At 62.6% G+C, this 114,217-nt stretch carries 106 protein-coding genes (1 of these 106 cut by a window edge); 68 read left to right on the plus strand and 38 right to left on the minus strand.

Annotation, left to right across the window (positions count from 1 at the left end; genetic code table 11):
- Nucleotides 1-30: 30 nt before the first annotated feature.
- Nucleotides 31-855 (minus strand): shikimate dehydrogenase, encoded by an 825-nt coding sequence (gene aroE, locus KUO17_RS00005; protein WP_217973019.1) that lies wholly within the window; start codon nt 853-855, stop codon nt 31-33.
- Between the two features lie 52 nt (nt 856-907).
- The gene (gene hemF / locus KUO17_RS00010; RefSeq protein ID WP_217973020.1) at nt 908-1,834 is read right to left on the minus strand and encodes an oxygen-dependent coproporphyrinogen oxidase; all 927 of its coding nucleotides are present in this window, start codon (nt 1,832-1,834) and stop codon (nt 908-910) included.
- A gap of 155 nt (nt 1,835-1,989) precedes the next feature.
- Here hemF and KUO17_RS00015 point away from each other — a divergent pair, with 155 nt between their 5' ends.
- Nucleotides 1,990-2,967, plus strand: a complete 978-nt coding sequence (locus tag KUO17_RS00015) for an NADPH:quinone reductase (RefSeq protein WP_217973021.1) — start codon at nt 1,990-1,992, stop codon at nt 2,965-2,967.
- Nucleotides 2,968-3,060: 93 nt separating this feature from the next.
- On the opposite strand, the gene tsaC is transcribed toward KUO17_RS00015, so the two are convergent.
- Together tsaC and dprA are read right to left on the minus strand one after the other, a co-directional pair.
- Entirely contained in the window at nt 3,061-3,618 is a 558-nt protein-coding gene (gene tsaC, locus KUO17_RS00020; protein ID WP_217973022.1) for an L-threonylcarbamoyladenylate synthase type 1 TsaC, read from the minus strand.
- 39 nt (nt 3,619-3,657) lie between these two features.
- Nucleotides 3,658-4,755 carry a DNA-processing protein DprA gene (dprA, locus tag KUO17_RS00025; protein ID WP_217973023.1) on the minus strand — a complete coding sequence of 366 codons (1,098 nt, stop codon included), beginning with the start codon at nt 4,753-4,755 and terminating at the stop codon, nt 3,658-3,660.
- Nucleotides 4,756-4,964: 209 nt separating this feature from the next.
- On the opposite strand from dprA, the gene def reads away from it, so the two are divergent.
- The 5 genes from def to KUO17_RS00050 are packed head-to-tail and all read left to right on the plus strand — an operon-like array spanning nt 4,965 to nt 9,485.
- Complete coding sequence (def, locus tag KUO17_RS00030; RefSeq protein ID WP_217973024.1) at nt 4,965-5,471, plus strand: peptide deformylase; 507 nt, start codon at nt 4,965-4,967, stop codon at nt 5,469-5,471.
- A 57-nt stretch (nt 5,472-5,528) separates the two neighbouring features.
- A complete protein-coding gene (gene fmt, locus KUO17_RS00035; RefSeq protein ID WP_217973025.1) occupies nt 5,529-6,461 on the plus strand; it encodes a methionyl-tRNA formyltransferase in 933 nt (310 codons plus the stop codon).
- The gene (rsmB, locus tag KUO17_RS00040; protein ID WP_217973026.1) at nt 6,458-7,771 is read left to right on the plus strand and encodes a 16S rRNA (cytosine(967)-C(5))-methyltransferase RsmB; all 1,314 of its coding nucleotides are present in this window, start codon (nt 6,458-6,460) and stop codon (nt 7,769-7,771) included. Before fmt ends, rsmB begins: the two co-directional genes overlap by 4 nt.
- A gap of 19 nt (nt 7,772-7,790) precedes the next feature.
- Nucleotides 7,791-9,164 (plus strand): Trk system potassium transporter TrkA, encoded by a 1,374-nt coding sequence (gene trkA / locus KUO17_RS00045; RefSeq protein ID WP_217973027.1) that lies wholly within the window; start codon nt 7,791-7,793, stop codon nt 9,162-9,164.
- Between the two features lie 12 nt (nt 9,165-9,176).
- Nucleotides 9,177-9,485, plus strand: coding sequence for a tetratricopeptide repeat protein (locus KUO17_RS00050; RefSeq protein ID WP_217973028.1), 309 nt, complete (start codon nt 9,177-9,179; stop codon nt 9,483-9,485).
- A 104-nt stretch (nt 9,486-9,589) separates the two neighbouring features.
- On the opposite strand, the gene KUO17_RS00055 is transcribed toward KUO17_RS00050, so the two are convergent.
- Nucleotides 9,590-10,477, minus strand: coding sequence for a lysophospholipid acyltransferase (locus KUO17_RS00055; RefSeq protein WP_217973029.1), 888 nt, complete (start codon nt 10,475-10,477; stop codon nt 9,590-9,592).
- Between the two features lie 39 nt (nt 10,478-10,516).
- A complete protein-coding gene (locus KUO17_RS00060; protein ID WP_217973030.1) occupies nt 10,517-11,068 on the minus strand; it encodes a DNA-3-methyladenine glycosylase I in 552 nt (183 codons plus the stop codon).
- A gap of 81 nt (nt 11,069-11,149) precedes the next feature.
- On the opposite strand from KUO17_RS00060, the gene glyQ reads away from it, so the two are divergent.
- Genes glyQ through KUO17_RS00080 form a run of 4 tightly spaced genes read left to right on the plus strand, consistent with a single transcriptional unit; the run spans nt 11,150 to nt 15,492 of the window.
- Nucleotides 11,150-12,103 carry a glycine--tRNA ligase subunit alpha gene (glyQ, locus tag KUO17_RS00065; RefSeq protein ID WP_043862242.1) on the plus strand — a complete coding sequence of 318 codons (954 nt, stop codon included), beginning with the start codon at nt 11,150-11,152 and terminating at the stop codon, nt 12,101-12,103.
- Nucleotides 12,100-14,154 carry a glycine--tRNA ligase subunit beta gene (glyS, locus tag KUO17_RS00070; RefSeq protein WP_217973031.1) on the plus strand — a complete coding sequence of 685 codons (2,055 nt, stop codon included), beginning with the start codon at nt 12,100-12,102 and terminating at the stop codon, nt 14,152-14,154. Before glyQ ends, glyS begins: the two co-directional genes overlap by 4 nt.
- Nucleotides 14,155-14,157: 3 nt before the next feature.
- Nucleotides 14,158-14,700, plus strand: coding sequence for a D-glycero-beta-D-manno-heptose 1,7-bisphosphate 7-phosphatase (gene gmhB, locus KUO17_RS00075; protein ID WP_217973032.1), 543 nt, complete (start codon nt 14,158-14,160; stop codon nt 14,698-14,700).
- Nucleotides 14,701-14,721: 21 nt separating this feature from the next.
- The gene (locus KUO17_RS00080; RefSeq protein ID WP_217973033.1) at nt 14,722-15,492 is read left to right on the plus strand and encodes a lysophospholipid acyltransferase family protein; all 771 of its coding nucleotides are present in this window, start codon (nt 14,722-14,724) and stop codon (nt 15,490-15,492) included.
- Between the two features lie 273 nt (nt 15,493-15,765).
- On the opposite strand, the gene KUO17_RS00085 is transcribed toward KUO17_RS00080, so the two are convergent.
- Both KUO17_RS00085 and KUO17_RS00090 read right to left on the minus strand, forming a co-directional pair.
- Entirely contained in the window at nt 15,766-17,388 is a 1,623-nt protein-coding gene (locus KUO17_RS00085; protein WP_217973034.1) for an MFS transporter, read from the minus strand.
- 96 nt (nt 17,389-17,484) lie between these two features.
- Nucleotides 17,485-19,134 carry a GMC family oxidoreductase gene (locus KUO17_RS00090; protein ID WP_217973035.1) on the minus strand — a complete coding sequence of 550 codons (1,650 nt, stop codon included), beginning with the start codon at nt 19,132-19,134 and terminating at the stop codon, nt 17,485-17,487.
- Between the two features lie 136 nt (nt 19,135-19,270).
- Between KUO17_RS00090 and KUO17_RS00095 the strand changes: the two genes are divergently transcribed.
- On the plus strand, nt 19,271-20,158 hold the full coding sequence (locus KUO17_RS00095) for a LysR family transcriptional regulator (protein WP_217973036.1): 888 nt from the start codon (nt 19,271-19,273) through the stop codon (nt 20,156-20,158).
- 6 nt (nt 20,159-20,164) lie between these two features.
- Here the strand turns inward: KUO17_RS00095 and KUO17_RS00100 are convergent, their stop codons facing one another.
- The 8 genes from KUO17_RS00100 to dnaA form a co-directional block, all read right to left on the minus strand.
- Nucleotides 20,165-20,983 carry a sulfite exporter TauE/SafE family protein gene (locus tag KUO17_RS00100; RefSeq protein WP_217973037.1) on the minus strand — a complete coding sequence of 273 codons (819 nt, stop codon included), beginning with the start codon at nt 20,981-20,983 and terminating at the stop codon, nt 20,165-20,167.
- Between the two features lie 19 nt (nt 20,984-21,002).
- Complete coding sequence (locus tag KUO17_RS00105; protein ID WP_217973038.1) at nt 21,003-21,887, minus strand: MBL fold metallo-hydrolase; 885 nt, start codon at nt 21,885-21,887, stop codon at nt 21,003-21,005.
- A 72-nt stretch (nt 21,888-21,959) separates the two neighbouring features.
- On the minus strand, nt 21,960-22,877 hold the full coding sequence (locus KUO17_RS00110) for an AEC family transporter (RefSeq protein WP_217973039.1): 918 nt from the start codon (nt 22,875-22,877) through the stop codon (nt 21,960-21,962).
- A complete protein-coding gene (locus KUO17_RS00115; RefSeq protein WP_217973040.1) occupies nt 22,871-23,884 on the minus strand; it encodes a TauD/TfdA family dioxygenase in 1,014 nt (337 codons plus the stop codon). The genes KUO17_RS00110 and KUO17_RS00115 overlap by 7 nt, the downstream gene beginning before the upstream one ends.
- A gap of 186 nt (nt 23,885-24,070) precedes the next feature.
- Nucleotides 24,071-26,488: a DNA topoisomerase (ATP-hydrolyzing) subunit B gene (gyrB, locus tag KUO17_RS00120; RefSeq protein WP_217973041.1), complete on the minus strand. Its 2,418-nt coding sequence runs from the start codon at nt 26,486-26,488 to the stop codon at nt 24,071-24,073.
- A gap of 4 nt (nt 26,489-26,492) precedes the next feature.
- Nucleotides 26,493-27,596 carry a DNA replication/repair protein RecF gene (gene recF / locus KUO17_RS00125; protein WP_217973042.1) on the minus strand — a complete coding sequence of 368 codons (1,104 nt, stop codon included), beginning with the start codon at nt 27,594-27,596 and terminating at the stop codon, nt 26,493-26,495.
- A 19-nt stretch (nt 27,597-27,615) separates the two neighbouring features.
- Nucleotides 27,616-28,719, minus strand: a complete 1,104-nt coding sequence (gene dnaN, locus KUO17_RS00130) for a DNA polymerase III subunit beta (RefSeq protein ID WP_217973043.1) — start codon at nt 28,717-28,719, stop codon at nt 27,616-27,618.
- 42 nt (nt 28,720-28,761) lie between these two features.
- Nucleotides 28,762-30,279: a chromosomal replication initiator protein DnaA gene (gene dnaA, locus KUO17_RS00135; RefSeq protein WP_217973044.1), complete on the minus strand. Its 1,518-nt coding sequence runs from the start codon at nt 30,277-30,279 to the stop codon at nt 28,762-28,764.
- 602 nt (nt 30,280-30,881) lie between these two features.
- On the opposite strand from dnaA, the gene rpmH reads away from it, so the two are divergent.
- The 24 genes from rpmH (at nt 30,882) to KUO17_RS00255 (ending at nt 53,832) form a co-directional block, all read left to right on the plus strand.
- On the plus strand, nt 30,882-31,016 hold the full coding sequence (gene rpmH / locus KUO17_RS00140) for a 50S ribosomal protein L34 (protein WP_002551315.1): 135 nt from the start codon (nt 30,882-30,884) through the stop codon (nt 31,014-31,016).
- Nucleotides 31,017-31,029: 13 nt separating this feature from the next.
- A complete protein-coding gene (gene rnpA / locus KUO17_RS00145) occupies nt 31,030-31,434 on the plus strand; it encodes a ribonuclease P protein component (RefSeq protein WP_217973175.1) in 405 nt (134 codons plus the stop codon).
- Nucleotides 31,427-31,675: a membrane protein insertion efficiency factor YidD gene (gene yidD / locus KUO17_RS00150; protein WP_163948028.1), complete on the plus strand. Its 249-nt coding sequence runs from the start codon at nt 31,427-31,429 to the stop codon at nt 31,673-31,675. The genes rnpA and yidD overlap by 8 nt, the downstream gene beginning before the upstream one ends.
- Nucleotides 31,676-31,677: 2 nt before the next feature.
- Nucleotides 31,678-33,360: a membrane protein insertase YidC gene (gene yidC / locus KUO17_RS00155; protein ID WP_217973045.1), complete on the plus strand. Its 1,683-nt coding sequence runs from the start codon at nt 31,678-31,680 to the stop codon at nt 33,358-33,360.
- Between the two features lie 83 nt (nt 33,361-33,443).
- Entirely contained in the window at nt 33,444-34,814 is a 1,371-nt protein-coding gene (gene mnmE / locus KUO17_RS00160) for a tRNA uridine-5-carboxymethylaminomethyl(34) synthesis GTPase MnmE (protein ID WP_217973046.1), read from the plus strand.
- A 74-nt stretch (nt 34,815-34,888) separates the two neighbouring features.
- Entirely contained in the window at nt 34,889-35,995 is a 1,107-nt protein-coding gene (locus tag KUO17_RS00165) for an AAA family ATPase (RefSeq protein ID WP_217973047.1), read from the plus strand.
- Nucleotides 35,992-36,651 (plus strand): DUF4276 family protein, encoded by a 660-nt coding sequence (locus KUO17_RS00170; protein ID WP_217973048.1) that lies wholly within the window; start codon nt 35,992-35,994, stop codon nt 36,649-36,651. Before KUO17_RS00165 ends, KUO17_RS00170 begins: the two co-directional genes overlap by 4 nt.
- 511 nt (nt 36,652-37,162) lie before the next feature.
- Nucleotides 37,163-39,055, plus strand: a complete 1,893-nt coding sequence (mnmG, locus tag KUO17_RS00175; RefSeq protein ID WP_217973049.1) for a tRNA uridine-5-carboxymethylaminomethyl(34) synthesis enzyme MnmG — start codon at nt 37,163-37,165, stop codon at nt 39,053-39,055.
- Nucleotides 39,052-39,696: a 16S rRNA (guanine(527)-N(7))-methyltransferase RsmG gene (gene rsmG / locus KUO17_RS00180; RefSeq protein ID WP_217973050.1), complete on the plus strand. Its 645-nt coding sequence runs from the start codon at nt 39,052-39,054 to the stop codon at nt 39,694-39,696. Before mnmG ends, rsmG begins: the two co-directional genes overlap by 4 nt.
- Before the next feature lie 18 nt (nt 39,697-39,714).
- The gene (locus KUO17_RS00185; protein WP_163948038.1) at nt 39,715-40,509 is read left to right on the plus strand and encodes a ParA family protein; all 795 of its coding nucleotides are present in this window, start codon (nt 39,715-39,717) and stop codon (nt 40,507-40,509) included.
- A gap of 9 nt (nt 40,510-40,518) precedes the next feature.
- Nucleotides 40,519-41,391 carry a ParB/RepB/Spo0J family partition protein gene (locus KUO17_RS00190; RefSeq protein ID WP_217973051.1) on the plus strand — a complete coding sequence of 291 codons (873 nt, stop codon included), beginning with the start codon at nt 40,519-40,521 and terminating at the stop codon, nt 41,389-41,391.
- Nucleotides 41,392-41,540: 149 nt separating this feature from the next.
- Nucleotides 41,541-41,948, plus strand: a complete 408-nt coding sequence (locus tag KUO17_RS00195) for a F0F1 ATP synthase subunit I (protein ID WP_217973052.1) — start codon at nt 41,541-41,543, stop codon at nt 41,946-41,948.
- A gap of 16 nt (nt 41,949-41,964) precedes the next feature.
- Nucleotides 41,965-42,834: a F0F1 ATP synthase subunit A gene (gene atpB / locus KUO17_RS00200; RefSeq protein WP_217973053.1), complete on the plus strand. Its 870-nt coding sequence runs from the start codon at nt 41,965-41,967 to the stop codon at nt 42,832-42,834.
- Between the two features lie 142 nt (nt 42,835-42,976).
- Complete coding sequence (atpE, locus tag KUO17_RS00205) at nt 42,977-43,234, plus strand: F0F1 ATP synthase subunit C (protein ID WP_003097235.1); 258 nt, start codon at nt 42,977-42,979, stop codon at nt 43,232-43,234.
- Between the two features lie 57 nt (nt 43,235-43,291).
- Nucleotides 43,292-43,762: a F0F1 ATP synthase subunit B gene (locus tag KUO17_RS00210; protein ID WP_217973054.1), complete on the plus strand. Its 471-nt coding sequence runs from the start codon at nt 43,292-43,294 to the stop codon at nt 43,760-43,762.
- A gap of 12 nt (nt 43,763-43,774) precedes the next feature.
- Complete coding sequence (locus KUO17_RS00215) at nt 43,775-44,311, plus strand: F0F1 ATP synthase subunit delta (RefSeq protein WP_163972327.1); 537 nt, start codon at nt 43,775-43,777, stop codon at nt 44,309-44,311.
- 21 nt (nt 44,312-44,332) lie between these two features.
- Nucleotides 44,333-45,877 (plus strand): F0F1 ATP synthase subunit alpha, encoded by a 1,545-nt coding sequence (gene atpA / locus KUO17_RS00220; RefSeq protein WP_163948047.1) that lies wholly within the window; start codon nt 44,333-44,335, stop codon nt 45,875-45,877.
- A 50-nt stretch (nt 45,878-45,927) separates the two neighbouring features.
- Complete coding sequence (atpG, locus tag KUO17_RS00225) at nt 45,928-46,788, plus strand: F0F1 ATP synthase subunit gamma (protein ID WP_163948050.1); 861 nt, start codon at nt 45,928-45,930, stop codon at nt 46,786-46,788.
- Nucleotides 46,789-46,815: 27 nt separating this feature from the next.
- The gene (atpD, locus tag KUO17_RS00230) at nt 46,816-48,192 is read left to right on the plus strand and encodes a F0F1 ATP synthase subunit beta (RefSeq protein WP_043860663.1); all 1,377 of its coding nucleotides are present in this window, start codon (nt 46,816-46,818) and stop codon (nt 48,190-48,192) included.
- A gap of 44 nt (nt 48,193-48,236) precedes the next feature.
- Nucleotides 48,237-48,656 (plus strand): F0F1 ATP synthase subunit epsilon, encoded by a 420-nt coding sequence (locus KUO17_RS00235; protein WP_217973055.1) that lies wholly within the window; start codon nt 48,237-48,239, stop codon nt 48,654-48,656.
- A gap of 124 nt (nt 48,657-48,780) precedes the next feature.
- Nucleotides 48,781-50,148, plus strand: a complete 1,368-nt coding sequence (gene glmU / locus KUO17_RS00240) for a bifunctional UDP-N-acetylglucosamine diphosphorylase/glucosamine-1-phosphate N-acetyltransferase GlmU (protein ID WP_217973056.1) — start codon at nt 48,781-48,783, stop codon at nt 50,146-50,148.
- Between the two features lie 196 nt (nt 50,149-50,344).
- Nucleotides 50,345-51,112, plus strand: a complete 768-nt coding sequence (locus tag KUO17_RS00245; protein ID WP_217973057.1) for a DeoR/GlpR family DNA-binding transcription regulator — start codon at nt 50,345-50,347, stop codon at nt 51,110-51,112.
- Between the two features lie 11 nt (nt 51,113-51,123).
- The gene (glmS, locus tag KUO17_RS00250) at nt 51,124-52,959 is read left to right on the plus strand and encodes a glutamine--fructose-6-phosphate transaminase (isomerizing) (RefSeq protein ID WP_217973058.1); all 1,836 of its coding nucleotides are present in this window, start codon (nt 51,124-51,126) and stop codon (nt 52,957-52,959) included.
- 261 nt (nt 52,960-53,220) lie between these two features.
- Nucleotides 53,221-53,832, plus strand: coding sequence for an LbetaH domain-containing protein (locus KUO17_RS00255; protein ID WP_217973059.1), 612 nt, complete (start codon nt 53,221-53,223; stop codon nt 53,830-53,832).
- Between the two features lie 218 nt (nt 53,833-54,050).
- Here the strand turns inward: KUO17_RS00255 and KUO17_RS00260 are convergent, their stop codons facing one another.
- Nucleotides 54,051-56,264, minus strand: coding sequence for an LTA synthase family protein (locus KUO17_RS00260; protein WP_341869570.1), 2,214 nt, complete (start codon nt 56,262-56,264; stop codon nt 54,051-54,053).
- A 176-nt stretch (nt 56,265-56,440) separates the two neighbouring features.
- Between KUO17_RS00260 and hcnA the strand changes: the two genes are divergently transcribed.
- The 3 genes from hcnA to hcnC are packed head-to-tail and all read left to right on the plus strand — an operon-like array spanning nt 56,441 to nt 59,393.
- Nucleotides 56,441-56,755 carry a cyanide-forming glycine dehydrogenase subunit HcnA gene (gene hcnA / locus KUO17_RS00265; protein WP_217973061.1) on the plus strand — a complete coding sequence of 105 codons (315 nt, stop codon included), beginning with the start codon at nt 56,441-56,443 and terminating at the stop codon, nt 56,753-56,755.
- Entirely contained in the window at nt 56,752-58,155 is a 1,404-nt protein-coding gene (hcnB, locus tag KUO17_RS00270) for a cyanide-forming glycine dehydrogenase subunit HcnB (RefSeq protein WP_217973062.1), read from the plus strand. The genes hcnA and hcnB overlap by 4 nt, the downstream gene beginning before the upstream one ends.
- Nucleotides 58,152-59,393 carry a cyanide-forming glycine dehydrogenase subunit HcnC gene (hcnC, locus tag KUO17_RS00275; protein WP_217973063.1) on the plus strand — a complete coding sequence of 414 codons (1,242 nt, stop codon included), beginning with the start codon at nt 58,152-58,154 and terminating at the stop codon, nt 59,391-59,393. Before hcnB ends, hcnC begins: the two co-directional genes overlap by 4 nt.
- Nucleotides 59,394-59,439: 46 nt before the next feature.
- On the opposite strand, the gene lpdA is transcribed toward hcnC, so the two are convergent.
- Nucleotides 59,440-60,840, minus strand: coding sequence for a dihydrolipoyl dehydrogenase (gene lpdA / locus KUO17_RS00280; protein ID WP_217973064.1), 1,401 nt, complete (start codon nt 60,838-60,840; stop codon nt 59,440-59,442).
- A 190-nt stretch (nt 60,841-61,030) separates the two neighbouring features.
- Here lpdA and cfaB point away from each other — a divergent pair, with 190 nt between their 5' ends.
- A complete protein-coding gene (cfaB, locus tag KUO17_RS00285; RefSeq protein ID WP_217973065.1) occupies nt 61,031-62,215 on the plus strand; it encodes a C17 cyclopropane fatty acid synthase CfaB in 1,185 nt (394 codons plus the stop codon).
- Nucleotides 62,216-62,220: 5 nt separating this feature from the next.
- Here the strand turns inward: cfaB and cls are convergent, their stop codons facing one another.
- Entirely contained in the window at nt 62,221-63,660 is a 1,440-nt protein-coding gene (gene cls, locus KUO17_RS00290) for a cardiolipin synthase (protein ID WP_217973066.1), read from the minus strand.
- A 128-nt stretch (nt 63,661-63,788) separates the two neighbouring features.
- Between cls and KUO17_RS00295 the strand changes: the two genes are divergently transcribed.
- Nucleotides 63,789-64,316 carry a DUF3617 domain-containing protein gene (locus KUO17_RS00295; protein ID WP_217973067.1) on the plus strand — a complete coding sequence of 176 codons (528 nt, stop codon included), beginning with the start codon at nt 63,789-63,791 and terminating at the stop codon, nt 64,314-64,316.
- 13 nt (nt 64,317-64,329) lie between these two features.
- Here the strand turns inward: KUO17_RS00295 and folE2 are convergent, their stop codons facing one another.
- A complete protein-coding gene (gene folE2 / locus KUO17_RS00300; protein ID WP_425274817.1) occupies nt 64,330-65,211 on the minus strand; it encodes a GTP cyclohydrolase FolE2 in 882 nt (293 codons plus the stop codon).
- Between the two features lie 82 nt (nt 65,212-65,293).
- Nucleotides 65,294-65,671 carry a glutamine synthetase gene (locus tag KUO17_RS00305; RefSeq protein WP_217973068.1) on the minus strand — a complete coding sequence of 126 codons (378 nt, stop codon included), beginning with the start codon at nt 65,669-65,671 and terminating at the stop codon, nt 65,294-65,296.
- Between the two features lie 94 nt (nt 65,672-65,765).
- On the opposite strand from KUO17_RS00305, the gene zigA reads away from it, so the two are divergent.
- From zigA to KUO17_RS00320, 3 genes are read left to right on the plus strand one after another with little or no spacing between them, the layout of a single operon-like run.
- Nucleotides 65,766-66,974, plus strand: a complete 1,209-nt coding sequence (zigA, locus tag KUO17_RS00310) for a zinc metallochaperone GTPase ZigA (RefSeq protein WP_217973069.1) — start codon at nt 65,766-65,768, stop codon at nt 66,972-66,974.
- The gene (locus tag KUO17_RS00315) at nt 66,974-67,573 is read left to right on the plus strand and encodes a DUF1826 domain-containing protein (protein WP_217973070.1); all 600 of its coding nucleotides are present in this window, start codon (nt 66,974-66,976) and stop codon (nt 67,571-67,573) included. Before zigA ends, KUO17_RS00315 begins: the two co-directional genes overlap by 1 nt.
- Before the next feature lie 42 nt (nt 67,574-67,615).
- Complete coding sequence (locus tag KUO17_RS00320) at nt 67,616-68,581, plus strand: CobW family GTP-binding protein (protein ID WP_217973071.1); 966 nt, start codon at nt 67,616-67,618, stop codon at nt 68,579-68,581.
- Nucleotides 68,582-68,600: 19 nt separating this feature from the next.
- Here KUO17_RS00320 and KUO17_RS00325 read toward each other — a convergent pair whose 3' ends face one another.
- On the minus strand, nt 68,601-68,993 hold the full coding sequence (locus KUO17_RS00325) for a DUF3301 domain-containing protein (protein WP_217973072.1): 393 nt from the start codon (nt 68,991-68,993) through the stop codon (nt 68,601-68,603).
- A gap of 116 nt (nt 68,994-69,109) precedes the next feature.
- Here KUO17_RS00325 and pdxY point away from each other — a divergent pair, with 116 nt between their 5' ends.
- Entirely contained in the window at nt 69,110-69,982 is an 873-nt protein-coding gene (gene pdxY / locus KUO17_RS00330; protein WP_217973073.1) for a pyridoxal kinase PdxY, read from the plus strand.
- Here the strand turns inward: pdxY and KUO17_RS00335 are convergent.
- Entirely contained in the window at nt 69,979-70,464 is a 486-nt protein-coding gene (locus KUO17_RS00335) for an acyl-CoA thioesterase (RefSeq protein ID WP_217973074.1), read from the minus strand. The two genes, pdxY and KUO17_RS00335, sit on opposite strands and share 4 nt — an antisense overlap.
- 320 nt (nt 70,465-70,784) lie before the next feature.
- Between KUO17_RS00335 and KUO17_RS00340 the strand changes: the two genes are divergently transcribed.
- Nucleotides 70,785-72,545, plus strand: a complete 1,761-nt coding sequence (locus KUO17_RS00340) for a cation:proton antiporter (protein WP_217973075.1) — start codon at nt 70,785-70,787, stop codon at nt 72,543-72,545.
- Here the strand turns inward: KUO17_RS00340 and KUO17_RS00345 are convergent.
- The 4 genes from KUO17_RS00345 to uvrD form a co-directional block, all read right to left on the minus strand.
- Nucleotides 72,542-73,360, minus strand: a complete 819-nt coding sequence (locus KUO17_RS00345) for an alpha/beta hydrolase (protein WP_217973076.1) — start codon at nt 73,358-73,360, stop codon at nt 72,542-72,544. The genes KUO17_RS00340 and KUO17_RS00345 overlap by 4 nt on opposite strands.
- A gap of 153 nt (nt 73,361-73,513) precedes the next feature.
- Nucleotides 73,514-73,921, minus strand: a complete 408-nt coding sequence (locus tag KUO17_RS00350) for an SMI1/KNR4 family protein (RefSeq protein ID WP_217973077.1) — start codon at nt 73,919-73,921, stop codon at nt 73,514-73,516.
- Between the two features lie 112 nt (nt 73,922-74,033).
- Nucleotides 74,034-74,888 carry a Tim44 domain-containing protein gene (locus KUO17_RS00355; RefSeq protein WP_217973078.1) on the minus strand — a complete coding sequence of 285 codons (855 nt, stop codon included), beginning with the start codon at nt 74,886-74,888 and terminating at the stop codon, nt 74,034-74,036.
- Nucleotides 74,889-75,081: 193 nt separating this feature from the next.
- On the minus strand, nt 75,082-77,265 hold the full coding sequence (uvrD, locus tag KUO17_RS00360; protein ID WP_217973079.1) for a DNA helicase II: 2,184 nt from the start codon (nt 77,263-77,265) through the stop codon (nt 75,082-75,084).
- A gap of 235 nt (nt 77,266-77,500) precedes the next feature.
- Here uvrD and KUO17_RS00365 point away from each other — a divergent pair, with 235 nt between their 5' ends.
- A complete protein-coding gene (locus KUO17_RS00365; RefSeq protein ID WP_217973080.1) occupies nt 77,501-80,371 on the plus strand; it encodes an EAL domain-containing protein in 2,871 nt (956 codons plus the stop codon).
- A 61-nt stretch (nt 80,372-80,432) separates the two neighbouring features.
- Here the strand turns inward: KUO17_RS00365 and KUO17_RS00370 are convergent, their stop codons facing one another.
- Both KUO17_RS00370 and zwf read right to left on the minus strand, forming a co-directional pair.
- Nucleotides 80,433-80,750, minus strand: coding sequence for a hypothetical protein (locus KUO17_RS00370; protein ID WP_217973081.1), 318 nt, complete (start codon nt 80,748-80,750; stop codon nt 80,433-80,435).
- Nucleotides 80,751-80,839: 89 nt separating this feature from the next.
- The gene (gene zwf, locus KUO17_RS00375; RefSeq protein ID WP_217973177.1) at nt 80,840-82,282 is read right to left on the minus strand and encodes a glucose-6-phosphate dehydrogenase; all 1,443 of its coding nucleotides are present in this window, start codon (nt 82,280-82,282) and stop codon (nt 80,840-80,842) included.
- Between the two features lie 107 nt (nt 82,283-82,389).
- On the opposite strand from zwf, the gene hexR reads away from it, so the two are divergent.
- A complete protein-coding gene (hexR, locus tag KUO17_RS00380; RefSeq protein ID WP_163972305.1) occupies nt 82,390-83,256 on the plus strand; it encodes a transcriptional regulator HexR in 867 nt (288 codons plus the stop codon).
- Nucleotides 83,257-83,477: 221 nt separating this feature from the next.
- Nucleotides 83,478-83,696, plus strand: coding sequence for a DUF1835 domain-containing protein (locus tag KUO17_RS00385; protein WP_217973082.1), 219 nt, complete (start codon nt 83,478-83,480; stop codon nt 83,694-83,696).
- Here KUO17_RS00385 and KUO17_RS00390 read toward each other — a convergent pair.
- Nucleotides 83,638-84,585, minus strand: coding sequence for a LysR family transcriptional regulator (locus KUO17_RS00390; RefSeq protein ID WP_217973178.1), 948 nt, complete (start codon nt 84,583-84,585; stop codon nt 83,638-83,640). The genes KUO17_RS00385 and KUO17_RS00390 overlap by 59 nt on opposite strands.
- A gap of 205 nt (nt 84,586-84,790) precedes the next feature.
- Between KUO17_RS00390 and KUO17_RS00395 the strand changes: the two genes are divergently transcribed.
- From KUO17_RS00395 to KUO17_RS00410, 4 genes are all read left to right on the plus strand, one after another.
- Complete coding sequence (locus tag KUO17_RS00395; RefSeq protein WP_217973083.1) at nt 84,791-86,206, plus strand: acetyl-CoA carboxylase biotin carboxylase subunit; 1,416 nt, start codon at nt 84,791-84,793, stop codon at nt 86,204-86,206.
- Nucleotides 86,207-86,217: 11 nt separating this feature from the next.
- On the plus strand, nt 86,218-88,026 hold the full coding sequence (oadA, locus tag KUO17_RS00400) for a sodium-extruding oxaloacetate decarboxylase subunit alpha (RefSeq protein ID WP_217973084.1): 1,809 nt from the start codon (nt 86,218-86,220) through the stop codon (nt 88,024-88,026).
- A gap of 216 nt (nt 88,027-88,242) precedes the next feature.
- A complete protein-coding gene (locus KUO17_RS00405; RefSeq protein WP_217973085.1) occupies nt 88,243-89,568 on the plus strand; it encodes a type II toxin-antitoxin system HipA family toxin in 1,326 nt (441 codons plus the stop codon).
- Complete coding sequence (locus tag KUO17_RS00410; protein ID WP_217973086.1) at nt 89,565-89,840, plus strand: helix-turn-helix domain-containing protein; 276 nt, start codon at nt 89,565-89,567, stop codon at nt 89,838-89,840. The genes KUO17_RS00405 and KUO17_RS00410 overlap by 4 nt, the downstream gene beginning before the upstream one ends.
- A gap of 36 nt (nt 89,841-89,876) precedes the next feature.
- Here KUO17_RS00410 and KUO17_RS00415 read toward each other — a convergent pair whose 3' ends face one another.
- Entirely contained in the window at nt 89,877-90,692 is an 816-nt protein-coding gene (locus KUO17_RS00415) for an amino acid ABC transporter permease (protein WP_217973087.1), read from the minus strand.
- On the minus strand, nt 90,689-91,510 hold the full coding sequence (locus KUO17_RS00420) for an ABC transporter substrate-binding protein (RefSeq protein ID WP_217973088.1): 822 nt from the start codon (nt 91,508-91,510) through the stop codon (nt 90,689-90,691). The genes KUO17_RS00415 and KUO17_RS00420 overlap by 4 nt, the downstream gene beginning before the upstream one ends.
- 109 nt (nt 91,511-91,619) lie before the next feature.
- Here KUO17_RS00420 and KUO17_RS00425 point away from each other — a divergent pair, with 109 nt between their 5' ends.
- Nucleotides 91,620-92,519, plus strand: coding sequence for a homocysteine S-methyltransferase family protein (locus KUO17_RS00425; RefSeq protein WP_217973089.1), 900 nt, complete (start codon nt 91,620-91,622; stop codon nt 92,517-92,519).
- A gap of 4 nt (nt 92,520-92,523) precedes the next feature.
- Here the strand turns inward: KUO17_RS00425 and KUO17_RS00430 are convergent, their stop codons facing one another.
- Both KUO17_RS00430 and KUO17_RS00435 read right to left on the minus strand, forming a co-directional pair.
- Complete coding sequence (locus KUO17_RS00430; RefSeq protein WP_217973090.1) at nt 92,524-93,198, minus strand: GNAT family N-acetyltransferase; 675 nt, start codon at nt 93,196-93,198, stop codon at nt 92,524-92,526.
- A 14-nt stretch (nt 93,199-93,212) separates the two neighbouring features.
- Entirely contained in the window at nt 93,213-93,659 is a 447-nt protein-coding gene (locus KUO17_RS00435) for a GNAT family N-acetyltransferase (RefSeq protein ID WP_217973091.1), read from the minus strand.
- 107 nt (nt 93,660-93,766) lie between these two features.
- Between KUO17_RS00435 and pdxR the strand changes: the two genes are divergently transcribed.
- Nucleotides 93,767-95,296, plus strand: a complete 1,530-nt coding sequence (gene pdxR / locus KUO17_RS00440; protein ID WP_217973092.1) for a MocR-like pyridoxine biosynthesis transcription factor PdxR — start codon at nt 93,767-93,769, stop codon at nt 95,294-95,296.
- 7 nt (nt 95,297-95,303) lie between these two features.
- On the opposite strand, the gene KUO17_RS00445 is transcribed toward pdxR, so the two are convergent.
- Entirely contained in the window at nt 95,304-96,719 is a 1,416-nt protein-coding gene (locus KUO17_RS00445) for an alanine/glycine:cation symporter family protein (protein ID WP_217973093.1), read from the minus strand.
- Nucleotides 96,720-96,982: 263 nt separating this feature from the next.
- Between KUO17_RS00445 and KUO17_RS00450 the strand changes: the two genes are divergently transcribed.
- On the plus strand, nt 96,983-97,381 hold the full coding sequence (locus tag KUO17_RS00450) for a hypothetical protein (protein WP_217973094.1): 399 nt from the start codon (nt 96,983-96,985) through the stop codon (nt 97,379-97,381).
- Nucleotides 97,382-97,470: 89 nt separating this feature from the next.
- Here KUO17_RS00450 and aspA read toward each other — a convergent pair whose 3' ends face one another.
- Nucleotides 97,471-98,895, minus strand: coding sequence for an aspartate ammonia-lyase (gene aspA, locus KUO17_RS00455; RefSeq protein ID WP_217973095.1), 1,425 nt, complete (start codon nt 98,893-98,895; stop codon nt 97,471-97,473).
- Between the two features lie 178 nt (nt 98,896-99,073).
- On the opposite strand from aspA, the gene KUO17_RS00460 reads away from it, so the two are divergent.
- The 5 genes from KUO17_RS00460 (at nt 99,074) to KUO17_RS00480 (ending at nt 102,706) form a co-directional block, all read left to right on the plus strand.
- Nucleotides 99,074-99,985, plus strand: a complete 912-nt coding sequence (locus KUO17_RS00460) for a LysR substrate-binding domain-containing protein (RefSeq protein ID WP_217973096.1) — start codon at nt 99,074-99,076, stop codon at nt 99,983-99,985.
- 211 nt (nt 99,986-100,196) lie between these two features.
- The gene (gene purE, locus KUO17_RS00465; RefSeq protein WP_217973097.1) at nt 100,197-100,688 is read left to right on the plus strand and encodes a 5-(carboxyamino)imidazole ribonucleotide mutase; all 492 of its coding nucleotides are present in this window, start codon (nt 100,197-100,199) and stop codon (nt 100,686-100,688) included.
- A 10-nt stretch (nt 100,689-100,698) separates the two neighbouring features.
- Nucleotides 100,699-101,781, plus strand: coding sequence for a 5-(carboxyamino)imidazole ribonucleotide synthase (locus KUO17_RS00470; RefSeq protein ID WP_217973098.1), 1,083 nt, complete (start codon nt 100,699-100,701; stop codon nt 101,779-101,781).
- A 92-nt stretch (nt 101,782-101,873) separates the two neighbouring features.
- Nucleotides 101,874-102,122, plus strand: coding sequence for a GlsB/YeaQ/YmgE family stress response membrane protein (locus KUO17_RS00475; protein ID WP_163945557.1), 249 nt, complete (start codon nt 101,874-101,876; stop codon nt 102,120-102,122).
- Between the two features lie 50 nt (nt 102,123-102,172).
- Nucleotides 102,173-102,706, plus strand: a complete 534-nt coding sequence (locus KUO17_RS00480; RefSeq protein ID WP_217973099.1) for a DUF3299 domain-containing protein — start codon at nt 102,173-102,175, stop codon at nt 102,704-102,706.
- A 101-nt stretch (nt 102,707-102,807) separates the two neighbouring features.
- Here KUO17_RS00480 and KUO17_RS00485 read toward each other — a convergent pair whose 3' ends face one another.
- A complete protein-coding gene (locus tag KUO17_RS00485; RefSeq protein ID WP_217973100.1) occupies nt 102,808-103,704 on the minus strand; it encodes a D-hexose-6-phosphate mutarotase in 897 nt (298 codons plus the stop codon).
- A 72-nt stretch (nt 103,705-103,776) separates the two neighbouring features.
- Nucleotides 103,777-104,178 (minus strand): acyl-CoA thioesterase, encoded by a 402-nt coding sequence (locus KUO17_RS00490; protein ID WP_009402429.1) that lies wholly within the window; start codon nt 104,176-104,178, stop codon nt 103,777-103,779.
- A gap of 360 nt (nt 104,179-104,538) precedes the next feature.
- Here KUO17_RS00490 and KUO17_RS00495 point away from each other — a divergent pair, with 360 nt between their 5' ends.
- From KUO17_RS00495 to KUO17_RS00530, 8 genes are all read left to right on the plus strand, one after another.
- Nucleotides 104,539-105,828 (plus strand): MFS transporter, encoded by a 1,290-nt coding sequence (locus tag KUO17_RS00495; protein ID WP_217973101.1) that lies wholly within the window; start codon nt 104,539-104,541, stop codon nt 105,826-105,828.
- Between the two features lie 163 nt (nt 105,829-105,991).
- Nucleotides 105,992-106,993, plus strand: coding sequence for a phosphate ABC transporter substrate-binding protein PstS (locus tag KUO17_RS00500; protein WP_163940908.1), 1,002 nt, complete (start codon nt 105,992-105,994; stop codon nt 106,991-106,993).
- Nucleotides 106,994-107,131: 138 nt separating this feature from the next.
- A complete protein-coding gene (locus KUO17_RS00505) occupies nt 107,132-109,420 on the plus strand; it encodes an ABC transporter permease subunit (protein ID WP_217973102.1) in 2,289 nt (762 codons plus the stop codon).
- 17 nt (nt 109,421-109,437) lie between these two features.
- Complete coding sequence (pstA, locus tag KUO17_RS00510) at nt 109,438-111,108, plus strand: phosphate ABC transporter permease PstA (RefSeq protein ID WP_217973103.1); 1,671 nt, start codon at nt 109,438-109,440, stop codon at nt 111,106-111,108.
- An 83-nt stretch (nt 111,109-111,191) separates the two neighbouring features.
- Complete coding sequence (gene pstB, locus KUO17_RS00515; protein WP_217973104.1) at nt 111,192-112,025, plus strand: phosphate ABC transporter ATP-binding protein PstB; 834 nt, start codon at nt 111,192-111,194, stop codon at nt 112,023-112,025.
- 67 nt (nt 112,026-112,092) lie between these two features.
- The gene (gene phoU, locus KUO17_RS00520) at nt 112,093-112,851 is read left to right on the plus strand and encodes a phosphate signaling complex protein PhoU (RefSeq protein ID WP_217973105.1); all 759 of its coding nucleotides are present in this window, start codon (nt 112,093-112,095) and stop codon (nt 112,849-112,851) included.
- Between the two features lie 162 nt (nt 112,852-113,013).
- Nucleotides 113,014-113,919, plus strand: a complete 906-nt coding sequence (locus KUO17_RS00525) for a response regulator (RefSeq protein WP_217973106.1) — start codon at nt 113,014-113,016, stop codon at nt 113,917-113,919.
- A gap of 208 nt (nt 113,920-114,127) precedes the next feature.
- Nucleotides 114,128-114,217: the start of a peptidoglycan DD-metalloendopeptidase family protein gene (locus tag KUO17_RS00530; RefSeq protein ID WP_217973107.1), read on the plus strand. The gene runs 807 nt beyond the window's last position; the window shows 90 of its 897 coding nt (coding positions 1-90); the start codon lies at nt 114,128-114,130; its stop codon lies beyond the right edge, outside the window.

The raw sequence follows: 114,217 nt of genomic DNA on the forward strand, positions 1-114,217 counted from the left end.
GCTGCTTGCCAGCGAAGGGGGCCGTATGGCCTAGCCGCGGGCCAACTGGCGACGCAGTTCATCCAGCACCGGCGCGGTATCCGGGCGAACCCCACGCCAGATGAAGAACGCCTCAGCCGCCTGCTCCGCCAGCATCCCCAGCCCATCCAGCACGTTTGCCGCGCCATGCTCGGTGGCCCAGCGACAGAACGGCGTCGGTTCCTTGCCATACATCATGTCGTAGCACACGGTCACGCCCGGCTCGATCAGGCTCTCGGCAATCGGCGGCAACTCACCGGCCAGGCTCGCCGAGGTGGCGTTGATGATCAGGTCCACCGGCTCTTCCAGCCAGCTGAAACCACTCGCGGCCACCGGCCCCAGCTCAGCGAACTCGCGGGCCAGTTGCTCGGCTTTTTCTACCGTGCGGTTGGCAATCACCAGCGATGCCGGCGCGTGCGCCAGCAACGGCTCGAGCACACCACGCACCGCACCACCGGCACCCAGCAGCAGGATGCGCTTGCCCTTGAGCTCGACCCCGGCATTCAGCGTCAGGTCGCGCACCAGGCCGGCTCCGTCGGTGTTGTCACCCTGCAGGCCACCGTCGGGCAGCTTGGTCAGCGTGTTCACCGCCCCGGCGCGACGCGCGCGCGGGGTCAGGCTGTCGACCAGGCGATACGCCTCTTCCTTGAACGGCACGGTGACGTTGGCGCCACGGCCCTGCTTGAAAAAGCCCAGGGCACACACCGTGAAGTCGTCCAGCGGCGCCAGCAGGGTGCTGTACTCCAGCTGCTGGCCGGTCTGGTCGGCAAACAGCCGGTGAATCAACGGCGACTTGCTGTGGCCGATCGGGTTGCCGAATACAACATACTGGTCCATGACGCGCTTCCTGAGTCCGCCCGGCACATCGGGCACGTTATCCACAATGGGTTCAGTGACCGGCCTTGTCCAGGCCCAGCCAGTCGCGGTCCTGCAGGAAATACTCGGTCAGGCGCGCCTCTTCGCTGCCCGGCGCGGCCTTCCAGTCGTAGCCCCAGCGTACCTGCGGCGGCAGCGACATCAGGATCGACTCGGTACGCCCGCCCGACTGCAGGCCAAACAGGGTGCCGCGGTCGTAGACCAGGTTGAATTCCACGTAGCGCCCACGGCGGTACTCCTGGAATTCACGCTGCTCGGCGCTGTACGCCTGCGCCTTGCGCCGCTGCACGATGGGCAGGTACGCCTCGACATAGGCATCGCCGATGGCGCGGATGAAAGCGAAGCAGGTGTCGAAGTCCCACTCGTTCAGGTCGTCGAAGAACAACCCGCCGATGCCGCGTGGCTCGCCACGGTGCTTGAGGTGGAAGTAGCGGTCGCACCAGGCCTTGTAGCGCGGGTACACATCGGCGCCGAACGGCGCACAGGCCTGCTCGGCCACGCGGTGCCAATGCACGCAGTCTTCTTCGTTGCCGTAGTAGGGAGTGAGGTCGAAACCGCCGCCGAACCACCACACCGCCTCTTCACCTTCCTTCTCGGCGATGAAGAAGCGCACGTTGGCGTGGGAGGTCGGCACGTGCGGGTTGTGCGGGTGGATCACCAGCGACACACCGAGGGCCTCGAAGCCGCGGCCGGCCAGCTCCGGGCGGTGCGCACTGGCCGACGGCGGCAGGCCGCTGCCGAACACGTGGGAGAAGTTCACCCCGCCTTTTTCGATCACCTTGCCATCACCGATCACCCGCGTGCGCCCACCGCCACCGGCCTCGCGCACCCAGGCGTCCTCGACGAAGCGAGCGCCACCGTCCTCGGTTTCCAGGGCGGCGCAGATCCGGTCTTGCAGGTCGAGCAGGTAGGCTTTCACGGCCTCGGTGCGGGTAGTCATCAGGTCACCTTGGAAACGGGCTGAGGCCGGGCCAGGCGGGGGCCGGCGCTGAATTCGGCGCGTAGCATACCACCCGCAGCGGGGCACCCGCAGTTGACGGCGATCAAGCAAAGGCGTCCGATAGGGGTTTTTCCGGATGAAGCAGGAGAGTGCAGATGGCCAAGCGTATCCAGTTCAGCCAGCATGGCGGCCCCGAGGTGTTGAGCCTGGTCGACTTCGAACCCGCCGCCCCGGGCGCGCAGCAGGTGCGCGTGCGCAACCAGGCGATCGGCCTGAACTTCATCGACACCTACTTCCGTGACGGGCTGTATGCGCCGCCGGCGCTGCCGTCGGGCCTGGGCACCGAGGGTGCGGGCATCGTCGAGGCGGTGGGCGAAGGCGTGACGCGGATCAAGGTCGGTGATCGCGTGGCCTATGGTGGCGGCCCGCTGGGTGCCTACAGCGAAGTGCACACGCTGCCTGAAGCCAACCTGGTGAAACTGCCCGAGAGCATCAGCTTCGAACAGGCGGCCGCGGTGATGCTCAAGGGCCTGACCGTACAGTACCTGTTGCGCCAGACCTACGACCTGCAGGCCGGCCAGACGGTACTGTTTCATGCCGCCGCAGGCGGCGTCGGCTCGTTGGCGTGCCAATGGGCCAAGGCCCTGGGCGTGAAGCTGATCGGTACCGTGAGCTCGCCGGAAAAGGCGGCGCGGGCCAAGGCGCTGGGCGCCTGGGAAACCATCGACTACAGCCGCGAAGACGTGGCTCAGCGGGTGCTGCAGCTGACCGACGGCAAAAAATGCCCGGTGGTGTATGACGGGGTAGGGCAGGACACCTGGCTGACCTCGCTGGACTGCCTGGCGCCACGCGGGCTGATGGTCAGCTTCGGCAATGCGTCGGGGGCGGTGAGCGGGGTCAACCTGGGGATTCTGGCGCAGAAGGGGTCGCTGTATGTCACCCGCCCGACACTGGCCAGTTACGCCAACAACGCCGAGAACACCCAGGCGATGGCCGATGAACTGTTCGCGATGATCGCCAGTGGCAAGCTGACTGTGGATATCCAGCAGCGGTATCCGCTGGCGCAGGCGGCCAAGGCGCAGGCAGAGCTGTCGGCGCGGCGCACGGTGGGGTCTACGGTGTTGTTGCCTTGACTCGACGGTGAATGCTTCGCTGGCAAGCCAGCTCCCACAGGGTTTCGCGGCGCACACAAAACCCTGTGGGAGCTGGCTTGCCAGCGAAGGGGTTCAACCTGCTCTTACGACCTGCCCGCTGGCCAGGTCGCGAATCACGCTCGGATTGCGCCGCCCACCCAGGCTGCCGCCCAGGATCACATCCAGCTGCCCATGGAAGTATTGCTCCACACGCAACCGCGAGCGTGCCGCCGGCCGGCCCTGCGGATTGGCCGAGGTCGACACCAGCGGCCCCACCAGCGAACACAGGTCGCGTACCACCGGATGATCGCTGACACGCAGCGCTACGGTGTCATGCACCCCGGTAATCCACGCCGGCAACATCCCCTGATGCGGCACCAGCCAGGTGTTGGGCCCAGGCCAGGTACTGGCCATGCGGTCCAGCCACAGCTCGGGGAAATCCTCGAACAGGAAGTCGAACTGGCGGATATTGTCGGCAATCAGGATCAGGCCCTTGTTCACCGAACGCGACTTGAGCGCCAGCAGCCTGTCCACCGCCTCTTCGTTCCACGGGTCACAGCCCAGGCCCCAGACCGCTTCGGTCGGATAGGCCAGCACCGCACCCGCCCGAATTTCCCGCGCGGCTTGTTGCACACGCCAACTGTTCACCATTGCTGTCACTCCGCATTTCAAGGCTGATGCGCAGTGTACTTAGCCCGGCCGGGCAAACCAACGTCCGGCTTCATTGCACACACGCCCCTCCAGCTCCAGCTCGGTCAGGCTGGCCAGTACCCCAGGCAACGCCTGCCCGCTGGCCAGCGCCAGGCCCTCGCTGGTCTGCGGCGCCGCCAGCAGCAATGCAACCAGCGGGTGCACCGGCATCGGCTGCGGGGCCTGCGGCAGGTTTTGCCAACCCCGCAGGCTCTCGATGATCTGCTCGATGCTTTCGACCAGCAGCGCCCCGTCGCGGATCAACTGGTGACAACCCTTGGCCCCCGGGTGATGAATGGACCCTGGAATCGCATACACCTCGCGCCCCTGCTCGGCCGCCAGCCGGGCAGTGATCAGCGAGCCGCTGGCCAGGCTCGCCTCCACCACCAGCACGCCCAGCGACAGGCCGCTGATGATGCGGTTGCGCCGCGGAAAGTTGGCCGCCACCGGCCCGGCGTCGAGCGGGAACTCCGAAACCACCGCGCTACCACGCTCGACCATGGCCTGCGCCAAGGCGCGGTGGCGCTGTGGATAAAGTTTTTGCAGGCCGGTGCCCAGCACGCCGATAGTGTGCCCGCCTGCATCGATTGCGGCCTGATGCGCAGCGCCGTCCACGCCCAGGGCCAGCCCGCTGGTGACCACAAAACCGGCCAGGGCCAGGTGCCGGGAAAACCCTGCGGCGGTGTCCAGCCCCGGCCTTGAGGCGCGTCGACTGCCGACGATGGCCAGCTGCGGGCGCTCCAGTATGGCCGGGTTACCGGCGATGAACAGCAGCGGTGGGGCATCGTTCAGTTGTGCCAGCAAGGCCGGGTAGGTGGGGTCGTCCCACATCAGTAAATGGTGCTGAGGCCCCTCTAGCCAGCGCATTGCAGCCGCTGCACCGGCCACCGCGGCAGCGCTGTCGCGGGCCTCGATGCTCGCCTGGCTGCGGCCTTGCGCGCGCCAGGCCGACGCCGGCGCGGCCAAGGCCGCACGGGCACTGCCGAACGCCTGCAGTAGCTGGTGGAAACCCTTGGGCCCGATGTCGGGCAGACGGTGCAGGCGCACGCGCGCCTCGAGCTCGGCCGCAGGGCAGGCCGCTGAAGAGGTGGAAAGCATCGGATCATCCTTGACCGCTGACGAGTTAACCACCTGCAACAACCTGTGGATAACTCTGTTGATAATACTTTGACAACTTGCCCCGAACAGGTAGCCGTCGATCACCCTTCCAACCCTAGCGGACCTTGAGAAAGGTGCCGAATGCGTCGAATACCTTTATTATGTGCATTCATGTTTGCAACCCATCGCACAGTGCAGCTCATACGCTTATGGCCATCTTGAACATCCTCGAATTCCCGGACCCGCGCCTGCGCACCCTCGCCAAACCGGTGACGGAAGTGGACGACAGCATCCGCCAGTTGATCGATGACATGTTTGAAACCATGTACGAAGCCCCTGGCATCGGCCTGGCCGCGACCCAGATCAACGTGCACAAGCGCGTGGTGGTCATGGACCTGAGCGAAGACCGCAGCGAACCGCGGGTCTTCATCAACCCCGAGCTGGAAATGCTCACCGACGACATGGACCAGTACCAGGAAGGTTGCCTGTCGGTACCCGGCTTCTACGAGAACGTCGACCGCCCGGTGAAGGTCAGGGTCAAGGCCCTGGACCGCGACGGCAAGCCCTTTGAGCTGATCGCCGAAGGCCTGCTGGCCGTGTGCATCCAGCACGAATGCGACCACCTCAACGGCAAGCTGTTCGTCGATTACCTGTCGAACCTCAAGCGCGATCGCATCAAGAAGAAGCTTGAAAAGCAGCACCGCCAGAACGCTTGATCCCTCATCCCAGAAGGCTTGCTCCGGCAAGCCTTTTTCTTTTTAAGCGAGAACTGCATGCGCATCGTCTTCGCGGGCACCCCCGAGTTTGCCGCCGAACACCTCAAGGCCCTGCTGGCCAGCCAGCATGAAATCATCGCGGTCTACACCCAGCCGGACCGCCCGGCCGGTCGCGGCCAGAAGCTGATGCCCAGCCCGGTCAAGCAACTGGCTGTGGATAACGCCATCCCGGTGCTGCAGCCGCCGACGCTGCGCAACCCCGAGGCGCAGGCCGAGCTGGCGGCACTCAAGCCGGACCTGATGGTGGTGGTGGCCTACGGCTTGATCCTGCCGCAGGTGGTGCTGGATATCCCGCGCCTGGGCTGTATCAACAGCCATGCCTCGCTGCTGCCGCGCTGGCGCGGCGCCGCGCCGATCCAGCGCGCGGTGCAGGCCGGTGACGCCGAAAGTGGCGTGACCGTGATGCGCATGGAAGCGGGCCTGGATACCGGGCCGATGCTGCTCAAGGTCAGCACCCCGATCAGTGCCAGCGATACCGGTGGCAGCCTGCACGACCGCCTCGCCGAACTCGGTCCGCCGGCCGTACTGCAAGCCATCGACGGCCTTGGCGCCGGCACCCTGCACGGCGACGTACAGGACGATACGCTGGCCACTTATGCACACAAGCTCAACAAGGACGAAGCACGCCTGGACTGGTCGCGCCCGGCCCAAGAGCTGGAACGCCTGATCCGCGCCTTCAACCCGTGGCCGATCTGCCACAGCACGCTGGGCGGCGAAGCCCTGAAAGTGCTGGGCGCCAGCCTGGCCGAGGGCCAAGGTACGCCGGGCCAGATCCTGTCCGCCAGCAAGGACGGCCTGATCGTCGCCTGCGGTGAACAGGCCCTGTGCCTGACCCGCCTGCAACTGCCCGGCGGCAAGGCGCTGAACTTCAGCGACCTGTTCAACAGCCGCCGCGAGAAGTTCGCCAACGGCACGGTGCTGGGCCAATGAACCCGCGTCTGGCCGCTGCCCGCGCCCTGGCCGCCGTACTCAGCGGCAAGGCCTCGCTGAACAGCTCGCTGCCCGTTCAGCTGGACAAGGTCGAGGCCCGTGACCGCGGCTTCACCCAGGACCTGGCCTTCGGCACCGCACGCTGGCAGCCACGCCTGTCGGCGCTGGCCGAACGCCTGCTGCAAAAGCCGTTCAAGGCCGCCGATGCCGACGTCGAGGCGTTGCTGCTGGTGGGCCTGTACCAGCTGCTGTACACCCGCGTGCCGGCCCACGCCGCCATCGGTGAAACCGTGGGCTGTGCCGACAAGCTGAAAAAGCCCTGGGCCAAGGCCCTGCTCAATGCCGTGCTGCGCCGCGCCCAGCGCGAAAGCAGCGAGATCCTCGCCGAGCTCGAACGCGACCCGGTGGTGCGTACCGCGCACCCGCGCTGGCTGCAGAAATCGCTCAAGGCGTTCTGGCCAGAGCAGTGGGAAGCCATCTGCGCCGCCAACAATGCGCACCCGCCCATGATCCTGCGGGTCAACCGCCGTCATCACCACCGCGATGCCTACCTGGGGCTGTTGCGCGAGGCCGGCCTTGAAGCCGCGCCCTGCACGTTCAGCCAGGACGGCATCGTGCTCGCCGAGGCCTGCGACGTGCGCGGCCTGCCCGGGTTCGACCAAGGCTGGATCAGCGTGCAGGACGAAGCCGCGCAACTGGCCGCCGACCTGCTCGACCTGGCCCCCGGCCAGCGCGTGCTCGACGCCTGCTGCGCACCTGGCGGCAAGACCTGCCACCTGCTCGAAGCACAAGCCGGGCTGGACGCCGTGGTGGCGATCGACCTTGAAGCCAAGCGCCTGACCCGTGTGCGCGAAAACCTTGATCGCCTGGGCCTGGACGCTCAGCTGATCGCCTGCGATGCCCGCGACACCGCCAGCTGGTGGGACGGCAAGGGCTTCCAGCGCATCCTGCTGGACGCGCCGTGCTCGGCCACCGGGGTGATCCGTCGCCACCCGGACATCAAGCTGACCCGCCAGGCCGACGACATTGGTGCCCTGGCCAGCCTGCAGGGCGAGCTGCTGGACGCACTGTGGCCAACGCTGGAAGTCGGCGGCATCCTGCTCTACGCCACCTGCTCGACGCTGCCGACCGAGAACACCGAGGTCATCGAGGCGTTCCTGGCGCGCACGCCGGGTGCACGCGAGCTGGACCTGGCCACCGAGGCCGGCATCCGCCAGCCGCATGGTCGCCAGTTGCTGGCGCAGGAAGGCGGCCATGACGGCTTCTACTATGCCAAGCTGATCAAGATCGCCGCCGTTCGCGGACACTAACCAGCACAAGGGAGAGCGGATGAAGATCATCATCCTGGGCGCGGGGCAGGTCGGCGGCACGCTGGCCGAGCACCTGGCCAGCGAAGCCAACGACATCACCGTGGTCGATACCGATGGCGACCGCCTGCGCGACCTCGGCGATCGCCTCGACATCCGCACCGTGCAGGGCCGCGCCTCGCTCCCCACGGTGCTCCGCCAGGCCGGTGCGGATGATGCCGACATGCTGGTGGCGGTGACCAACAGCGACGAGACCAACATGGTCGCCTGCCAGGTGGCCTACACCCTGTTCCACACCCCAACCAAGATCGCCCGTGTACGCGAGTCGGCCTACCTGACCCGCAGCGGCCTGTTCAACAACGAAGCGATCCCGGTCGACGTGCTGATCAGCCCCGAACAGGTGGTCACCCATTACATCAAGCGCCTGATCGAGCACCCCGGCGCCTTGCAGGTGATCGACTTCGCCGACGGCAAGGTCCAGCTGGTGGCGGTCAAGGCGTACTATGGCGGCCCGCTGGTCGGCCAGCAGTTGCGCCAGATCCGCGAGCACATGCCGAACATCGACACCCGCGTGGCGGCGATCTTCCGCCGCGACCGGCCGATCAAGCCGCAGGGCGACACCGTGATCGAGGCCGACGACGAGGTATTCTTCATCGCCGCCAAGAACGACATTCGCGCGGTGATGGGCGAGTTGCGCCGCATCGACGAAACCAACAAGCGCGTGGTGATCGCCGGCGGCGGCCAGATCGGTGAGCGCCTGGCCGAGGCCATCGAGAGCCGCTACCAGGTCAAGATCATCGAGATGAACCCGGCGCGCTGCCGCTACCTGTCCGACACCCTCGACAGCACCGTGGTACTGCAGGGCAGCGCGTCGGACCGCGACCTGATGCTGGAAGAGAACATCGCCGACGCGGACATCTTCCTGGCCCTGACCAACGACGACGAGGCCAACATCATGTCGTCGCTGCTGGCCAAGCGCCTGGGCGCCAAGAAGGTGATGACCATCATCAACAACCCGGCCTATGTCGACCTGGTGCAGGGTGGCGAGATCGATATCGCCATCAGCCCGCAGCAGGCCACCATCGGCACCTTGCTGGCCCACGTGCGGCGTGGCGACATCGTCAGCGTGCACTCGCTGCGCCGTGGCGCGGCCGAGGCCATCGAGGCGATTGCCCATGGCGACTCGAAGTCGAGCAAGGTGATCGGCAAGGCCATCGAGGAAATCGCGCTGCCGCCCGGCACCACCATCGGCGCGATCATCCGCGACGAAGAAGTGCTGATCGCCCACGACGACACGGTGATCGAGGCCGGCGACCATGTGATCCTGTTCGTTGTGGATAAAAAGTACATTCGCGATGTGGAGAAGCTGTTCCACGTGGGATTGAGCTTCTTCTAGGGAGAGACGGGCATGCGCGAGTCGCTGGAAAAGATGCTGGCCAAGGGTGTGGATAACTCGCTGTTGCGCTTCGGCCTGGGCAAGGCCTGGCTGGACGAGGGCAATGGCGCCGAGGCGGCGCTGCATCTGCGGCGCTGCATTGAATTCGACCCCAAGTACTCGGCGGCGTGGAAGCTGCTGGGCAAGGCCTATCAGGTACAGGGGGATGTGGCGGGGGCGCGGCAGGCCTGGACCGAAGGGCTGGCGGCAGCGCAGGCGCATGGGGACAAGCAGGCGGAAAAGGAGATGACGGTGTTTCTGAGGAAGCTCGACAAGGCTTGATACCGCGTTGCGGCCTTCGCTGGCAAGCCAGCTCCCACAGGGATAGCACCGCTCTCAAGAGCAGCGAATAACCTGTGGGAGCTGGCTTGCCAGCGAAAGGGCCCTCAATACCAGCGCGTCTCGCCCGGCGGACGCTTCTTGAAGCGCTTCATGCTCCACATGTACTGGCTCGGATACGCCCGCACATAACGCTCCACCACCTTGCTCATGGCCGCCGCCGAGGTCTCGACATCGGTGCTGTACATCGCATCCGGCGCCGCTTCCAGGATCACCTTGAAGCCCGACCCGTCCGGCAGGCGCAGGGCATGCAGGAACACCCCGACCGCCTTGCCGCCGGCCAGCATGTTCGGCACGAACTTGCTGGTCAGCGCCTTCGTGGCAAAGAACGGCACGAACACACCTGCCGATTCGGCCGGCTCCGGGTCGGCCGGAATGCCCACCTGGCCTCCCTTGCGCACCTCCTTGATGATGCTCAGGATGCCTTCCTTGGTCGACGCCGCCACGCGGTTGCCCAATTGCACCCGCTGCTCGCGCAACAGGTCATCCACTGCCTTGAGCTTGGGCGGGCGGTAGAAGATGATCGGCTTGCACTGGCTGCAATAGAAGTGGTTGAGCACTTCCCAGTTGCCCAGGTGGCTGGTGATACCCACCACGCCCTTGCCCGATGCCAGCGCTTCGTGCAGCACTTCCAGGCCCTCGACTTCACGCACCAGGTCGATCGAACGCTGCGCCGGCCAGATCCACGCGCACGCGCTTTCGGTGAACGACTTGCCGATGTCCATCAGCGTGCGGCCCACAAGACGCTCGCGCTCGGCGCTGTCCATCTCGGGGAAACACTTGGCCAGGTTGATGCGCACCACGGTGCGCGAGCTGTTGGGCAGCTTCCACATGATCCAGCCGATGGCCGCGCCAACCCGCTGCACCGCCGCCCAGGGCAGCTTGGCAAACAATCGCAACGCCCCGACCATCAAGGCGCCCTTGAACTTATCCACAGGCAGGTTCCTCCTTCTGCAAGCCGCGCATTGTAACCGTCAGCGGCGCAGGGCGGCGTAACGATCACAATCGGTGGTGTGATCCATGACCATGCCGGTGGCCTGCATGAAGGCATAGCAGATGGTCGGCCCGACAAAGGTGAAGCCGGCCTTCTTCAAGGCCTTGCTCATCGCCGTGGCCTCGTCGGTCACCGCCGGCACCTCGCCGCGCTGGCTGAAATGATTGATTTTCGGTGCCCCGCCGACGAACGACCACAGCCACTGCGCCGGGTTGTCCAGCGCCAGCCAGGCGTTGGCATTGCGCCGCGCGGCATTGAGCTTGAGGCGGTTGCGGATGATGCCGGGGTCGAGCATGCGTTCCTCGATTTCGGCATCGGTCATCTGCGCCAGCCGCTGCGGGTCGAAGCCGAACAGCACCTCACGGTAGCGCTCGCGCTTCTTCAGTACCGTGATCCACGACAACCCGGCCTGAAAGCCTTCGAGCAGCAGCATTTCGAACAGCGCCCCCGGCTCGCGCTGCGGCCTGCCCCACTCGTTGTCGTGGTAGGCCTGGTACAACGGATCGTCGGTACACCAAAAGCAGCGTGGCATAAGGCTCCATGGGTAGAGGCGGGGGCGAATCGGGTTATACTCCCGCTCTTTATATTCGCAGCCCTGGAAAAGGTGAATTTCGTGAGCCAGCCTACGCCAGCCGTGCGTACCTTCCAAGACCTGATCCTCGCCCTGCAGCAGTACTGGGCCGAGCAAGGTTGTGTGGTACTTCAACCCTACGATATGGAAGTAGGCGCCGGCACATTCCATACCGCCACGTTCCTGCGCGCCATCGGCCCGGAAACCTGGAACGCCGCTTATGTGCAGCCCAGTCGTCGCCCGACTGACGGCCGCTACGGCGAAAACCCGAACCGCCTGCAGCACTACTACCAGTTCCAGGTGGTATTGAAGCCGAACCCGGACAACTTCCAGGAGCTGTACCTGGGCTCGCTCAAGCACGTGGGCCTCGACCCGCTGGTGCACGACATCCGCTTCGTCGAAGACAACTGGGAATCGCCGACCCTGGGCGCCTGGGGCCTGGGCTGGGAAGTCTGGCTCAACGGCATGGAAGTCACCCAGTTCACCTACTTCCAGCAGGCGGGCGGCATCGAATGCTACCCGGTGACCGGCGAGATCACCTATGGCCTGGAACGCCTGGCCATGTACCTGCAGGGCGTGGACTCGGTCTACGACCTGGTGTGGGCCGACGGCCCGTTCGGCAAGGTGACCTACGGCGACGTGTTCCACCAGAACGAGGTGGAGCAGTCCACCTACAACTTCGAGCACGCCAACGTCGACAAGCTGTTCGAACTGTTCGACTTCTACGAAAGCGAAGCCAAGCGCCTGATCGAACTCGATCAACCGCTGCCGCTGCCAAGCTATGAGATGGTGCTGAAGGCCTCGCACACCTTCAACCTGCTGGATGCGCGCCGGGCGATCTCGGTGACCGCGCGTCAGCAATACATCCTGCGCGTGCGCACCCTGGCGCGTGCCGTGGCGCAAGCCTACCTGCTGGCACGTGCCAAGCTGGGCTTCCCGATGGCAACCCCGGACCTGCGTGACGAAGTACTGGCCAAGCTGGAGGCTGCACAATGAGTGCTCAAGATTTCCTGGTTGAACTGGGCACCGAAGAGCTGCCACCCAAGGCCCTGAATACCCTGGCCGAAGCCTTCCTGGCCGGCATCGACAAGGGCCTGCAGGCGGCCGGCCTGAGCTTCGAAAGCAAGACCGTGTACGCCGCGCCGCGTCGCCTGGCCGTGCTGATCACCGCCCTGGCTACCCAGCAGCCGGACCGCAGCGTCAACCTTGACGGCCCGCCACGCCAGGCCGCCTTCGACGCTGATGGCAACCCGACCCAGGCCGCCCTGGGCTTCGCCAAGAAATGCGGTGTGGACCTCAGCGAAATCGACCAGAGCGGACCCAAGCTGCGCTACAGCCAGAGCATCGCCGGCAAGCCGACCGCCAGCCTGCTGCCGACCATCGTCGAAGACTCGCTCAACGACCTGCCGATCCCCAAGCGCATGCGCTGGGGTGCCCGCAAGGAAGAGTTCGTGCGCCCGACCCAGTGGCTGGTGATGCTGCTCGGTGACCAGGTCATCGACTGCACCCTTCTCGCCCAGAAGGCCGGTCGCGATTCGCGTGGCCATCGCTTCCATCACCCCGAAGCGGTGCGTATCACCTCGCCGGCCAACTACCTGTCCGACCTGCGCGCCGCCTATGTGCTGGCCGATGCCAACGAGCGCCGCGCGCTGATCAGCAAGCGCACCGCGGAGCTGGCCACCCTGCAGGAAGGCACCGCGATCGTGCCGCCGGCCCTGCTCGACGAAGTGACTGCGCTGGTCGAATGGCCGGTGCCGCTGGTGTGCTCGTTCGAGGAGCGTTTCCTAGACGTGCCGCAGGAAGCCCTGATCACCACCATGCAGGACAACCAGAAGTACTTCTGCCTGCTGGACGTGGACGGCAAGCTGCTGCCGCGCTTCATCACCGTGGCCAACATCGAGAGCCGCGATCCGAAACAGATCATCGAAGGCAACGAGAAGGTCGTGCGCCCGCGCCTGACCGACGCCGAGTTCTTCTTCAAGCAGGACAAGAAGCAGAAGCTCGAAAGCTTCAACGAGCGCCTGCAGAACGTAGTGTTCCAGGCGCAGTTGGGCAGCGTGTTCGACAAGGCCGAGCGCGTGGCCAAGCTGGCCGCCTTCATTGCCCAGCGTATCGGTGGCGACGCCCAGCGCGCCGCACGTGCCGGCCTGCTGTCCAAGTGCGACCTGGCCACCGAGATGGTCGGCGAGTTCCCTGAGATGCAGGGTGTCGCCGGTTACTACTACGCCCTCAACGACGGTGAAGCCCAAGACGTCGCGCTGGCCCTGAACGAGCAGTACATGCCGCGCGGTGCCGGTGCCGAACTGCCGTCGACCCTGACCGGTGCGGCCGTGGCCATCGCCGACAAGCTCGACACCCTGGTCGGCATCTTCGGCATCGGCATGCTGCCCACCGGCAGCAAGGACCCGTATGCGCTGCGTCGCGCCGCCCTGGGCGTGCTGCGCATCCTGATCGAGAAGCAGCTGGACCTGGACCTGAACGAGGCGGTGAGCTTCGCCGTTGCCCAGTTCGGCGCCAAGGTCAAGGCTGCCGGCCTGAGCGAGCAGGTGCTGGAATTCGTCTTCGACCGCCTGCGTGCGCGCTATGAAGACGAAGGCATCGATGTCGCCACCTACCTCTCGGTACGTGCCCTCAAGCCGGGTTCGGCACTCGACTTCGACCAGCGTGTACAGGCCGTGCAGGCCTTCCGCAAGCTGCCCGAAGCCGCTGCCCTGGCCGCGGTGAACAAGCGCGTGTCGAACCTGCTGAGCAAGGCCGAAGGTGCCGTGGCCAGCACCGTTGAGCCCAAGTACTTCGACAACGCCAACGAGTTCTCGCTGTACTCGGCCATCCAGCAGGCCGACCAGGCCGTGCAACCGATGGCTGCTGCCCGTCAGTACAGCGAGTCGCTGGCACGCCTGGCCGCGCTGCGCGAGCCGGTGGACGCGTTCTTCGAAGCGGTGATGGTGAATGCCGAAGACGCCAACGTGCGTGCCAACCGTTATGCCCTGCTCAGCCGCCTGCGCGGTCTGTTCCTGGGCGTGGCCGACATCTCGCTGCTGGGGTAATCCGTGAAGCTGCTGATTCTCGATCGGGACGGGGTGATCAACCAGGACTCCGACGCCTACATCAAGTCGCTGGACGAGTGGATTCCCATCCCGGGTTCGATCGAGGCCATCGCGCAGTTGAGCAAGGCCGGCTGGACGGTGGCAGTCGCCACCAACCAGTCGGGCATCGCCCGCGGTTACTACAGCCTGGCCACCCTCGACGCCATGCATGCGCGCCTGCGCACGCTGGTGGCCGAGCAGGGTGGCGAGGTGGGCTTGATCGTCTACTGCCCGCACGGCCCGGACGAAGGCTGCGCCTGTCGCAAGCCCAAGCCGGGCATGCTGCATGCCATCGCCAACCATTACGCGGTCGATCTGGCCGGCGTGTGGTTCGTGGGTGACAGCAAGGGTGACCTGCAAGCCGCGCGCACCGTCGATGCACAACCGGTTTTGGTAAAGACCGGCAAGGGTGAACAGACCCTGAGCAAAGGCGTGCCCGAGGCAACGCTGATTTTCGATGACCTGGCGTCCATCGCCAGTGCACTTATCCACAAACAGGCGGGTTAGCCCGCAACGGTACATGCCGCTATGTCGATCCTGCAGGCGATCAGAATTTTTCTTTTTTACCTGCTGCTGGGTACCAGCTCGTTGCTGTGGTGCACCCTGAGCTTTTTTATCGCGCCGTTCTTGCCGTTCCGCGCACGCTATCGCTTCATCAACGTGTACTGGTGCCGCTTCGCGCTGGTGCTGGTACGGGTGTTTCTGAACATCCGGGTGAAGATTACCGGGGCTGAAAACATCCCGGCGCAACCCTGTGTGATCCTGTCAAATCACCAGAGCACCTGGGAGACGTTCTTTCTCTCCGCCTATTTCCAGCCCTTGAGCCAGGTGCTCAAGCGCGAGTTGCTGTTCGTGCCGTTCTTCGGCTGGGCCATGGCCATGCTGCGGCCGATCGCCATCGACCGCGACAACCCCAAGGCCGCCCTCAAGCAGGTGGCCGCCGAAGGCGACAAGCTGCTCAAGGACGGCGTATGGGTACTGATCTTCCCTGAGGGCACCCGCGTGCCGTTCGGCCAGATCGGCAAGTTCTCCCGCGGCGGTACTGCCCTGGCGGTGAACGCCAACCTGCCGGTGCTGCCGATTGCACACAACGCCGGCAAGTACTGGCCCAAGGAAGGCTGGGGCAAGCGCGCAGGCACCATCGAGGTGGTGATTGGCGAACCGATGTACGCCGAAGGCACCGGCCCGCGTGCGATCGCAGCGCTCAACGAGCGGGCCGCGGCCTGGAACGAGCAGACCCAGCGCGACCTCGGTTCACTGCCGGCACAAGCGCCGAATGACGCGCAGCCAGTAGCCTGATCGATCTGTGGATAACCTGTGTGCAGTATTTGGATTTCTTTCATAGAAATCATCTAAGTTGATGATTTAAATACTTATTTCTCTGTATGACTGTTTCATGAAAATCGTGCATAAGTTTTTTCGCGCGATAAAAAAACCGGCTTTTAAGCCGGTTTTTTTGTGGATTGTTTTCGGGCCCCTTCGCTGGCAAGCCAGCTCCCACAGGTACCGCGCAATGTTGAGATTACCCGTAACCCTGTGGGAGCTGGCTTGCCAGCGAAAGGGCCGGCAGCCTCACACCTTGTCCAGGTCCACCTTGTTGGTTTCTTTCAGGCAGAAGATCCCCACCACCAGGCTCACCCCGGTGATCAGCACCGGGTACCACAGCCCATAGAAGATATCCCCGGTGTACACCACCAGCGCGAACGACACCGTCGGCAGGAAGCCACCGAACCAGCCGTTGCCGATGTGGTAGGGCAGCGACATCGAGGTATAGCGGATGCGGGTCGGGAACAGCTCGACCATCACTGCCGCCAGCGGCCCATAGGTCATGGTCGCAATCAGGATCATCGCCACGATCAGCAGCACCACCATTGGCTGGTTCACGCTGGCCGGGTCTGCCTTGGCCGGGTAGCCCGCCTTCTCGATGGCCGCACGCATCGCCGCTTCGTCGAAGCCGTCGATGCGCTGCTCACCGATGCTCACCACCACTTCGGTACCGGCAGGCACCGCCTGCGAGCTGTACGGCAGGCCCTGCTTGACCAGGAACGTCTTGACCTTGTCGCAGGTGCTGTCGAAACGCGCCTTGCCCACCGGGTCGAACTGGAAGGTGCAACCCTGCGGGTCGGCCATCACCACGATCGGGGCCTGGCGGCTGGCGGCGTCGATCTGCGGGTTGGCGTAATGGCTCAGCGCCTTGAACAACGGGAAGTACAGCACGGTGGCCAGCAACAGGCCCAGCATCAGGATCGGCTTGCGCCCGATCCGGTCCGACAGCCAGCCGAAGAACACGAAGAACGGCGCCCCGATCACCACACTGATGATCAGCAGGGTATTGGCCTGGGCCGGGTCCATCTTGAGCATCTGGGTCATGAAGAACAGCACGTAGAACTGCGCGGTGTAGAAGGTCACTGCCTGGCCGGCATTGATGCTGAACAGCGCGGTGAGCACGATCTTGAGGTTGGCCCACGAGCCGAACGACTCACGGATCGGCGCCTTGCTGGTCTTGCCCTGGGCTTTCATTTTCACGAAGGCCGGCGACTCGTGCATGCTCATGCGGATCCAGGTGGAAATGCCCAGCAGCACGATCGACAGCAGGAACGGCAGGCGCCAGCCCCAGACTTCGAACTGGTCGCCACTGATGTAGCGGCTGCCCAGTACCACCAGCAGCGACAGCAGCAGACCAAGGGTGGCGGTGGACTGGATGAAACCGGTATGGAAGCCGCGCTTGCCCGGTGGTGCGTGCTCGGCCACGTAGGTGGCCGCGCCACCGTACTCGCCGCCCAGCGCCAAGCCCTGGAGCATGCGCAGCACCACCAGGATGATCGGTGCGGCGATGCCGATGCTGGCATAGTTGGGCAGCAGGCCCACGGCAAAGGTCGACAGGCCCATCAGCACGATGGTCACCAGGAAAGTGTACTTGCGCCCGATCATGTCGCCCAGGCGGCCGAACACCAGTGCGCCGAAGGGGCGCACCAGGAACCCGGCGGAAAACGCCATCAGCGCAAAGATGAACGCCGTGGTGTCGTTGACCCCGGCGAAGAACTGCTTGCTGATGACGACCGCCAGCGCCCCATAGAGAAAAAAGTCATACCACTCGAAAACCGTCCCGAGGGATGACGCGAAAATGATCTTGCGTTCTTCCCGGCGGCTGTTCGCCCCCGCTGCAGCGCCCTGCTCCTGAATGGTGTCCGACATCGTGCTGTCCTCGGCCCCATCGGGGCACAGTGATTATTGTTGTTGTCCACTGTCGACGCCGGCTGACTGCTGCCGACGTCACTTGCCACGCCGCCCTCAGGGCGTCGCTAACGCGGTCTTGCCACTGCTGTTGCTGGCTGCCGATGCAGCCTGAAGGATCAATTGCGCGGCCTTTTCGCCGATCATCAAGGTGGGTGAGCAGGTATTGCCGGAGGTGATCTGCGGCATGATCGAGGCGTCGGCAATGCGCAGCCCGGGCACGCCGTGTACGCGCAGTTGCGCATCTACCACGTCCAGCGGCCCGTTGCCCATGCGGCAGGTACCCACGGGGTGAAAGATGGTGGTACCGATCTGGCCGGCGGCCTCGCGCAGCTGCGCTTCGCTGTCCAGCGCCGCACCGGGCAGGTACTCCACCGGGGCGAAGGCGGCGAGGGCAGGGGCCTGCACGATCTTGCGAGTGATGCGGATGGCTTGTGCGGCCACACGCAGGTCTTCGGGATCGCTCAGGTAGTTTGGGTCTATCAGCGGTGCGTCCGCCGGGTTGGCCGAGCGGATATCCACACGCCCGCGGCTCAACGGGCGCAGGTTGCACACCGAGGCGGTGAACGCCGAAAAGCGATGCAGCGGCTCACCGAAACGGTCCAGCGACAGCGGCTGCACGTGGTATTGCAGGTTGGGGCTGGGCTGCTCGGGGTGCGAGCGCACGAACGCGCCCAACTGGCTCGGCGCCATGGCCAGCGGGCCGCTGCGGTCGTACAGATAGCGCAGGCCCATGCCCAACTTGCCCCACGGGCTGTTGGCGACCTGGTTCAGGGTGCGCACATTGCTCACCTGGTAGATCAGGCGCAGTTGCAAATGGTCCTGCAGGTTGCCGCCCACTCCAGGCAGTTCGTGCAGCACCGGGATGCCGAGACGTTCGAGCAGCGGCCGCGGGCCGATGCCCGAGCGTTGCAGTATCCCCGGCGAGCCCACGGCACCTGCGCACAGGATGATTTCGCGGCGTGCGTCAAAGCGCTGCCCGACGCCCTGCCAGCGCGCTTGAACAGCGCTGGCACGGCCGTTGTCGAGCAGCACCTTGTCGACCTCGACCCCGGTGAGCACGGTCAGGTTGGGGCGTTTATCCACAGGCCGCAAAAAAGCCTTGGCTGCATTCCAGCGCACACCGCTGCGCTGGTTGACCTGAAAGTATCCACAGCCCTGGTTATCCCCACCGTTGAAATCGTCGATGCTGGCAATACCGCTCTGCGCGGCTGCCTCGCGAAATGCGTCGAGTATCGCCCACGAATAGCGCTGGCGTTCGACCCGCCATTCGCCCGCACCGCCATGCAGTTCGCTGGTACCGCCGAAGTGGTTTTCGCTGGCCTTGAACAGCGGCAGTACATCGTTCCACGCCCAGCCCGGATTGCCTTCGCCTGCCCAAGCGTCGTAGTCACCTGCCTGGCCGCGCATGTAGATCATGCCGTTGATCGAAGAACAGCCGCCCAGCACCTTGCCCCGCGGATAACCCAGGCTGCGCCCGTTGAGCCCGGGTTGCGCCTCGGTCTTGAAGCACCAGTCAGTACGCGGGTTGCCAATGCAGTAGAGGTAGCCCACCGGGATGTGGATCCAGGGGTAGTTGTCGCGCCCGCCAGCTTCGAGCAGCAGCACGCGACACGCCGGGTCGGCAGACAGCCGATTGGCCAGGAGACAGCCGGCAGGACCGGCACCGACTACCACGTAGTCGTAGGAATGATCGGCTGGTGCCATGAAGACCTCGCGCCTGATTTTTATTCTTGTCGCGGCCAGTGTTATTGATTATTTTCGAGTTGAAAACGTTAGATTTCACGCAACTGCTGTGCGTTTTAGAACAACGCGGGTGAGCCTCTGATTCACAAGGAAAAGCATGTTCGACTGGAATGATCTGCGGTTTTTTCTCGAGTTGCAGCGCAGCGGCCGCCTGCTGACCGCCGCCAAGCGCCTCAACACCACCCACAGCACCGTGGCCCGGCATATCGAAAGCATCGAGAGCAGCCTGGGCACCGCGCTGTTCGTGCAGCATGCTCAAGGCTATGAGCTGACGCCCTCCGGCCAGGCACTGCTCAAGCATGCCGAGGCGATGGAAAACGTCGCCTTGCTCGCCCAGGAGGAAATCACCCAGGCCATCACGCCGCTGGGCAAGATCCGCCTGGGGGTGACCGAAGGCATCGGCATCATGTTCTTCACCCCGCGCATGGGCGGCCTGTTCGAACGCTATCCGGGACTGGAGGTGGAACTGGTGGCGGTGCCCCGGTTTGTCAGCATCATCAACCGCGAGGCGGAGATCAGCATTCATCTGGAACGCCCGCATGCCGACCTGTTGATAACCCGCAAGCTGACCGACTATCGCCTGGCGCTGTACGCCAGCCCTGCGTACCTGGCCCGCGCCGCGCCACTGGAAAGCCGCGAGGACCTGGCCCGGCACAGCTGGATCGGCTATGTCGACGACTTGCTGTTCAGCCAGGAGCTGCTGTTTCTCAACAGCTTCTGCCGCTCGCCCAACGTGGTGTTTCGCAGCACCAGCGTGATTGCCCAGCAGCACGCCGCACGCGCCGGGCTGGGCATTGCGGTGCTGCCCAACTACATGGCGCGCCACGACCCGCAACTGGTCAGGGTGGTACCCAGCGAAACCATCCAGCGCAGTTACTGGATCAGCACGCGCCGCGAACTGCACAAGTCGGTGCGCTTGCGTGTGGTATGGGACTATCTGCTGGCGCTGTGCGCCGATGAGCAGGATGCCCTGCTCGCCGAATGACGCGACTTACGCGACCAGGGTGCTGAATGCCAGCAGCAGCGCAGCGCCAATGCCAACCAGGGCGAACGCCTGTTGCAGGCGCGGGCCGGCCAACCGCTGGGCGAACTGGCGTGCGACCACCAGCCCGGCCACGGCACCTGCGGCGAACGGCGCACCCACCGCCCAGTGCATCACGCCGCTGAAGCTGGCGCTGAGCACGCTGCCCAGCGACACCAGTGCGATCACCGCCAGCGACGTGGCGACGATGCTCCTGGCGTCCAGGTTGGTATAGCGGCCCAGTGCAGGCACGATCACAAAGCCGCCGCCCACGCCGAGCAGGCCCGACAACAGGCCGCTGAGCACCCCGGTAAAGGCCAGGGCGCGGGCGCAGGGCAGGGTCCAGCGCAGCCGTCCTTGCACCGGGTTGAGCACACAGGGTTGCAACTGGCGCCCGGCACAGGCTGGTTCACCGCGCAGTTCACGTCCAGCCTTGCGCAGCATGCGCATGCAGGCATATACCAGCACCACGCTGAAGCCCAGCGCCAGCGGCGCATTGGGCAGACGATGGGCCAGCAGCAGGCCGAACGGTGTCGCGCACAGGCCGATCAGGGCCACGAACAGCGCCGCCCGGTAGCGTACCAGGCCCTGGCGCAGGCCCAGCACGGCACCGACGCTGGCGGCCAGGCCGACCGCCAGCAAGCCGACAGGCGCTGCCTCGGTCATCGACAGGCCCAGCCCGAACACCAGCAACGGTACGGCGAGTATGCCGCCACCAGCACCGGTGAGCGCCAGGATGCTCCCCATGAGGGTACCGAGCAGGGCGCCGATGATTTCAGGTTCAGTCACTGTCGTGTCTCAATGCTGCTCACAGCGTGTTCAGGGGAATCTTCAGGTAGCGCACACCATTGGCTTCAGGCTCGGGCAACTGGCCGCTGCGCATGTTCACCTGTACCGAGGGCAGGATCAACTGGGGCATGTCGAGGGTGGCGTCACGGGCTTCGCGCATGGCTGCAAAAGCGTCTTCGCTGATGCCGTCATGGACGTGGATATTGCCCGCACGCTGCTCGGCGACCGTGCTCATGTAGCACAGCTCGCGCCCACCGGGCAGGTAGTCGTGGCACAGGTACAGACGGGTATCGCCGGGCAGCGACAGTATGCGTTGAATCGAGCGGTACAGCGTACGTGCGTCAGCGCCAGGGAAATCGCAGCGGGCTGTGCCGTAATCGGGCATGAACAAGGTGTCGCCGACAAAGGCGACACACGCATCGCCCGCCTCGATTACATACGTCATGCAGGCGGGCGTGTGGCCCGGCGTGTGCAACGCATGCGCCTGCAGCGTACCAATGGCAAACGCGTCGCCGTCCTCAAGCAGTACATCGAACTGACTGCCATCACGCGCGAACCCCGGCTCGGCATTGAACAGTGCGCCGAAGACCTTTTGCACCTGGGTGATGCGGGCACCGATCACGACCTGACCACCCAGGTTGCGCTTGAGGTAATCGGCAGCCGACAGGTGATCGGCGTGCACATGGGTTTCCAGAATCCACTGCACAGCGCCCCCAAGCTCGCCAACCCGCGCAATCAGCCTGTCGGCAGACGTGGTATTGGTACGACCGGACTTGGGGTCGTACCCAAGCACACTGTCGATCAAGGCACATTGGGCACTCTGGCGGTCCATCACCAGATAGCTGAGCGTCGACGTTTCACGGTCGAAGTGTGCCTCTACGTACAGGTTGGCGTTGATGATCATTGACACTCTCCAGATGAGTCCGTTGCAACCCGAGGCCCTGCGTAACGCCGATCGAACCGGCGCGTCATACGCTCACAGCGTCACGGCCCCCAGGATCAGCGTGATGGTCAAGGTCGACGCCAAGGTTGTCCAGGTGATCATGGAGGCCATGGCGGGCGCATCCCCGCCCATCTGCCGCGCCAGAATGTAGGCGTTGCCGGCGCACGGAACACACGCATACAACAAGGCCACGTTGGCCGGTACACCCGAGGCGCCCAAGCTGAACAGCAGTGCCAGGGTCACCATCGGCAGCACCAGCAGCTTGAGGCCGACAACATACAGTGTGGCCAATGCCCGGCTACCCTGCAGGTTCAACATCAGCCCGGCACCGACCGACATGAGGCTGAGCGGGGTCGCCGCATTGCCCAGATAGCTCATGAACTGCTCGACGGCACCTGCGATCTTCAGTTCACCCATGTTCAGCAGCAGCCCGATCAGTGCACCGATGATCAACGGGTTCTGCAGCAAGGCTACCAGCATCCCGCGCAACGACTTCTTGCCTGCAGTGCCGTAATGATTCATCACCAGCACGCTCATCACATTGGTCATCACGATCATGTACGCAATGAACACGCCGGAAACCGCGACGCCCTCGGCCCCGTACAACGAGTGCGCCAGGGCGATGAACACATAGGAGTTGTAGCGCACGCCACCTTGAAAGATGGACGTGAACAGGTCGGCTTTGACCCTGAACACGCCTTGCCCGATGAAAATCACGCCTGCAACGATCAGGGTCGCGCCCAGCGTGGCCGCAATGGCTGAAGACGTATCGGCACTGGTGAAGTTCGCCTTGCTGATGTCCAGCACCAGCAGCGCCGGGAAGAACAGGTAATAGACCAACTTGTCGACATGCTTCCAGAAACCGTCTTCGCGCAAAAACTTTCTTTTGGCAACGTGCCCTGCGACGATCAGGCAAAAGATCGGCAGTACGCTGAGAAAGGTATTCAGCATGTGCCCACCTCCTGAGGCTTGAACACACGTGATTTCACCGGGTCCAGTTGGCGGTGGTTCCACAGGCTGTTGGCTACGAAGACGCGCTGTATCCAGCGCGCAGGGTTGCTGAACTCATCCAGCGAAGCCTTGAACTTGTCGCGCGAGTGCAGGGTGAAGCGGTTGTCGATGTACACCAGCCGGCCTGGATTGATTTCGATACCCAGTGAGACTTGCCGGATGGCCATATAGAAGTTGTCCATTGCGCGGGCAGCGGCCTCTGTCTGCGCCTGGACCATGTCCGGGTAGAACACTGCACTGATTTCCGGCAGGCACAAACTGCCCCGCACCATCGCGACCGCCTCGGTTGCCAAGGCATCGCTGCGCCGCCAGCGATACGGCACCTTGATTCTGAAAAGAGGCTGGCGCAGGCATTCGATATCGTGCGCCGCCAGCAATTTGAGCGCTGCGCGAGCATCGGCCAACCGCGTCAACGGCCCCTGTGGGTCGTGACGAACACCCGTCAGCAACAGGCCAAGCGGAGAAAAGTTGAAGTCCTCCATGTACTTGAGCGCCGCATTCTCGATATGAAAATCCAGTTCCACCTCGGACCCCAGACCGGTGTATTCACGCTTGGCCGCCAGGCTGGGGATCAGGTTGTTGACGATGTCGGCACCTTCGAAAAGGATCGAGTAGGGCTCGCCAATCAGGGACGCAAAGGCCATCACCAGATTCTCGCTGACACTACCGCTCTTGCAGGCGGGCGAGAACACATTCGGATCCGGGGTAGTGAATACCTGCTCGTCGGTCGGCAGGTTTTCGAAGATCAGGTAGGGACGCGGGTTCAGTGACGCACGCTGCATGGCCAGCGCATCGATGATGCGTCGCGGCAGCACAGAGACAGCCATGATGCGCAGGTCGGTGATGTAGCTCAGCCCCCCTTGGGGATCATAGGTAATGCTGCCCAGCGTGCCTGCCAGGCGCTCGCGTTCCGAGTCGGTCAGTTTGAAACAACAGGTGTTATCCATTTTTAAATTCCCTTTCATGACGAAGGTCCATGTCTTGAAGACGCCGCAATGTATCGGTAAGCAGGCCGATCATGGAGAGGGAAGTAGTTCAGTTGACTCGACCTGTGCCGGGCTCTGCGCAAAAAAAAACCCGATAGCGAGGCTATCGGGTTTTTTTTGCCACCTGACTCAGGCAGCAGCGCTGAGTCAGAAGTCCAGGTTGGACACTGCCAGCGCGTTGCTTTCGATGAACTCGCGGCGCGGCTCAACGGCGTCGCCCATCAGGGTGTTGAAGATCTGATCGGCAGCGATCGCGTCCTCGATGGTCACCTTGAGCATGCGGCGCACAGTCGGGTCCATGGTGGTTTCCCACAGCTGGTCCGGGTTCATCTCGCCCAACCCTTTATAGCGCTGGATGGTGTGGCGCTTGGTGCTTTCGGCCATCAGCCAGTCGAGTGCTTCCTTGAACTCGGTGATGGCTTTCTTGCGCTCGCCACGCTGGATGTAGGCACCTTCGCCCAGCAGGGTGGAGAGCTGCGCGCCCAATGCGGTGACCGTGCGGTAGTCGTTGCTGCCGAAGAAGTCACGGTTGAAGGTGACATAGCTGGCCAGGCCGTGGGAGGTGATTTCCACTTCTGGCAGCCACACATTGCGCTCGCGATCTTCGCGCAGGCTGGCCTTGTACAGCAGGCCGGACTTCTCGGTATTGCGCAGACGCTCGTCGAAGCGGGCCAGCCATGCCTGCATGTGCGCATGGTCCGACAGTTGCTCCAGCGACACGGCCGGCAAGTACACGAAGTGCTCGGTGAGCTCTTGCGGGTACAGGCGCGACAGACGCTTGAGGGTCTTCATCACGGTACGGAATTCGTTCACCAGACGCTCCAGCTCAACGCCGGAAACAGCCGGTGCAGATTCGTCCAGGTGCAGGCTGGCATCTTCGAGGGCCGACTGCGTCATGTACTCTTCCATGGCGTCGTCGTCCTTGATGTACTGCTCCTGCTTGCCTTTCTTGACCTTGTACAGCGGCGGCTGGGCGATGTAGATGTAGCCGCGCTCGACCAGCTCGGGCAACTGACGGAAGAAGAAGGTCAGCAGCAGGGTACGGATGTGCGAACCGTCGACGTCAGCATCGGTCATGATGATGATGTTGTGATAGCGCAGTTTTTCGATGTTGTACTCTTCACGACCGATGCCACAACCCAGTGCGGTGATCAGCGTGCCGACCTCCTGGGACGAGATCATCTTGTCGAAGCGAGCCTTCTCGACGTTGAGGATCTTGCCCTTGAGCGGCAGGATCGCCTGGGTCTTGCGGTTACGGCCTTGCTTGGCCGAGCCGCCTGCGGAGTCACCCTCCACCAGGTACAGTTCGGAAAGAGCAGGGTCTTTTTCCTGGCAGTCGGCGAGCTTGCCCGGCAGCCCGGCGATGTCCAGTGCGCCTTTGCGGCGGGTCATCTCACGGGCTTTACGTGCTGCCTCACGCGCACGGGCAGCGTCGATCATCTTGCCGACCACGGCCTTGGCTTCGTTCGGGTTCTCCAGCAGGAAGTCGGAGAAGTACTTGCCCATCTCCTGTTCCACTGCGGTTTTGACTTCGGACGAAACCAGCTTGTCCTTGGTCTGCGAGCTGAACTTGGGGTCGGGCACTTTTACCGAGATGATCGCGGTCAGGCCTTCACGCGCATCGTCACCGGTGGTCGCGACCTTGTTCTTCTTGGCCAGACCTTCCTGCTCGATGTAGTTGTTCAGGTTACGCGTCAGCGCCGAACGGAAGCCCACCAGGTGAGTGCCGCCATCGCGCTGAGGAATGTTGTTGGTGAAGCACAACAGGTTCTCGTTGAAGCTGTCGTTCCACTGCAGGGCGATTTCCACGCCCACACCATCCTCACGCTGAACATTGAAGTGGAACACTTCGTTCACCGGGGTCTTGTTGGTGTTGAGGTACTCGACGAACGCGCGCAGGCCGCCTTCGTATTTGAATTCCTCTTCCTTGCCCGAGCGCTCATCCTTCAACAGGATGCCCACACCGGAGTTCAGGAACGACAGTTCGCGAATCCGCTTGGCCAGAATGTCCCAGCTGAAGTGGATGTTCTTGAAGGTTTCGGCAGACGGCTTGAAGTGGATCTGGGTACCGGTGGTCTCGCTGTCGCCGACGATTTTCATCGGGGCTTGAGGTACGCCGTGCACGTAGGTCTGTTCCCAGATCTTGCCACTGCGGCGAACGGTCAGGATCAGCTCCTCGGACAGGGCGTTCACAACCGATACGCCCACACCGTGCAGGCCGCCAGAGACTTTGTACGAGTTGTCGTCGAACTTACCGCCGGCGTGCAGCACGGTCATGATGACCTCGGCTGCAGAAACGCCTTCTTCTTTGTGCACATCGACCGGGATGCCGCGACCGTTGTCGCGCACGGTGATGGATTCGTCCGGGTGGATGACTACGGTGATGTCGTCGCAATGGCCGGCGAGGGCTTCGTCGATCGAGTTATCGACCACCTCGAACACCATGTGGTGCAGGCCGCTACCATCATCGGTGTCGCCAATGTACATACCGGGACGCTTGCGTACGGCATCCAACCCTTTGAGCACTTTAATGCTGGAGGAGTCGTACGTTTGATTTTCGCTCATGCCTTCACTCCCGATGGTCGTGGGTCTGGGTGATACGGCCTTGTTCCACGTGGAACAAGGCAACTGGCGTATCCATCTGCCAGCCTTCCCTCAATAATTCGTGGTCTACACAGGTGATAAACACCTGGCAGCGTAAGTCTTCCAACAAGCGACAGAGTGCACGACGGTGCTGCTCATCCAATTCGGACGGCAGGTCATCCACCAGATAAATACATTGGCCACGTCGTGCCTGGCTGACCAGATGCCCCTGGGCAATGCGCAGTGCGCACACCACCAGCTTCTGTTGGCCGCGAGACAGGATATCGGCAGCGTTGTTGGCGCCTAACCTCAGCCGCAGGTCCGCACGTTGCGGACCTGCCTGGGTGTGGCCCATCTGTTGGTCCCGATGGAGCGAGGTAGCCAGTACATCACTGAGCTCTCGATCCTTGTCCCACCCTCGGTAGTAACTCAGGGTCAGCCCCTCGAGCTCCAGCAATTCGCTCAAGGTATGCTCAAAGACAGGTTTCAGCGCTTTGATGTAATTACGGCGGTACTCGTCGATTTCTGCACTGGCCAGGCATAACTCCCGGTCCCAGGCCGCTTGCGAAACAGCGTCAAGTGTACCATGCCGCAACCATGAGTTCCGCTGCCGCAGGGCCTTCTGCAGGCGCTGCCAGGTCCCCATGAAGCGGGGTTCCACGTGGAACACGCCCCAGTCGAGGAATTGCCGGCGGATCTTCGGCGCCCCTTCGAGCAGCCGAAAACTGTCCGGGTTGATCAACTGCAGCGGCAGAATCTCGGCCAACTGCGCAGCACTGCGGGCGTTCTGCCCGTCGATGCGAATGGTGAAATCCCCTTGCCGCTCACGCGAGATGCCCAGATTGCTGGAACCACCTTCGTTCAATTCGACCTGGCCAAATACTGTGCACGCCAGCTCTTCGTACTGGATGACCGGCGTCAGGCGAGTGCTGCGAAACGAGCGGGCAAGACCGAGCAGGTGGATGGCCTCCAACACACTGGTTTTGCCACTGCCGTTGGCGCCGTACAGGATATTGATGCGAGGGGAGGGGGAGAAGGTCACCGGGTGCAGATTGCGCACCGCGGTGACTGAAATGCGACTGAGGGACATCTAGTGTGTGCTGGGCAAATTACAGACGCATCGGCATGACGACATACGCAGAGTCGTCGTTGTCCGCTTCCTGCAGCAGCGCGCTGCTGTTGGAGTCGGACAGGATCAGACGAACCTGTTCAGTGGTCATCACGCCCAGCACGTCCAGCAGGTAGCTCACGTTGAAGCCGATCTCGAGCGAGCTGCCGTTGTAGTCGACACTGATTTCTTCTTCGGCTTCTTCCTGCTCAGGGTTGTTGGCCTGAATCTTCAGTTGGCCGGCGGCCAGTTGCAGGCGAATACCGCGGTACTTTTCGTTGGACAGGATCGCGGTCCGGCTGAACGCCTCGCGCAATGCCTGACGGTCACCCAGCACCAGCTTGTCACCGCCTTTGGGCAGTACACGCTCGTAGTCCGGGAACTTGCCGTCGACCAGCTTGGAGGTGAAGGTGAACTCACCGGTGGTAGCGCGGATATGGTGTTGGCCCAGCACGATCGCGACAGTGCCATCCGGCTCGGTCAGCAGGCGCGCCAGCTCCAGGATCCCCTTGCGTGGCACGATGACCTGGTGGCGGTCGGCCTGGCCGATGTCGGCCTGCATCGAGCACATGGCCAGACGGTGGCCGTCGGTGGCCACTGCGCGCAGGGTACCGGTCGATACTTCCAGCAGCATGCCGTTGAGGTAATAGCGCACGTCCTGCTGGGCCATGGCGAAGCTGGTGCGTTCGATCAGGCGACGCAGGCGACTCTGCTCCAGCATGCAGGTCAGCGAGCCCGGGCCTTCTTCGACAGTAGGGAAGTCGTTGGCTGGCAGGGTCGACAAGGTGAAGCGGCTACGGCCGGCCTTGATCACAACCTTCTGCTCATCCACCTTGATGCTGATTTCCGCATCGTTGGGCAGGCTTTTGCAGATGTCCATCAGCTTGCGCGCAGGTACGGTGATTTCGCCCGGCTCGGCGGGGTGCTCAAGCTGTACACGGCCAACCAGTTCCACTTCCAGGTCAGTACCTGTCAGCGACAGTTGTTGGCCCTGAACCACCAGCAGCACGTTGGACAATACCGGCAAGGTCTGGCGGCGCTCGACGACGCCCGCGACCAGTTGCAGGGGTTTCAACAGGGCTTCGCGTTGAATGGTGAAATGCATGGTCTAGTCCCTTGCCTTAAAAAAAAGCTGCGCTGACGTTCATCACGTCGTCAGGGTCCGCAGCAGGTTCTTGTAGTCCTCGCGGATATCCGCGTCGGATTCCTTGAGTTCGTTGATCTTGCGGCAGGCGTGCAACACCGTGGTGTGGTCACGGCCACCAAACACATCACCGATTTCCGGAAGGCTGTGGTTGGTCAGTTCCTTGGACAGGGCCATGGCCACCTGACGCGGCCGGGCTACCGAACGGGAACGCCGCTTGGACAGCAGGTCGGAAATCTTGATCTTGTAGTACTCAGCCACCGTGCGCTGAATGTTATCCACACTCACCAGCTTGTCTTGCAGCGCCAGCAAGTCCTTGAGCGACTCGCGAATCAGCTCGATGGTGATATCACGGCCCATGAAGTGCGAGTGCGCAATGACCCGCTTCAATGCACCTTCGAGCTCACGTACGTTGGAGCGGATGCGCTGGGCAATGAAGAACGCGGCGTCGTGTGGCAGGTCGACCTTGGCCTGGTCGGCCTTCTTCATCAGGATCGCGACCCGGGTCTCGAGTTCAGGCGGCTCGACGGCCACGGTCAGCCCCCAGCCGAAGCGCGACTTGAGACGTTCCTCGAGGCCTTCGATCTCCTTCGGGTAACGGTCGCTGGTGAGAATCACCTGCTGTCCGCCCTCGAGCAGGGCATTGAAGGTGTGGAAGAACTCTTCCTGCGAACGCTCCTTGCGGGCAAAGAACTGGATGTCATCGATCAGCAGCGCATCGACCGAACGGTAGAAGCGCTTGAACTCGTTGATGGCATTGAGCTGCAAGGCCTTGACCATGTCGGCGACGAAACGCTCGGAGTGCAGGTACACGACCTTGGCATTCGGGTTCTTCTTGAGCAGGTGGTTACCCACAGCGTGCATCAAGTGAGTCTTACCCAGACCTACCCCACCATAAAGGAACAGAGGGTTGTAGCCATGCTTGGGGTTGTCCGCCACCTGCCAGGCGGCAGCGCGTGCCAACTGGTTGGACTTGCCTTCGACGAAGTTCTCGAAGGTAAAGGTGCGGTTCAGGTAGCTGGTGTGCTTGAGCGCACCTTCAACCTGCACGGTGCGTTGTTCGGTGCGGCTGCTGGGCGGGGCAACGATGACGTTGTTTTCGCCCATCGAATCGAAGCTGTCACGCGAAGGTGCATCCTCAACGGGTTGCACGGCCGGTGCGGCTGGCTGGGCAGCAGGCGCGGCAACCGCCGCCACCTGGGCGGCCTGCTGGGCCTGCGAGGCAGCGACCGAAGCGGCCAACGGCGCATTGGGCGCAGCACGCGGTGCAGAGCTGCGACGGCTGCCTATTAATAAGGAGAGCGCGGGAGCGATGCCGTTGCCGTGTTCACCCAGCAGTTCGAGCAAGCGACCCAGGTACTTTTCATTGACCCAATCGAGAACGAACCGGTTAGGCGCATAGACGCGCAACTCGTCGCCTTCGGCTTCGACCTGTAGCGGACGGATCCAGGTGTTGAATTGCTGGGCAGGCAGTTCATCGCGCAGAAGGTCCACGCACTGCTGCCAAAGTTCCACTGACACGGATATCCCCTGAGTTGAACGCCGGTGAGGCAAAAACAAGCGGCCATTGTACCGACCGCCAGCGCACTTATCCACATGCAGGTGCGCCAAGGGTGGCGATAAATCAGCAGGTTAGTGGCCAAAATGTCACTTTGAGGATGAAAATAAGCCCTGTGGATAACCATGCCTGAGCGCTTTGCACAACTGGGGGTTGAAATCGGTGGATAACTGCCCTGTGCATAACTCGACTTTTAATCCACAGCTTGTGCGCCTGTACCGCACAGTCGGAGCACCGTTTCCCGACAGGGTTTCAGTTCTCTGTACAGTACGTGTTTAAAGGGCTACAGAGTTCTATCCACAGAAATTCTCTGCTTAAGTTCTATAAGATTTACAAAAAAGCTTTAAATACCTTCTCTTCTTTTTTCTATGTTTAAGCCTCTCGTGACCCTTCCTGTCCACAGGCAGCCGGGCACATGAAAAGCACCCGGTGAAAACACAGGGGATTTTTATCCTTAAGGAAAAGCTGGTTGGAAATTGACCTACGGCGTTGCTTTCTCTAGAATCGCCGGTCTCTTAAAACGGGGGCCATTCCGGCCCGTTGTCGACGAACCAGGTAACACGCCATGAAACGTACTTTCCAACCAAGCACCATCAAGCGCGCCCGCACTCACGGTTTCCGTGCCCGTATGGCTACCAAGAACGGCCGTGCCGTACTGTCCCGCCGTCGTGCCAAAGGCCGTAAGCGTCTGGCAGTTTGATTTTTCGGCACAGGTGGTGAGTCAGGACTTCAGTCGGGAAAAACGTCTTCTGACACCCCGACACTTCAAAGCGGTCTTTGACTCTCCTTCCGGCAAGGTGCCAGGCAAGAGTCTCTTGCTCCTTGCCCGCGAGAACGGTCTGGATCATCCCCGCCTGGGGCTTGTGATCGGGAAAAAGAGTGTAAAGCTCGCCGTTCAACGCAACCGCTTGAAGCGTTTGATGCGCGATTCGTTTCGTCTCCACCAGCATTTGCTGGCCGGTTGGGACATCGTGATCGTCGCGCGCAAAGGCCTGGGCGACGTAGAAAACCCAGAATTGCACCAACATTTTGGCAAGCTCTGGAAGCGCCTTGCACGCAGTCGGCCCGCTCCAGTGGTTAACAGCGACTCTGCAGGGGTAGACCGTCCAGATGCGTAAACTGGTCCTCGTTCCGATCCAGTTTTACCGTTATGCCATTAGCCCTCTGATGGCCAGCCACTGTCGTTTCTATCCGACTTGCTCCACCTATGCGATTGAAGCCATCGAAACACATGGCGCATTGCGCGGTGGATGGCTGACCGCTCGTCGCCTCGGGCGCTGTCACCCGTGGAATGCCGGCGGTTATGACCCGGTTCCGCCAGCACCTTCTTCCCGTACTTCTTCTTCGATAGCCGAGTAATCATGGATATTAAACGCACGATCCTGATCGCCGCCCTGGCAATCGTGTCCTATGTCATGGTCCTCAAGTGGAACCAGGACTACGGCCAGGCTGCCTTGCCGACTCAGAATACTGCTGCCAGCACTGTCGCGCCGGGCTTGCCCGACACTGCGACCGCCGGCACTTCCGGCGCCAGCGCCGACGTTCCGAGTGCCAATGCTGAAACCACCCCTGCAGAAATTGCACCGGTTGTGGTCAGCAAGGACCTGATTCGGGTCAAGACCGATGTCCTCGATCTGGCTATCGACCCCAACGGCGGTGATATCGCGCAGCTGACCCTGCCCAAGTACCCGCGTCGCCAGGACCATCCGGAAATTCCGTTCCAGTTGTTCGACAACGGTAACGAGCGGACCTACCTGGCCCAGAGCGGCCTGACCGGCACCAACGGCCCTGATGCCCGTTCTGCAGGTCGCCCGCTGTACGCCGCCGAACAGAAAAGTTATCAACTGGCCGACGGTCAGGACCAACTGGTCGTGGACCTCAAGTTCAGTGACGCGGGTGTCAACTACATCAAGCGTTTCACCCTGAACCGTGGTGAATACGACCTCAAGGTCACGTACCTGATCGACAACCAGAGCGCTCAGCCGTGGACAGGTAACCTGTTTGCCCAGCTGAAACGCGATGCCAGCTCCGATCCGTCGTCAAGCACGGCCACCGGTACCGCCACCTACCTGGGCGCTGCCCTGTGGACAAGTGCCGAGCCCTACAAGAAAGTGTCGATGAAAGACATCGACAAGGGCAATTTGAAAGAGAATGTTACCGGTGGCTGGGTCGCCTGGTTGCAGCACTACTTCGTGACTGCGTGGATTCCGAGCAAGACCGACACCAACATCGTTCAGACGCGCAAGGACAGCCAGGGCAACTACATCATCGGCTTCACCGGCCCGGCACTGAATGTCGCTGCCGGCGCCCAGGGTGAAACCAGCACCGTGCTGTACGCAGGTCCCAAGAGCCAGGAAAAACTCAAGGAGTTGTCCCCAGGCCTGGAACTGACCGTCGACTACGGCATCCTGTGGTTCATTGCCCAACCGATCTTCTGGTTGCTGCAACACATCCACGAATTGCTCGGCAACTGGGGCTGGTCGATCATCGTCCTGACCATGCTGATCAAGCTGCTGTTCTTCCCGCTGTCGGCCGCCAGCTACAAATCGATGGCGCGCATGCGCGCCGTGGCGCCGAAACTGGCTGCACTGAAAGAACAACATGGCGATGACCGGCAGAAAATGTCGCAGGCCATGATGGAGCTGTACAAGAAAGAGAAGATCAACCCGCTGGGCGGCTGCCTGCCGATCCTGGTGCAGATGCCGGTCTTCCTTTCGCTGTACTGGGTACTGCTCGAAAGCGTTGAAATGCGTCAGGCACCGTGGATGTTCTGGATCACCGACCTGTCGATCAAGGATCCGTTCTTCATCCTGCCGATCATCATGGGCGCGACCATGTTCATCCAGCAACGCCTGAACCCGACGCCGCCGGATCCAATGCAGGCCAAGGTGATGAAGATGATGCCGATCATCTTCACCTTCTTCTTCCTGTGGTTCCCAGCCGGTCTGGTGCTGTACTGGGTTGTGAACAACTGCCTGTCGATCGGCCAGCAGTGGTACATCACCCGCAAGATCGAAGCGGCGAGCAACAAAGCCACCGCGTGACGGGTTAGCCAGCTAACCTGTGGATAAAACGCCCCCTCGTGGGGCGTTTTGCTATCTGTCGTTTTTGTCTGAGGCCTTCGCTGATGAATGCTCGTCGTGAAACCATCACTGCAATCGCCACCGCCCAAGGTCGTGGCGGTGTGGGAATCGTGCGTATCTCCGGGCCGCTGGCCAGCAAGGCCGGCCTGGCCATCACCGGCCGTGCGCTGACTCCGCGGTATGCCCACTACGGCCCGTTCCGTGGTGATGATGGCCAGGTTCTGGATGAAGGCATTGCCCTGTACTTTCCTGGTCCCAATTCGTTCACCGGCGAAGATGTGCTGGAACTGCAAGGGCACGGCGGGCCAGTAGTGCTCGACATGCTGCTGCAGCGTTGTGTACAGCTGGGCTGCCGTCTTGCCCGGCCGGGTGAATTCAGTGAACGCGCATTCCTCAACGACAAACTCGACCTGGCCCAGGCCGAAGCGATTGCCGACCTGATCGAGGCCAGTTCTGCACAGGCGGCGCGCAATGCGTTGCGCTCATTGCAGGGCGAGTTTTCCCGACGTGTGGATAACCTCACCGAAAAACTGATCAGCCTGCGCATCTACGTGGAAGCGGCCATCGACTTTCCGGAAGAAGAAATCGATTTTCTTGCCGATGGCCATGTACTGCGCATGCTCGATGACGTGCGCGAGCAGTTATCCACAGTGCAACGTGAAGCCGGGCAGGGCGCTTTGCTGCGCGATGGCATGACCGTGGTGATTGCCGGCCGTCCGAATGCCGGAAAATCCAGCCTGCTGAACGTGCTGGCAGGGCGCGAGGCCGCGATCGTGACCGAGATTGCCGGTACCACCCGGGATATCCTGCGCGAACATATCCACATCGACGGTATGCCACTGCACGTTGTGGATACTGCAGGGCTGCGCGATACCGAAGACCATGTGGAAAAGATCGGGGTGCAACGTGCCCTGAAAGCCATCGGCGAGGCCGATCGGGTATTGCTGGTGGTGGATGCCACGGCGCCCGAAGCCGATGATCCGTTCGCGTTGTGGCCAGAGTTTCTCGAGCAACGGCCTGACCCGGCCAAGGTCACACTGATCCGCAACAAGGCCGACCTCAGTGGCGAGGCCATCGGCCTGCAGCAATGCGACGATGGTCACGTCACTATCACACTCAGTGCGAAAGGGGCCGACCTGGGCCTTGAGCTGCTGCGCGATCACCTCAAAGCCTGCATGGGCTACGAGCAGACGGCAGAAAGTGGTTTCAGTGCACGCCGGCGCCACCTGGATGCCCTGCGCCAGGCCAGTTCGCATCTGGAGCACGGTAGAGCGCAATTGACCCTGGCGGGCGCTGGAGAGCTGCTGGCAGAAGACCTGCGTCAGGCGCAGCAGGCCCTGGGTGAAATTACCGGCGCATTCAGCTCCGATGACCTGCTGGGGCGCATCTTCTCCAGCTTCTGCATCGGCAAGTAGAATCCGAGCTCAATTCGTAGTGATACAGTCAGTGCGTATCCCAGGCTTTCAGTGCAACAGGACGAGGTATCGGCATGGCTAGGAAAACACACGGCGCGCAACCGTTCGCGTCGCGGCTGGTTATTCGAGGTTACAAGTCGATTGCCTGTTGTGATCTGGAGCTCAAGCGTCTGAATGTGCTGATTGGTGCCAACGGCGCCGGCAAGTCCAATTTCATCGGGTTTTTCCGCTTCGTCACGGCAGTGCTCGAACGACAGTTGCAAATGACCGTGGGGCTGGCCGGCGGTCCGGACAGCCTGCTGCATTTCGGCCGCAAGCACACCGAGCAACTCGAGGCATCGATCTATTTCGGCGAGGTGCGCTACCAGTTTTCGCTGGTGCCCACGCAGGACAACAGGCTGCTTTTTTCAGGTGAGCTGATCAGCCATATGGGGGGCACTGAGGTATTCACCCACGGTACATTCGAGTCGCAGTCGGACGACTTCAACAGTTGGGGCCAGAGTAACGAGCTTGATCCGGTCATGGCGGTGTTGAAACGCTGGCGGATCTATCACTTCCATGACACAGGCAGCAGCGCGAAGGTCAAGCAGATACACAGTATCAGCGACAACGAATACCTTCGTGACGATGCACGCAACCTGGCAGCTTTCCTGCTGCGACTGAAGAACCATCACCCGGAGCACTACCAGCGCATCGTCAAGACGGTGCGCCTCGTGGCGCCTTTCTTTGGCGGCTTCCACCTGCGCCCGACTGTGGATAATCCGCAGAAAATCCAGCTTGAATGGACTGAACAAGGCCAGGATGAACCGTTCAATGCCAGTGCGTTGTCTGACGGTACGCTGCGCTTTATCTGTCTGGCCACCGTGCTTCTTCAGCCCAGGGCCTTCATGCCTTCGGCACTGTTGATCGATGAACCGGAACTGGGGCTTCATCCTTTCGCCATCACGGTACTTGCCGGCTTGATGAAAGCCGCCTCGATAGACCACCAGCTCATCATTTCCACCCAGTCGGTCGAACTGGTCAACGAGTTCGAGGCCGCCGACCTGGTAGTGGTGGATAAACGCGCAGGTACTTCAACGTTCAAGCGTCTGGACGCGCAGGCGCTCGAGGACTGGCTGGCCGAGTACAGCCTGGGCGAGTTGTGGAAAAAGAACCTGCTCGGCGGGAGGCCTGGGCGATGATCCGCATCAAGCTGTTGGTGGAGGGGCAAACCGAAGAAGCCTTTGTAAATGAACTGCTGGTAGCGCCCTATGCAAACCGTGGGATCTACCTGACGCCGATCATTGTGCTGACCAGTCCAGGTCACCGTGGTGGGCTGGTCAACTATGCGAAAGTCAGGCGCCAGCTCGAAAAACTCTGTCGCGAAGACAGCGATGCCTACATCACTACGCTGTTTGACCTGTATGCGCTGCCGACAGATTTCCCTGGCAAGTCCAGCCCTGACTATCCGGCGACTGGCAACGGCCAGCAAAAGGCCGAGTTTCTCGAGCGCGCGCTTGAAGAGCACATTGGCGAGCAGAATTTTTTCGCCAACATCCTGGTCCATGAGTTCGAAGCATTGCTGTTTACCGACCTCAACGCCTTTGCAGAATGGACCGACGATGATCGGGACCTTCAGCCCTTGCACGCCGCCCGAGCGACCCTGTTGCCGGAGGACATCAACGAGCTGCCTCACACCGCGCCCTCCAAGCGCATTCTTGCAGCCATGCCCAACTATCAGAAACCCGTGCATGGGCCTCTGATCGCGCTGAGTATCGGTCTGGATGCCATCCGCGCAGCCTGTCCGCACTTCAACCGCTGGCTCGAAAGAATCGAAAGCCTGCCAGCCCGTACCTGACCTGCTCACTCGCTGCCTCTCCTGCGGCGAACGGTTATCCACACGCTGCACTGATAAATGCCTGCCAGTTCATGCACTCGACACCCTGGTCGAGCGCTTTTGCGTGCCCGTTTACCCACAAATCCAAGAATAAGCCCTGTGGAAAACCCGCCTTCAGCCCCGTTGATAACTAGCCCTCAAGGCTGGAGATAAATGCGCCTGTTGATAAGTAGCTGTTTCATCCACAGGCTTAAGCCGCTTATCCCAACCCCCCAGGCCCACTAGACCACAGACTTTTGAACCTCTGTACATACCGTAATACGTGGCCTGTAGAACCTTATCCACAGAAATGTGCCTCAGTAAGAATAAACATAAAAACAAAGCTTTAATAAATTTCTCTCTCTTTATTTCTATTGTCAGCCACTCATCCACAGGCTGGTTAAATTTTGTGCAAAAGGTTCCTTGACGGGGGGTAAGTCCCTATACTTGTGCGTTATTCCTATCTATTCCCGAAACAGGCACGAGGTGCGTGGTGGATTTCCCTTCCCGTTTTGAAGTGATCGTCATCGGCGGCGGCCATGCCGGAACCGAGGCTGCGCTTGCTTCTGCACGCATGGGTGTAAAAACCCTGCTGCTGACCCACAACGTGGAAACCCTCGGGCACATGAGCTGCAATCCGGCCATCGGTGGCATTGGCAAGAGCCATCTGGTCAAGGAGATCGATGCGCTCGGCGGCGTCATGGCCCTGGCTACCGACAAGAGCGGTATCCAGTTCCGCGTTCTGAACAACCGCAAAGGCCCGGCGGTGCGCGCCACCCGTGCGCAGGCCGACCGCGCCATCTACAAGGCGGTGGTGCGCGAAGTACTCGAGAACCAGCCCAACCTGTGGATATTCCAGCAGTCGTGCGACGACCTGATCGTCGAACAGGACCAGGTCAAGGGTGTGGTCACACAAATGGGCCTGCGTTTCTTCGCAGACTCGGTGGTACTGACGACCGGCACCTTCCTCGCCGGACTTATCCACATCGGTTTGCAGAACTACTCCGGCGGTCGCGCCGGTGATCCGCCTGCCATGGCCCTGGCCCACCGCATGCGTGAACTGCCGCTGCGTGTCGGTCGCCTGAAAACCGGTACACCCCCGCGTATCGATGGCCGTTCGGTGGACTTTTCGGTGATGACCGAACAAGCCGGCGACACGCCGATCCCGGTGATGTCGTTCATGGGCGACAAGGCCATGCACCCGCGTCAGGTCAGTTGCTTTATCACCCACACCAACGCGCGGACCCACGAGATCATCGCGTCCAACCTCGATCGCTCGCCGATGTACTCCGGCGTGATCGAAGGCATCGGCCCGCGCTACTGCCCGTCGATCGAAGACAAGATCCACCGCTTTGCCGACAAGGAAAGCCACCAGGTGTTCATCGAGCCCGAAGGGCTGAACACCCACGAGCTGTACCCGAACGGGATTTCCACCTCCCTGCCGTTCGACGTGCAATTGCAGATCGTGCGCTCGATCCGGGGCATGGAAAACGCGCACATCGTGCGCCCGGGCTACGCGATCGAGTACGACTACTTCGACCCGCGTGACCTCAAGTACAGCCTGGAAACCAAGGTGATCGGCGGGCTGTTCTTCGCCGGCCAGATCAACGGCACCACCGGCTACGAAGAAGCCGGCGCCCAGGGCCTGTTGGCCGGGACCAACGCCGCGCTGCGTGCGCAGGGCCGCGAAAGCTGGTGCCCGCGCCGCGACGAGGCGTACATCGGGGTACTGGTCGACGACCTGATCACCCTGGGTACCCAGGAGCCGTACCGCATGTTCACTTCGCGCGCCGAATATCGGTTGATCCTGCGCGAAGACAATGCTGACCTGCGCCTGACCGAGAAAGGCCGCGAGCTGGGTCTGGTCGACGATGCCCGCTGGGCAGCGTTCAGTGCCAAGCGCGAAAGCATCGAGCGCGAAGAACAGCGCCTCAAGTCGACTTGGGTACAACCCAACACGGCGCAGGGCCAGGCGATTGTGGATAAGTTCGGCACGCCGCTGAGCCACGAGTACAACCTGCTCAACCTGCTGACCCGCCCGGAAATCGATTATGCCGGGCTGGTGGAAGTGACCGGTGGCAGCGATGTCGACCCACAGGTGGCCGAGCAGGTCGAGATCAAGACCAAATACGCCGGTTACATCGACCGGCAACAGGAAGAAATCGCGCGCCTGCGTGCCAGCGAAGACACCCGCCTGCCCGAGGATATCGACTACACCGGTATTTCAGGGTTGTCCAAGGAGATTCAGGGTAAGCTCGGCCAGACCCGGCCAGAAACCCTGGGCCAGGCCTCGCGCATTCCCGGCGTGACGCCGGCGGCGATTTCCCTGTTGCTGATTCACTTGAAAAAACGCGGCGCAGGCCGCGAGTTGGAGCAAAGCGCTTGAGTTCGATGGTCACCCCTCAACACGCCGAAGAGTTGTCCACAGGCGCACGCCAGCTCGGTGTCGAGCTGAGCGAGGCCCAGCACGCGCAGCTGCTGGCTTACCTGGCCCTGTTGATAAAGTGGAACAAGGCGTACAACCTGACCGCCGTGCGCAATCCGGACGAAATGGTTTCACGACATTTGCTCGACAGCCTCAGCGTCATGCCGTTTATCCACAGCGAGCGTTGGCTCGATGTCGGCAGCGGCGGCGGCATGCCGGGTATTCCACTGGCTATCCTGCATCCGGACAAGCACGTCACCGTACTTGACAGCAACGGCAAGAAAACCCGCTTTCTGACCCAGGTAAAACTGGAACTGAAGCTGGATAACCTGCAAGTTATCCACAAACGAGTCGAGGCGTTCCAACCGGAGCTACCCTTCACCGGAATTGTTTCCCGTGCTTTCAGCAGCATGGAGAACTTCACCAACTGGACGCGCCATCTTGGCGACGCCCAGACGCAGTGGCTGGCAATGAAAGGGCTGCATCCGGCTGATGAGCTGGTAGCATTGCCGGCAGATTTCAAAGTGGATAGCGAGCAGGCCTTGACCGTTCCGGGTTGCCAAGGCCAGCGCCATCTGCTGATACTGCGCCGCACGGCATGACTGGGAACACAAGCAAGAATGGCTAAGGTATTCGCAATCGCGAACCAGAAAGGTGGTGTGGGCAAGACCACCACCTGTATCAATCTCGCCGCATCGCTGGTCGCGACCAAGCGCCGCGTGCTGCTGATTGACCTCGATCCACAGGGCAACGCCACCATGGGTAGCGGTGTGGATAAACACGTCCTTGAACATTCGGTCTATGACCTGCTGATCGGCGAATGCGACCTGGCCCAGGCCATGCGTGTCTCCGAGCACGGCGGTTATCAGCTGCTGCCGGCCAACCGTGACCTGACCGCGGCCGAAGTGGTGCTGCTCGAAATGCAGATGAAGGAGAGCCGCCTGCGCACTGCGCTGGCGCCGATCCGCGAAAGCTACGACTACATCCTGATCGACTGCCCGCCGTCGCTGTCGATGCTGACCCTCAATGCCCTGGTGGCCGCCGATGGCGTGATCATTCCGATGCAATGTGAATACTTTGCCCTGGAAGGCTTGAGCGACCTTGTGGATAACATCAAGCGCATTGCTGCCAAGCTCAATCCGCAACTCAAGATCGAAGGCCTGCTGCGCACCATGTACGACCCGCGCCTGAGCCTGATCAACGATGTCTCCGCGCAGCTCAAGGAGCACTTCGGCGAGCAGTTGTACGACACGGTGATCCCGCGCAACATCCGCCTGGCCGAGGCCCCGAGCTTCGGCATGCCGGCCCTGGCCTACGACAAGCAATCGCGTGGCGCCCTGGCCTATCTGGCCCTGGCCGGTGAACTGGTCCGCCGTCAACGTCGTCAAACCCGCACTGCCGCACCGGCAACTTAAGGAATCCGCATGGCCGTTAAGAAACGAGGTCTCGGACGTGGGTTGGATGCACTGCTCAGTGGTCCTACCGTCAGCTCGCTCGAAGAGCAGGCTGTCAAGGTCGACCAGAAAGAACTGCAACACCTGCCGCTGGACCTGATCCAGCGCGGCAAGTACCAGCCACGTCGGGACATGGACCCGCAGGCACTCGAGGAACTGGCGCAGTCGATCAAGAGCCAGGGCGTGATGCAGCCGATCGTGGTACGCCCGATCGGCGACGAACGCTTCGAGATCATCGCCGGCGAACGCCGCTGGCGCGCCAGCCAGCAGGCCGGCATGCAGACCATCCCGGCGATGGTGCGCGATGTACCGGATGAAACCGCCATTGCCATGGCCCTGATCGAGAACATCCAGCGTGAAGACCTCAACCCGGTGGAGGAGGCCATCGCGCTGCAGCGTCTGCAGCAGGAGTTCCAGCTGACCCAGCAGCAGGTGGCGGATGCGGTGGGCAAGTCGCGGGTGACCGTGGCCAACCTGCTGCGCCTGATCGCGCTGCCTGAAGTGATCAAGACCATGCTGTCCCACGGTGATCTGGAGATGGGGCATGCCCGTGCATTGCTCGGTTTGCCCGAAGAACAGCAGGTGGACGGGGCGCGACACGTTGTCGCACGCGGCCTGACCGTACGTCAGACCGAAGCCCTGGTGCGCCAGTGGCTCAATGGCAAACCGGAACCTGTCGAAGCGGCCAAGCCCGATCCGGACATCACCCGGCTTGAACAGCGTCTGGCAGAGCGGCTGGGCTCGGCGGTGCAGATCCGCCACGGCAACAAGGGCAAAGGCCAGTTGGTGATCCGTTACAACTCGCTGGATGAGTTGCAGGGCGTGCTTGCTCACATCCGCTGAAACAATTCGCTTTGTAGCGTGCAGTCGGAAATCACTACCCGGCAGTTGAATAGGGGTGCAACCGCCCCTATACTCTGCGCGCATTTTGTCGGCACAAATTATGCCAAGTCATAGTTGACTGGTTGGCCGACTTTCGAGGAGCAGTTGTGATGGAAACCCGCACGCCAAACCGCTTGCCTTTCCATCGCTGGGCGGTTTTTCCGGTACTGCTGACTCAATGGGTCGTGCTGTTGCTGGCATCGTTGGGGGTGTGGCAGTGGCACGGGGTAGTCGCGGGTTATTCGGCACTCTGCGGAGGGCTGATTGCCTGGCTACCGAATCTGTACTTTGCCTACAAGGCGTTCCGTTACACCGGCGCCAGGGCAGCGCAGGCCATCGTCAAGTCGTTCTACGCTGGCGAGGCAGGCAAATTGATTTTGACGGCAGTGCTGTTTGCACTGACGTTTGCAGGAGTGAAGCCATTGGCGCCATTAGCAGTATTCGGCGTCTTCTTGCTGACCCAGTTGGTCAGCTGGTTCGCGCCCCTGCTGATAAAAACGAGACTTTCGAGACCTTAGGGCGTTTGAGGCAAACATGGCAGCAGAAACCGCTTCGGGCTATATCCAGCACCACTTGCAGAACTTGACCTTCGGGCAATTACCAGACGGCGGTTGGGGCTTTGCCCATTCCGCAGCAGAAGCCAAGGCAATGGGCTTCTGGGCGTTCCACGTGGACACCCTGGGTTGGTCCGTTGCGCTGGGTCTGATCTTCATCCTCCTGTTCCGCATGGCGGCGAAGAAAGCGACGTCGGGTCAACCCGGCGGCCTGCAGAACTTCGTCGAGGTGATGGTCGAATTCGTCAACGGCAGCGTCAAGGACTCGTTCCACGGCCGCAGCCCGGTGATCGCACCGCTGGCCTTGACCATTTTCGTCTGGGTGTTCCTGATGAACGCCGTCGACCTGGTACCGGTCGACTGGATTCCTCAGCTGGCGATCCTGATCTCCGGTGACCCGCACATTCCGTTCCGTGCCGTGTCCACCACCGACCCGAACGCCACCATCGCGATGGCCTTCTGCGTGTTCGCACTGATCATTTTCTACAGCATCAAGGTCAAGGGCCTGGGCGGCTTCGTCGGCGAGCTCACCCTGCACCCGTTCGGCAGCAAGAACATCTTCGTTCAGATCCTGCTGATCCCGGTGAACTTCCTGCTGGAGTTCGTCACCCTGATCGCCAAGCCAATCTCGCTGGCCCTGCGTCTGTTCGGCAACATGTACGCCGGCGAGCTGGTGTTCATCCTGATCGCCGTGATGTTCGGTGCCGGCCTGCTGTGGCTGAGCGGCCTGGGCGTGGTGCTGCAATGGGCGTGGGCGGTGTTCCACATCCTGATCATCACCCTGCAAGCGTTCATCTTCATGATGCTTACCATCGTCTACCTGTCGATGGCTCACGAAGATAACCATTAAGACCGCCTGGCGTGTCTGAGGCCTTCCCGCCGGGGTGGGGGAAGGCCGAAAAAGTCCGCAAGGGCAGCTGTACCAAACGATTTTGTTTTACCGCTTCAAACTAAAAAACCTAACCAATACGACGTAAAAGTCGGGAGGAAAGATGGAAACTGTAGTTGGTCTTACCGCTATCGCTGTTGCTCTGCTGATCGGCCTGGGTGCTCTGGGTACCGCCATTGGTTTCGGCCTGCTGGGCGGCAAGTTCCTGGAAGGCGCTGCTCGCCAGCCAGAAATGGTTCCGATGCTGCAAGTGAAAATGTTCATCGTCGCCGGTCTGCTCGACGCCGTGACCATGATCGGTGTTGGTATCGCTCTGTTCTTCACCTTCGCTAATCCCTTCGTTGGTCAAATCGCTGGCTGATCACTCGACTTCTCGAGTGGATTGGTGTGATGGACTTAGAACGAGCGAGGTGTTGGCGTGAACATTAATGCAACCCTGATTGGCCAGTCCGTTGCGTTCTTCATTTTTGTACTGTTTTGCATGAAGTTCGTGTGGCCTCCGGTCATCGCGGCTTTGCAAGAACGTCAGAAGAAGATCGCGGAAGGACTGGACGCTGCCAACCGAGCAGCTCGCGACCTGGAGTTGGCCCAAGATAAAGCGGGTCAGCAACTGCGCGAAGCGAAAGCTCAGGCAGCCGAAATCATTGAGCAAGCCAAGAAACGCGGTAACCAGATCGTCGAGGAAGCCCGTGACCAGGCTCGCGTCGAAGCTGACCGTGTGAAGGCCCAGGCTCAAGCCGAGATCGAACAGGAACTGAACAGCGTCAAAGACGCGCTGCGCGCCCAAGTGGGTAGCCTGGCCGTCAACGGTGCTGAAAAGATCCTTGGCGCCACAATCGATCAAAACGCGCATGCGGAGCTGGTTAATAAACTGGCCGCTGAAATTTAAGCGAGGGCGATCATGGCAGAACTGACCACGTTGGCCCGACCTTACGCTAAGGCGGCCTTTGAGCACGCCCAGGCCCATCAGCAACTGGCCAATTGGTCAGCCATGCTCGGCCTGGCTGCTGCAGTGTCGCAAGACGACACAATGCAGCGCCTGCTCAAGGCCCCGCGACTGACGAGCGCAGAAAAGGCCGCCGCGTTTATTGACGTGTGCGGTGACAAGTTCGATGCACAGGCACAGAATTTCATTCATGTTGCCGCGGAAAACGAACGTCTCCTGCTGTTGCCGGAGATTTCGGCTCTGTTCGAGCTGTACAAGGCCGAACAAGAGAAATCCGTGGACGTGGAAGTCACCAGTGCTTTTGCGTTGAACCAAGAACAGCAAGACAAACTCGCCAAGGTTCTCAGTGCACGACTCAGCCGGGAAGTGCGCCTGCACGCGACGGAGGATGCCAGCCTTATCGGTGGTGTCGTAATCCGCGCCGGCGACCTGGTTATCGATGGTTCAGTACGCGGCAAAATCGCGAAACTGGCCGAAGCATTGAAATCTTGAGTTTGAAGGGGCAGCAGAGCAATGCAGCAACTCAATCCTTCCGAAATTAGTGAAATCATCAAGGGCCGCATCGAGAAACTCGATGTAGCCTCCCAAGCCCGCAACGAAGGTACTGTCGTCAGCGTTTCTGACGGTATCGTGCGGATTCACGGTCTGGCCGACGCTATGTACGGCGAAATGATCGAGTTTCCGGGCGGCGTGTTCGGTATGGCCCTCAACCTGGAGCAAGACTCCGTTGGTGCGGTAGTACTGGGCGCGTACGACACCCTCGCTGAAGGCATGAGCGCCAAGTGCACCGGCCGCATCCTCGAAGTTCCGGTGGGTAAGGAACTGCTGGGTCGCGTTGTCGACGCACTGGGTAACCCAATCGATGGCAAAGGTCCGCTGAACAACACCGAGACCGACGCTGTTGAAAAGGTTGCACCTGGCGTTATCTGGCGTAAATCGGTAGACCAGCCTGTACAGACTGGCTACAAATCGGTTGACGCCATGATCCCTGTCGGCCGTGGCCAGCGTGAGCTGATCATCGGTGACCGTCAGATCGGCAAGACCGCCATGGCCATCGACGCCATCATCAACCAGAAAGACTCCGGTATTTTCTGTGTGTATGTTGCTGTCGGCCAGAAGCGTTCGACCGTTGCCAACATCGTTCGCAAGCTGGAAGAAAACGGCGCCCTGGCCAACACCATCGTGGTGGTTGCCAGTGCTTCGGAATCCGCCGCACTGCAATTCCTGGCGCCATACGCCGGTTGCACCATGGGCGAGTTCTTCCGTGACCGCGGTGAAGATGCTCTGATCGTCTACGATGACCTGTCCAAGCAGGCCGTTGCCTACCGTCAGATTTCCCTGCTGCTGCGCCGTCCACCAGGTCGCGAAGCGTACCCAGGTGACGTGTTCTATCTCCACTCCCGTCTGCTGGAGCGTGCATCGCGCGTTTCCGAAGAGTACGTAGAGAAGTTCACCAACGGTGCCGTAACTGGCAAGACCGGCTCGCTGACCGCACTGCCGATCATCGAAACCCAGGCTGGCGACGTTTCCGCGTTCGTTCCGACCAACGTGATCTCGATCACCGACGGTCAGATCTTCCTGGAATCGGCCATGTTCAACTCGGGCATCCGCCCTGCAGTGAACGCCGGTGTTTCGGTATCGCGTGTGGGTGGTGCCGCTCAGACCAAGATCATCAAGAAGCTTTCCGGTGGTATCCGTACCGCTCTGGCTCAGTACCGTGAACTGGCGGCATTCGCCCAGTTCGCTTCTGACCTGGACGAAGCCACCCGCAAGCAACTCGAGCACGGTCAACGTGTGACCGAGCTGATGAAGCAGAAGCAATACGCTCCAATGTCCATCGCGGACATGGCGCTGTCGCTGTATGCCGCTGAGCGTGGGTTCCTGACCGACGTTGAAATCACCAAGATCGGTAGCTTCGAACAAGCGCTGATTGCTTACTTCAACCGTGATCACGCCGAACTGATGGCGAAGATCAACGTGAAGGGTGACTTCAACGACGAAATCGATGCAGGCATCAAAGCCGGTATCGAGAAGTTCAAGGCCACCCAAACCTGGTAAGCCGCAGCGGGGGCTTTGCAGCCCCCGCTTGCTAACCTGATAGGTGTTACATGGCAGGCGCAAAAGAGATTCGCAGTAAGATTGCGAGCATCAAAAGCACGCAAAAAATTACCAGCGCCATGGAAAAAGTGGCGGTCAGCAAGATGCGCAAGGCTCAAATGCGCATGGCTGCTAGCCGTCCTTATGCGGAGCGTATCCGCCAGGTGATTGGTCATCTGGCCAACGCCAACCCGGAATACCGCCACCCCTTCATGATCGATCGCCCTGTCAAGCGCGCCGGTTATGTGGTCGTGAGCAGTGACCGTGGTCTGTGCGGTGGCTTGAACACCAACCTGTTCAAGGCCCTGGTCAAGGACATGGCAGCCAACCGCGAGCAAGGGATCGAAATCGATCTGTGCGTGGTCGGCAGCAAAGGTGCGGCGTTTTTCCGCAGCTTCGGCGGCAACGTCGTTGCAGCGATCAGCCACCTGGGCGAAGAGCCGTCGATCAATGATCTGATCGGCAGCGTCAAGGTGATGCTGGACGCTTACCTGGATGGTCGTATCGATCGTCTGTCCGTGGTATCGAACAAGTTCATCAATACCATGACGCAAGCCCCAACGGTCGAGCAGTTGATTCCGTTGGTTGCAACCCCGGATCAAGAACTCAAGCACCACTGGGACTACCTCTACGAACCTGACGCCAAAGAGCTGCTGGACGGCTTGATGGTGCGTTACGTGGAGTCGCAGGTCTACCAGGCGGTGGTCGAGAACAACGCGGCTGAACAAGCTGCGCGGATGATCGCAATGAAGAACGCCACTGACAACGCCGGCGATCTGATCAGCGAATTGCAGCTGATCTACAACAAGGCGCGTCAGGCTGCGATCACCCAAGAGATCTCGGAAATCGTCGGCGGCGCTGCCGCGGTTTAACGGTTCAAATATTCAGAGGATCCAGCTATGAGTAGCGGACGTATCGTTCAAATCATCGGCGCCGTCATCGACGTGGAATTCCCACGTGACAGCGTGCCGAGCGTTTACAACGCATTGAAAGTACAAGGCGCGGAAACCACCCTGGAAGTTCAGCAGCAGCTGGGCGACGGCGTGGTCCGTACCATTGCGATGGGCTCGACCGAAGGCTTGAAGCGCGGTCTGGACGTCGTCGACAGTGGCGCAGCCATCTCCGTACCGGTCGGTAAAGCGACCCTGGGCCGGATCATGGACGTGCTGGGCAACCCGATCGACGAAGCTGGCCCGATCGGTGAAGAAGAGCGTTGGGGCATCCACCGTGAAGCGCCATCGTTCGCAGACCAGGCAGGCGGCAACGACCTGCTCGAAACCGGCATCAAGGTTATCGACCTGGTTTGCCCGTTTGCCAAAGGCGGTAAAGTCGGTCTGTTCGGTGGTGCCGGTGTAGGCAAGACCGTAAACATGATGGAGCTGATCCGTAACATCGCCATCGAGCACAGCGGTTATTCCGTGTTCGCCGGTGTGGGCGAGCGTACCCGTGAGGGTAACGACTTCTACCACGAGATGAAGGACTCCAACGTTCTCGACAAAGTAGCCTTGGTCTACGGTCAGATGAACGAGCCACCAGGCAACCGTCTGCGCGTAGCGCTGACCGGCCTGACCATGGCCGAGAAGTTCCGTGACGAAGGTAACGACGTTCTGCTGTTCGTCGACAACATCTATCGTTACACCCTGGCCGGTACCGAAGTATCCGCACTGCTGGGCCGTATGCCTTCGGCAGTAGGTTACCAGCCGACCCTGGCTGAAGAGATGGGCGTTCTGCAAGAGCGTATCACTTCGACCAAGGAAGGTTCGATCACCTCGATCCAAGCGGTATACGTACCTGCGGACGACCTGACCGACCCGTCGCCAGCGACCACCTTCGCCCACTTGGACGCCACCGTCGTACTGTCCCGTGACATCGCCTCCCTGGGTATCTACCCAGCGGTCGATCCACTGGACTCGACTTCGCGCCAGCTGGACCCGAACGTGATCGGCAACGAGCACTATGAAACTGCTCGTGGCGTTCAATACGTGCTGCAGCGCTACAAAGAGCTGAAGGACATCATTGCGATCCTGGGCATGGACGAACTGTCCGAGACCGACAAGCAACTGGTATCGCGCGCTCGTAAGATCCAGCGCTTCCTGTCCCAGCCGTTCTTCGTGGCTGAAGTCTTCACCGGTTCTCCAGGCAAATACGTTTCCCTGAAAGACACCATTGCTGGCTTCAAAGGCATCCTCAACGGTGACTACGACCACCTGCCAGAACAAGCGTTCTACATGGTCGGCGGCATCGAAGAAGCAGTCGAGAAAGCCAAGAAACTGTAATCCCGGCGCCCCGTAAGGGGCGCTAATCAGGTTGAGGCAAGCAGATGGCTATGACAGTCCATTGCGATATCGTCAGCGCGGAAGGAGAGATCTTCTCCGGCCTGGTCGAGATGGTGATTGCGCACGGCAACCTGGGTGATCTTGGTATCGCTCCAGGCCACGCCCCGCTGATCACTAATCTCAAGCCAGGTCCGATCACGCTGACCAAGCAGGGTGGCACCCAAGAGGTGTTCTACATCTCTGGTGGTTTCCTCGAGGTCCAGCCGAACATGGTCAAGGTGCTTGCCGATACCGTGCAACGTGCTGCCGACCTGGACGAAGCTCAGGCCCAGGAAGCCCTCAAGGCTGCCGAGAACGCCCTGAATGCAAAAGGCGCGGATTTCGACTACGGCGCCGCTGCTGCACGTCTGGCCGAAGCCGCAGCCCAGCTGCGTACCGTTCAGGCGATGCGCAAAGGAAAGTGATCCAGCCCACCGGCTGATTGCTTTGCGCGATTGAGTTAAAGGGTAGCCTCGGCTACCCTTTTTCTTTTTCCGCGATTCTTCTTTTTGGTCACCTCGCTGACCCCCCAGGATTGGTAGCCAGTCAATGTCTCTCGATATCGTTATTCTCGCGGCAGGCCAGGGCACCCGCATGCGTTCGGCGTTGCCCAAGGTACTGCACCCGGTGGCCGGCGACTCCATGCTCGGCCATGTTATCCACAGCGCTCGCCAGCTCAAGCCGCAGGGTATCCACGTGGTGATCGGGCATGGTGCTGAGCTTGTGCGTGAACGCCTGGCCGCCGATGACCTGAATTTCGTGCTGCAGGACAAGCAACTGGGTACCGGCCACGCCGTGGCACAGGCCCTGCCGGCACTCAGCGCCGAAACAGTGCTGATCCTCTACGGCGATGTACCGCTGATCGAAGTCGATACACTGCATCGGCTGTTGGCCAAGGTGACCCCGCAGCAACTGGGCCTGCTCACCGTAACCCTGGCCGATCCAACGGGCTACGGGCGCATCGTGCGCGATGAGGCCGGCCAGGTCTCGGCTATCGTCGAGCACAAGGACGCCAGCGAGGCACAGAAAGCCATCGCCGAAGGCAATACCGGTATTCTCGCGGTGCCGGGCGCGCGCCTGGCCGAATGGTTGGGCCGCCTGTCCAACAACAATGCCCAGGGCGAGTACTACCTGACTGACGTGATCGCCATGGCGGTCAGCGACGGCCTGGTGGTGGCCACCGAGCAGCCGCTGGACCCGATGGAAGTGCAGGGCGCCAATGATCGCCGTCAGCTTGCCGAGCTGGAGCGTCATTACCAGTTGCGTGAAGGCCGCCGCCTGATGGCCCAGGGCGTGACCCTGCGTGACCCGGCGCGCTTCGATGTACGCGGTGAAGTGAGCGTTGGTCGTGATGTGCTGATCGATATCAACGTGATTCTTGAAGGCCGCGTGGTGATCGAGGACGACGTGATCATCGGCCCCAACTGCGTGATCAAGAACACCACCTTGCGCAAAGGTGCCGTGGTCAAGGCCAACAGTCATCTCGAAGGCGCGGTGATGGGAGAGGGTAGCGATGCGGGCCCGTTCGCACGCTTGCGCCCCGGCAGCGTGCTGGACGCGCGCGCGCATGTGGGTAACTTTGTCGAACTGAAGAATGCCCACCTGGGTGAGGGCGCCAAGGCCGGCCACCTGACCTACCTGGGCGATGCCGAGGTAGGTGCGCGCACCAACATTGGCGCCGGCACCATCACCTGCAACTACGACGGGGCGAACAAATTCCGCACCGTGCTCGGTGAGGATGTATTCATCGGCTCCAACAACTCGCTGGTGGCGCCTGTGGATATCCTCGACGGTGCCACCACCGCGGCGGGTTCCACCATTACCCAGAATGTCGAAGCAGGCCAGTTGGGCGTAGCGCGGGGTCGTCAGCGCAATATCGACGGTTGGAAGCGGCCTGAAAAAATCAAGAAAAGCTGAAGTTATTCACAGCTGAACATCAAGCCGACTGGCGTGTGCATAAGTCGGCTTTTTTGTGGGCAAGCGTCGCGTGTGGATAACCCACGCGCTGCCTGCAACGTTATCCACAGCGAAAAATCTCCAACGGTGCTTGACCAAATGAAAGCTTTAGGTTTTGATTGGCTTCGTTATCTTTCGAACCGAAACTTAGGCTCCCATGTCGAAGCGCAATACGCCACAACGTCGCCATAACATCCTTGCGCTGCTGCATGAGCAGGGTGAAGTGAGTGTGGATGCCTTGGCCAAACGTTTTGAAACCTCCGAAGTGACCATCCGCAAGGACCTGGCCGCGCTGGAGGCCAATGGCCTGCTGCTGCGTCGCTATGGCGGTGCGGTGACCCTGCCGCAGGAACTGTTCGCCGACCAGAGCCAGCCGGTTTCCCTGTACAAGCAGGCGATCGCTCGGGCCGCGGTGGCACGCATTCGTGAGCATGCGCGGATCATCATCGACAGTGGCAGCACCACCGCCTCGATGATCCCGGAACTGGGCCAGCAGCCCGGCCTGGTGGTGATGACCAATTCACTGAATGTAGCCCGCGCCCTGAGCGAACTGGAGCACGAGCCGGTGCTGTTGATGACCGGTGGCACCTGGGACCCGCATTCGGAATCGTTCCAGGGCCAGGTCGCCGAGCAGGTACTACGCTCTTACGATTTCGACCAACTGTTCATTGGCGCCGACGGTATCGACCTGGTGCGCGGCACCACCACCTTCAACGAGCTGCTGGGCCTGAGCCGGGTCATGGCCGAGGTGGCCCGCGAAGTGATCGTGATGGTCGAGTCGGACAAGGTCGGGCGCAAGATTCCCAACCTGGAGCTGCCCTGGGGCAGCGTGAACACCCTGATTACCGATGAGCGCCTGCCCCTTGAGGCACGCGAACATATTCAAGCCCGCGGCATCAACCTGATCTGTGCCGCCATCAGCTAGGAGCAATATCTATGTGTGGAATCGTGGGCGCCGTCGCCGAACGTAACATCACCACCATCCTGATCGAAGGCCTCAAGCGCCTGGAATACCGTGGCTACGACAGTGCCGGCCTTGCCGTGTTCACGCAGCAGGGCAACCTGGAGCGCCGTCGTCGCATCGGCAAGGTCGGCGAGCTGGAAGCGGCCGTCGCCGCCGAGCCGCTGGCCGGCACCCTGGGCATCGCCCACACCCGCTGGGCTACCCATGGTGCGCCGACCGAAGGCAATGCACACCCGCATTTCTCCGGGCATGAACTGGCGGTGGTGCACAACGGCATCATCGAGAACCATGACGCCTTGCGTGAGCAGCTCAAGGGCCTGGGCTACGTGTTCACCTCGCAGACCGACACCGAAGTGATCGTGCACCTGCTGCACCACACGCTCAAGAGCGTGCCGGAGCTGGCCGACGCATTGAAGGCCACGGTCAAGCAACTGCATGGCGCCTATGGCCTGGCGGTGATCAGTGCGCATCAGCCTGACCGCCTGCTGGCAGCGCGCAGCGGCAGCCCGCTGGTGATCGGCCTGGGCCATGGCGAGAACTTCCTGGCCTCCGACCAGTTGGCCCTGCGCCAGGTCACCGACCGCTTCATGTACCTGGAAGAAGGCGATATCGCCGAGATCCGTCGCGACCAGATCGCTATCTGGGACATCAACGGTCAGCCGGTGCAGCGTGAAAGCGTGCAGTACCACGAGGGCGCCGAAGCGGCCGACAAAGGCCAGTACCGTCACTTCATGCTCAAGGAAATCCACGAGCAGCCCACCGTCGTGCAGCGCACGCTCGAAGATCGCCTGGGCGCCGACCATGTGCTGGTGCAGGCGTTCGGTCCGAAGGCTGCCGAGCTGTTCCCCAAGGTGCGCAACGTTCAGATCGTCGCTTGCGGCACCAGCTACCACGCCGGCATGGTTGCGCGTTACTGGCTCGAAGAACTGGCGGGTATTCCTTGCCAGGTCGAGGTGGCCAGCGAGTTCCGCTACCGCAAGGTGGTGGTGCAGCCGGACACGCTGTTCGTATCGATCTCCCAGTCGGGCGAAACCGCCGACACCCTGGCGGCGTTGCGCAATGCCAAGGAGCTGGGCTTTCTGGCCAGCCTGGCGATCTGCAACGTGGGCATCAGCTCGCTGGTGCGTGAGTCCGACCTGACCCTCCTGACCCGTGCGGGCCCTGAGATCGGCGTGGCCTCGACCAAGGCGTTCACCACCCAGTTGGTTTCGCTGATGCTGCTGACCCTGTCGCTGGGCCGTGTGCGCGGCACCTTGCCGGCGGCGGTGGAGGCCGAACTGGTCGAACAGCTGCGTTGCCTGCCGGTGCGCCTGGGTGAAGCGCTGGCGATGGACACCACCATCGAGAAGATCTCCGAACTGTTCGCCGACAAGCACCACACCCTGTTCCTGGGCCGTGGCGCGCAGTTCCCGGTGGCGATGGAAGGTGCGCTCAAGCTCAAGGAGATCTCCTACATCCACGCCGAAGCCTACCCGGCCGGTGAGCTCAAGCATGGTCCGCTGGCCCTGGTGGATGCCGACATGCCGGTGGTCACCGTGGCGCCGAACAACGAACTGCTGGAGAAGCTCAAATCCAACCTGCAGGAAGTGCGCGCGCGTGGTGGCGAACTGATCGTGTTCGCAGACGAGAAGGCTGGGATGAGCAATGGCGAGGGCACCCATGTGATCGCCATGCCGCACATCATCGATGCACTGGCGCCGATCCTCTACACCATTCCGTTGCAGTTGCTGTCGTACTACGTGGCGGTGCTCAAGGGGACCGACGTTGACCAGCCGCGCAACCTGGCCAAGTCGGTGACGGTGGAGTAGGGCGGGTTCGGATGAGCCCTCCTTGAAGCTACGAAATAAAGTCTGTCGGAAATAAATAAAGTCTGTCGCTGGCGCCTTCCTGCCCCCCGGATGAGCAGCCAGCGACGTTTTCCTGCGTGCCGCATTGTAGGCCACGTCGTTTACGGGCTCTGGCAGGCCAGCAAAGCCCAGACAGAGGTGCACTTGAATTTTGGGGGGAACTCCATGTCCTAGCTTCCGCCGCGTGGATACCCGCACCTTACCTGTACCGGAAGAATTTCTATGAAGCTATTTGAGATCAGTACGTTTATTTCTCGTTGGCCCTTTCTGGGCTTGGTACCCCCTGCCGCTTGGCTGATTTCTCAAGACTGCGAAAACCAGGTTTTGGCCTTGTTGGCAGGCCTTGGCGTGGGTTATCGACGCCATGGAAACTGTGCCATCCACGAAAGTGCCGTTGTCGAGCAAGGGGCGGTGCTGAAAGGCGCGATTATCATCGGCGAAGGATCATTTGTAGCAGCGGGAGCTTACCTGCGTGGAGGCGTTTACCTCGGCAGCAATTGCATTGTTGGCCCAAGCTGCGAAATGAAAAGTAGCTTCATGCTTGGTGGAAGCAAGTTGGCACATTTCAACTTTGTCGGCGACTCGTTAATTGGCGAGGGCGTAAATATTGAAGCAGGTGCAATCATTGCCAATTACCGTAACGAACTGGATGGTGCGGATATCAAAATTCGCCATGAAGGTAATGTGATCGAGACAGGAGTGAATAAATTCGGTGCCTTGGTCGGTGACGGCTGCAAAATTGGGGCAAACGCAGTCATCGCTCCCGGCGCGCTACTACGGCCAAACACCCACGTTCCACGTCTGGGGTTGATTGACCAGTTCGCCTACGATTGAGCAGCGCCAACCTCAGAGCTGACCACGCTCGACATCGTGAATGCTGCTTGGCCGTAATCTCTTGGGGACCCATCGTATGCAAGCTTAATTACTTTGGAGTGGCTTCCCTCGCAAACGCCCTGCGAACACACGTGGCTTGGTTAAAGAGGTGCCCACTTGTGTGGCAGCAATGCTGACTCCTGCAGAGGTAGGGGCCAGCCTTCGCAGTTCCCCCCGCTTCAATCAGCGCTGGCATGCACCTTGGCCAGCGTCTCGTCCAGCTCGTCGATCTGCCCCGGCGCTTCCGTCACCACGCTGAAGTCGGTCACCTCGATCGCGCCCAGCCCATGCCCCAGCAAATGGAACGAGAACGCCTTGCGCGCTTCGGTGTTGTCGAAGCTGAAGTCCATCTCCAGTGGCTGATCCGGGGTCACCAGCATCTCTTCAGTGGGCAGCCCCACCAGCACTTCCTGCTCGAATTCCTTGGCCTTGAGCACGATGTACGCGTCCTGCTGCGGGTCGGCCGAGCGCACCGTCAGGCGTACCCGCGTCTGCGAGCCCTTGGGCATCTCCAGGTACTGCGCGCCGATCAGGTTGTCGGCCCAGTCATCCTTGATCTCGGGCTGCAACGGGATCACCGTCGCGCTGCCGAACTGGTAGTGCTGGTTCAGCGGTGAGCCCATCACCGATTGGTCCAGTGCGCTGGCGCGTGCCTGCACCTGGCGCGCCCGCTGGCCACGGAAGCGATCGACCAGGGTGGCCCGTTCGGCAATGAACCCGGCACTGGAATAGGCACGGCAACGCTGCTGGAAGTCGCACTCGGTAAAGGTGCCGTTGCCGTCGTGGTAGCGCAGTTTGCCGTTGGTGAATGACATGATCTCGCGCCCGCTCGGGTAATCACGCAGCAGGGAGCGCCCGCTCAGGCTGTTGGGAATCGGGAAGCCAAAGTAGTCGAGCACCGATGCGGTCAGGTCGACGTGGCCATACACGCCGTTTTTCACGTGGGGCAGTTGCGCCTGTTCAGGCGCCAGCAACAGGTTGAAACCCCACGACGACGCCAGGCGCACACCGTCGATGCCATGGGACTCGTCGGAGGTGATCACTACCAGCGTGTCCTTGAGCACACCCTGGCGCTCCAGCCCGGCGAGGAAGTTATCCACAGCGTCGTCCAGGTAGGCGACGGCAGCCTGCTTGGGTGTATCGAAGCGGTCCAGGTAGTCCTGCGGTGCGGAGTAGGGCTGGTGGGTGCCCACGGTCAGCAGGGTCAGCATCCACGGATCACGCCCCTTCTGCAGTTGCCCGACGTAGTCCAGCGCACCTTCGAAAAACGCCCGGTCGTCCTTGCCCCACGGAAACTCCAGGTAATTCGGGTTCTTGAACCAGTCCAGGCCCAGAGTGGTATCAAAGCCGATGTGCGGCATGATCTTGTCCTTGGCCATGAAGCGCAGGCCCGCACCCTGCAGGTAGTGCGTGCTGAAGCCGTGCTCGCGCAGCTGCGCCGGCAGGCACTCCTGGTTGCGCTGGTTCTGCGTGAGCATCTCGACGCCCTTGGGCGTGCCATTGTCGAGCTTGTCGTAGTCGCCACACAGCATCGCGTACAGGCCGCGAATGGTCTGGTGGGTATGCAGGACGTAGTCGGGGGTGTTCATGCCGCGCTCGGCCCAGGTACTGAGCTTGGGCATCAGCCGTTCCTGATAGGCACTGTTCAGGGTGCGCCGGTTGATGTCCAGGTAGGCACCCGGAATACCCTCAAGGGCGATCACCAGCACATTGCGCGCACTGCCCGGGGTTTCCAGCAACGGACGCCCCTCCAGGTCCAGCCGCGTCAGGCCCTGCATGGCCACCGGCGGATCAACCAGGTCGCCTTCCAGCCAGTCTTCGATGCCGGCCTGCCCCTCGCCCAGGCCGGCCGCCATCAGTTGGTGGGGCAGGTTGAACACCTGCCATTCGTCCGCCTCGCTGGGTTGCAGGGTCTGGATGCCGGCGTGCAGCAGCAGGCACGCTGCCGGTAGGGTCCAGGCCCGCCGCGGCAGTGCCCCGGCCTTTGTTCCACGGGCCGCCCACAGGCTCGCCAGCCAGAGCAGCAGGCCCAGCCCGAGGGCCGCCGCGAACCCGGTGTTGGCAAAGCTGCCACCGGCCGAGTTCTCCAGAAACTGGGTGTCGGTGAGGTAATGCAGGTCGGCGGGCGTCGGCAGCCGGCCAACCGCCGCCACCAGCTCGGCGCTGGCCAGGTTCAGCACGGCCCAGGCCATCAGCACCGGCAGTGCCAGCCACCACGGGCGGCGATACAGCACCAGCACCAGTGCCCCGCCCACGGCGAGGTCGGACAGGTAGCCCAAGGGGTCGGACCAGCCCTGGGCAAGGCGCATGCCGATCGGCACCCACAGCAAAAGCCCGACAAGGGCGAGGAGGGGAGTGCGAGGGTGCTGTAACCAGCGATAAATGAGTTTCACGGCAGCCGGTCGTCATCAAGTCGTCATGGAGATGTGGGTGATGGTACCAAGTGCGGCCGTACTCCACAGCCTTTCGGCAACAAGTGGACACCCACTTTTCTGGCCTGGGTCAATATCGAGTCGGGTTCGATGGCCTACCGTATGAAGCTCTGCCACTCTTTCAAGGATGAAATGCAATGCAGTCATTGGACCGCCATTACGATATCCAGCCCCTGCCCAGGGCTGACCTGACCATCGAGCTCAACGGCCAGCCGGTACCGGTTGCGTCGGGCGAAACCGTGCTCAACGTGCTGCACGCAGTAGGCATGCGCCAGGTGGCGCGCAACGATCACGGCCAGGTGACCGGGGCGTTCTGCGGCATGGGCGTGTGCCATTGCTGCCTGGTTTCGATCAACGGTCGGCCCAAGCGGCGTGCCTGCCAGACCATCGTCAAGCCGGGCATGCAGGTCGAGACCGGGATCAACCGCTTTGACGTGGAGGGTGTCGAATGAGCCTGCGTCCAGTCATTGTCGGCGGTGGTTCGGCCGGCATGGCGGCGGCCATCGAGCTGGCCCGCCATGGCATTCGCAGCGTGCTGCTCGATGAAGCCTCGCGCCTGGGCGGTGTGGTGTATCGCGGCCCGCTGCGCAGCGGTGTCGACCTGGGTTACCTGGGCAAGCGCTACGCCACGGCATTGAACCGTCTGCATGAAGAATTCGCAGCCTGCGCCGACCAGGTCGAAGTGCGCCTGCAGACCCGGGTGGTGGGCGGTGAAGGCGGTGAGCGGCTGATGGTGCTGGAGGCCGATGAGCAACTGCACGAGGTCGAATTCAGCCACCTGGTGCTGTCGGCCGGCTGCCATGAGCGCAACGTGCCGTTCCCCGGCTGGACCTTGCCCGGGGTGATGCTGCTGGGTGGTTTGCAGTTGCAGATCAAGAGCGGCGTGGTCAAGCCGCTGGGCACCACGGTGATTGCCGGCACCGGGCCGCTGCTGCCGCTGGTGGCGTGCCAGCTGCATGCGGCCGGGGTGAAGGTGGAAGGGGTGTACGAAGCCTGCGCCTTCGGCAAGATCGCCAAGGAAAGCCTGGCGCTGCTGAACAAGCCCCAGCTGTTTCTCGATGGCCTGAGCATGCTCGGCTACCTGAAGCTCAATGGCATCCCGATGAACTATGGCTGGGGTGTGGTGGGGGCTGACGGCGATGCCGAGCTCGCCGAGGTGCGTCTTGCGCCATACGGCGAGACCTGGCAGCCGGACATGAGCCGTGTGCAACGCGTATCGGCGCAGACCCTGGCGGTCGGCTACGGCTTTATCCCGCGTACCCAGCTCAGCCAGCAGATGGGCCTGGCGCACGGTTTCAATGAGGATGGCTACCTGCGTGCCGAGTGCAATGTGTGGCAGCAGAGCAGCGTGCCGCACATCCACCTGGCCGGGGACATGGGCGGGATTCGTGGTGGCGAGGCGGCCATGCTCACCGGGCGCATTGCTGCTGTGTCGATCCTGCACCAGGCTCAGGTGATCAGCGCCGAACAGGCGCTTGAGCTGCGCGAGCGCTACCTGGGCAAACTGGCGGCGATCAAGCGCTTTCGTGCCGGCGTGGACCGCTACACCCTGCGCGGTGCCGAACAGGTCGCGCTGCCGAGCGCAGACACCGTGATCTGCCGCTGCGAGCATGTGACCCGTGCCGATATCGACCGTGCCCTGGAGCAGGGCGTCGAAGACATGGCCGGGCTCAAGATGCGCACCCGCGTGAGCATGGGCGACTGCCAGGGGCGCATGTGCGTGGGCTACTGCAATGACCGTCTGCGCCAGGCCACCGGGCGTGCGGACGTAGGCTGGCTGCGCCCGCGTTTCCCGATCGACCCGATTCCTTTCTCCGCATTTCAACACCTGGGCACGGAAGCTGAAGCATGAACAGAACCTATGATGTGGTCATCGCCGGTGGGGGCGTGATCGGCGCCTCGTGTGCCTACCAGTTGTCCAAGCGCCATAACCTGAAGATCGCCCTGATCGACGCCAAGCGCCCGGGCAACGCCACGCGCGCCTCGGCCGGCGGGCTGTGGGCGATCGGCGAGTCGGTAGGCCTGGGGTGCGGGGTGATCTTCTTTCGCATGATGTCGCAAAAGCACAAGCGGGAGGCCCATGGCGCCGCCGTGGCGGTCGATGCGAGCACGCCGCATATCCTGCCGCAGTCGTTCTTCGACTTTGCACTTCAATCGAATGCGTTGTACCCGGGCCTGCACCAGGAACTGATGGAGCGCCATGGCATGGACTTCAAGTTCGAGCGCACCGGCCTCAAGTACGTGATCTACGACGACGAAGACCGCCTGTACGCCGAGCACATCGTGGCGCAGATTCCGCACCTGGCCGACCAGGTGCGCTGGCTTGACCGCGACGCCCTGCGCAAGGCGGAACCTGCCGTCAGCCATCATGCCCATGGCGCCCTTGAGTTCCTATGCGACCACCAGGTCAGCCCGTTTCGTCTGGCGGACGCGTACAGCGAAGGCGCACGGCAGAACGGTGTCGACGTGTTTCTCAACACCAATGTCACCGGCGTGCGGCACCAGGGTGATCGGGTAGTCGGTGTCGAAACCGATGTGGAGGGGGTGTTCCACTGCCAGACCCTGATCAACGCCGGCGGCGCCTGGGCCGCAGAGCTGAGCGAGATGGCCACTGGCCAGAGCATTCCGGTCAAGCCGGTGAAAGGCCAGATCCTGCTTACCGAGCGCATGCCCAAGCTGCTGCAGGGCTGCCTGACCACCAGCGATTGCTACATGGCGCAGAAGGACAACGGCGAGATCCTGATCGGCAGCACCACCGAGGACAAGGGCTTTGACGTCACCACCACCTACCCCGAGATCAACGGGCTGGTACAGGGCGCGGTGCGCTGCATTCCGGCGCTGGCGCAGATCAACCTCAAGCGCAGCTGGGCCGGCCTGCGCCCGGGCTCGCCCGACGAGCTGCCGATTCTGGGCCCGGTGCAGGGCGTGAGCGGCTACCTGAATGCCTGTGGACACTTTCGCACCGGCATCCTGACTTCGGCGATCACCGGTGTGCTGATCGACAAGGTGCTGCATGAGGAGGCGCTGCCGCTGGACTTGTCGCCGTTTCTGGCGGATCGCTTCGTGACGGCGCCCGCCGTCCAGGCGTAAGCACCCACCGGCCCTCGGCTTCGAGGGCCGGCGGACGTTACCCAGGTCAGATCTGCATGGCCATGCCTTCGACGTTCATCGCCGCCTGGCGCAAGGCTTCGGAGCGGGTCGGGTGCGGGTGGCAGGTGAGTGCGATGTCTTCGGCCGAGGCCGAGAATTCCATGGCCACGCAGTACTCGCCGATCATCTCGCTGACGCTCGGGCCCACCAGGTGCACGCCCAGCACCTCGTCGGTTTCGGCGTCGGCCAGCACCTTGGCGAAGCCTTCGGTCTCGTGGTTGATCTTGGCCCGGCTGTTGGCCATGAACGGGAACTTGCCGACCTTGTAGGCGCGACCTTCAGCCTTGAGCTGCTCTTCGGTCTTGCCCACGCTGGCCAGTTCGGGGCGGGTGTAGATCACCCCGGGGATCAGCCCGTAGTTCACCTCGTGGGCCTTGCCATGGATACGCTCGATGCAGGCAATGGCTTCGTCTTCAGCCTTGTGCGCGAGCATCGGGCCGCTGGTGACGTCACCGATCACCCACACCCCCGGCACGCTGGTGCGATGGCCCTGGTTCTCGAGCATGCCGCGTTTGTCGGTTTCAATGCCGACGGTGTCAAGCCCCAGGCCTTTGGTGTAAGGGCGGCGACCGATGGCGACCAGCACGTAGTCGGCTTCGAGGGTTTCGGCAGTACCGCCGGCTGCCGGCTCCAGGGTCAGGCGGACGCTGTCGGCCGACGGGGTTGCCTGGGTCACCTTGCTGCCCAGCTTGAACGTCATGCCTTGCTTGGCCAGCGAACGTTGCAGCGTCTTGGCGGTTTCTTCGTCGGTGCCGGGGCATATGCGGTCCAGGTATTCCACCACGGTCACCTGGCTACCGAGTCGGCGCCACACCGAACCCAGCTCCAGGCCGATCACGCCCGCGCCGATCACCACCAGGTGCCTGGGCACCTGGGGCAGGGCGAGGGCGCCGGTGGAGTCGATGATGCGCTGGTTGTCGATCGTCACGCCGGGCAGCGGCGTCGGCTCGGAGCCGGTGGCGATGACGATGTCCTTGGCCTGCAGCTCGGTGACTGCGCCCTGATCGTCGGTCACCTTGACCTTGCCCACGCCATCGAGCTGGCCCCAGCCCTTGATCCAGTCGACCTTGTTCTTGCGAAACAGGAACTCGATGCCCTTGGTCAGGCCGGCGACGCTCTCGTCCTTCTGTTTCATCATCTGCGCCAGGTTCAGGTTCGGCTTGACCTCGATGCCGAGGTTGGCGAACTCGCTGCCGGCGGCGGCTTCATACAGCTCGGAGGCATGCAGCAGCGCCTTGGACGGCATGCAGCCGACGTTCAGGCAGGTGCCGCCCAGGGTGGCGCGGCCCTCTATGCAGGCCACGCTCAGGCCCAGCTGACCGGCGCGGATGGCAGCGTTGTAGCCGCCAGGACCGCCACCGATGATCACGACATCATAGGCTTTCATTGTTGTACTCCCGGATGAAGAATCGACAATGGCGCCAAGGTTAGTCTGCTGCTTTGGAGGTTGTATACAATTTATCGCACTACCTTTCAGGGGGGGCGCGCCTGCAACCATGGTGGTGTCAGGCTGAAGATTTCCGTGGATGGACTACCCTTTTTCGCAGTAGTGCGAGAAACAACGGGAGACTCCTTTCATGCTTGCGCAACTTCCACCTGCTCTGCAGAGCCTGCAGTTGCCCTTGCGACTCAAGCTTTGGGATGGCCACCAGTTCGACCTGGGGCCTGCGCCGCACGTCACCATCGTGGTCAAGGACCCCCAACTGATCAGCCAGCTGACGCACCCCAGCCTGGATGAACTGGGTGCGGCGTTCGTCGAAGGCAAGCTGGAGCTCGAGGGCACCATCGCCGAAGTGATCCGTGTGTGCGATGCGCTCAGCCAGGCCCTGCTCAAGGACGAGGAAGACGACCAACCCGTGCGCAGCGAGCACGACAAGGCCACCGACGCGGCAGCCATTTCCTACCATTACGACCTGTCCAACGCCTTCTACCAGCTGTGGCTGGACCCGGACATGGCCTACTCCTGCGCGTACTTCAAGCACCTTGGCGATACCCTCGAACAGGCCCAGCAGAACAAGTTCGAGCACCTGTGCCGCAAGCTGCGCTTGCAGCAGGGCGACTACCTGCTGGATGTGGGATGCGGGTGGGGCGGGCTGTCGCGCTATGCCGCACGTGAGTTCGGTGCCAGGGTGTTCGGCATTACCCTGAGCAAGGAACAGCTCAAGCTAGCGCGCAAACGGGTCAAGGCCGAGGGCCTGGAAGGCCAGGTCCAGCTGCAGATTCTCGATTACCGCGACCTGCCGCAGGATGGACGTTTCGACAAGGTGGTGAGCGTGGGCATGTTCGAGCATGTGGGCCACGCCAACCTGGCGCTGTATTGCCAGCGGCTGTTTGGCGCCGTGCGTGAAGGGGGGCTGGTGATGAACCACGGCATCACCGCCAAGCACGTGGACGGGCGTCCGGTCGGTCGCGGGGCTGGCAGCTTCATCGGGCGCTATGTGTTCCCCCAGGGCGAGCTGCCGCACCTGGCGATGATCAGCGCGAGCATCAGCCAGGCGGGTCTGGAGGTGGTCGATGTAGAGAGCTTGCGCCTGCATTACGCGCGCACGCTGGGGCTGTGGAGCGACCGCCTGGAAAGCCAGCTCGACAAGGCGGCGGCGCTGGTGCCAGAGCGTGCATTGCGCATCTGGCGGCTGTACCTGGCCGGTTGCTCGTACGCTTTCACCAAGGGCTGGATCAACCTGCACCAGATCCTGGCGGTCAAACCCTATGCCGATGGCCACCATGACCTGCCGTTGACCCGTGACGACCTGTACCGCTAGGCGGTTCAGAGAATCGGCGAAATCAGGCGGGCGATACGCATCCCCAGCTGTTGCAGGCGATGGGTATCGAGGGTGTCGTCGGCGGTGATTTCCCGCGACTGTTCAAAGTCCTGGTTGAGCATGTGCTCGACCTGGTCGGCAAAGCCGCGGTCGACGGTCAGCAGCATGATCTCGAAATTGAGGCGGAACGAACGGTTGTCCAGGTTGGCGCTGCCGATGGCGCTGACCTCGTTGTCGATCAGCACCACCTTCTGGTGCAGGAACCCGGGCCCGTAGCGAAACATGCGGATGCCGGCGCGCACCGCGTCGAAGGCGAACAGGCTGGAGGCGGCGTAGACGATGCGATGGTCGGGGCGCGAGGGGATCAGGATGCGCACGTCCACACCACGCAACACGGCCAGGCGCAGTGCGGCGAAAACGGCTTCGTCGGGAATGAAATACGGGCTGGTGATCCATACCCGTTCGCGTGCCGCGTGGATGGCCTCGACGAAAAACAGCGAGCAGGTTTCCTGCGGATCGGCCGGGCCGCTGGCCAGCACCTGGCAGAGCACGCCATCGTCGGGGTAGGTGTCGGGCAGGATCAAGGGTGGCAACTGACGCGCGGCCCAGAACCAGTCTTCGGCGAACGACTCCTGCAGGCACGCCAGCACCGGGCCGCTGACCTGCACATGGGTGTCGCGCCAGGGTGACAGGCGCGGGTTGCCGCCCAGGTACTCGTCGCCCACGTTGTGCCCGCCGAGAAACCCCAGCAGGCCGTCGACTACCACGATCTTGCGGTGGTTGCGAAAGTTGACCTGAAAGCGGTTGAACCAGCCGCGGCGCGTGGCGAAGGCACGGATGTTCACGCCACCATCGCGCAGGGCCTGAACGTAGGCTGAGGGCAGGGCGTGGCTGCCGACGCTGTCGAACAGCACGTAGATCTTCACCCCGGCGGCAGCCTTGCGCAGCAGCAGGTGCTTGAGTTCACGCCCGAGGCCATCGTCATGGATGATGAAAAACTGGATCAGCACGGTATCGGTGGCACCCTCGATGGCCTTGAAGATCGCATCGAAGGTGGCCTGGCCATCGATCAGCAGGCTGACCTGGTTGTTGGCCAGGCACGGCATGCGACCCAACCTGGGCATGGCACGCAGCGCGGCATAGGATTCGGAGTTGCGTGCTGCCAGTGCTTCCTCGACCCACGGCCGCCAGTTGAGGTCGGCCATGGCCACGTGCATTTCGCGATTGGCCTGGCGACGTGCCTTGATATAGGCGTCGAAGGTGCGACTGCCAAACACCAGGTACGGGATCAGTGTGAAGTAGGGGATGAACAGCAAGGACATGGCCCAGGCGATCGCGCCTTGAGCGGTGCGCACGGTGAACACGGCATGCAAGGCCGCGATGATGCCCAGCAGGTGAATCACGCCGATCAGGTAACCGAAGAAGTAGGGGCTGTGATAATCCATACACGTCCTGCTGTCCGAGGGCATTGCCTGCTAACAGAGCATGTTCGTGACTGCCCTTGCAACCGAAAGCGTAAAAACGCGTCTAACCTGTGTTCCGGCTTGGGGCCGGATTTTGGAGGAATCACTACATGACTATTCGTCTGCCGATGCTGGCACTGGTGCTGGGCCTGTCGAGCCCCCTGGTGCAGGCGCAGATGCTGCAACCCGGGCTGTGGGAGCTGACCACCAGCGACATGCAGGTCGATGGCAAGCCGCTGCCGGACATGGCGTTCATGCTTGGCCAGTTGAAGAACCTGCCGCCCGAGCAGCGCGCGATGATCGAAGGTGGCCTGGCCAAGCAAGGCATCAGTGTGGCGGGCAAGGGGGTGCGCTCGTGTCTGACCCCGCAACAGGTACAGACTGATGATATTCCGTTGCAGGACCCGCAATCGGGGTGCACGCAAAAGATCACCGAGCGCAATGGCAATGTGTGGAAGTTTACCTTCAGTTGCCCCAAGGCGCAGGGCAACGGCGAGGCAACCTTCCTCAGTGACCGCGAGTTCAGCACCAAGGTCAACGGCACGTTCAATGCGTCGGGCGTTCAACAGCAGGGCAGCATGAGCACCCGCGCGGTGTGGTTGGGCAACGACTGCGGTATCGTCAAGCCACGAACCTAGACCTTGCGTCCGCTTACCAGTGCCATTGGCTATGGGCGACGGCATCGTGGGCATGCAGGCTTTCTGCATGTTCCACACGCAGGGCAAAGCCTGTGAGCCAGGGCAGTTGCCTCAAGGCCAGATTGAGTCGCCGTGCCGCATCCTCGCAGAACATCAGGTTCTGCCCGTTGGCCAAGGCAAACGCCTGTTCGTCTGCCCGCTTCACGGCGGTCTGTACCGCCGTCCCTAACGCTTGTTCGCAATGATCGATCAGTTCGCGAATGGGCAACTCAGCCTGCTCCGAGTCCAGACGTACCTGCAGGAACGCAGTACTGCGCTGGCTGTGCGGTGTAGCGACAATGCCTTGCGCGCTGGCCAGCCACCGGGCTATGCCCTCGTGATGAAGGCTGTGGCCGGTAAAGTCGGCGAGAAATTGTTGCTGGATCAGCTGGCGAGCAAGCGCGGCCGAACAGGGGCAGGTGGAGGAGTAGTCAAGTTGCGCATTTAGTTCCACGTGGAACATTTGGTTTTTCAGCTGTGCTTTCACACTGATGGGATAGGCCTTCCAACCCGCCAGCGGGCTGATGAGTGCCGGGCGTTTGAGCAATGCCTCAAAACGCAGGTTCAGGTATGCCGTGTCGGACAAGCCCTGGTGACTGTCGAGAAACTGCTGGAGCACGCTGCGTAGCAACGGCACCGAAAACGGCGCCTGCTCCAGCGCTTCCAGGGCCAGGTACAGGCGCGACATGTGGATGCCCCGCGATGTTCCATCATCCAGGCTCACCCCCGCATCGGCCCGGGCAGTGACACGTGTGCCCTCGACATCGAGCGGCAGGGCAATGCCGCACATTCCCACCCAGTCCAGCGGCAGGGATTGCTGAGTGGGTTGCGCGGCGATATCGGGCAGGGTGGTCATGGCGGTCATGGGTAAACCATCGTCAGATAAAAATGATACGTTACAACATAACAAAACCGATGCCACTGCTTTTTTTGGCCCGTCACTGGCAACCCCCCAGTCGGTTGCAGCGCAGGTTGAAGCGCTGGCCGCTGGAGCTGGATACCCGGTTCTGGGTAGTCCAACCTACGCGCCGGCTGTAGCCCACCCAGGCTTCCCCGTCACTGGCCAGGCCCGTGAAGAAGGTCAATGGACCATAACGGCTGTTGGTCTGCGTCCAGCGCCGTTGCCCCTGTACTTCGAAGCCGCGCATGAACTGGGTGCTGCCCTGGCTGTGCACGCTATAGGCATTGCCGGCGCGGTCTGTGCAGGCCAGCAGGTTGGCGCTGCGGGTGCACTGCGCCGGCTCGCTGCGCGGCAACGCGGCGTGGGCGAGGTTCAGCGGGGTGAACAGCAGCGCGAGCAAGACGACAGGTTTCATCAAGACTCCGATTGGCTAATTTGCAAAGTTATAATATAACATTGCGAGCAGCATCGTTCGAATGCACTCGCCGCCCTGATGAGGTACCTGCGTCATGACCCACCGTCTTCCTGTCACCGTGCTGTCCGGCTTTCTGGGTGCCGGCAAAAGCACCCTGCTCAACCATGTGCTGCGCAACCGCGAGAACCTGCGGGTGGCGGTGATCGTCAACGACATGAGCGAGATCAATATCGACGCCAGCGAGGTGCAGCGCAACGTCAGCCTCAACCGTGCCGACGAAAAACTGGTGCAGATGAGCAACGGCTGTATCTGCTGCACCCTGCGCGAAGACCTGCTCGAAGAGGTAGCGCGCCTAGCCCGCGAAGGGCGTTTCGACTACCTGCTGATCGAGTCCACGGGGATTTCCGAACCCTTGCCCGTGGCCGAGACCTTCACCTTTCGCGACGAGCAGGGCCGCAGCCTGGCCGACCAGGCGCGCCTGGATACCATGGTCACTGTGGTCGACGGCTTGAATTTCCTGCGTGACTACCAGGCCGCCGACAGCCTGGCCTCGCGAGGCGAGACCCTGGGCGAGGACGATGTGCGTTCGATCAGTGACCTGCTGATCGAGCAGGTCGAGTTTGCCGATGTGATCCTGCTCAGCAAGATCGACCTTATCAGCAGTCATGAGCGTGAGGAACTGACCGCCATCCTGCGTTCGCTCAATGCCCAGGCGCGCATCCTGCCGATGGTGATGGGGCAGGTGGCGCTGGCGCAGATCCTCAACACCGGGCTGTTCGACTTCGACCGTGCAGCGCAGGCGCCAGGCTGGCTGCGGGAACTGCGCGGTACACATGTACCGGAAACCGAGGAGTACGGCATCAAGGCCAGCACCTGGCAGGCGCGCCGGCCACTGCACCCGCAGCGTTTCCATGACTTTATCCACAGGCCGTGGGTGAATGGGCGATTGCTGCGTTCGAAAGGTTTTTTCTGGTTGGCCAGCAAGTACCGCGACGCTGGAAGCTGGTCCCAGGCCGGCGGCATGATGCGGCATGGTTTCGCCGGACGCTGGTGGCGCTTCGTGCCGCGCGGGCAATGGCCGCAGGATGAGCAGAGCACGGCGCAAATCCTCGAGCACTGGACTGCCGAGTGTGGTGACTGTCGCCAGGAGCTGGTGTTCATTGGTCAGCACCTCGACGTCACGCGGCTGGACGCCGAGTTGAGTGCCTGCCTGCTGACCGATGCCGAGATGGCACTGGGCGCCGAGCAATGGAGCAGGCTGCCTGACCCGTTCGGCGACTGGCACGACGAGGAGGCGGCCTGATGCTGGCGCTCAAACGTCGAGGCCTGGCCCGTCAGGTGCTAGGGGAATCGCCTCAGGTACTGACCGAGGTGTTGCAGGACGGCGTGAACATGGCCGTATGGCAGCGCCGTCTGCCTGCACACATCGAGGACTTCGCCCGCGTCTTGCTGTCACTGGGGCAGCCCCTGGGCGAGTCGCTCACATTGGCGCTGCAGGCCGAGGGTGAGGTGCCGCCACTGCGCGGCCTGGCCGCCGGCTACGCCGACCTGCAGGGTCATGCCGGCTTTGTCGCCGACGTGACCTGGCTGATTGGCGCCTATGCCTGCCTGCTCGATGCGCGGCGGGTGGGGCTGCGCCTGCAGGTGCTGGATGGCGCGATGTGCCCGCGGTTTCATGTCGACCATGTACCGTTGCGCTTGATCACCACCTACGCCGGGCCTGCCAGCGAGTGGCTGGCCATGCCGGATGCCCGCGAGGTGCAGCAGTTGGCGAGCGGTGATGTGGCGCTGCTCAAGGGTGAGAAATGGCTGGGCAACGAAGGCGCGGGGCTGGTACATCGTTCGCCGCAACTGGCTGATGGACAGCGCCGGTTGATCCTGACGCTTGACTGGATGGCCTGAGCGCGCAGGATAGTGCGCAACCTTCCAGATGAAATGCCGAACATGCTGCAGAACATCCCTACCCATGTCATTGCCGGCCCCTTGGGCGCCGGCAAGACCAGCCTGCTGCGTCACCTGCTGGCCCAGCGCCCGGCTGGCGAGCGCTGGGCCGTGCTGATCAACGAGTTTGGCCAGATCGGCCTGGATGCCGCACTGCTGGCGACGGACGCGGACGGCGTGGCCATGGGCGAAGTGGCGGGCGGGTGCCTGTGTTGCGTGAACGGTGCGCCGTTCCAGGTTGGGTTGGCCCGGTTGCTGCGCAAGGCGCGGCCTCATCGTTTGTTTATCGAGCCTTCGGGGTTGGGGCACCCGGCACAGCTGCTGGCTCAGTTGCGTCAGGCGCCGTGGCAAGGCGTGCTGGTGGTACAGCCAGCGGTACTGGTGCTGGATGCCCAGGCCCTCGCGGCGGGGCAGGTGTTGCCCCAGGCCCAGGCCCAGGCGCTGGGCAGTGCGGGGCTGCTGGTGCTCAACAAGGCGGAGGGGCTGGATGCACAGCAGCGCCTGTGGATAACAGAGCAGCTCCCAGCGCTGCCAATGCTGTGGGTCGATCACGGAAAAATGGCATTCGAGCAGCTGCCTGCGGTGACGGATGCTGCCGTGACTGTGGATAACCCCTGTGCATTACCCGATGGCGCTGCGCCATCGGCGCTGCTGTGGACAGATCCGACCCAGCCGATCTGCGTTTATCAACAGGCGGAACAGGCATGGAGTATTGGCTGGCGTTGGCATCCGAGCCAGCAGTTGGACCTGAGGCGCCTGAAGCACTGGTTGGCAGGGCTTGGCTGGCGCAGGGCCAAGATGGTTATCCACAGCCCGCACGGGTGGCGATCGGCGAATGCGCTGGAAGGGCAGGCGCTGGAGTGGCAGGCCAGTGAATGGCGAAGGGATTCGCGTATCGAGCTGATTTATCCACAGGTGCAGGGGGTTGACGCGCTAGAGCAGGGGATGCGGGCCTGCAGAATTCTCTAGTGCCAGCGAGAAGGGGTTGTCATTGGCGCCAGCGGTTGTGCTCCTGGCGCCACTGGTTCATCTCGATCACGTTGCCACCCTGCACCGGCGGCTTGATCTCGAACGGGTAGGGTGCCAGCTCGATTTGCATCGTGTGCGCGCCAAACTGGGTCACCGTGCCAGGGTGACGATGCTCGCCGGTGACCGTGAACTCGAAGTTATACACACGTGCCAGGCGTTTGCGGCCATTGGCGTCACGTACAAAGCCGATGCGCTTGAGCGCCACGTTGCCGTCCAGCAGCTCAAGGTCGAGCTTGGCGCAATGCTGCTTGACCCGCTCCAGTGCCTTTTCACGCAATCCATGGTTATGCCACAGCCAGGCGCCCAGGGTAGCCAGCAGCATCAGCACCAGAAGGTTTTCGAGGGTTAACATCTACGTTTGCTCCAACCAGATAGCCCAGCTTAACTGCCACCCCGGTCTGTCGTACAGGTGGCATTTGGCGCCATACTGCGCCCCTTGTTTTTCATTCGAACGTTTGGAAGTCCTGCATGAAACGTACACCGCATCTGCTCGCCATCCAGTCACACGTGGTATTCGGCCACGCCGGCAACAGTGCCGCGGTGTTTCCGATGCAACGGGTAGGGGTCAATGTCTGGCCGCTGAACACCGTTCAGTTCTCCAACCATACTCAGTATGGCCAGTGGACCGGCGAAGTGCTTGCGCCCGCGCAAATTCCTGCACTGGTGGACGGGATTGCGACGATCGGCGAGTTGGGCAATTGCGATGCGGTACTGTCCGGTTACCTGGGCAGCGCGGCGCAAGGGCGTGCGATTCTGAGCGGTGTCGCGCGCATCAAGGCGGCCAACCCCAAGGCGCTGTACCTGTGCGACCCGGTCATGGGCCACCCGGAAAAGGGCTGCAGCGTACCGGCAGAAGTCAGTGATTTCCTGCTCGACGAAGCGCTGGCGGTGGCTGATGTACTGTGCCCCAACCAGCTGGAGCTGGACAGCTTCTGTGGGCGTCGCGCCGAATCGCTGGATGACTGCGTGAGCATGGCGCGCAGCTTGCTGGCGCGCGGGCCGAAGGCGGTGCTGGTCAAGCACCTGGCGTATCCGGGGCGGCGCGCCGAAGACTTCGAAATGCTGCTGGTGACTGCCGAGGGCAACTGGCACCTGCGCCGCCCGCTGCTGGCGTTCCCGCGCCAGCCGGTGGGGGTCGGCGACCTGACCTCCGGCCTGTTCCTGGCGCGCGTGCTGCTGGGCGACAGCTGGCTGGCGGCGTTTGAGTTCACGGCGGCGGCGGTCCACGAAGTGCTCCTCGAGACCCAGGCCTGCACCAGCTATGAACTGGAACTGGTGCGTGCCCAGGACCGTATCGTGCACCCGCGGGTGCGCTTCGAGGCGCAGCGCCTGGCGCGTTAGAACCCGTCGCCCTTGAGCTCCTGGTAGCGCTTTTCCAGTTCCTGACGGATCAGGCGGCGCTGCTTGCCTTGCACGAAGCGGCGCTTCTCTTCGCTGGTTTCTGGCTGGCGCGGGGGCACGGCGACCGGCTTGCGGTCGTCATCCACGGCCACCATGGTGAAGAAGCAGCTGTTGCTGTGGCGCACCGAGCGCTCGCGAATGTTCTCGGTGACCACCTTGATGCCGACCTCCATCGAGGTGTTGCCGGTGTAGTTCACCGACGCCAGGAAGGTCACCAGCTCGCCCACATGCACCGGCTCACGGAACACCACCTGGTCGACCGACAGGGTCACCACATAGCGCCCCGCATAACGGCTGGCGCAGGCATAGGCGACCTCATCGAGGTATTTGAGCAGGGTGCCGCCGTGTACGTTGCCAGAAAAGTTGGCCATGTCCGGGGTCATCAGGACGGTCATCGACAGCTGGGCGTTTCCAGGTTCCATAGTGTGCTCACGGTAAGGTTGCGCTGAGGCGGGGTGGCGAGTGGTCGTCACGCTTCTTTCCCCCAATTTCGAATCCCATCAGAAACGGGACGCTGACAGCACCTTTGCCGTCACGCCGTTCGTGCCATCTTTGGCGCGGGAACGGTCGATCTGTTTCTTGATATTACACTGCCTTTTCGATGCCAGCGCCGGTGTTAACCTGACGGAGCCTATGCAACATGGGCCATACGCCATCCCAAAGACTAATTCCCCAGTGTTCAACGACACGATGTCGTTGAGTGAGGGTCTGTTCTTCGATTCGAAGTAAGGAGCTCCACACCATGCATGCCATCAGCTTTATTCAGGATCTGGCGGTGATCATGCTGGTTGCCGGTGTGGTCACCATCCTGTTTCATCGCTTCAAGCAACCGGTGGTGCTGGGCTATATCGTCGCCGGCTTCATCATCGGCCCGCACACGCCACCGTTCGGCCTGATCCACGACGAGGATACGATCAAGACGCTGGCCGAGCTCGGGGTGATCTTCCTGATGTTCTGCCTGGGACTGGAGTTCAGCCTGCGCAAGCTGTTCAAGGTCGGGGCCACGGCCTTCATCGCCGCGTTCCTGGAAATCGTGCTGATGATCTGGATCGGCTTCGAGATCGGCCGCTGGTTCGAGTGGAGCACCATGGACTCACTGTTCCTGGGCGCGATCCTGGCCATTTCCTCCACCACCATCATCGTCAAGGCGCTCAATGACCTGAAGATGAAGAACGAGCGCTTTGCCCAGCTGATCTTCGGCGTGCTGATCGTCGAGGACATCCTGGGCATCGGCATCATCGCCTTGCTCTCGGGCATCGCGGTGAGCGGCTCGGTCAGCTCCGGCGAAGTGTTCTCCACGGTCGGCAAGCTGTCGCTGTTCATGATCGTCGCGCTGGTGGTCGGCATCTTGCTGGTGCCGCGTCTGCTGGCCTACGTGGCCAAGTTCGAAAGCAACGAGATGCTGCTGATCACCGTGCTGGGCCTGTGTTTCGGCTTCTGCCTGCTGGTGGTCAAGCTGGAATACAGCATGGTGCTGGGTGCGTTCCTGATCGGTGCGATCATGGCCGAGTCGCGCCAGTTGCTGAAGATCGAGCAGCTGATCGAACCGGTTCGCGACCTGTTCAGCGCGATCTTCTTCGTGGCCATCGGCCTGATGATCGATCCCAACGTGCTCATCGAGTACATCTGGCCGATCGTGGTCATCACCATTGCCGTGGTGCTGGGCAAGATGCTCTCGTGCGGCATGGGCGCGTTCATCGCCGGCAACGACGGCCGTACCTCGCTGCGAGTCGGCATGGGGCTGTCGCAGATCGGCGAATTCTCGTTCATCATCGCGGCGCTGGGCATGACCCTGCAGGTCACCAGCGACTTTCTGTACCCGGTGGCGGTGGCGGTGTCGGCCATTACCACCTTGCTCACCCCGTACCTGATCCGTGCGGCCGACCCGCTGTCGCTCAAGCTGGCCAATGTGGTGCCGCGGCGCCTGTCGCGGGTGCTGTCGTTGTATGGCGAGTGGCTGCGCAGCATCCAGCCGCAAGGCGAGGGCGCGATGCTCGCGGCGATGATCCGACGCATCCTGCTGCAGGTCGGGGTCAACCTGGCGCTGGTGGTGGCGATCTTCTTCAGTGGTGGCTACTTTGCCGCGCGCATTGGCGACTACCTGAGCCAATGGCTACCTGACGTAGCCCAGCAGAAGGCGGTGATCTGGGGGGCGGCGCTGCTGCTGTCGCTGCCGTTCCTGATCGCCGCCTACCGCAAGCTCAAGGCGCTGTCGATGCTGCTGGCGGAAATGGGGGTCAAGCCGGAGATGGCCGGGCGGCATACCCAGCGGGTACGCCGAGTGATCGCCGAGGTAATTCCGTTGCTGTCGCTGCTGGTGATCTTCCTGCTGCTGTCGGCGCTGTCGGCAAGCATCCTGCCGACCAGCGAATTGCTGCTACTGATCGCGGTGGTGGCGGCCGGCGTGGTGGCGCTGCTGTGGCGCTGGTTCATCCGCGTGCACACGCGCATGCAGATCGCCCTGCTGGAAACCCTCGACAACCAGAAGGAACATCACCACTAGGGCGCGCAGTTCAGGGGCTGGTCGCGCCATTGGGCCCAGGCCTGCACCCAGCCTTCGGCGTGGGTGACGCCGGGCAGGCGCACCACCTCCAGGCAGGGCGTGGGGCCCAGTTGCGTGCGATAGTGCTCGAACAGCGAAGCCGGCACGCTGCGATCTGCCAGGCCAAGCAGGTGGCGTTGCGGCACGTTGCGCAGTTGCTGGCGATAGTCCAGCGGCTCCAGGGAGCCGGCCAGCGGCGTCAGTTGCAGTTCACGTGCCCATTGCCGCGGGCTGAGGTTGCCGGCCAGGGTCTGTACCTGTGCAATGTCATCGCGCCGCGCGGCCAGCAGCAGGGCCAGCGCGCCCCCACCGGAATAACCGATCAGTTCGAACTCCTGGTTGCCATAGCGCTGGCGAATACGGTTCAGGGCCTGGTCGAGGCTGTCCAGTACTGCTTTGCCGAAACGTTGATCGGTCCACACCGCGGCGCGGCAGCCGGGGGCCGTGATGAACTGGCACGGACGCGCCAGGTACAGGCTGGGTTGTGGGTCGTCCAGCGCCAGGCGCGCGATCAGCAGGTTGCGCGGGCTCGGGTCGAGGCTGGGTTGCGAGGCGGTGGCCCAGGCACGGCCATCGCCTTCCAGGTACACGCGCAGACGCTTGCCCGTGGGTGCACGCGACGGCACGCTCAAGGCCAGAGGAAAGGGCTGGGAAGGCTGGATCTCGACGCGATGGCCGTGGGCCTGGCTGAGCGTCTGCAACTGCGTCAGCGGTGCCTGGCAACCTGCGGCAAGGCCAAGGCCGAGCAGTAACAGCAATCTGGAAAAAATCGACATCGGGCCCCGACATGAGTAATTGCATTCCTGCGCGGGCGGGTCGTATGTCCGAGGGGATGGAGCGGTAGCGACGTCGCCACGCACAGGAAGGCGTGGCGATTCTACGAAGATTGATGGCATAGAGCCATCAATTTTGTCCGACAAGCAACGTGATCAGCTTTCCAGCCATACGTCACGGGCCCAGTGCCACACTGACTCCCAGGTTTCTTCCGTGACCAGCTCTTCTTCGGCTGACCACAGCACCACGGTGCCGTCCTCTTCCACGCAGTAGTAGTCGTCACCGTCCTGGCAGATCGGGATCATCGAACGGTCCACGCCAGCATCCCAGGCATTGGCCGCGACGTCAGGCAGGTAGGTGTGCGATTGTGGGTCGGTGACGGTCACCGGTTCCAGGCTGCCGTACACCACATCGCTGACGGTCAGCAAAAACTCTCTGAAGACGAACGGGATATCGATGAACAGCTGTTCTTCAATCTCGACCAGCAGGTCTTCGTCGGGCAACTCAAGCGGTACGGGTACCGGTTCGTTGGCTTCACGCAGTTGCTCGATGATTTCTTCCACGGGTTCTTTCCTCTTACCTTGACGACACGCTGCGCGTTATACCCTAGTAGGACGCTGCGCTAAAAGCAAAACCCCGGGCAAGCCCGGGGTTTTTTTGTGCAGCGCCTCAAGATCAGCCGTTCTGGCGGATCCCTGCGACCAGCCAAGGCTGGTTCTCGCCCTGGGCACGTTCCATGTTCCAGCTTTCGCTGAACACTTCGCCCTGGTCGAAGCGCGAGGTCTTCGACACACCGCTGAAGGTCAGGGTGGCGATGGTGCGGTCGGCACGGTCGTCCACGCCTTCCAGTTGCACGTTCAGGTCGTCGATGTAGGTGGACTGGAAGCCTTCACCCAGCTCGGCACGTTCCTTTTTCAGGAACTGCAGCATCTGCGGGGTGACGAACTCGGCGATCTTGTCGACTTCGTTGGCGTCCCAGTGCTGCTGCAGGGTCTGGAAGTGGCTGCGGGCCGCGGCCAGGAAGCTCTGCTCGTTGAACCAGGCCGGTGCGTTGATCACCGGGCGGGCTGCACCGGCAGGGGCGGCGGAACCACCGAAGATCGACGGCTGGGCCGGTTGCTCGTGCACTTCACGCTGGAACGGCGCGTGGCCGGCAGCGGCCATTTGCGGCTGTTGCTTGCGACGACGGGCGGCGATGAAGCGGAAGATCAGGAAGGCGATGACCGCCATGATCAGCATGTCGAGGATCTGCATGCCCTGGAAGCCGTCGCCCATGAACATGGACGCCAGCAGACCACCGGCGGCGAGGCCGGCCAGTGGGCCGAGCCAGCGCGAAGCACCGCTGGCGGCTGCCGGAGGACGGCCGGCTGCGTTTGGCGTGGCGGCCGGTGTGGCCGGGGCGGCCTGGCGAGTCTGGTGGGTCGGCGCGGCGCCCGAACTCTTGCCGCCGCCGAAGCGCTTGGCATTGGCGTCGAGGCTCAGCGTAAGGCCGATGCACAGCGCCAAGGCGATGCTAAGAAAACGTTGCATAGAAGGGTATTCCCGTTTTGTGGAGTGCACGCGCGCCATGGTGCACAGGTTGTAGGACACATGACTAGCACCATAATGTTTCTATCTTTTGCTTGGCGCTGTGGGATGTCTATCGAGAGTGTGTAGGAATTGGCGAGCCTGTTCGTCGGCAAGGCCGGCTCCTGCAGAAGCCGGCCTTGCCGGTGACGGGCTGTTACAACGGCTCCAGCTTGGCGTAGCCCAGCATCAGCCACTTGCTGCCTTCGGCAAAATTCACCTGCACCCGGGCCTGGGCACCGGCGCCTTCGAAATTGAGGATCACGCCCTCGCCAAATACCGCATGCTGCACGTGCTGGCCCAGGTTGAACGCGGTTTCGGGGATGTTCGCCGCGCCGAACAGGCTGCTCGAATTCTGTTTCTGCCCCGAACCGAATGGCCGGCTGACGCTGTTGGACAGGCGCACTTCCTGCACCAGCCCCGCCGGGATCTCGCGCACGAAGCGCGACACCTTGTTGTAGGTCTCGCTGCCGTACAGGCGGCGGGTCTCGGCGTAAGTCATCACCAGTTGCTGCATGGCGCGGGTAATCCCCACGTAGGCCAGGCGACGTTCCTCTGCCAGGCGGCCTGGCTCTTCCAGGCTCATCTTGTGCGGGAACAGGCCTTCTTCCATGCCCACCAGGAACACATGGGGGAACTCCAGGCCCTTGGCGCTGTGCAGGGTCATCAACTGCACGCTGTCCTCGTGCTCGTCTGCCTGGGCATCGCCGGCCTCGAGCGAGGCATGGCCGAGGAAGGCCGCCAGCGGCGAAAGCTCGGCATCCTCCTCGGCGTTTTCGAAGTTGCGCGCGGCGCTGACCAGTTCCTCGAGGTTTTCTACCCGTGCCTGGCCCTTTTCACCCTTTTCTTCCTGGTGATAGACGATCAGCCCGGACTGCTCGATGACCGTCTGGGTCATCAAATGCAGGGGCATGTCCAGGACCTTGGCGGCGAGGTTCTCGATCAGCTCGATGAACGCGCCCAAGGCACTGGCCGCGCGGCCCTTGAGGGCCTTGTTGGCAAGCAGCAGGCGCATCGATTCCCACATCGATACCTGGGCGTGGCGGGCATGCTCGCGGATCGCCTCGACGGTTTTCTCGCCGATGCCGCGCGGCGGCACGTTGATCACCCGCTCCAGTGCGGCGTCGTTGCCGCGGCCCTCGAGCAGGCGCAGGTAGGCCATGGCGTTCTTGATCTCGGCGCGCTCGAAGAAGCGCTGGCCGCCATAGATGCGGTACGGGATGCGTTCGCGCAGCAAGGCCTCTTCAAGCACCCGCGACTGGGCATTGGAGCGGTACAGGATGGCGATGTCGCTGCGCGCCAGGCCGGTCTTGAGCGCGCTTTCGATGGTCTCGACCACGTAGCGCGCTTCATCGTGTTCGTTGAACGCGGCGTACAGGCTCAGCGGCTCGCCATCGCCACCGTCGGTCCACAGCTCCTTGCCCAGGCGGTCGCTGTTGTTGGCGATCAGGGCGTTGGCGGCCTTGAGGATGCCGGCAGTGGAGCGGTAGTTCTGCTCCAGGCGGATCATCTGCGCATCGGGGAAGTCGGCACTGTACTGATGGATGTTCTCGATCTTGGCACCGCGCCAGCCATAGATGGACTGGTCGTCGTCGCCTACTACCATCAGGCTGTCACCCCCCTGGGCCAGCAGGCGCAACCAGGCGTACTGCACGGCGTTGGTGTCCTGGAACTCGTCCACCAGCAGGTGGCGAAAGCGCCGCTGGTAATGCTGCAGCAGGCCGGGGTTGTCGCGCCACAGGTCCAGGGCGCGCAGCAGCAGTTCGGAGAAGTCGATCACGCCGGCGCGCTGGCAGGCGGCCTCATAGGCTTCATAGATGCTGCGCATGGTGCCCAGGAACAGGTCGCCACTGGTCTGGATGTGCTGCGGGCGCAGACCTTCGTCCTTTTGCCCGTTGATGAACCACTGTGCCTGGCGTACCGGCCAGCGTTGCTCGTCCAGCCCCAGCTCGCGGATCACCCGCTTGACCAGGCGCTGCTGGTCGTCGCTGTCGAGGATCTGGAAGTTCTGGTTCAGCCCGGCTTCCTGCCAGTGCGCCCGCAGCAGGCGGTGGGCCAGGCCGTGGAAGGTGCCGACCCACATGCCGGCCGGGTTGATGCCCATCAGCTGCTCGATGCGCTGGCGCATCTCGGCGGCGGCCTTGTTGGTGAAGGTCACCGACAGCACCGAATGGGGTGAGGCCTGCTCGACCTGGATCAACCAGGCGATACGGTGCACCAGCACTCGGGTTTTACCGGAGCCGGCACCGGCCAGAACCAACTGACGTCCAAGCGGGGCCGCTACGGCCTGGCGTTGGGCGTCGTTGAGGGAGTTCAACAGGAGGGAGAGGTCATCGCGCATCCGGCCATTTTAGGGGCGCAAGGGAGCCGGGGGCAAACCCGCTGTGGAAAAACATCCAACCGACGAATGACCGGTCATCGGGCCAAGGCCTTGGCCCGGGTGATTGAGCACTCGCCAGCGACACCGCAGCGCGCGCCGGGCGCGCAGAAATTATGACCCAGAGCAGTTTGGCCCACGCGTTTGCTTGTGTATGCTCCGTGCTCGCTCAAGGCTCATCATTACAAGAACACTGCCTATGACATTCGCCTCTGCTTCCGTGAGTGTGCCCCCCGACGCGCGCCGCAATATTCGCAAACAGTACGCCACGCAACTGGCCGTCGAACGCACGCGCCTGCTGTATCAAGGTTCGCTGCTGCCGACGTTGCTCATGCTGCTCAACGGCCTGGTGTGTGCCTGGCTGCTGTGGAGCCCGCAGCGTTACCTGCTGGTGAGCGTGTGGATCGTCTGGCTGATGGCGCTGGTGGCGCTGCGCGTGATCCAGGTCGCGGCCTTCGACGCGGCCATGCCCGACCGGCAGGCCCAGCCGAGCTGGTGGCACATGTTCCTGCTGGGCTCGGCGTTCAGCGGCCTGACCCTGGCCAGCGCAGCCATTGCCCTGGTGCCTGTGGATAACTTCGTGCAGCAGGCCTGGGTATTCGGCTTGCTGGGGGCCGCGACACTCTCTGCGAGTGTCGCGTATGCCGTCAGCCTGCCGGCGTTCCTGAGCTTTACCTTGCCGTGCCTGGCGCCGCCGATCGTGTTCCTGTTCTGGAGCGGTGATGCCCAGCAGCAGGGCTGGGGCTGGCTTGGGTTGATCCTGCTGGGCTCGTTGCTGGTGGTGGCCTGGCAGGTCAACCGGCTGATCGAGGGTGGGTTGTTGCGCCGCTTCCAGAACCAGGCGCTGATCGAGCACCTGCAGGCGGCGCATACGCGCAGCGAGCGGCTCAACCAGGCGCTGGCGGCCGAGGTCGACCAGCGCCGCCTGGTCGAAGAACAACTGCGCGAGGCTCAGGCCGGCCTGGAGTCGCGGGTCGTGCAGCGCAGTCAGCAGCTGGACCAGGCCAACCAGGCCCTGAGCAAGAGCGAGCAGCGTCTGGCGCTGGCGCTGGAGGCCAGCGAGCTTGGGCTGTGGGACTGGAACCTGGACACCGACGAGGTGCACCACACCCAGTTGCGCGAGCTGTTCGGTCTCAGCCCGGATCAGGTCCGGGCGATGCTGACCGACCTCAAGCCGCGCCTGCACCCGCAAGACCTGCCGTTGCTCAAGCGCACCCTGGTCGAGCACCTCAAGGGCCGCACCGAGGACTACTGTATCGAGTACCGCGTACGTCACAGCAGCGGCCACTGGTGCTGGATCGAGGACCGTGGCCGTGCGGTGGAACGTGACGCCAGCGGGCGCGTGCGGCGCATGCTGGGTACCCGGCGTGACGTGAGTGCGCGCAAGGCCCAGGAAGAGCAGCAGCGCCTGGCCGCTACCGTATTGGAGGCGGCCAGCGAAGGCATCGCGATTCTGGGCCCCGACCATGAGCTGCTGGCGGTCAACCAGGCGTTCTGCCGGATCACTGGCTACCCGCGTGACGAACTGCTGGGCCGCAATGTGCTGGCATTGCCCTGCAGTCGCGATGCGTGTCGTCACTCGCCGGCCATCGACCAGGCGCTGGCGCAGCATGGCCACTGGCAGGGTGAACTGGTGGAGGCACGCAAGGACGGCGAGCTTTACCCGCAATGGCTGCAACTGACCGCGGTGGGTGATGCACGGGGCAACGTCAGCAACATCGTCGGCTTTTTCACCGACCTGTCCGCACGGCGTGAGTCCGAAGAGCGCCTGCGCTACCTGGCCCATTACGATGAACTGACCGGCCTGGCCAATCGTGCGTTGTTTCGCCTGCGCCTGCACGAGGCCGGCCAGCGCCTGCGCAGCAGTGGCCGCAGCCTGGCGCTGCTGCACATCGACCTGGACCGCTTCAAGCTGCTCAATGACAGCCTCGGGCATGAGGTGGCCGACCAGTTGCTCAAGAAAATGGCGCAACGCATCGCCCACGCAGTGCCCGAGGCCGATACCGTGGCGCGCCTGTCTGGCGATGAGTTCGCGGTACTGTTCGATGGTTATTCCAACCTGTCCAGCCTGGTGCGGGTCGCCTCGCGGCTGCTCGACAAGTTGCGTGTGCCGTTGCGTGTCGAAGGGCATGAACTGGTGATCAGCGCCTCGATCGGCGTCAGCCTGATGCCGGACGCGACCCTGGACGTCAGCACGCTGGTCAGCCAGGCCAACATGGCCATGCAGCATGCCAAGCACCTGGGCGGCGATGGTTTCCAGTTCTACACCGAGAGCCTGCAGGCCAGCACCCTGGAGCGCCTGCAGCTGGAAAACCAGCTGCGCAAGGCCATCGAAGAGCATCAACTGGAGGTCTACTACCAGCCCAAGCTGTGCCTGCGCAGCGGGCGCCTGCATGCCGCCGAAGCCTTGGTCCGCTGGCATCATCCGCAGTGGGGCATGGTGCCGCCGGGGGATTTCATCGGCCTGGCCGAGGAAACCGGGTTGATCGCGCCCATGGGCGAATTCGTGTTGCGCCAGGCCTGCTGGCAGGCTTGCGAATGGCAACGGCAGGGGCTGGCGCCGATTCGGGTGTCGGTGAACCTGTCGGTGTATCAGTTGCGTCAGGGCAAACTGGTCAGCCTGGTGCGCCAGGTACTGGACGAGTGCGGGCTGGCGCCGCACCTGCTGGAACTGGAACTGACCGAAAGCCAGTTGCTCGACAGCGTCGAACACATCATCGCGACCTTCCACCAGTTGCACGCATTGGGCGTCAAGCTGGCGATAGACGATTTTGGTACCGGCTATTCGTCGCTCAGCTACCTCAAGCGCTTCCCGGTGAATTACGTGAAGATCGACCAGACCTTCATTCGTGGCCTCAGCGAAGGCAGCGAGGACGCCGCCATCACCCGCGCGATCATCGTCATGGCCCACAGCCTGGACCTGCAAGTCGTGGCCGAGGGGGTCGAGAGCATCGAGCAGTTGGCGTTCCTGCGTGAGCAGGGCTGTGACGAAGTGCAGGGCTACCTGATCAGCCGGCCGGTCGAAGCCGACACGCTGGCCGGCCTGCTGCGCGAAGACCGGCGCTGGTAGCGCCAGGGCCATGGCCCCGTTCAGCGGGGCCATGGGTTTACTGCAGGGCGACGCTCACCGGTCAGTGGGTAAGCACAATCTCGTCCAGGCTCACCAGCAGCTTGCCGTCGTGGAAGATATCCACTTTCGGAATGTTGCTGTGGTCGCCGGCCATTTCGAAACTGACGGCGCGTTCGGTGATGACCTGCGCAGCCAGTGCATCCACGTTTTCCAGCTTCAACTCAAGCGCCAGGGCATGCGACTTGTCCTGATGTTCACGCTTGACCAGTACCGGCACGATGGCCGACGTGGCGACCGTCACGGTGCCATGGACGCGAAACCTGACATTGCCTGGCATCTGGTCGTTCTGGGCGGTCAAGCGGTGTGCTTTTACGTACATTCCTTTGTACCTCGTTCAATAGTGATGGGGCTGTCGTGTTGCGTGCCCACTATCGAACAGCGCCGCCGTGCAGGGCAGCCGGAAAGGTTTCAACCGTGCCAGGCGCGTCCCTGGTGCGCGAGCAGGCTGTGGGCCTGGTCCGGGCCATTGGAGCCGGCCGGGTAAGGGCGCGGTGCCTGAAAATGTTCCTGCCAGCCGGTCAGTATCGGATCCACCCAGGCCCACGCGGCCTCGACCTCGTCGCGGCGCATGAACAACGTCGAGTCGCCCTCCAGCACATCCAGCAGAAGGCGTTCGTAAGCGTCCCAGCGCCGCGTCTGGCCGAACACCTGGGCCAGGTTCAGGTTCAGTTCCACAGGCTCCAGGCGCATGCCCTTGCCGGGCGCCTTGGTCATCATCTGCAGGCTGATGCGCTCGTCCGGTTGCAGCTGGATGAGCAACTGGTTGGCCTGGTCGCCGTCGAACAGCCGATGCGGCACCGGCTTGAACTGGATGACGATCTGCGAGGAGCGCTTGGCCAGGCGTTTGCCCGTGCGCAGGTAGAACGGGACACCGGCCCAGCGCCAGTTGTCGATGTGGGCTTCAACCGCGACGAACGTTTCGGTATCGCTGTCATTGTCGACATCTTTCTCGAAGTAGTACGCCGGCACCTCCTGCCCGCCGATCTTGCCGGCGCTGTACTGCCCGCGCACCGTCTTGTCCTGCACATCCTGGCCGGTGATGGGTTTGAGCGCCTTGAGGATCTTCACTTTCTCGTCACGCACCGCCTCGGCCTCGAACTGTGCCGGCGGTTCCATGGCCACCAGGCAGAGCAGTTGCAGCAGGTGGTTCTGCAGCATGTCGCGGGTGGCGCCGGCGCGGTCGTAATAGCTGCCGCGGTTTTCTACGCCCAGGGTCTCGCATACGCTGATCTGTACATGATCGACCTGGTTGCTGCGCCACACCGGTTCCAGCAGCGCATTGGCGAACCGCAGCGCCATGAGGTTCTGCACGGTTTCCTTGCCTAGGTAGTGGTCGATACGGAACACCTGGGGCTCGGCAAACACCGCGCCGATGGCGCTGTTGATCGCGGTGGCCGACTCGTGGGAGTGGCCGATGGGCTTTTCGAGCACGATGCGCGCTTCGCTGTCGACCAGGCCGGCGACTTGCAGGTGGGTGGCGATCGGCACGAACAGGTTGGGGGCGGTGGCCAGGTAGTACACCCGCGTCAGCCCGCCCGGTTCACCGAGATAGCGTGCCAGGCGCCCGAAGTCGGCGCTTTGCGAGGCGTCCATGGAAAAGTAGTCCAGACGCGTGGAGAAGCGGTGCCAGACCTCGTCGCTGAAGTCCTGGGGGGCAATCTGCGCGCGGCAACGGCGCTCGACCAACGTGAGGAATGCGGCGCGCGGCAGGGCGCGTCGGGCCAGTGCAATGATCCGTACGGCGTTGTGCAGGCGACCTTCGCGCAGCAGGTGGTAGAGCGCCGGAAGCAGTTTGTTCAGGGCCAGATCGCCGGTGCCGCCGAACACCAGAATGTCGCACGGGATAGTCAATACAACCACTCTCCAAGATCGTTTAGCTGGGCGGGTCGCCGGTCATGTAGTATAACTACAAGAAAGCTACAACACCCCGGTCAGCCGATCATAACCGAGTCCTGCCCTTGAATCTGTTGCAACACATCGCCCAGTCACGCCATCTGCTGCGCAAATCGGAACTGAAGGTTGCCGATCACGTATTGCTGGATCCGGCGGCTGTCATGCATAGCTCCATGGCCGACCTGGCGCACAACGTCGGGATCAGCGAGCCGACCATCGTGCGTTTTTGCCGGGCGATCGGTTGCACCGGCTTTCAGGACCTCAAGCTCAAGCTGGCGCAAAGCCTGGCGGCGGGTGCGAGTTTCGGCCAGTTCGCGATTCATGAAGACGACTCGGTGGCTGACTACAGCCTGAAGATCTTCGACACCACCCTGCACACCCTGATGGAAGTGCGCGAGCACCTCGATGCCCAGGCCTTGCAGCGTGCCGTGACCGCCATGGCCCAGGCCCAGCGTGTGGAATTCTATGGCTTTGGTGCGTCCGGCGCGGTGGCGGCCGATGCGCAGCACAAGTTCTTTCGTCTGCTGCTGACCGCCGCCGCGTATTCCGACCCGCACATGCAGGCGATGTCGGCAGTGACGCTCAAGCCCGGCGATGTGGCCATCTGCATCTCCCAGTCGGGGCGCTCCAAAGACCTGCTGATCACCGCCAACCTTGTGCGAGAGAGCGGCGCCACGCTGATTACCCTGTGCCCCAGCCAGACCCCGCTGGCCGAGCTGTCGACGGTCAACCTGGCCATCGACGTGCATGAGGACACCGAGATCTACACCCCGCTGACCTCGCGTATCGCCCACCTGGTAGTGATCGACGTGCTGGCGATGGGCGTGGCCATGGCGCGCGGGCCGAGCCTGGTCAACCACCTCAAGAGCGTCAAGCGCAGCTTGCGCAGCCTGCGGCTCTCGCCCAAGTCGATCAAGGCGCTGGACGACTGATCGTGCTTCACTGCCCGGGCTGACGCCTTCGCTGGCAAGCCAGCTCCCACAAAGTATTCAGCGCTCTCAAGGCATGGACTGTTCCTGTGGGAGCTGGCTTGCCAGCGAATGGCTGCGCCGCCGATTGCGATTGTTCACGATTCTGTCACCGCTGCGCCGCTAAAACGTAACGCCTCCCGGGCACGCTGAAACTCCCCGCACTCGACCAGGGAGACGCGCACATGACCCGTGAATTCGATGGCTCGCACCAACCCAACGCCAAGTCCCGCAAGCAGCAGGAAAAGGATCAGCGCCGCATGGAATTCCGCCGCGCGATCGAAAGCTACTCCGAACAGCGCCAGCTGTTGCAGCAAATCGCCGACTACCCCGAACTGCAAGCTGTCACGGTGTGGCAGGTGTCGGCGGCAACTTCCCCGAGAAACGCTCAACCAGCGCGCTGATCTGCACACGTTCGCTGCGGATGAACGCAGCGAAGGCCAGGGCCACCGGCGACTGCCGCTTGGCCTTGGCCTGCACCACGCACCAGCTGCGGTACAGCGGCAACTCTTCCACCGGCAGTTCGCGCAGCACCCCGGCAGCCAGTTCCATGTTCAGTGCATGACGGGTCAACAGGGCAATCCCCAGGCCGGCAATCACGCACTCGCGCTGGGCATCGGCCGAGGCCACCTCGAGCGTCTGGGTGAAATGCACGCGCTTTTCCTTGAAGTATTCCTCGCATGCCTTGCGCGTGCCCGAGCCCTGCTCGCGCACCAGCAGTGTATGCGGCTCCAGATCTTGCAGGCGCAGGCTGTCGAGCTTGCACAGCGCATGGTCCGGCGGCGCCACGGCTACAATCGGGTTGTTCAGAAAGGGCAGGAACTCCAGGCCCATGTCCTGCGGCACCATCGACATGATGATCAGGTCGTCGCGGTTGTCTGACAGGCGCCGGATGGCCTGGGCCCGGTTGACCACGGTGAGGGTCAGGTTGACTTCCGGGTGCAGGCGCTTGAACGCGGCGAACAGGTGCGGCACGAAGTATTTGGCGCTCGATTCCACCGCCAGCTTGAGCTGGCCCTGCAGCGAACCCTGCATGTCCGACAGTTGCATGTCGAGGCTTTCCAGGCGCCCGAAAATATCGCGGCTGGCACGTTGCAGCGCCTCGGCGGCCTCGGTGAGGTAGAGCTTCTTGCCCACGTACTCGAACAGCGGCTGGCCCACCAGTTCTTCGAGCTGACGGATCTGTAGACTAACGGCGGGTTGCGTCAGCGACATCTCCTCGGCGGCCCGGCTGTACGAACGTAAATCACACACCTCATTGAAGATCTGCAATTGACGCAATGTCATACGCATCAATGACTTACGCATCTTTCCCGTTGCCTCGGCAAAACCCTGTTACGGCACTATAAGCAATTGCTAATGCTGCCCCCAACAAATATTGATTTTTGTTTATTCACGTTCGGCGCTAGGGTGATTACACGACTGGCCAGCAACGTCTGGTCACGCGCCGACCGGTGTTGCCGGTTCGTTTGTTACCAACGGCTTTGGGAAGACTCCAGTGATAAAAAAAATCCTGATCGCCAACCGGGGTGAAATCGCAGTACGGATCGTGCGTGCCTGCGCCGAGATGGGTATCCGTTCGGTGGCGATCTATTCCGACGCCGACCGCCATGCCTTGCACGTCAAGCGTGCCGATGAGGCCCACAGCATCGGTGCCGAACCGCTGGCCGGTTACCTGAACCCGCGCAAGCTGGTGAACCTGGCGGTGGAAACCGGCTGTGATGCGTTGCACCCAGGTTATGGTTTCCTTTCGGAAAACGCGGAGCTGGCGGATATCTGCGCCGAGCGCGGGATCAAGTTCATCGGCCCCTCGGCTGAAGTCATTCGCCGCATGGGCGACAAGACCGAAGCGCGGCGCAGCATGATCAAGGCCGGCGTACCGGTCACGCCGGGCACCGAAGGCAACGTGGCCGATATCCACGAGGCGCTGGAAGAGGGCGACCGCATCGGTTACCCGGTCATGCTCAAGGCCACCTCGGGTGGTGGCGGTCGCGGCATTCGCCGCTGCAACAGCCGTGAAGAACTGGAGCAGGCCTTCCCGCGGGTGATCTCCGAAGCCACCAAGGCGTTCGGCTCGGCCGAAGTCTTCCTGGAAAAATGCATCGTCAACCCCAAGCACATCGAGGCGCAGATCCTCGGTGACAGCTTTGGCAACGTGGTGCACCTGTTCGAGCGTGACTGCTCGATCCAGCGGCGCAACCAGAAGCTCATCGAGATCGCCCCCAGCCCGCAGCTGACTCCCGAACAGCGTGCCTACATCGGTGACCTGTCGGTGCGTGCGGCCAAGGCCGTTGGCTATGAGAACGCCGGTACCGTGGAGTTCCTGCTCGCCGATGGCGAGGTGTACTTCATGGAAATGAACACCCGGGTGCAGGTGGAGCACACCATCACCGAGGAAATCACCGGCATCGACATCGTGCGCGAGCAGATCCGCATTGCCTCGGGCCTGCCATTGTCGGTCAAGCAGGAGGACATCCAGCACCGCGGCTTCGCCCTGCAGTTCCGGATCAACGCCGAAGACCCGAAAAACAACTTCCTGCCCAGCTTCGGCAAGATCACCCGCTACTACGCCCCCGGCGGCCCGGGCGTACGCACCGACACGGCAATCTACACCGGCTACACCATTCCACCGTTCTACGATTCGATGTGCCTGAAACTGGTGGTCTGGGCACTGACCTGGGACGAAGCCATGGACCGCGGCCTGCGGGCCCTGGACGACATGCGTCTGCAGGGGGTCAAGACCACTGCGGCGTATTACCAGGAAATCCTGCGCAACCCGGAATTTCGTAGCGGCCAGTTCAATACCAGCTTTGTTGAAAGCCACCCTGAACTGACCAACTACTCGATCAAGCGCAAACCCGAAGAGCTGGCCCTGGCCATCGCCGCCGCCATTGCCGCCCACGCAGGCCTGTGAGGAACCCTACAATGTCCAAGAAAATTTTCGTAACCGACACGATTCTGCGCGACGCTCACCAGTCCCTGCTGGCCACCCGCATGCGTACCGACGACATGCTGCCGATCTGCGACAAGCTCGACAAGGTCGGCTACTGGTCGCTGGAAGTCTGGGGCGGCGCGACCTTCGACGCCTGCGTACGCTTCCTCAAGGAAGACCCATGGGAGCGCCTGCGCAAGCTGCGCGCCGCGCTGCCCAACACCCGCCTGCAAATGCTGCTGCGCGGCCAGAACCTGCTCGGCTACCGTCATTACAGCGATGACGTGGTCAAGGCGTTCGTGGCCAAGGCGGCGGTCAACGGCATCGACGTGTTCCGCATTTTCGACGCCATGAACGACGTGCGTAACCTGCGCGTGGCCATCGAGGCTGTGAAAGCGGCCGGCAAGCATGCCCAGGGCACCATCGCCTACACCACAAGCCCCGTGCACACCACCGAGGCCTTTGTGGCCCAGGCCAAGCAGATGGAAGCCATGGGCTGCGACTCCATCGCGATCAAGGACATGGCCGGCTTGCTGACCCCGTTTGCTACCGGCGAACTGGTCAAGGCGCTCAAGGCCGAACAGTCGCTGCCGGTATTTATCCACAGCCATGACACTGCCGGCCTGGCCGCCATGTGTCAGCTCAAGGCCATCGAGAACGGCGCCGACCATATCGACACCGCCATCTCCAGCTTCGCCTGGGGCACCAGCCATCCGGGCACCGAGTCGATGGTGGCGGCGCTCAAGGGCAGCGAGTTCGACACCGGCCTGGACCTGCAACTGCTGCAGGAAATCGGTCTGTACTTCTATGCCGTGCGCAAGAAGTACCACCAGTTCGAAAGCGAGTTCACCGCCGTCGACACCCGTGTGCAGGTCAATCAGGTGCCGGGCGGCATGATTTCCAACCTGGCCAACCAGCTCAAGGAGCAGGGCGCGCTCAACCGCATGAACGAAGTACTGGCCGAGATCCCGCGGGTGCGTGAAGACCTTGGCTTCCCGCCGCTGGTCACGCCCACTTCGCAGATCGTCGGCACCCAGGCGTTCTTCAACGTGCTGGCCGGCGAGCGCTACAAGACCATCACCAACGAGGTGAAGCTGTACCTGCAGGGTGGCTACGGCAAGGCGCCGGGGGTGGTCGACGAGACGCTGCGCCGCCAGGCCATCGGCAGCGAAGACGTGATCGACGTGCGCCCCGCCGACCTGCTCAAGCCGGAAATGACCAAGCTGCGGGCCGACATCGGCAGCCTGGCCAAGTCCGAAGAGGACGTGCTGACTTTCGCCATGTTCCCGGACATCGGGCGCAAGTTCCTCGAAGAGCGCGAAGCCGGCACGCTGACCCCTGAAGTACTGCTGCCGATTCCGGAAGCCGGCGCCGTGGCCTCGGCCGGGGGCGAGGGCGTGCCGACCGAGTTCGTCATCGACGTGCACGGCGAGACCTACCGCGTCGACATCACCGGTGTGGGCGTCAAGGCCGAAGGCAAGCGTCACTTCTACCTGTCCATCGACGGCATGCCCGAAGAAGTGGTGTTCGAGCCGCTCAACGAGTTCGTCGGCGGTGGCAGCAGCAAGCGCAAGCAGGCCAGCGCGCCGGGCCATGTCAGCACCACCATGCCGGGCAACATCGTCGATGTGCTGGTCAAGGAAGGCGACACGGTCAAGGCCGGCCAGGCGGTGCTGATCACCGAGGCGATGAAGATGGAGACCGAAGTGCAATCGGCCATTGCCGGCAAGGTTACCGCCATCCATGTGGCCAAGGGCGACCGGGTCAACCCGGGTGAGATCCTGATCGAGATCGAAGGCTGAATAACGCCTTCATCTGCAAGCGGTTAACCTCTGGGGAGCAAATGCTCCCCTTTTTTTGCCTTCATATCTGCGTTTTAATGCAGTTTTTGCTGCGGTTGTGATTTATCGAGTGTATTTTAATGCAGAGTAAACCGTTCTGATCACATAAAATTGCACTATATTGCAGAAGCGGCGCACGCCTCCTTATTGAACGTGCAGTAAATTGCAGGCTCCCTTATGCACCTGATCACACTGCAGCTCCATGCCGACGGAAAATGGCAGGACGCAATGGTCCTCAACTTCGCCCGGCCAGAAAATGGTTTTCTGGGGTCGTGCGAGATGGCTTATACGTCGGACTACATCCGTGCCAACCTCGATGCCTACCAGAGCACCTTCTGCCATGCGGTAAGTGCCAGATTACCGGTGGATTTCGACTCTCACCGGATGCCACAGGCGCCTGCCTTTATCCATGACATTGCACCTTCGGGCGCGGCCAGGCGCTTTCTGCTCAAGCATATCGGCCACGACAAGCCGGCGGGCCTGAGCGATGACATGTTTCTGCTGGCGCGCAGCACCCCGGCGCCCATCGGCAACTTGCGCGTCAAGGAGTCAATGGCGCTGGTGGACACGACGGCGCCCATGGGGTTTACCCGTGAGGAAGTAGTGACCCGCGATCAGCGTTTTCTGGAGTACGCGTATGAGCAAGGCGCGGCGATTGGCGGCGCTACGGGTGCCGGTGGCGAAGCACCCAAGTTGCTGCTCACCGAGGGCTGGAATGGGCGCCTGTACCCGGATGCGGTGCTTCCAGACAGCGAAGCCACCTGCCACTGGTTCGTGAAGTTTTCCCGCAACCAGGCGCTTAACAATGACCAGGACATCCTGCGGGCCGAGTACCTGTATTACAAGGCGCTGGACGCCGTAGGCATCGAGACGGTGGCCAGTTCAGAACTGGCGCTAGAGGAAGGCAGCAAGCCCAGCCTGTGGATGAAGCGCTTTGATCGTCGCGTAGATGAGCAGGGGGTAGAGCGCCTGGCGGTGGAGTCGATCTATTCGCTGGCTGGGATCACGGTACCAGGCAGCCGAATGGAGCATGTGCGCGTCATCGGCATGCTGGTGAAGCTGTGGCGCGACGCGGGGCAGAGCGCCGAAGTGCCCGACTTGATCGCCGACTACATGCGCCGCGACCTGATCAACAAAATACTGGGCAACTCGGATAATCATGGACGCAACACTGCAATCATTCGCACAGTCGACAGCCTTCGGCTGGCACCGATCTATGACCTCGCGCCCATGGTAATGGACGCCGAAGGCATCACTCGCACGACCAAATGGCCGTTGATGGTGGAGCGCGCTGGGGAGATCGATTGGCGCGCTGCCTGCGAAAGCCTGGCGCCGTTGATCGACCCCCAGCATGCCTTCGAGCGTTTGCGCAGCGATGCCCAGGCCTTGATGGGGTTGCCTGATTTGCTTAGCGAAAGCGGCTTGCCCGCGAGCGTGATGAATCACCCGGCCATTGCCCTGAAAAACCTCGAGCAACGCATGAAGGAATGGGCACTGATATGACGGTCTCGATCGAAGTTCGCGGCCTGCTGATCGAAAGCGTGCGTGAAGGCATTGCCGATGGCACGCTGGAACTGGGGGCGGCGGTACGGCGTCTGCGCACAGAAGTGGCGAAGCTGCACCAGGCCCAGTTTGCGCGCATGTGCAAGATCTCGGTGCGCACCCTCATCCAGATCGAACAGGGTGAGGGCAACCCGACGCTGAAGTCATTGAATGCCGTGTTCCGGCCTTTCGGCTTGCAGATGGGCGTGGTCAAGCGGCCCCGTGCGCTGTAGAGGCGCGCCCCCTTGCCAGCGAAGGGTGCAGCGCACCTAACGCTGGTATCCCCTGCCGTAATACCGCTCCAGCCGCGCCTGCACCAGCTCCAGGCCGAACGACAGCAGCCAGTAGATCACCGCCGCCGTGGTCAGCATCTCCAGGTAGCGATAGCTGGAACGGCCATAGGATTGCGCCAGGAACATCACTTCCCACACCCCCATCACCGAAATAAGTGATGAATCCTTGAGCATCGAGATGAACTGGTTGGCGGTCGGCGGAATGATCGTGCGCATCGCCTGGGGCAGGGTCACGCTCCAGAAGATCGTCGCCGGGCGCATGCCCAGCGCCAGTGCTGCCTGCCGCTGGCCTTGCGCCACGCCGATGATGCCGGCGCGGAAGATCTCGCTCAGGTACGCCCCGTAGTTCAGCGACAGCGCCACGACCCCGGCGGTAATCGCCCCTGGCACTATCTGCAACTGCGGCAGGCCCAGGTAGATCAGCATGATCTGGATCAGCAGCGGTGTGCCGCGAAAGAACGAGGTATAGAAGCTGGCCACGCCAAACAGCACTGCGCTGCTCGACAAGCGCGCCAGTGCCGCAGCAAACCCCAGCAGCACCGATACGACGATCGAGCACAGGCACACGAACAAGGTCAGCGCCGCACCCTGCAGAAAGCCGTTGGGCCCCAGCCTGAAACCGGCCAGGTTGGGGAACTTGTCGGCAATGATCGAGAACTTCAGGTCAAAGCTCAGGAAAAACGCGACAAACAGCAGAAACAGCGCGAGCCAGGTCAGGTACAGGCGTGTGCGAAAGCCGAACAGGCGCCTGAACCCCGCGAGGGTGACCACTAAACGTTCGTAAGCACTCATTTACTGATATCGGCGCCGATCCACTTCTGCGACAGCTTGGTCAGGGTGCCGTCCTGCTTGAGCTCGGCAAACACCTGGCGAACCTTGGCATCCCACTGCGCGTCGCCTTTCTCGATGGCTACCGAGTTCGGCTCTTCGTACAGCGGCACGCCGGCCAGCTTGAAGCGCTTGTCCTGGTCCAGGCGCGGTTGCGCGGTAACCAGGTTGGTGAGGATGGCATCCAGGCGCACACCAGCGCCCAGGCCCAGGTCCTGGAAGGCGACATTGTCGGTGTCGTACGGGGCAATCTGCACGTTCTCGAACGGGTACTGCAACTGCTGGTCTTCAGCCCCCTCGATCACCAGGTTCTTGTTCAGGTAGCTCTCGTAGCTGGAGGCGCTGGTCAGGCCGACCTTCAGGCCGCTCAGGTCCTTGGCCGAATGAATGCGTTCGTCCTTGGCGTTGACCACGATCACGGCAGGCGAGGCGTAGTATTGCACCGGGAAGTCAAAGACTTCGGCGCGTGCCTTGCTCGGGGTCATCGAGCAGATGCAGATGTCGTAGCGACCGCTCCAGCGACCGGCGGCGATCACGTCCCAGGATGGCGTCTCAAGACGCAGCTTCACACCCAGCTTCTCGGCCACGGCCTTGGCCACGTCGACGTCGAAGCCGTCCAGCTGGTTCTGGTCGTTCAGGAACGAAAACGGCGGGTAGCTTTCCATCAGCACCCCGACCACTTCCTTGCGCGACTCCACGCGGTCCAGGGTGGCACCGGCAAAAACCTGGGTAGAGGCGCTCAGGGCCAGCAGGCCGGCACCCAGCAAAGTGGAAAGTCGCATGAAGTTCACCAGAAAAAAGAGTTGTTAAATAAATCGGGTCCTGCATTAAATAGTTATAATAATTAACCTACTAGTAAGTTTTATTCATATATATAGAAGCGGAAGTTATATGGCCGATAAGTCGTTGGTGATTCTCGATGGCGGTATGGGGCGGGAGCTGCAGCGCCGAGGCGCGCCGTTCCGTCAACCGGAATGGTCGGCACTGGCCCTGAGCGAGGCGCCAGAGGCCGTGGTTGCGGTGCATGCTGCGTACATCGCCAGCGGCGCCCGGGTCATCACCAGCAACAGTTATGCCGTCGTTCCGTTCCATATCGGTGAGCAGCGCTTTGCCGATGAAGGCCGTGCGCTGGCCAGCACCGCCGGGCAGTTGGCCCGTACCGCCGCCGATGCCAGCGCGGCGCCGGTGCGCGTCGCGGGTTCGCTGCCGCCGCTGTTCGGTTCCTACCGTCCCGACCTCTACGATGCCGCGCGTGCCGGCGAAGTGCTCAAGCCACTGGTTGAAGGCCTGGCCGAGCACGTCGACCTGTGGCTGGCCGAAACCCAGAGCGCAATCATCGAAGTGCAGGCCATCCGTGCCGGCCTGCCCCAGGATGGCAAGCCCTTCTGGGTGTCGTTCACGCTGCAGGACGAAGACGTGGATGACGTGCCACGCCTGCGCTCCGGCGAGCCGGTGGCCGAAGCCGCCGAGGCGGTGGCCGCATTGGGCGTGCAGGCGCTGCTGTTCAACTGCAGCCAGCCGGAAGTGATCGGCGCGGCGATCGACGCGGCCAAGGCCACCTTCGAGCGCCTGGGCGCGGACATTGCCATCGGCGCCTATGCCAATGCCTTCCCGCCGCAACCCAAGGATGCCAAGGCCAACGATGGCCTGGACGAACTGCGCGAAGACCTCGACCCGCCGGGCTACCTGAAGTGGGCCGCCGACTGGCGCCAACGTGGCGCCAGCCACCTGGGCGGCTGCTGTGGTATCGGTCCGGAGCACATCGCGGTGCTGGCGCAGAACCTGCGCTGAAGGCTCAGGCGCCGCTACGGCAGGCTTGCAGCGTTCTGAGTTGACCCTCGGGGCGCTGGTTCTGCTCGCTCAACCAGCGTTCGAAGCCGGCGGCAATCGCCGGCCACTCCTCATCAAGGATGGAGTACCAGGCCGTGTCGCGGTTCTGGTCCTTGATCACCATGTGCTTGCGAAACACCCCCTCGAACTGGAACCCGAAACGCTCGGCCGCACGCCTGGAGCGCGCATTGTCGTTGTTGCACTTCCATTCCAGGCGCCGATTGCCCAGCTCGAACGCCTGCTTGCCCAGCAGGTAGACCGCCTCGGTGCCCTTGGGCGTGCGCTGCATCGCGGCGCCGAAGGCAATGTGGCCGATTTCGATGCGCCCTTGCTCCGGCACGATCGACATCAGGCTGAGAATGCCCTCGGCCTGCCCGCTGGCCAGGTCGATCACGCTGTAGAACAGCGGGTCGGCGCTGGCCGCATTGCTGTCCAGCCAATGGTCGAAGTCTTCGCGTTCGGTGAACGGGCCGTAGGCCAGGTACTTCCACAGCGTCTGGTCTGCACCAGGGCCCTGGAACACCTCCCACAGGGCCTCGCGGTCGCGCCGCGGGTCGAGTTTTTCCAGGCGGATGAAGCGCCCCGCAAGGGGCGTGGGCTGCGGCGCTCTGGCCGGGCGCCAGTTCAACGGTGTGCTCATGGGGACTGCTCCGATTACAGGGCTTTGCGAAACTGGATGAAGCCTGGGCGCTCGGCCACCTGTTCGTACAGCGAGATGCCGCTGGCGTTGGTTTCGTGGGTCAGCCAGTGCACCTTGGCGCAGCCGTCCTGGCGCGCCGCGTGGTACACATGTTCGATCAACTGGCGGCCCACACCGCCGCGCCGCTGGCTGGCGTCCACGTACAGATCCTGCAGGTAGCAGCTGTTTTCCACCGTCCAGTTGGAGCGGTGGTAGATCCAGTGGACCATGCCCACCGCCTTGCCGTCGACCCAGGCCAGCGCGGCGTGGGTCGGCTCGTTCGGGTCCAGCAGGCGCTGCCAGGTCACGGCGCTGACCGCATCCTCGATACGGGTTTCGTAGAAGCGCTGGTACGCCTGCCACAAGGGCAGCCAGGCAGCATGGTCATCGGCATTCACGGCACGCAGGGTAACGGTAGACATCACAGGATCCTTCACGGGTGACAGGGGTTGGCGAATGGCTCCATGCTAGGCAGGCTATTGGCTTATGGTAAGAGCCATTTCAGGCTTATTTGACAGGTCCAATATCCATGCGCAGAGAACCCCTGGCCTTGCCCTTCGACCCCACCGGCATCGTGCTCGACCGCCGGCTGGGGCTCAGCCGCCAGCTGTACCAGGCGCTGCGTGTGCGAGTACTCGACGGGCGGCTGGGCAGCGGCACGCGGTTGCCGGCCACGCGGGACCTGGCAACGCTGCTGGGGCTCTCACGTAACAGCGTAGTACGTGCCTACGACCAGTTGTACGCCGAAGGCTATATCGAAAGCCGGGTGGGCGATGGCACCTACGTCAGCCAGCTGCCAAAACTATCCACAAAACTGTCCACAGGGTTATCCCTGGGTTTATCAACAGGGTTATCCACAAAATCGCTTGATTTCACTGAGGATTCATCCAGTAAAGTTATCCACAGTGACGTGTTGGATCGTCTGCGGGACAACCATTTGTCTGCCCCTGTACCGGGTGCTCCCCGTGCTTTTCAGGTGGGGCTGCCGGCCTTCGACCTGTTCCCGTTCGAGGTCTGGGCCAAGCTGCAGGCGGGTTTCTGGCGAAATCCCGACCCGGCCTCGCTCGGTTATGGTGACCCGGCCGGTGATCCGTTGCTGCGCGAGCTGATCGCCACCTATCTGCGCCGATCGCGCGGGCTTTCCTGTACGGCTGAACAAATTGTGATCACCAGTGGTGCGCAGCAGGCAATTAGCCTTTGTGCACAGCTGCTGTTGACGCCAGGGGACGGGGTGGCTGTGGAAAACCCCGGTTATCGCGCTGCCGGAAAAGCCTTCGCCATGGCGGGTGCGCGGGTACACGGCGTAGGCGTGGATCAGGACGGGCTGAAGTGCGCTGCGCTGGATGAGCTGACGAACTGTCGCCTCAGCTATGTGACGCCCGCGCACCAGTACCCCACGGGCGTCACCATGAGCCTGGCGCGCCGCCTGGAACTGCTGGCCTGGGCCACGCGCAACGACAGCTGGGTCATCGAGGACGATTACGACGGCGAGTACCGCTACAGCGGCGCGCCGTTGGCACCGCTGGCGGCGCTGGACCGCAGCGGGCGGGTGCTGTACGTGGGCACCTTCGGCAAGATCGCCTTCCCGGCGTTGCGTCTGGGTTATCTGGTATTGCCCGCGCCGCTGGTGCAGGCGTTCGCGCGCTTTCGGGCACTGGCGGTGCGCCATTCGGAGGTCGGCACCCAGGCGGTGATGGCGCAGTTCATGGCCAAGGGGCATTTCCAGCGTCACATCCGTCGCATGCGCCGGGCGGCGCTGAGTCGGCGCGATGCGCTGTTGGCGGGTTGGCCTGCGAACGTTGCCGGCATGGCGCCCCTGCCCGACGTCGCCGCCGGGCTGCACCTCAAGATCGATGTGGACAGCCGGGCGCGGGAACAGGACCTGATCGCCCGCGCGGGCGCGGTGGGCGTCGATATCAACGCCCTGAGCGACTATTGGCTGCCGGACACGCCGGCCCCTGAAGACTCGCGTGCCGGGCTGGTGCTCGGCTTCGCCGCCGTGCACGAGACGGCGATCGCCCAGGCCCTGGCGCGTCTGGCGCATGCCTGGGCCGCTTGAGCCCAGGTCAGCGCTTGAGCGGGTCTGCGTCGGCCCTGGCTGGCCAGGCGCGGGTATCCAGGTCCAGATCAGGGAACTGCGCCGAATCGAACACCGGCGTCTTCACGCCCGCCGCCCGCTGCGCGTCATAGTCGCGCAGCACCCGCAGGGCGATCTTGAACAGCAGCGCCACCGCGATCAGGTTGACGAACGCCAACATCGTCATGGTGATATCGGCGAAGGCGAACACCGTGGCCAGGTTCTGGATCGCGCCCCACAGGATCAGCACCAGCACCAGCACGCGGTAGCCGATCAGCGCCTTGCGGCTGTCGCCCACCAGAAAGCGCAGGTTGTTCTCGCCCAGGTAGTAGTTGTAGAGGATCGAGGTGAACACGAACAGCGCCAGCGCCACGCTGATGAACATGCGCCCCCAGTCGCCCACCACGGCGGCCAGCGAGTTCTGCGTCAGGGCAATGCCGTCGCCTTCGAAGCCCGGGGTGTAGAAGCCCGACAGCAGGATCAGCAAGGCGGTGCAGGTGCAGATCACGAAGGTGTCGAGGAACACGCTGAACGCCTGCACCACGCCCTGGGCCACCGGGTGCTCGACCTGGGCCACGGCGGCCACGTTGGGCGCGCTGCCCAGGCCTGCTTCGTTGGCGAACACGCCGCGTTTCACACCCATGATGATCGCGCTGCCCACCAGCCCGCCGAACGCCTGGTCGAGGCCGAAGGCGCTGTTGACGATGGTCATCAGCATGGCCGGCACCTGGTCGAACTGCAGCACGATGACGTAGACGGTCACGCCGATGTACACCAGGGTCTTGACCGGTACCAGCAGGTCGGCCACCGCGGCGATGCGCTTGATCCCGCCGATGAACACCAGGCCCAGCGCCACGGCCAGGCCGATGCCGGCGTAGGTGGTGTCGAGGTTGAAGGCATCATGCAGTGAGTGGGTCACGGCATGGGACTGCAGGCCGTTGAAGGCGAAGCCGAAGGTCACCAGCAGCAGGAATGCCATGACCCTGCCCAGCCAGCGCTTGCCCAGGCCGTGCTGAATGTAGAACGAAGGGCCGCCGCGGTACTGGCCGTCGGCGTCGCAACGCTTGTACAGCTGGCCCAGGGTGCATTCCATGAAGCTGCTGGACATGCCCACCAGTGCGGTGACCCACATCCAGAACACCGCGCCAGGCCCGCCCAGGGTCACGGCGATGCCGACGCCGGCGATGTTGCCGGCGCCGACCCGGCCGGCCAGGCTGAGCATCAGTGCCTGGAACGAGCTGAGCTGGTCGCTGCTGCTTTTCAGGCTGTCGCGGAACACCGCGAACATGTGGAAGAAGTGACGCAGTTGAACGAAACGCGAGCGGATCGTGAAGTAGCTGCCCAGACCGACAATCAGCACGATCAGTACCTTGCCCGAGAGGAAGTCGTTGATGACTTCAAGCATGGAATTTCCTCGCTTTAACCGGTGGCGAATCAACGGCAACGCCAAGCCCCGGGATGCTGACCCGTGCGGTGGGACAAGAGGAGGGGAGGCGTGACGCGATGATTCGCGAAGTGTGTTCAGGTGTTGTGTTGCGCGCTCGGCCACAGGCCAGAGGGCGCGCACTATACCGGTGCAGGGCCTGCGCGTCTGCAAAATATGGGCAGCTGGTCCGCCAGCCGTTACCATCGCGGCCATCTTTGGATCGCTGGGCAACGGACCTGCACATGCAAAAATACCTTTCGGCGCAAGAACGCCTGTGCGCGGCGGTGGACCTGAACTGCGCGGCGTGCGCGCACCTCTGGGTGCCTGATGAGCAACAACTCGAAACCCTCATGGGCAGGCAGCCGATTACCTGCCAGGCCTGCGATCAGGGGCTGATGCTGGGCGATGCCGACTACCAGGCGATGACGCGTCGGCTTACCCGTGCGAAGTTGACCGAAGGGGTGGTCATCGCCGCGACCCTGGGGTGGACCCTCAGTGTGCTCGGTGCCTACTACTACCTGGGCAACGTGGCGAGCGTGATCGTGGGCGCCGGGCTCAGCTTTGTCGGCTGGTCGATGAAGGAAGTCTTCAGCAGCGCGTCATTCCTGAACGTCGAGCTGCAGCCTTATCGGCAGGCATAAAAAAAAGGGCCCTGGAACAATGTTCCAGGGCCCTCAAAAGGTGAGAGGTGTCTAGTCCCTCAACCTGGTGAGCGGCAGTACGGCGGTGGTTACGCTTTGAGCGGAACCAGGCGCGGTGCAATCATGTTTTCCGGGCGCAGGATGTCGTTGAGCATCGCTTCGTCCAGCAGGCCTTCCTCACGCACCAGTTCCAGTACACCGCGGCCGCTTTCCAGCGCGATACGGGCGATACGGGTGGCGTTTTCGTAGCCGATGTACGGGTTCAGGGCGGTGACCAGGCCGATCGAGTGTTCGACCAGTTCACGGCAGCGCTGTTCGTTGGCAGTGATACCGACGATGCAGTGCTCGCGCAGCATGTCCATGGCGCGTTGCAGCAGGCGGATCGAGTCGAAGATCTTGTAGGCGATCAGCGGCTCCATCACGTTCAGCTGCAGTTGGCCGCCTTCGGCGGCGAAGGTCAGGGCGATGTCGTTGCCGATGATGGCGAACGCCACCTGGTTGACCGCTTCGGGGATAACCGGGTTGACCTTGCCGGGCATGATCGAGCTGCCTGGCTGACGCGCTGGCAGGTTGATCTCGTTGATGCCGGTACGCGGGCCGCTGGACAGCAGGCGCAGGTCGTTGCAGATCTTCGACAGCTTGACTGCGGTGCGCTTGAGCATGCCGGAGAACAGCACGAAGGCGCCCATGTCGGAGGTGGCTTCGATCAGGTCGGCAGCCGGAACCAGCGGCTGGCCGCTGATCAGCGCCAGGCGCTGTACGGCCAGGGCCTGGTAGCCCGGGTCGGCGTTGATGCCGGTACCGATCGCAGTACCGCCCAGGTTGACTTCGGTCAGCACTTCCGGTGCCAGGGTGCGCAGGCGGTTCAGGTCTTCGGTCAGGGTGGTGGCGAAGGCACGGAATTCCTGGCCCAGGGTCATCGGCACGGCGTCCTGCAGCTGGGTACGGCCCATCTTCAGTACGTGGCTGAACTCTTCACCCTTGGCAGCGAAGGCCTGGATCAGGCTGTCGAGGCTGGCCAGCAGCGCATCGTGGCCCAGCAGCAGGCCCAGACGGATGGCGGTCGGGTAGGCGTCGTTGGTCGACTGCGCCATGTTCACGTCGTTGTTCGGGTGCAGGTACTGGTACTCGCCCTTCTGGTGACCCATCGCTTCCAGCGCGATGTTGGCGATCACTTCGTTGGCGTTCATGTTGGTGGAGGTACCAGCACCGCCTTGAATCATGTCGACCACGAACTGCTCGTGGAAGTCACCGCGGATCAGGCGGGCACAGGCCTCGCTGATGGCAGCGTGCTTGGCATCGCTCAGGTGGCCCAGCTCGCGGTTGGCGTCAGCGGCCGCCTGTTTGACCATGGCCAGGCCGACAACCATTTTCGGGTAGTGCGACAACGGCACGCCAGAGAGGTGGAAGTTGTTGGCAGCACGCAGGGTCTGGATGCCGTAGTAGGCATCAGCAGGGACTTCGAGGGTGCCAAGCAGGTCTTTTTCGACACGGAACGATGCAGCAGCGGACATGATAGATATCATCTCGAGTTAGGCCCGGCACATGCCGGAATGGCGCCAATCCTAGGCCTGCGCGGATTTTGCGGCCAATGCTGTTGCGCGCTAACCTATGCACAAACGGCATAATGATCCATGTGACGCCAACCGACATTCGAGCGTGTGCCATTTTGGTGCGTGCCTGGAGAACGCGATGAACCTCGAAAGCAAATGGCTGGAAGATTTCAGTGCCCTGGCCGCCACTCGCAGCTTCTCCCAGGCGGCAGAGCGGCGCTTCGTCACCCAGCCGGCGTTCAGCCGGCGCATTCGCAGCCTGGAGGCGGCGCTGGGGCTTACCCTGGTCAACCGCTCGCGCACCCCCATCGAGTTGACCGCCGCCGGCCAGCTGTTTCTGGTGACGGCGCGCACGGTGGTCGACCAGTTGGGCGAAGTGCTGCGCCACTTGCACCATCTGGAAGGCGGGCAGGGCGAGGTGATCCAGGTGGCGGCAGCGCACTCGCTGGCACTGGGGTTCTTCCCGCGCTGGATCGCGCAGCTGCGCAATGACGGCCTGAACATCGCCACGCGTCTGGTGGCGACCAACGTCGGTGATGCGGTGCACGCGCTGCGCGAAGGCGGCTGCGACCTGATGCTGGCGTTCTATGACCCGGATGCGGCATTGCAGATGGACGCCGAGATCTTCCCGTCGCTGCACCTGGGGCACACCGAGATGCTGCCGGTGTGCGCTGCGAATGCCGACGGCAAACCGCTGTTCGACCTGGAAAACGATGCCAGCGTGCCGTTGCTGGCCTACAGCGCCGGGGCTTTCCTGGGGCGCTCGGTCAACCTGCTGCTGCGCCAGCGCAACCTGCGCTTTACCACCCTCTACGAAACGGCCATGGCCGACAGCCTCAAGGGCATGGCGCTGGAGGGCCTGGGCATTGCCTGGGTGCCGCGGCTGTCGGCACGCGCGGAGCTGGAGCGCGGCGAGCTGGTGATCTGTGGCGGTGCGCAATGGCATGTACCGCTGGAAATCCGCCTGTATCGCTGCGCCCTGGTGCGCAAGGCCAACGTGCGGCTACTGTGGCGCAAGCTGGAGGGCGGGTCGGCCACCGCGCCGGCCTGACTCCAGAGTCAGCCTGCATCGCGCAAAAAGCCCGAAAAATAAGGCCGACAGTTGGTCGCCGGGGTGCATTAAACGCACTGCTTTGCGATATACTTCGCGGCCTTCGGTCGGTACACCCGGCCCTAATTCGCATAACAAGCCACGCCGGTCGTCCTGCGTGGCTTGTTGTTTTTTGACGCGCCTGAAGGCGCCCAAGAGAAGAGGCTCGACGATGAGTGCACTGGTTGGCGTGATCATGGGCTCCAAGTCCGATTGGTCCACCCTTAGCCACACCGCCGATATGCTGGAAAAACTCGGCATTCCCTACGAAGTGAAGGTGGTCTCCGCCCACCGCACCCCGGACCTGCTGTTCCAGTACGCCGAAGAGGCCGAAGGCCGTGGCATCGAGGTGATCATCGCCGGTGCCGGTGGCGCGGCCCACCTGCCGGGCATGTGCGCCGCCAAGACCCACCTGCCGGTGCTCGGTGTGCCGGTGCAGTCGGCCATGCTCTCGGGCGTCGATTCGCTGCTGTCGATCGTGCAGATGCCGGCGGGCATCCCGGTTGCCACCCTGGCCATCGGCAAGGCCGGTGCGATCAACGCCGCCCTGCTGTCGGCGAGCATCCTGGGCGCCAGGCACCCGCAGTTCCATACCGTTCTGAAACAGTTCCGCGCTGAGCAGACAGACAACGTTCTGGACAATCCAGACCCGCGCCAGGCCTGAGGTCACACGCATGAAAATCGGTGTAATCGGTGGCGGCCAACTGGGCCGCATGCTGGCCCTGGCGGGCACTCCGCTGGGCATGAACTTCGCTTTCCTCGACCCGGCCCCGGACGCCTGCGCCGCTGCCCTGGGTGAACACCTGCGTGCCGACTACGGCGACCAGGACCACCTGCGCCAGCTGGCCGACGAAGTCGACCTGGTGACCTTCGAGTTCGAAAGCGTGCCGGCCGAGACCGTGGCCTTCCTGTCGCAGTTCGTGCCGGTGTACCCGAGCGCCGAGGCCTTGCGCATCGCGCGTGATCGCTGGTTCGAGAAGAGCATGTTCAAGGACCTGGGCATTCCGACCCCGGCCTTTGCCGATATCCAGTCGCAAGCCGACCTGGACACGGCAGTGGCCAGCATCGGCCTGCCCGCCGTGCTGAAAACCCGCACCCTGGGCTATGACGGCAAGGGTCAGAAGGTTCTGCGCACACAGGCCGACGTTGTCGACACGTTCGCCGAGCTTGGCAGCGTGCCGTGCCTGCTCGAAGGCTTCGTGCCGTTCACCGGTGAAGTGTCGTTGATCGCCGTGCGTGCCCGTGATGGCGAGACGCGTTTCTACCCGCTGGTGCACAACACCCACGACAGCGGCATCCTGCGCCTGTCGGTGGCCAGCGAAGATCACCTGCTGCAAGGCCTGGCCGAAGACTACGCCGGCCGCGTGCTCAAGCAGCTCGACTATGTGGGCGTGCTGGCGTTCGAGTTCTTCGAGGTCGACGGTGGCCTGAAGGCCAACGAAATCGCCCCGCGCGTGCACAACTCCGGGCACTGGACCATCGAAGGCGCCGAGTGCAGCCAGTTCGAGAACCACCTGCGCGCCGTGGCCGGCCTGCCGCTGGGCTCGACCGCCAAGGTCGGCGAAAGCGCCATGCTCAACTTCATCGGCGAAGTGCCGGCAGTGGACAAGGTCGTGGCCATCGACGACTGCCACCTGCACCACTACGGCAAGGCCTTCAAGGTCGGGCGCAAGGTCGGCCACGCCACGCTGCGTTGCGACGACATGGCCACGCTGGAGCAGAAGATCCAGCAGGTCGAAGCGCTGATCGCAGGCTGAGTTGAACCATTTCACCGGTGCATCCCTCTGATGGCAGGATGCCAAAGCGCTGACTAGGCTTTGGCTCGTGCACTCAATTCAGAGGGAATGTCATGGGTATCATTGGAACCATCTTCATCGGCCTGATCGTGGGCCTGCTGGCACGTTTCCTCAAGCCGGGCGACGACAGCATGGGTTGGATCATGACCATCCTGCTGGGCATCGCCGGTTCCCTGGCGGCTACCTACGGTGGCCAGGCGCTGGGCATCTACCATGCGGGCGAGGGGGCTGGTTTCCTGGGCGCGCTGGTGGGCGCGATCATCCTGCTGGTGATCTACGGCATGATCAAAAAGCGTTCATAGGGCGCTAGAATGCTCGGCAGTCGAACCTCTTTCGTTGCCGAGCCTTTTTCATGCGTCGAGTCCTGCTGCTTTCCTTGTTGCTGTGTAGTGCCGTGGCGCGGGCCGAGCTGCCCGAAACCGACTGGCTGGAGCTGATGCCTGCGTCCGACCAGAAGGCACTGGAACAGATGCCCGAGATCGACCATGACTCCCCCGAGGCCATGGGCACCTTTACCGACAAGGGCGGCCTGAAGCAGAGCAAGGGCCTGCCGGCGGTGATGTATTCGAACAAGACGGTGGCGGCCATGAACGGCAAGCAGATCCGTCTGGGCGGGTATCCGGTGCCGCTGGAGACCGACGCCAAGGGCAACAGCACCTTGTTCTTCCTCGTGCCCTATCCGGGCGCCTGCATCCATGTCCCGCCACCACCGCCCAATCAACTGGTGCTGGTGCGCTATCCGCACGGGTTGAAGCTGGACGATATCTACACGCCGCTGTGGGTCAGCGGCACGCTGAAGGTGGAGAAGGTCAGCAATGATCTGGCCGATGCGGCGTATGCGCTGGAGGCGGGGAAGGTGCGGGTGGTGCAGGATTCCGATCTGTAACCACGTCGCCTTATTCGCTGGCAAGCCAGCTCCCACAGGCTCACCGCAAGCCTCAGGGCTGGCGCCATACCTGTGGCAGCTGGCTTGCCAGCGAAAGCGGTCTAGAGCGGCTCGCTCCCTATACTGACACTAAGCGAATGCGTCGCCCCGGGCTTCAAGGTCACCACGTCATCCCACACGTTCGCCGTCTCGATGCACAGCATGCGCTGCCAGCCGTCATCGGCCATGTCCGGCAACTCGGCGGCGCGGTCCACCCATGGGTTCCAGATCACTGCCGAGCGCGAGCCCTGGCAGCTCAAGGTAATGCGCCGGTTCCACGCCGGGTCGACGATGCTCAATCGATCGGGCGCCTGCAGGTAGATGCGGTCGGTTTCCCCGGCAAACCCCAGGTCACCTTGCTGGGTGCGTTGTGCCCAGTCGGCCAGGGTCTCGATATACCCCAACCCGTCCACGCCTTGCACCCGCGCCCCGCGCACATCGCTGACGGCAAAGTAGCTGTGCAGGGCCTGGCTCAGGGTGAGCGTGTCATTGCCCAGATTGTAGCTGCTGAGGGTGAGCGTCAGTTGCTCGCCCAGCACGATGCTCAGCTTCAGCTCGACCGTGTGCGGCCAGCCAGGCAGGTCGCCCAGCGCCTGGGGCAGGGTGAAGTCGACGCGTACCCCCTCACCCTGGCTGTCGATGCCGAGCAATTGCCAGTCACGCCCGCGCACCAGGCCATGCGCCGGCGCTTCGGCACCGTGGTACATGGCCTGCACGGCTTGCGGATTGCGTTGAAGGTTGCCGAACCAGGGCCAGCACACCGGTACGCCGGCGCGCACCGATTTGCCCTGCCTGAAGATGGCCTGGTCACTGAGCCACAGCAACGGCGGCTCGCCCACGCGCTGGTAACTCAGTACCTGTGCGCCCTGCTGGGCTATCAGCAGCTCGGCGTGAGACGTGCTGATACGCCAGCAGCTGAGTTCACCGTGCTGTTCGACTTCTACCTTGGGTGTGGACATGCGTTGTACTCGATGGGTGGCCTACAAGGTCTTGGACCTCTCGCAGACCCCCGAGTTTAACGCGCCCCCGGCTCAGCGACGAGGCGGTACCGAACGGGTGCGCCCGCTGCCGTCGATGGCAACGAACACGAACACCGCTTCGGTGACCTTGCGCCATTCGCTGCTCAGCGGGTCGTCGCTCCACACTTCGACCATCATCTGGATCGAGCTGCGGCCGATTTCCAGGGTCTGGGTATAGAAGGACAGCTGCGCGCCCACGGCTACGGGTACCAGGAAGGCCATGCGATCGATCGCCACGGTGGCCACGCGACCACCGGCGACACGGCTGGCCATGGCGGTACCGGCCAGGTCCATCTGGGCGACCAGCCAGCCGCCGAAGATATCGCCGAAACCGTTGGTTTCACGGGGTAATGCAGTGATCTGCAAGGCCAGGTCGCCTTGCGGGATAGGATCTTCTTGTTCGAGTTCAATCATGCCGGGGGTGCCTCTGACCCGTAACGCTTCGTTGGTGGCGCTGGTGCGGACGCCGCGAAAAACGATTCAGCACGAAACATACTACGCTGCTTTCGCTTTGCCGGGCGGCGAAGGGAAACTCTGCGAAACCGACTAAGCATACCTAGCGGCGTTTTCGCACAACATCCCACACAAGGCGTAACCTTTTAATACGAGCGGCCAGTATATAGAGCCTCGCGCAGAGCGACGACCATGCGGTCACGATTATCTGTGCTGTTTATGTAGATCTGTGTGCTTTTTCAAGCAATTTGCTATCGTTCGACCTCCTGACAGGCCGGGCCAGCGCTGCTGCGGCTTGATTTGCCCACAAGAGACACTTCGATGACCTCCGTGCCCACCTCTATCGAGCAGCCTTCGCGCCCGCTCACCCGCAGTGACTACAAGACCCTGTCGCTCTCCGCCCTGGGCGGCGCGCTGGAGTTCTACGACTTCATCATCTTCGTGTTTTTCGCCGCGGTGGTGGGCAAGCTGTTCTTCCCGGTCGACATGCCCGAGTGGCTGCGCATGATGCAGACCTTCGGCATCTTCGCCGCCGGCTACCTGGCGCGCCCGCTGGGCGGCATCGTCATGGCCCACTTCGGCGACCTGCTGGGGCGCAAGAAGATGTTCACCCTGAGCATCTTCATGATGGCCGTGCCGACCCTGATCATGGGCCTGCTGCCCACCTACGCGCAGATCGGCATCTGGGCGCCGATCCTGCTGCTGGTGATGCGGGTGATCCAGGGTGCGGCCATCGGCGGTGAAGTACCCGGCGCCTGGGTGTTCGTGTCCGAGCACGTGCCGGGCCGCAACGTCGGCTATGCCTGCGGCACCCTGACCGCAGGCCTGACCTCGGGCATCCTGCTCGGCTCGCTGGTCGCCACCTTGATCAATACCGTCTACACCCCGCAAGAGCTGTCTGACTACGCCTGGCGTATCCCGTTCCTGATGGGCGGGGTGTTCGGCCTGTTCTCGGTGTACCTGCGCCGCTGGCTGCACGAAACCCCGGTGTTCGCCGAGATGCAGCAACGCAAGGCGCTGGCCGAGGAAGTGCCGCTGCGCGCTGTGCTGCGCGACCACCGCGGGGCCATCGTGCTGTCGATGCTGCTGACCTGGCTGCTGTCGGCCGGCGTCATCGTGGTGATCCTGATGACCCCGACAGTGCTGCAGAGCGTGTACGGCTTCAGCGCGACCACGGCCTTGCAGGCCAACAGCCTGGCCATCGTGCTGCTCAGCATCGGCTGCATCGGTGCCGGCGCACTGGCCGACCGTTTCGGTGCCGGTCGCGTGTTCGTCATCGGCAGCCTGGCGTTGCTGGCCAGCTCCTGGACCTTCTACCACAGCATCGCGGCCCATCCGGACTGGCTGTTCCCGCTGTATGCGCTGACCGGCCTGTGCGTCGGCGTGATCGGTGCGGTGCCGTACGTGATGGTACGTGCCTTCCCGCCGGTGGTGCGCTTCAGCGGCCTGTCGTTCTCCTACAACCTGGCCTATGCGATCTTCGGCGGCCTGACCCCGATCATGGTCACCTCGCTGATGAAGTTCAGCCCGCTCGGCCCGGCCTACTACGTGGCCGGTATCTGCATCCTCGGCCTGTTGGTGGGCCTCTATCTGCTCGCGACCAAACGCTGAAACCCCACTGCCCCCCCCCCCGCCGCAACATTTTGAAAAGGCCATCCCTCCAACGAGGTGATGGCCTTTCATCTAATTGTCACATTCAGTTCATAGAGTAGTCATACGGCCTGCAGATACTTGGGCCCGATCCATCTACCCCACTTCCTGCTAGGAGTAAGGCATGAAACTGAAGCGTTTGATGGCGGCCCTGACCTTTGCCGCCGCTGGCGTTGCGACTGCCAACGCAGTTGCCGCTGTTGATCCTGCTATTCCGACCTACGTCAAGACCACTGGCGTCTCGGGCAACCTCTCCAGCGTCGGTTCCGATACCCTGGCCAACCTGATGACCCTGTGGGCCGAGGCCTACAAGAAGGAATACCCGAACGTAAACATCCAGATTCAGGCCGCCGGCTCCTCCACCGCGCCACCCGCGCTGACCGAAGGCACCGCCAACCTGGGCCCGATGAGCCGCAAGATGAAAGACGTCGAGCTGCAGGCCTTCGAACAGAAGTACGGCTACAAGCCGACCGCCATCCCGGTGGCGGTCGATGCCTTGGCCGTGTTCGTGCACAAGGACAACCCGATCAAGGGCCTGACCATGGCTCAGGTCGATGCGATCTTCTCGTCGACCCGCCTGTGCGGTGCCAAGGCCGACGTGAAAACCTGGGGTGACCTGGGCGTGACCGGCGACCTGGCCAACAAGCCAGTGCAGCTGTTCGGTCGCAACTCGGTATCCGGCACCTACGGCTACTTCAAGGAAGAAGCCCTGTGCAAAGGCGACTTCAAGCCTAACGTCAACGAACAACCGGGTTCGGCTTCGGTCGTGCAGTCGATCAGCAGCTCGCTGAACGGCATCGGTTACTCGGGCATCGGCTACAAGACCGCCAGCGTGAAGACCGTGCCTCTGGCCAAGAAAGAAGGCGGCGCATTCGTCGAAGACAACGAATCCAACGCCCTCAACGGTACCTACCCGCTGTCGCGCTTCCTCTACGTCTACGTCAACAAGGCGCCGAACAAGCCGCTGGCTCCGCTGGAAGCCGAGTTCGTCAAGCTGGTGCTGTCGCAGGCCGGTCAGCAGGTCGTGGTCAAAGACGGTTACATCCCGCTGCCCGCCAAAGTGGCTGAGAAAGCACTGGCCGACCTGGGCCTGAACCACGCCGCCAAAGGCGTCGCTGCAAACTGAGTGTGAACCGGCGTGGCCTGGAAACCTCCAGGCTGCGCTGCAAATTGCGAGTCCGCTGCCAGGGATGTCTGGGCGGCGGGCTTTTTTGCGTCACTGCACTGTCATGTTTTTGTCATACGGGACCGCTAGGGTGAGCGCATGAATGATCTGGCCAACTCCACCATGACCCAAAATTCCCCCCCCGTGCGGATTGATTTCAATACGCCCGAGCTGCAACGCAAGCGTCGCCTGCGTGCATTCAAGGATCGTCTGACCCGCTGGTATGTACTGGTGGGCGGGCTCGCCGTGCTGGCGGCGATCACCTTGATCTTCTTCTACCTGGCCTATGTGGTCGTGCCGCTGTTCCAGGGCGCCGAACTGACCACCAAGAAAGCCATCACCCCGACCTGGCTGACCCAGGACGCCGGCAAGCCGCTGATGATTGCGCTCGAAGAGCAGAATCTGGTGGGCATGCGCGTGTCCGACAACGGCCAGGCGCTGTTCTTCGACACCAAGACCGGTGCCGAGCTCAGCCGCGTGGCGCTGCCGGTGCCTGCCGGTACCCAGGTGACCTCGATCGGTGCCGACCAGCCGGGCAACCCGCTGATCGTGCTGGGCCTGTCCAACGGCCAGGCGCTGGTGTTCAGCCACAGCTACAAGATCACCTACCCGGACAACAAGAAGACCATCACCCCGGCCATCGACTACCCGTATGGCCAGGAACCGTTCGCCCTCGGTGAAGCCGGCCGCGCGCTCGAGCACGTCAGCCTCAACGTGAATGGCGAGACGCTGGTGGTCGCCGGCTCCAGCGGCGCCCAGTTGCAGGTGCTGCAACTGAGCCGCGAAGAAAACATGATGACCGGCGAAGTCACCAGCGAGCAGAACCGCATCGAGCTGCCGCAGATGACCGAGACGGTCAAGGCGATCTTCATCGACCCGCGCCAGCAATGGCTGTACGTGATCAACGGGCGCGCCCAGGCCGATGTGTTCAGCCTGCGCGACAAGAGCCTCAACGGTCGCTACAAGCTGCTGGATGACGCCAATACCGACGTCACGGCCAGTACCCAGCTGGTGGGCGGCATCTCGCTGATCATCGGTGACTCCAAGGGTGGCCTGGCGCAGTGGTTCATGGCCCGCGATCCAGACGGCGAACAGCGCTTCAAGAAGATCCGTACCTTCCAGATGGGCAGCGCGCCGATCGTGCAGATCGATGCCGAGGAGCGTCGCAAGGGCTTCGTGGCGCTGGACGCCAGCGGCAAGCTCGGCGTGTTCCACAGCACCGCGCACCGTACCCTGCTGGTCGAACCGATGGCTGAAGGCGCCGGCGTGCTGGCGCTGTCGCCACGGGCCAACCGCATCATCGTCGAGGAAGGCGGCAAGCTGATCCCGGCCAGCCTGCGCAACCCGCACCCGGAAGTGTCCTGGAGCGCGCTGTGGAGCAAGGTCTGGTACGAGAACTACGACGAGCCCAAGTATGTCTGGCAGTCGACCGCCTCCAACACCGACTTCGAGCCCAAGCTGAGCCTCTCGCCGCTGACCTTCGGTACGCTCAAGGCCGCGTTCTACGCGATGATCCTGGCCGCACCGCTGGCGATTGCCGCCGCGATCTACACCGCCTACTTCATGGCCCCGGGCATGCGCCGCAAGGTCAAGCCGGTGATCGAGCTGATGGAGGCGATGCCGACGGTGATCCTCGGTTTCTTCGCCGGCCTGTTCCTGGCGCCGTACCTCGAAGGCCACCTGCCGGGTGTGTTCAGCCTGTTCCTGCTGATGCCGTTCGGCATCCTGCTGGCCGGCTTTGCCTGGAGCCGCCTGCCGGAGTCGTTGCGCCTGCGCGTTCCGGATGGCTGGGAAGCGGCGATCCTGATTCCGGTGATCCTGTTTACCGGCTGGGGCGCGCTGACCATGAGCCCGTTCCTGGAGGCCTGGTTCTTCGGCGGCGACATGCGCCTGTGGATCACCAATGACCTGGGCATCACCTACGACCAGCGCAACGCCCTGGTAGTCGGTATCGCCATGGGCTTTGCGGTCATCCCGAACATCTACTCGATTGCCGAAGACGCCGTCTTCAGCGTGCCGCGCAGCCTGACCCTGGGCTCGCTGGCACTGGGCGCCACGCCGTGGCAGACCCTGACCCGCGTGGTCATCCTGACCGCCAGCCCGGGTATCTTCTCGGCGCTGATGATCGGCATGGGCCGTGCGGTGGGTGAAACCATGATCGTGCTGATGGCCACGGGCAACACCCCGGTCATGGAAATGAACCTGTTCGAAGGTATGCGCACCCTGGCGGCCAACGTCGCGGTGGAGATGCCCGAATCGGAAGTCGGTGGCAGTCATTACCGCGTGCTGTTCCTCGCCGCGCTGGTGCTGCTGATGTTCACCTTCGTGATGAACACCTTGGCCGAGCTGATTCGCCAGCGTCTGCGCAAGAAATACTCGTCGCTTTGATAGAAAGGTAGAGATCCGTGAAAAAGGATTCCCTCAAGAGCTGGTTCAAGAGCGGCGCCCCCGGCGTCTGGATAAGCGGTGGCGCGGTGGCCATTGCGGTGATCATGACCATCGGTCTGCTCTCCGTGATCGCCGTGCGCGGCCTGGCGCACTTCTGGCCGGCCGACCTGATCCAGGCCAGCTACAACGTGCCGGGCCAGGCCAGCCACGTCGTGGTCGGTGAAGTCGTACAGAAGGAAGAGGTGCCGCTGGCGCGTCTGAAGGGCGCCGGCCTGCCGGTGCCCGACAACGGCCCGGAGTTCATGACCCGCGAGCTGATCAAGGTCGGTAACCGCGACCTCAACGGCAGCGACTTCTCCTGGGTGGTCGGCGACTGGCTGGTCGACCAGCAGAAACCGGTCGACCTGATTGCCCTGGAGCGCCGCGAGTGGGGCAACTTCTACGGCTACCTGGTCAGCGTCAAGGAAAACGGCAAGGTGGTCGCCGAAGGGCAGGCCGCCTGGAACGAGCTGCAGGCACGCCTCAAGCGCGCCGACGGCCTGGCCGGCGAGCTGCAGAAGCTCGAGAAGAAAGACATCGGCGCCATCAACCATGGCCTGGAGCGCCTGCGCCTGCAAGCGCGCAAGCTGGAGCTGGAAGGCAAGCTGGACGCCACCGCGCAAGCCGACATGGACGCCGAACGCGCCGAGCTGAACAACCGCTACAAGGCCATCGAGGAGCGCCTGGGCAGCCTGCACCAGGACTTCAGCCGCGACAGCCTGGTGGCGCGTGACGGCAACGGCCGCGAAGTCGAGATCAACCTCGACAAGGTGGTCCACGCCTACCAGCCCAACGGCATGAGCTACTTCACCAAGCTGGGCACCTACTTTGCCAAGGTCTGGGAGTTCCTCAGCGACGACCCGCGTGAAGCCAACACCGAAGGCGGGATTTTCCCGGCCATCTTCGGCACCGTGATGATGACCTTGATCATGGCCGTGATCGTCACCCCGTTCGGCGTGCTGGCGGCGGTTTACCTGCGTGAGTATGCACGTCAGGGCCCGGTGACCCGGCTGATCCGCATCGCGGTGAACAACCTGGCGGGTGTACCGGCGATCGTCTACGGCGTGTTCGGCCTGGGCTTCTTCGTGTACGTGCTGGGCGGCTCGCTCGACCGGCTGTTCTTCCCTGAAGCCCTGCCGGCGCCGACCCTGGGTACACCGGGGCTGCTGTGGGCCTCGCTGACCCTGGCGCTGCTGGCGGTGCCGGTGGTGATCGTGGCCACCGAAGAAGGCCTGGCGCGGATCCCGCGCACGGTGCGCGAGGGCTCGCTGGCCCTGGGCGCCACCAAGGCCGAGACGCTGTGGAAGATCGTGCTGCCGATGGCCAGCCCGGCAATGATGACCGGCATGATCCTGGCCGTGGCCCGCGCTGCGGGTGAAGTGGCACCGCTGATGCTGGTGGGTGTGGTGAAACTGGCGCCGTCGCTGCCAGTGGACGGCAACTACCCATACCTGCACCTGGACCAGAAGATCATGCACCTGGGCTTCCACATCTACGACGTCGGCTTCCAGAGCCCCAACGTCGAGGCTGCGCGGCCGCTGGTATACGCCACCGCGTTGCTGCTGGTGATGGTGATCGCCACCCTCAACCTTTCGGCGGTGTGGATCCGTAACCACCTGCGCGAGAAGTACAAGGCGCTGGACGCCTGACACACCCTTATTGCCGCTGCCGCCTGTGCGCCGAGCGCCGGGCGGCTCGATGAAACGAAATTGATAGCGTATGGAGTCTGACCATGCAGCATGAATCCCACGCCCACGGCATCGACATGTCGGCCCTGGGTCGTACCAAGCAGAGCCTGCAGCTGGCCAACGAGACCGTGGCCATCGAAGTGCCCGGCCTGAGCCTGTACTACGGCGAGAAGCAGGCGCTGTTCGACGTCAGCCTGAACATTCCCAAGCAGCGCGTGACCGCCTTCATCGGCCCGTCGGGCTGCGGCAAGTCGACCCTGCTGCGCACCTTCAACCGCATGAACGACCTGGTGGACGGTTGCCGGGTGGAAGGCGCGATCAACCTCGACGGCAACAACATCTACCGCAAGGGCGAGGACGTGGCCGAGCTGCGCCGTCGCGTCGGCATGGTGTTCCAGAAGCCCAACCCGTTCCCCAAGACCATCTACGAGAACGTGGTGTACGGCCTGCGCATCCAGGGCATCAACAAGAAACGTGTACTGGATGAGGCCGTGGAATGGGCACTCAAGGGCGCGGCGCTGTGGGAGGAGGTCAAGGACCGCCTGCACGAGTCGGCGCTGGGGCTGTCCGGTGGTCAGCAGCAGCGTCTGGTGATTGCCCGTACCATCGCGGTCGAACCTGAAGTGCTGCTGCTCGACGAGCCGTGCTCGGCGCTCGACCCGATCTCGACGCTGAAGGTCGAAGAGCTGATCTACGAGCTCAAGTCCAAGTACACCATCGTCATCGTGACCCACAACATGCAGCAGGCGGCACGGGTCTCGGACTACACCGCGTTCATGTACATGGGCACGCTGGTGGAATACGGTGACACCGACACCCTGTTCACCAACCCGGCGAAGAAGCAGACCGAAGACTACATTACCGGTCGCTACGGCTAGGCCCGGTTGCAGCAACGACTGATCACTGCGCTCGAGCGCACCTCACCGGACGCTCCAAGGATTCTTCATGATCGACAAAGACAGCCTTACCCATCACATCTCCCAGCAATTCAACGCCGAGCTCGAGGAAGTGCGCAGCCACCTCCTGGCCATGGGCGGGCTGGTCGAGAAGCAGGTCAACGACGCGGTCACCGCGCTGATCGAGGCCGATTCGGGCCTGGCCCAGCAGGTGCGCGAGGTCGATGAGCAGATCAACCAGATGGAGCGCAACATCGACGAGGAGTGCGTACGCATCCTGGCCCGGCGTCAGCCGGCAGCGTCCGACCTGCGCCTGATCATCAGCATTTCCAAGTCGGTGATCGACCTGGAGCGCATCGGCGACGAGTCCACCAAGATCGCCCGCCGCGCCATCCAGCTGTGCGAGGAGGGCGAGTCGCCGCGCGGCTACGTCGAGGTGCGCCACATCGGCGACCAGGTGCGCAACATGGTGCGTGATGCGCTCGATGCATTTGCCCGTTTCGACGCCGACCTGGCGCTGTCGGTGGCGCAGTACGACAAGACCATCGACCGCGAGTACAAGACCGCCCTGCGCGAGCTGGTGACCTACATGATGGAAGACCCGCGTTCGATTTCGCGGGTACTGAGCGTGATCTGGGCCCTGCGTTCGCTGGAGCGTATCGGCGACCACGCGCGCAACATCGCGGAGCTGGTGATCTACCTGGTGCGCGGCACCGACGTGCGTCACCTGGGCCTGGCGCGCATGAAGCAAGAGGTCGAGGGCACGGGCGAAAAGGCTAATGTTCCGGGCAAATCTGACGATAAGTAAGACTGCCCCGAGAATGAACGCCCGGCCTTGGCCGGGCGTTTTCGTTTGCGGCAGCGCAACAGCAGGCACCCGCGAACGAATAATCTGAGTCCCGGCGTGACCGAAGTTTTGGCAAATGGCCATCAGTCAACGTTATGCTAGCCGGGTCTTGAAGGAGTGGCGATGAGTAAAGTCAGTGTTCTGGTCGTGGATGACGCGCCGTTTATCCGTGACCTGGTTAAAAAGTGTCTGCGCAATTATTTCCCCGGCATCGTCATCGAGGACGCGGTCAACGGCCGCAAGGCCCAGGTGTTGCTGGAGCGTGAACGTTTCGACCTGGTGCTGTGCGACTGGGAAATGCCCGAGATGTCGGGCCTGGAACTGCTGACCTGGTGCCGTCAGCAGGAAGCGCTCAAGGCCATGCCGTTCATCATGGTGACCAGCCGTGGCGACAAGGAAAACGTGGTGCAGGCGATCCAGGCCGGCGTTTCGGACTTTGTCGGCAAGCCGTTCACCAACGAACAGTTGCTGACCAAGGTGAAGAAGGCGCTGACCAAGTCGGGCAAGCTCGATACCTTGCTGGCCAGCGCGCCGACCCGTGCCACCTCGGCGTTCGCCAACGACTCGTTGTCGGCGTTGACCGGCGGCAAGGCCGAGACCGTGCGCCCGGCAACCGCTGCAGCGCCGGTAGCGGCGGCCAAGCCGTTGATCAATGCACCGCAGCCGGGGACCGCCAAGGCCGCACCGTCGTCGGGCCGTGGGCAAGGTCAACTGCGCCTGTCGAGCGGTAACCAGGCGTGCATGATCAAGGCCTTGAGCCTGAAGGAAGCCTTGCTGGTGGTGCGCCGTGGCGACGTGCTGCCGCAGATCCTGGAAGGCGCGGTACTGGACCTGGAACAGGGCGACAACGCCGAGATCGCGCGCCTCAACGGCTACCTGCATGCGGTCGTGGCGGTGGAGTCCAAGCCTGACAGCGACTGGCTGCAGCTGACGTTCCGCTTTGTCGACCAGGACGCGCAGAAGCTCGACTACCTGTCGCGCCTGATTGCCCGCGGTACGGCGCAGAAGCACTTCGTGCCGGGGGCCTGACAGGCCTTTGTTGCCTGTGCTGGCCTCTTCGCTGGCAAGCCAGCTCCCACAGGGTTTTGCGGTGTACACCCAGCCCTGTGGGAGCTGGCTTGCCAGCGAAGGGCACACCGTTGATCGTGCGACATGCGCTGTAACCCGCCCAGCCACACCCTCGCCACGTTCACCTGCTAGGCTTGCCCAGAGCTAACCTGTCAGATGGCCACTACTCATGCCGCCACACCTGCTGCTGTTCTGCGCCTTGCTGTTGGTTGCCGGCCAATCCTGGGCCATGACCATCTACAAGAACACCGACGCCTCG

The sequence above is a fragment of the Pseudomonas aegrilactucae genome, assembly GCF_019168305.1.
Lineage (GTDB): Bacteria > Pseudomonadota > Gammaproteobacteria > Pseudomonadales > Pseudomonadaceae > Aquipseudomonas > Aquipseudomonas aegrilactucae.

Coding starts and splice junctions, on each gene's coding strand:
- lpdA (WP_217973064.1), bottom strand. CDS start 60,840: ATGAAAGCCTATGATGTCGTGATCATCGGTGGCGGTCCTGGCGGCTAC.
- KUO17_RS00405 (WP_217973085.1), top strand. CDS start 88,243: ATGCACCTGATCACACTGCAGCTCCATGCCGACGGAAAATGGCAGGAC.
- KUO17_RS00525 (WP_217973106.1), top strand. CDS start 113,014: ATGAGTAAAGTCAGTGTTCTGGTCGTGGATGACGCGCCGTTTATCCGT.
- KUO17_RS00090 (WP_217973035.1), bottom strand. CDS start 19,134: ATGGCACCAGCCGATCATTCCTACGACTACGTGGTAGTCGGTGCCGGT.
- atpE (WP_003097235.1), top strand. CDS start 42,977: ATGGAAACTGTAGTTGGTCTTACCGCTATCGCTGTTGCTCTGCTGATC.
- KUO17_RS00460 (WP_217973096.1), top strand. CDS start 99,074: ATGAACCTCGAAAGCAAATGGCTGGAAGATTTCAGTGCCCTGGCCGCC.
- KUO17_RS00475 (WP_163945557.1), top strand. CDS start 101,874: ATGGGTATCATTGGAACCATCTTCATCGGCCTGATCGTGGGCCTGCTG.
- KUO17_RS00110 (WP_217973039.1), bottom strand. CDS start 22,877: ATGCTGAATACCTTTCTCAGCGTACTGCCGATCTTTTGCCTGATCGTC.
- gyrB (WP_217973041.1), bottom strand. CDS start 26,488: ATGAGCGAAAATCAAACGTACGACTCCTCCAGCATTAAAGTGCTCAAA.
- recF (WP_217973042.1), bottom strand. CDS start 27,596: ATGTCCCTCAGTCGCATTTCAGTCACCGCGGTGCGCAATCTGCACCCG.
- fmt (WP_217973025.1), top strand. CDS start 5,529: ATGCGCATCGTCTTCGCGGGCACCCCCGAGTTTGCCGCCGAACACCTC.
- trkA (WP_217973027.1), top strand. CDS start 7,791: ATGAAGATCATCATCCTGGGCGCGGGGCAGGTCGGCGGCACGCTGGCC.
- KUO17_RS00315 (WP_217973070.1), top strand. CDS start 66,974: ATGCTGGCGCTCAAACGTCGAGGCCTGGCCCGTCAGGTGCTAGGGGAA.
- KUO17_RS00415 (WP_217973087.1), bottom strand. CDS start 90,692: ATGAGTGCTTACGAACGTTTAGTGGTCACCCTCGCGGGGTTCAGGCGC.
- KUO17_RS00235 (WP_217973055.1), top strand. CDS start 48,237: ATGGCTATGACAGTCCATTGCGATATCGTCAGCGCGGAAGGAGAGATC.
- KUO17_RS00115 (WP_217973040.1), bottom strand. CDS start 23,884: ATGGATAACACCTGTTGTTTCAAACTGACCGACTCGGAACGCGAGCGC.
- KUO17_RS00080 (WP_217973033.1), top strand. CDS start 14,722: ATGTCGATCCTGCAGGCGATCAGAATTTTTCTTTTTTACCTGCTGCTG.
- KUO17_RS00435 (WP_217973091.1), bottom strand. CDS start 93,659: ATGTCTACCGTTACCCTGCGTGCCGTGAATGCCGATGACCATGCTGCC.
- aroE (WP_217973019.1), bottom strand. CDS start 855: ATGGACCAGTATGTTGTATTCGGCAACCCGATCGGCCACAGCAAGTCG.
- KUO17_RS00355 (WP_217973078.1), bottom strand. CDS start 74,888: ATGCAACGTTTTCTTAGCATCGCCTTGGCGCTGTGCATCGGCCTTACG.
- KUO17_RS00185 (WP_163948038.1), top strand. CDS start 39,715: ATGGCTAAGGTATTCGCAATCGCGAACCAGAAAGGTGGTGTGGGCAAG.
- KUO17_RS00370 (WP_217973081.1), bottom strand. CDS start 80,750: ATGTACGTAAAAGCACACCGCTTGACCGCCCAGAACGACCAGATGCCA.
- KUO17_RS00470 (WP_217973098.1), top strand. CDS start 100,699: ATGAAAATCGGTGTAATCGGTGGCGGCCAACTGGGCCGCATGCTGGCC.
- KUO17_RS00480 (WP_217973099.1), top strand. CDS start 102,173: ATGCGTCGAGTCCTGCTGCTTTCCTTGTTGCTGTGTAGTGCCGTGGCG.
- atpD (WP_043860663.1), top strand. CDS start 46,816: ATGAGTAGCGGACGTATCGTTCAAATCATCGGCGCCGTCATCGACGTG.
- hcnB (WP_217973062.1), top strand. CDS start 56,752: ATGAGCCTGCGTCCAGTCATTGTCGGCGGTGGTTCGGCCGGCATGGCG.
- KUO17_RS00255 (WP_217973059.1), top strand. CDS start 53,221: ATGAAGCTATTTGAGATCAGTACGTTTATTTCTCGTTGGCCCTTTCTG.
- KUO17_RS00095 (WP_217973036.1), top strand. CDS start 19,271: ATGTTCGACTGGAATGATCTGCGGTTTTTTCTCGAGTTGCAGCGCAGC.
- KUO17_RS00425 (WP_217973089.1), top strand. CDS start 91,620: ATGGCCGATAAGTCGTTGGTGATTCTCGATGGCGGTATGGGGCGGGAG.
- aspA (WP_217973095.1), bottom strand. CDS start 98,895: ATGTCCGCTGCTGCATCGTTCCGTGTCGAAAAAGACCTGCTTGGCACC.
- def (WP_217973024.1), top strand. CDS start 4,965: ATGGCCATCTTGAACATCCTCGAATTCCCGGACCCGCGCCTGCGCACC.
- phoU (WP_217973105.1), top strand. CDS start 112,093: ATGATCGACAAAGACAGCCTTACCCATCACATCTCCCAGCAATTCAAC.
- KUO17_RS00430 (WP_217973090.1), bottom strand. CDS start 93,198: ATGAGCACACCGTTGAACTGGCGCCCGGCCAGAGCGCCGCAGCCCACG.
- tsaC (WP_217973022.1), bottom strand. CDS start 3,618: ATGGTGAACAGTTGGCGTGTGCAACAAGCCGCGCGGGAAATTCGGGCG.
- uvrD (WP_217973079.1), bottom strand. CDS start 77,265: ATGCGCGATGACCTCTCCCTCCTGTTGAACTCCCTCAACGACGCCCAA.
- KUO17_RS00245 (WP_217973057.1), top strand. CDS start 50,345: ATGTCGAAGCGCAATACGCCACAACGTCGCCATAACATCCTTGCGCTG.
- KUO17_RS00195 (WP_217973052.1), top strand. CDS start 41,541: ATGGAAACCCGCACGCCAAACCGCTTGCCTTTCCATCGCTGGGCGGTT.
- atpG (WP_163948050.1), top strand. CDS start 45,928: ATGGCAGGCGCAAAAGAGATTCGCAGTAAGATTGCGAGCATCAAAAGC.
- hemF (WP_217973020.1), bottom strand. CDS start 1,834: ATGACTACCCGCACCGAGGCCGTGAAAGCCTACCTGCTCGACCTGCAA.
- KUO17_RS00490 (WP_009402429.1), bottom strand. CDS start 104,178: ATGATTGAACTCGAACAAGAAGATCCTATCCCGCAAGGCGACCTGGCC.
- KUO17_RS00050 (WP_217973028.1), top strand. CDS start 9,177: ATGCGCGAGTCGCTGGAAAAGATGCTGGCCAAGGGTGTGGATAACTCG.
- pdxR (WP_217973092.1), top strand. CDS start 93,767: ATGCGCAGAGAACCCCTGGCCTTGCCCTTCGACCCCACCGGCATCGTG.
- oadA (WP_217973084.1), top strand. CDS start 86,218: ATGTCCAAGAAAATTTTCGTAACCGACACGATTCTGCGCGACGCTCAC.
- rsmB (WP_217973026.1), top strand. CDS start 6,458: ATGAACCCGCGTCTGGCCGCTGCCCGCGCCCTGGCCGCCGTACTCAGC.
- hcnA (WP_217973061.1), top strand. CDS start 56,441: ATGCAGTCATTGGACCGCCATTACGATATCCAGCCCCTGCCCAGGGCT.
- KUO17_RS00340 (WP_217973075.1), top strand. CDS start 70,785: ATGCATGCCATCAGCTTTATTCAGGATCTGGCGGTGATCATGCTGGTT.
- rpmH (WP_002551315.1), top strand. CDS start 30,882: ATGAAACGTACTTTCCAACCAAGCACCATCAAGCGCGCCCGCACTCAC.
- KUO17_RS00365 (WP_217973080.1), top strand. CDS start 77,501: ATGACATTCGCCTCTGCTTCCGTGAGTGTGCCCCCCGACGCGCGCCGC.
- pstB (WP_217973104.1), top strand. CDS start 111,192: ATGCAGCATGAATCCCACGCCCACGGCATCGACATGTCGGCCCTGGGT.
- dprA (WP_217973023.1), bottom strand. CDS start 4,755: ATGCTTTCCACCTCTTCAGCGGCCTGCCCTGCGGCCGAGCTCGAGGCG.
- KUO17_RS00295 (WP_217973067.1), top strand. CDS start 63,789: ATGACTATTCGTCTGCCGATGCTGGCACTGGTGCTGGGCCTGTCGAGC.
- glmS (WP_217973058.1), top strand. CDS start 51,124: ATGTGTGGAATCGTGGGCGCCGTCGCCGAACGTAACATCACCACCATC.
- KUO17_RS00320 (WP_217973071.1), top strand. CDS start 67,616: ATGCTGCAGAACATCCCTACCCATGTCATTGCCGGCCCCTTGGGCGCC.
- KUO17_RS00335 (WP_217973074.1), bottom strand. CDS start 70,464: ATGGAACCTGGAAACGCCCAGCTGTCGATGACCGTCCTGATGACCCCG.
- cls (WP_217973066.1), bottom strand. CDS start 63,660: ATGGATTATCACAGCCCCTACTTCTTCGGTTACCTGATCGGCGTGATT.
- KUO17_RS00420 (WP_217973088.1), bottom strand. CDS start 91,510: ATGCGACTTTCCACTTTGCTGGGTGCCGGCCTGCTGGCCCTGAGCGCC.
- KUO17_RS00500 (WP_163940908.1), top strand. CDS start 105,992: ATGAAACTGAAGCGTTTGATGGCGGCCCTGACCTTTGCCGCCGCTGGC.
- KUO17_RS00105 (WP_217973038.1), bottom strand. CDS start 21,887: ATGATCATCAACGCCAACCTGTACGTAGAGGCACACTTCGACCGTGAA.
- KUO17_RS00165 (WP_217973047.1), top strand. CDS start 34,889: ATGGCTAGGAAAACACACGGCGCGCAACCGTTCGCGTCGCGGCTGGTT.
- yidD (WP_163948028.1), top strand. CDS start 31,427: ATGCGTAAACTGGTCCTCGTTCCGATCCAGTTTTACCGTTATGCCATT.
- KUO17_RS00390 (WP_217973178.1), bottom strand. CDS start 84,585: ATGCGTATGACATTGCGTCAATTGCAGATCTTCAATGAGGTGTGTGAT.
- KUO17_RS00325 (WP_217973072.1), bottom strand. CDS start 68,993: ATGTTAACCCTCGAAAACCTTCTGGTGCTGATGCTGCTGGCTACCCTG.
- zigA (WP_217973069.1), top strand. CDS start 65,766: ATGACCCACCGTCTTCCTGTCACCGTGCTGTCCGGCTTTCTGGGTGCC.
- atpA (WP_163948047.1), top strand. CDS start 44,333: ATGCAGCAACTCAATCCTTCCGAAATTAGTGAAATCATCAAGGGCCGC.
- KUO17_RS00385 (WP_217973082.1), top strand. CDS start 83,478: ATGACCCGTGAATTCGATGGCTCGCACCAACCCAACGCCAAGTCCCGC.
- KUO17_RS00170 (WP_217973048.1), top strand. CDS start 35,992: ATGATCCGCATCAAGCTGTTGGTGGAGGGGCAAACCGAAGAAGCCTTT.
- KUO17_RS00085 (WP_217973034.1), bottom strand. CDS start 17,388: ATGTCGGACACCATTCAGGAGCAGGGCGCTGCAGCGGGGGCGAACAGC.
- KUO17_RS00305 (WP_217973068.1), bottom strand. CDS start 65,671: ATGAAACCTGTCGTCTTGCTCGCGCTGCTGTTCACCCCGCTGAACCTC.
- glmU (WP_217973056.1), top strand. CDS start 48,781: ATGTCTCTCGATATCGTTATTCTCGCGGCAGGCCAGGGCACCCGCATG.
- KUO17_RS00445 (WP_217973093.1), bottom strand. CDS start 96,719: ATGCTTGAAGTCATCAACGACTTCCTCTCGGGCAAGGTACTGATCGTG.
- cfaB (WP_217973065.1), top strand. CDS start 61,031: ATGCTTGCGCAACTTCCACCTGCTCTGCAGAGCCTGCAGTTGCCCTTG.
- purE (WP_217973097.1), top strand. CDS start 100,197: ATGAGTGCACTGGTTGGCGTGATCATGGGCTCCAAGTCCGATTGGTCC.
- atpB (WP_217973053.1), top strand. CDS start 41,965: ATGGCAGCAGAAACCGCTTCGGGCTATATCCAGCACCACTTGCAGAAC.
- KUO17_RS00450 (WP_217973094.1), top strand. CDS start 96,983: ATGCAAAAATACCTTTCGGCGCAAGAACGCCTGTGCGCGGCGGTGGAC.
- pdxY (WP_217973073.1), top strand. CDS start 69,110: ATGAAACGTACACCGCATCTGCTCGCCATCCAGTCACACGTGGTATTC.
- mnmE (WP_217973046.1), top strand. CDS start 33,444: ATGAATGCTCGTCGTGAAACCATCACTGCAATCGCCACCGCCCAAGGT.
- KUO17_RS00060 (WP_217973030.1), bottom strand. CDS start 11,068: ATGCCACGCTGCTTTTGGTGTACCGACGATCCGTTGTACCAGGCCTAC.
- hcnC (WP_217973063.1), top strand. CDS start 58,152: ATGAACAGAACCTATGATGTGGTCATCGCCGGTGGGGGCGTGATCGGC.
- folE2 (WP_425274817.1), bottom strand. CDS start 65,211: ATGACCACCCTGCCCGATATCGCCGCGCAACCCACTCAGCAATCCCTG.
- KUO17_RS00015 (WP_217973021.1), top strand. CDS start 1,990: ATGGCCAAGCGTATCCAGTTCAGCCAGCATGGCGGCCCCGAGGTGTTG.
- glyS (WP_217973031.1), top strand. CDS start 12,100: ATGAGTGCTCAAGATTTCCTGGTTGAACTGGGCACCGAAGAGCTGCCA.
- KUO17_RS00190 (WP_217973051.1), top strand. CDS start 40,519: ATGGCCGTTAAGAAACGAGGTCTCGGACGTGGGTTGGATGCACTGCTC.
- KUO17_RS00505 (WP_217973102.1), top strand. CDS start 107,132: ATGAATGATCTGGCCAACTCCACCATGACCCAAAATTCCCCCCCCGTG.
- KUO17_RS00495 (WP_217973101.1), top strand. CDS start 104,539: ATGACCTCCGTGCCCACCTCTATCGAGCAGCCTTCGCGCCCGCTCACC.
- yidC (WP_217973045.1), top strand. CDS start 31,678: ATGGATATTAAACGCACGATCCTGATCGCCGCCCTGGCAATCGTGTCC.
- KUO17_RS00410 (WP_217973086.1), top strand. CDS start 89,565: ATGACGGTCTCGATCGAAGTTCGCGGCCTGCTGATCGAAAGCGTGCGT.
- KUO17_RS00345 (WP_217973076.1), bottom strand. CDS start 73,360: ATGTCGATTTTTTCCAGATTGCTGTTACTGCTCGGCCTTGGCCTTGCC.
- KUO17_RS00215 (WP_163972327.1), top strand. CDS start 43,775: ATGGCAGAACTGACCACGTTGGCCCGACCTTACGCTAAGGCGGCCTTT.
- dnaN (WP_217973043.1), bottom strand. CDS start 28,719: ATGCATTTCACCATTCAACGCGAAGCCCTGTTGAAACCCCTGCAACTG.
- KUO17_RS00485 (WP_217973100.1), bottom strand. CDS start 103,704: ATGTCCACACCCAAGGTAGAAGTCGAACAGCACGGTGAACTCAGCTGC.